Origin of the sequence: Roseateles rivi, from assembly GCF_043555845.1 — a bacterium.
In the GTDB taxonomy this organism is placed as follows: Bacteria; Pseudomonadota; Gammaproteobacteria; order Burkholderiales; family Burkholderiaceae_C; genus Roseateles; species Roseateles rivi.
In genome coordinates, this window is the sequence record NZ_JBIGHZ010000004.1 from 56,564 (window position 1) to 167,575 (window position 111,012).

Annotated in this window: 111 protein-coding genes and 2 tRNA genes (1 of these 113 running past the window's edge); 78 read left to right on the top strand and 35 right to left on the bottom strand. The window is 65.0% G+C overall.

What is annotated here, in order from left to right; genetic code table 11:
- Positions 1-239 precede the first annotated feature (239 nt).
- From rplC to ACG0Z6_RS10600, 33 genes are all read left to right on the top strand, one after another.
- Entirely contained in the window at positions 240-902 is a 663-nt protein-coding gene (rplC, locus tag ACG0Z6_RS10440) for a 50S ribosomal protein L3 (RefSeq protein ID WP_394461108.1), read from the top strand.
- Positions 902-1,522, top strand: a complete 621-nt coding sequence (rplD, locus tag ACG0Z6_RS10445; protein WP_394461109.1) for a 50S ribosomal protein L4 — start codon at positions 902-904, stop codon at positions 1,520-1,522. Before rplC ends, rplD begins: the two co-directional genes overlap by 1 nt.
- Complete coding sequence (gene rplW / locus ACG0Z6_RS10450; protein WP_394461111.1) at positions 1,519-1,833, top strand: 50S ribosomal protein L23; 315 nt, start codon at positions 1,519-1,521, stop codon at positions 1,831-1,833. Before rplD ends, rplW begins: the two co-directional genes overlap by 4 nt.
- Entirely contained in the window at positions 1,833-2,657 is an 825-nt protein-coding gene (rplB, locus tag ACG0Z6_RS10455) for a 50S ribosomal protein L2 (RefSeq protein WP_394461113.1), read from the top strand. The genes rplW and rplB overlap by 1 nt, the downstream gene beginning before the upstream one ends.
- A gap of 13 nt (positions 2,658-2,670) precedes the next feature.
- Positions 2,671-2,946, top strand: coding sequence for a 30S ribosomal protein S19 (gene rpsS / locus ACG0Z6_RS10460; protein WP_394461115.1), 276 nt, complete (start codon positions 2,671-2,673; stop codon positions 2,944-2,946).
- Positions 2,947-2,957: 11 nt separating this feature from the next.
- Entirely contained in the window at positions 2,958-3,287 is a 330-nt protein-coding gene (rplV, locus tag ACG0Z6_RS10465) for a 50S ribosomal protein L22 (protein ID WP_394461116.1), read from the top strand.
- A gap of 15 nt (positions 3,288-3,302) precedes the next feature.
- Positions 3,303-4,118, top strand: coding sequence for a 30S ribosomal protein S3 (rpsC, locus tag ACG0Z6_RS10470; protein ID WP_394461118.1), 816 nt, complete (start codon positions 3,303-3,305; stop codon positions 4,116-4,118).
- A 2-nt stretch (positions 4,119-4,120) separates the two neighbouring features.
- On the top strand, positions 4,121-4,537 hold the full coding sequence (gene rplP, locus ACG0Z6_RS10475; protein ID WP_394461120.1) for a 50S ribosomal protein L16: 417 nt from the start codon (positions 4,121-4,123) through the stop codon (positions 4,535-4,537).
- 14 nt (positions 4,538-4,551) lie between these two features.
- Complete coding sequence (gene rpmC / locus ACG0Z6_RS10480; protein ID WP_394461122.1) at positions 4,552-4,749, top strand: 50S ribosomal protein L29; 198 nt, start codon at positions 4,552-4,554, stop codon at positions 4,747-4,749.
- Positions 4,749-5,018, top strand: a complete 270-nt coding sequence (gene rpsQ / locus ACG0Z6_RS10485; protein ID WP_394461124.1) for a 30S ribosomal protein S17 — start codon at positions 4,749-4,751, stop codon at positions 5,016-5,018. The genes rpmC and rpsQ overlap by 1 nt, the downstream gene beginning before the upstream one ends.
- Before the next feature lie 151 nt (positions 5,019-5,169).
- Complete coding sequence (locus ACG0Z6_RS10490) at positions 5,170-5,685, top strand: peroxiredoxin (RefSeq protein WP_394461939.1); 516 nt, start codon at positions 5,170-5,172, stop codon at positions 5,683-5,685.
- Positions 5,686-5,965: 280 nt separating this feature from the next.
- A complete protein-coding gene (gene rplN / locus ACG0Z6_RS10495) occupies positions 5,966-6,334 on the top strand; it encodes a 50S ribosomal protein L14 (RefSeq protein ID WP_394461125.1) in 369 nt (122 codons plus the stop codon).
- Between the two features lie 27 nt (positions 6,335-6,361).
- A complete protein-coding gene (gene rplX, locus ACG0Z6_RS10500; RefSeq protein WP_394461126.1) occupies positions 6,362-6,679 on the top strand; it encodes a 50S ribosomal protein L24 in 318 nt (105 codons plus the stop codon).
- 10 nt (positions 6,680-6,689) lie between these two features.
- Positions 6,690-7,229: a 50S ribosomal protein L5 gene (gene rplE / locus ACG0Z6_RS10505; protein WP_394461127.1), complete on the top strand. Its 540-nt coding sequence runs from the start codon at positions 6,690-6,692 to the stop codon at positions 7,227-7,229.
- Between the two features lie 8 nt (positions 7,230-7,237).
- On the top strand, positions 7,238-7,543 hold the full coding sequence (gene rpsN / locus ACG0Z6_RS10510) for a 30S ribosomal protein S14 (RefSeq protein ID WP_394461129.1): 306 nt from the start codon (positions 7,238-7,240) through the stop codon (positions 7,541-7,543).
- Between the two features lie 23 nt (positions 7,544-7,566).
- On the top strand, positions 7,567-7,962 hold the full coding sequence (rpsH, locus tag ACG0Z6_RS10515; RefSeq protein WP_241299486.1) for a 30S ribosomal protein S8: 396 nt from the start codon (positions 7,567-7,569) through the stop codon (positions 7,960-7,962).
- Positions 7,963-7,980: 18 nt separating this feature from the next.
- Positions 7,981-8,514: a 50S ribosomal protein L6 gene (gene rplF / locus ACG0Z6_RS10520; RefSeq protein ID WP_394461130.1), complete on the top strand. Its 534-nt coding sequence runs from the start codon at positions 7,981-7,983 to the stop codon at positions 8,512-8,514.
- Between the two features lie 11 nt (positions 8,515-8,525).
- Positions 8,526-8,885, top strand: a complete 360-nt coding sequence (rplR, locus tag ACG0Z6_RS10525) for a 50S ribosomal protein L18 (RefSeq protein ID WP_394461131.1) — start codon at positions 8,526-8,528, stop codon at positions 8,883-8,885.
- A gap of 18 nt (positions 8,886-8,903) precedes the next feature.
- Entirely contained in the window at positions 8,904-9,422 is a 519-nt protein-coding gene (gene rpsE, locus ACG0Z6_RS10530) for a 30S ribosomal protein S5 (protein WP_394461133.1), read from the top strand.
- Positions 9,423-9,442: 20 nt separating this feature from the next.
- Complete coding sequence (rpmD, locus tag ACG0Z6_RS10535; RefSeq protein ID WP_394461135.1) at positions 9,443-9,625, top strand: 50S ribosomal protein L30; 183 nt, start codon at positions 9,443-9,445, stop codon at positions 9,623-9,625.
- Between the two features lie 27 nt (positions 9,626-9,652).
- On the top strand, positions 9,653-10,087 hold the full coding sequence (rplO, locus tag ACG0Z6_RS10540) for a 50S ribosomal protein L15 (RefSeq protein WP_394461137.1): 435 nt from the start codon (positions 9,653-9,655) through the stop codon (positions 10,085-10,087).
- A gap of 24 nt (positions 10,088-10,111) precedes the next feature.
- Positions 10,112-11,428 (top strand): preprotein translocase subunit SecY, encoded by a 1,317-nt coding sequence (gene secY / locus ACG0Z6_RS10545; protein WP_394461139.1) that lies wholly within the window; start codon positions 10,112-10,114, stop codon positions 11,426-11,428.
- Positions 11,429-11,476: 48 nt separating this feature from the next.
- Positions 11,477-11,695 (top strand): translation initiation factor IF-1, encoded by a 219-nt coding sequence (gene infA, locus ACG0Z6_RS10550; RefSeq protein ID WP_114403589.1) that lies wholly within the window; start codon positions 11,477-11,479, stop codon positions 11,693-11,695.
- Positions 11,696-11,755: 60 nt separating this feature from the next.
- Positions 11,756-11,869 (top strand): 50S ribosomal protein L36, encoded by a 114-nt coding sequence (rpmJ, locus tag ACG0Z6_RS10555; protein WP_058933616.1) that lies wholly within the window; start codon positions 11,756-11,758, stop codon positions 11,867-11,869.
- Between the two features lie 36 nt (positions 11,870-11,905).
- Positions 11,906-12,271, top strand: coding sequence for a 30S ribosomal protein S13 (gene rpsM, locus ACG0Z6_RS10560; protein WP_394461142.1), 366 nt, complete (start codon positions 11,906-11,908; stop codon positions 12,269-12,271).
- Between the two features lie 29 nt (positions 12,272-12,300).
- On the top strand, positions 12,301-12,705 hold the full coding sequence (gene rpsK, locus ACG0Z6_RS10565) for a 30S ribosomal protein S11 (RefSeq protein ID WP_241299504.1): 405 nt from the start codon (positions 12,301-12,303) through the stop codon (positions 12,703-12,705).
- Between the two features lie 238 nt (positions 12,706-12,943).
- Entirely contained in the window at positions 12,944-13,567 is a 624-nt protein-coding gene (gene rpsD, locus ACG0Z6_RS10570; RefSeq protein WP_394461144.1) for a 30S ribosomal protein S4, read from the top strand.
- Positions 13,568-13,700: 133 nt separating this feature from the next.
- Complete coding sequence (locus ACG0Z6_RS10575) at positions 13,701-14,702, top strand: DNA-directed RNA polymerase subunit alpha (protein WP_394461146.1); 1,002 nt, start codon at positions 13,701-13,703, stop codon at positions 14,700-14,702.
- 94 nt (positions 14,703-14,796) lie between these two features.
- Positions 14,797-15,195 (top strand): 50S ribosomal protein L17, encoded by a 399-nt coding sequence (gene rplQ, locus ACG0Z6_RS10580; RefSeq protein ID WP_394461148.1) that lies wholly within the window; start codon positions 14,797-14,799, stop codon positions 15,193-15,195.
- A 248-nt stretch (positions 15,196-15,443) separates the two neighbouring features.
- Positions 15,444-17,228: a protein-disulfide reductase DsbD gene (dsbD, locus tag ACG0Z6_RS10585; RefSeq protein WP_474104013.1), complete on the top strand. Its 1,785-nt coding sequence runs from the start codon at positions 15,444-15,446 to the stop codon at positions 17,226-17,228.
- A 43-nt stretch (positions 17,229-17,271) separates the two neighbouring features.
- Positions 17,272-17,348 (top strand) — tRNA-Met (locus ACG0Z6_RS10590).
- A gap of 51 nt (positions 17,349-17,399) precedes the next feature.
- A tRNA-Met gene (locus ACG0Z6_RS10595) sits at positions 17,400-17,476 on the top strand.
- Positions 17,477-17,587: 111 nt separating this feature from the next.
- The gene (locus tag ACG0Z6_RS10600; RefSeq protein ID WP_394461152.1) at positions 17,588-18,880 is read left to right on the top strand and encodes a glycerate kinase type-2 family protein; all 1,293 of its coding nucleotides are present in this window, start codon (positions 17,588-17,590) and stop codon (positions 18,878-18,880) included.
- Positions 18,881-18,925: 45 nt separating this feature from the next.
- Here the strand turns inward: ACG0Z6_RS10600 and ACG0Z6_RS10605 are convergent, their stop codons facing one another.
- The 3 genes from ACG0Z6_RS10605 to ACG0Z6_RS10615 form a co-directional block, all read right to left on the bottom strand.
- On the bottom strand, positions 18,926-19,597 hold the full coding sequence (locus ACG0Z6_RS10605) for a ProQ/FINO family protein (protein WP_394461153.1): 672 nt from the start codon (positions 19,595-19,597) through the stop codon (positions 18,926-18,928).
- Between the two features lie 557 nt (positions 19,598-20,154).
- Positions 20,155-20,391 carry a hypothetical protein gene (locus ACG0Z6_RS10610; protein WP_394461154.1) on the bottom strand — a complete coding sequence of 79 codons (237 nt, stop codon included), beginning with the start codon at positions 20,389-20,391 and terminating at the stop codon, positions 20,155-20,157.
- Between the two features lie 166 nt (positions 20,392-20,557).
- Positions 20,558-21,310 (bottom strand): enoyl-CoA hydratase/isomerase family protein, encoded by a 753-nt coding sequence (locus ACG0Z6_RS10615; RefSeq protein ID WP_394461156.1) that lies wholly within the window; start codon positions 21,308-21,310, stop codon positions 20,558-20,560.
- 148 nt (positions 21,311-21,458) lie between these two features.
- On the opposite strand from ACG0Z6_RS10615, the gene yajC reads away from it, so the two are divergent.
- The 4 genes from yajC to ACG0Z6_RS10635 all read left to right on the top strand — a co-directional run bounded on the left by yajC (position 21,459) and on the right by ACG0Z6_RS10635 (position 27,200).
- Positions 21,459-21,782 (top strand): preprotein translocase subunit YajC, encoded by a 324-nt coding sequence (gene yajC, locus ACG0Z6_RS10620; protein ID WP_394461158.1) that lies wholly within the window; start codon positions 21,459-21,461, stop codon positions 21,780-21,782.
- A gap of 168 nt (positions 21,783-21,950) precedes the next feature.
- Positions 21,951-23,828 (top strand): protein translocase subunit SecD, encoded by a 1,878-nt coding sequence (gene secD, locus ACG0Z6_RS10625; protein ID WP_394461160.1) that lies wholly within the window; start codon positions 21,951-21,953, stop codon positions 23,826-23,828.
- 17 nt (positions 23,829-23,845) lie between these two features.
- Positions 23,846-24,883: a protein translocase subunit SecF gene (gene secF, locus ACG0Z6_RS10630; RefSeq protein ID WP_394461162.1), complete on the top strand. Its 1,038-nt coding sequence runs from the start codon at positions 23,846-23,848 to the stop codon at positions 24,881-24,883.
- Between the two features lie 43 nt (positions 24,884-24,926).
- Positions 24,927-27,200: a DUF1631 family protein gene (locus ACG0Z6_RS10635; RefSeq protein WP_394461164.1), complete on the top strand. Its 2,274-nt coding sequence runs from the start codon at positions 24,927-24,929 to the stop codon at positions 27,198-27,200.
- A gap of 14 nt (positions 27,201-27,214) precedes the next feature.
- Here ACG0Z6_RS10635 and ACG0Z6_RS10640 read toward each other — a convergent pair whose 3' ends face one another.
- The 3 genes from ACG0Z6_RS10640 to ACG0Z6_RS10650 all read right to left on the bottom strand — a co-directional run bounded on the left by ACG0Z6_RS10640 (position 27,215) and on the right by ACG0Z6_RS10650 (position 30,078).
- Positions 27,215-27,667: a Smg family protein gene (locus ACG0Z6_RS10640; protein WP_394461166.1), complete on the bottom strand. Its 453-nt coding sequence runs from the start codon at positions 27,665-27,667 to the stop codon at positions 27,215-27,217.
- 67 nt (positions 27,668-27,734) lie between these two features.
- Entirely contained in the window at positions 27,735-28,868 is a 1,134-nt protein-coding gene (gene dprA / locus ACG0Z6_RS10645) for a DNA-processing protein DprA (protein ID WP_394461168.1), read from the bottom strand.
- A 55-nt stretch (positions 28,869-28,923) separates the two neighbouring features.
- On the bottom strand, positions 28,924-30,078 hold the full coding sequence (locus ACG0Z6_RS10650) for a LysM peptidoglycan-binding domain-containing protein (RefSeq protein ID WP_394461170.1): 1,155 nt from the start codon (positions 30,076-30,078) through the stop codon (positions 28,924-28,926).
- A gap of 297 nt (positions 30,079-30,375) precedes the next feature.
- Here ACG0Z6_RS10650 and def point away from each other — a divergent pair, with 297 nt between their 5' ends.
- The 19 genes from def (at position 30,376) to ACG0Z6_RS10745 (ending at position 50,247) form a co-directional block, all read left to right on the top strand.
- Positions 30,376-30,888: a peptide deformylase gene (def, locus tag ACG0Z6_RS10655; RefSeq protein ID WP_394461172.1), complete on the top strand. Its 513-nt coding sequence runs from the start codon at positions 30,376-30,378 to the stop codon at positions 30,886-30,888.
- A gap of 27 nt (positions 30,889-30,915) precedes the next feature.
- Complete coding sequence (fmt, locus tag ACG0Z6_RS10660) at positions 30,916-31,875, top strand: methionyl-tRNA formyltransferase (protein WP_394461173.1); 960 nt, start codon at positions 30,916-30,918, stop codon at positions 31,873-31,875.
- 87 nt (positions 31,876-31,962) lie between these two features.
- Positions 31,963-32,814 (top strand): zinc metalloprotease HtpX, encoded by an 852-nt coding sequence (htpX, locus tag ACG0Z6_RS10665; protein WP_394461174.1) that lies wholly within the window; start codon positions 31,963-31,965, stop codon positions 32,812-32,814.
- Positions 32,815-33,076: 262 nt separating this feature from the next.
- A complete protein-coding gene (locus ACG0Z6_RS10670; protein WP_394461177.1) occupies positions 33,077-33,694 on the top strand; it encodes a tat (twin-arginine translocation) pathway signal sequence in 618 nt (205 codons plus the stop codon).
- 74 nt (positions 33,695-33,768) lie between these two features.
- Positions 33,769-35,337, top strand: coding sequence for a GMC family oxidoreductase (locus tag ACG0Z6_RS10675; protein WP_394461179.1), 1,569 nt, complete (start codon positions 33,769-33,771; stop codon positions 35,335-35,337).
- 28 nt (positions 35,338-35,365) lie between these two features.
- Complete coding sequence (locus ACG0Z6_RS10680) at positions 35,366-35,749, top strand: ribbon-helix-helix domain-containing protein (protein ID WP_394461181.1); 384 nt, start codon at positions 35,366-35,368, stop codon at positions 35,747-35,749.
- Between the two features lie 44 nt (positions 35,750-35,793).
- Positions 35,794-36,330, top strand: coding sequence for a lactoylglutathione lyase (gloA, locus tag ACG0Z6_RS10685; protein ID WP_394461183.1), 537 nt, complete (start codon positions 35,794-35,796; stop codon positions 36,328-36,330).
- Positions 36,331-36,376: 46 nt separating this feature from the next.
- The gene (locus ACG0Z6_RS10690; protein WP_394461185.1) at positions 36,377-36,784 is read left to right on the top strand and encodes a hypothetical protein; all 408 of its coding nucleotides are present in this window, start codon (positions 36,377-36,379) and stop codon (positions 36,782-36,784) included.
- Positions 36,785-36,907: 123 nt separating this feature from the next.
- Positions 36,908-37,663, top strand: a complete 756-nt coding sequence (locus ACG0Z6_RS10695; RefSeq protein ID WP_394461187.1) for a head GIN domain-containing protein — start codon at positions 36,908-36,910, stop codon at positions 37,661-37,663.
- Positions 37,664-37,776: 113 nt separating this feature from the next.
- Positions 37,777-38,502 (top strand): AzlC family ABC transporter permease, encoded by a 726-nt coding sequence (locus ACG0Z6_RS10700; RefSeq protein ID WP_394461190.1) that lies wholly within the window; start codon positions 37,777-37,779, stop codon positions 38,500-38,502.
- A 12-nt stretch (positions 38,503-38,514) separates the two neighbouring features.
- Positions 38,515-38,847 (top strand): AzlD domain-containing protein, encoded by a 333-nt coding sequence (locus ACG0Z6_RS10705; protein ID WP_394461192.1) that lies wholly within the window; start codon positions 38,515-38,517, stop codon positions 38,845-38,847.
- 104 nt (positions 38,848-38,951) lie between these two features.
- On the top strand, positions 38,952-40,145 hold the full coding sequence (locus ACG0Z6_RS10710) for a phosphoglycerate kinase (protein ID WP_394461194.1): 1,194 nt from the start codon (positions 38,952-38,954) through the stop codon (positions 40,143-40,145).
- Between the two features lie 185 nt (positions 40,146-40,330).
- Positions 40,331-42,658, top strand: a complete 2,328-nt coding sequence (locus tag ACG0Z6_RS10715; RefSeq protein ID WP_394461195.1) for an NADP-dependent malic enzyme — start codon at positions 40,331-40,333, stop codon at positions 42,656-42,658.
- 94 nt (positions 42,659-42,752) lie between these two features.
- Positions 42,753-44,183 (top strand): pyruvate kinase, encoded by a 1,431-nt coding sequence (gene pyk, locus ACG0Z6_RS10720; protein ID WP_394461197.1) that lies wholly within the window; start codon positions 42,753-42,755, stop codon positions 44,181-44,183.
- A 190-nt stretch (positions 44,184-44,373) separates the two neighbouring features.
- The gene (fba, locus tag ACG0Z6_RS10725) at positions 44,374-45,438 is read left to right on the top strand and encodes a class II fructose-bisphosphate aldolase (protein WP_394461199.1); all 1,065 of its coding nucleotides are present in this window, start codon (positions 44,374-44,376) and stop codon (positions 45,436-45,438) included.
- 253 nt (positions 45,439-45,691) lie between these two features.
- On the top strand, positions 45,692-47,242 hold the full coding sequence (locus tag ACG0Z6_RS10730) for a methyl-accepting chemotaxis protein (protein WP_394461200.1): 1,551 nt from the start codon (positions 45,692-45,694) through the stop codon (positions 47,240-47,242).
- Between the two features lie 97 nt (positions 47,243-47,339).
- A complete protein-coding gene (locus ACG0Z6_RS10735) occupies positions 47,340-48,236 on the top strand; it encodes a phosphoribosylaminoimidazolesuccinocarboxamide synthase (protein ID WP_394461202.1) in 897 nt (298 codons plus the stop codon).
- 17 nt (positions 48,237-48,253) lie between these two features.
- Complete coding sequence (locus ACG0Z6_RS10740; protein WP_394461205.1) at positions 48,254-49,384, top strand: hypothetical protein; 1,131 nt, start codon at positions 48,254-48,256, stop codon at positions 49,382-49,384.
- Positions 49,381-50,247: a DUF3667 domain-containing protein gene (locus ACG0Z6_RS10745; protein WP_394461207.1), complete on the top strand. Its 867-nt coding sequence runs from the start codon at positions 49,381-49,383 to the stop codon at positions 50,245-50,247. Before ACG0Z6_RS10740 ends, ACG0Z6_RS10745 begins: the two co-directional genes overlap by 4 nt.
- Positions 50,248-50,302: 55 nt before the next feature.
- On the opposite strand, the gene ACG0Z6_RS10750 is transcribed toward ACG0Z6_RS10745, so the two are convergent.
- On the bottom strand, positions 50,303-51,265 hold the full coding sequence (locus ACG0Z6_RS10750) for a tetratricopeptide repeat protein (RefSeq protein ID WP_394461209.1): 963 nt from the start codon (positions 51,263-51,265) through the stop codon (positions 50,303-50,305).
- A gap of 75 nt (positions 51,266-51,340) precedes the next feature.
- On the opposite strand from ACG0Z6_RS10750, the gene purE reads away from it, so the two are divergent.
- From purE to ACG0Z6_RS10790, 8 genes are read left to right on the top strand one after another with little or no spacing between them, the layout of a single operon-like run.
- Positions 51,341-51,865, top strand: coding sequence for a 5-(carboxyamino)imidazole ribonucleotide mutase (gene purE, locus ACG0Z6_RS10755; RefSeq protein ID WP_394461210.1), 525 nt, complete (start codon positions 51,341-51,343; stop codon positions 51,863-51,865).
- Positions 51,865-53,037 carry a 5-(carboxyamino)imidazole ribonucleotide synthase gene (locus ACG0Z6_RS10760; protein ID WP_394461211.1) on the top strand — a complete coding sequence of 391 codons (1,173 nt, stop codon included), beginning with the start codon at positions 51,865-51,867 and terminating at the stop codon, positions 53,035-53,037. The genes purE and ACG0Z6_RS10760 overlap by 1 nt, the downstream gene beginning before the upstream one ends.
- Positions 53,038-53,052: 15 nt before the next feature.
- Complete coding sequence (locus ACG0Z6_RS10765; RefSeq protein ID WP_394461213.1) at positions 53,053-54,036, top strand: L-threonylcarbamoyladenylate synthase; 984 nt, start codon at positions 53,053-53,055, stop codon at positions 54,034-54,036.
- Positions 54,037-54,057: 21 nt separating this feature from the next.
- Positions 54,058-55,008: an SGNH/GDSL hydrolase family protein gene (locus tag ACG0Z6_RS10770; RefSeq protein WP_394461215.1), complete on the top strand. Its 951-nt coding sequence runs from the start codon at positions 54,058-54,060 to the stop codon at positions 55,006-55,008.
- Positions 55,009-55,016: 8 nt separating this feature from the next.
- Positions 55,017-55,742 carry a tRNA (adenosine(37)-N6)-threonylcarbamoyltransferase complex dimerization subunit type 1 TsaB gene (gene tsaB / locus ACG0Z6_RS10775; RefSeq protein WP_394461217.1) on the top strand — a complete coding sequence of 242 codons (726 nt, stop codon included), beginning with the start codon at positions 55,017-55,019 and terminating at the stop codon, positions 55,740-55,742.
- A 2-nt stretch (positions 55,743-55,744) separates the two neighbouring features.
- Positions 55,745-56,221 (top strand): ribosomal protein S18-alanine N-acetyltransferase, encoded by a 477-nt coding sequence (rimI, locus tag ACG0Z6_RS10780; RefSeq protein WP_394461941.1) that lies wholly within the window; start codon positions 55,745-55,747, stop codon positions 56,219-56,221.
- Positions 56,208-57,068 carry a uracil-DNA glycosylase gene (locus ACG0Z6_RS10785; RefSeq protein WP_394461219.1) on the top strand — a complete coding sequence of 287 codons (861 nt, stop codon included), beginning with the start codon at positions 56,208-56,210 and terminating at the stop codon, positions 57,066-57,068. Before rimI ends, ACG0Z6_RS10785 begins: the two co-directional genes overlap by 14 nt.
- The gene (locus ACG0Z6_RS10790; protein WP_394461221.1) at positions 57,061-58,146 is read left to right on the top strand and encodes a class I SAM-dependent methyltransferase; all 1,086 of its coding nucleotides are present in this window, start codon (positions 57,061-57,063) and stop codon (positions 58,144-58,146) included. The genes ACG0Z6_RS10785 and ACG0Z6_RS10790 overlap by 8 nt, the downstream gene beginning before the upstream one ends.
- A 9-nt stretch (positions 58,147-58,155) precedes the next feature.
- On the opposite strand, the gene ACG0Z6_RS10795 is transcribed toward ACG0Z6_RS10790, so the two are convergent.
- Positions 58,156-59,379, bottom strand: coding sequence for a multifunctional CCA addition/repair protein (locus tag ACG0Z6_RS10795; RefSeq protein ID WP_394461223.1), 1,224 nt, complete (start codon positions 59,377-59,379; stop codon positions 58,156-58,158).
- A 246-nt stretch (positions 59,380-59,625) separates the two neighbouring features.
- Between ACG0Z6_RS10795 and ACG0Z6_RS10800 the strand changes: the two genes are divergently transcribed.
- Positions 59,626-60,099: an FxDxF family PEP-CTERM protein gene (locus tag ACG0Z6_RS10800; RefSeq protein WP_394461225.1), complete on the top strand. Its 474-nt coding sequence runs from the start codon at positions 59,626-59,628 to the stop codon at positions 60,097-60,099.
- A gap of 74 nt (positions 60,100-60,173) precedes the next feature.
- Here the strand turns inward: ACG0Z6_RS10800 and ACG0Z6_RS10805 are convergent, their stop codons facing one another.
- The 3 genes from ACG0Z6_RS10805 to ACG0Z6_RS10815 form a co-directional block, all read right to left on the bottom strand.
- The gene (locus ACG0Z6_RS10805; RefSeq protein ID WP_394461227.1) at positions 60,174-60,872 is read right to left on the bottom strand and encodes a glutathione S-transferase; all 699 of its coding nucleotides are present in this window, start codon (positions 60,870-60,872) and stop codon (positions 60,174-60,176) included.
- 121 nt (positions 60,873-60,993) lie between these two features.
- Entirely contained in the window at positions 60,994-61,923 is a 930-nt protein-coding gene (locus ACG0Z6_RS10810) for a complex I NDUFA9 subunit family protein (RefSeq protein ID WP_394461230.1), read from the bottom strand.
- A gap of 36 nt (positions 61,924-61,959) precedes the next feature.
- Positions 61,960-63,978: a lytic transglycosylase domain-containing protein gene (locus tag ACG0Z6_RS10815; protein ID WP_394461232.1), complete on the bottom strand. Its 2,019-nt coding sequence runs from the start codon at positions 63,976-63,978 to the stop codon at positions 61,960-61,962.
- 9 nt (positions 63,979-63,987) lie between these two features.
- Between ACG0Z6_RS10815 and ACG0Z6_RS10820 the strand changes: the two genes are divergently transcribed.
- Positions 63,988-64,593, top strand: a complete 606-nt coding sequence (locus tag ACG0Z6_RS10820; protein ID WP_394461234.1) for a 5-formyltetrahydrofolate cyclo-ligase — start codon at positions 63,988-63,990, stop codon at positions 64,591-64,593.
- A 22-nt stretch (positions 64,594-64,615) separates the two neighbouring features.
- Here ACG0Z6_RS10820 and ACG0Z6_RS10825 read toward each other — a convergent pair whose 3' ends face one another.
- The 3 genes from ACG0Z6_RS10825 to ACG0Z6_RS10835 form a co-directional block, all read right to left on the bottom strand.
- The gene (locus ACG0Z6_RS10825; RefSeq protein ID WP_394461236.1) at positions 64,616-65,047 is read right to left on the bottom strand and encodes a hypothetical protein; all 432 of its coding nucleotides are present in this window, start codon (positions 65,045-65,047) and stop codon (positions 64,616-64,618) included.
- Between the two features lie 25 nt (positions 65,048-65,072).
- The gene (locus tag ACG0Z6_RS10830) at positions 65,073-67,223 is read right to left on the bottom strand and encodes a TonB-dependent receptor plug domain-containing protein (RefSeq protein WP_394461943.1); all 2,151 of its coding nucleotides are present in this window, start codon (positions 67,221-67,223) and stop codon (positions 65,073-65,075) included.
- A gap of 433 nt (positions 67,224-67,656) precedes the next feature.
- Positions 67,657-68,190 carry a hypothetical protein gene (locus ACG0Z6_RS10835; protein WP_394461238.1) on the bottom strand — a complete coding sequence of 178 codons (534 nt, stop codon included), beginning with the start codon at positions 68,188-68,190 and terminating at the stop codon, positions 67,657-67,659.
- A 208-nt stretch (positions 68,191-68,398) separates the two neighbouring features.
- Here ACG0Z6_RS10835 and ACG0Z6_RS10840 point away from each other — a divergent pair, with 208 nt between their 5' ends.
- Both ACG0Z6_RS10840 and ACG0Z6_RS10845 read left to right on the top strand, forming a co-directional pair.
- Entirely contained in the window at positions 68,399-70,456 is a 2,058-nt protein-coding gene (locus ACG0Z6_RS10840; protein WP_394461240.1) for an ATP-dependent helicase, read from the top strand.
- A 157-nt stretch (positions 70,457-70,613) separates the two neighbouring features.
- Positions 70,614-71,414 (top strand): DUF481 domain-containing protein, encoded by an 801-nt coding sequence (locus ACG0Z6_RS10845; RefSeq protein ID WP_394461242.1) that lies wholly within the window; start codon positions 70,614-70,616, stop codon positions 71,412-71,414.
- Positions 71,415-71,429: 15 nt separating this feature from the next.
- Here the strand turns inward: ACG0Z6_RS10845 and ACG0Z6_RS10850 are convergent, their stop codons facing one another.
- The 6 genes from ACG0Z6_RS10850 to ACG0Z6_RS10875 all read right to left on the bottom strand — a co-directional run bounded on the left by ACG0Z6_RS10850 (position 71,430) and on the right by ACG0Z6_RS10875 (position 76,218).
- Positions 71,430-72,263, bottom strand: a complete 834-nt coding sequence (locus ACG0Z6_RS10850; RefSeq protein WP_394461244.1) for a LytR/AlgR family response regulator transcription factor — start codon at positions 72,261-72,263, stop codon at positions 71,430-71,432.
- A 58-nt stretch (positions 72,264-72,321) separates the two neighbouring features.
- Positions 72,322-72,696 (bottom strand): hypothetical protein, encoded by a 375-nt coding sequence (locus ACG0Z6_RS10855; RefSeq protein ID WP_394461246.1) that lies wholly within the window; start codon positions 72,694-72,696, stop codon positions 72,322-72,324.
- Positions 72,693-74,150 carry a sensor histidine kinase gene (locus ACG0Z6_RS10860; RefSeq protein ID WP_394461248.1) on the bottom strand — a complete coding sequence of 486 codons (1,458 nt, stop codon included), beginning with the start codon at positions 74,148-74,150 and terminating at the stop codon, positions 72,693-72,695. The genes ACG0Z6_RS10855 and ACG0Z6_RS10860 overlap by 4 nt, the downstream gene beginning before the upstream one ends.
- Before the next feature lie 227 nt (positions 74,151-74,377).
- Complete coding sequence (locus ACG0Z6_RS10865; protein ID WP_394461250.1) at positions 74,378-74,950, bottom strand: YceI family protein; 573 nt, start codon at positions 74,948-74,950, stop codon at positions 74,378-74,380.
- Between the two features lie 57 nt (positions 74,951-75,007).
- Complete coding sequence (locus tag ACG0Z6_RS10870) at positions 75,008-75,613, bottom strand: YceI family protein (RefSeq protein ID WP_394461252.1); 606 nt, start codon at positions 75,611-75,613, stop codon at positions 75,008-75,010.
- Between the two features lie 62 nt (positions 75,614-75,675).
- Positions 75,676-76,218 (bottom strand): cytochrome b, encoded by a 543-nt coding sequence (locus ACG0Z6_RS10875; protein WP_394461254.1) that lies wholly within the window; start codon positions 76,216-76,218, stop codon positions 75,676-75,678.
- Positions 76,219-76,823: 605 nt separating this feature from the next.
- Here ACG0Z6_RS10875 and ACG0Z6_RS10880 point away from each other — a divergent pair.
- From ACG0Z6_RS10880 to ACG0Z6_RS10895, 4 genes are all read left to right on the top strand, one after another.
- Positions 76,824-78,542, top strand: a complete 1,719-nt coding sequence (locus ACG0Z6_RS10880) for an ATP-binding response regulator (RefSeq protein WP_394461256.1) — start codon at positions 76,824-76,826, stop codon at positions 78,540-78,542.
- A 26-nt stretch (positions 78,543-78,568) separates the two neighbouring features.
- The gene (locus tag ACG0Z6_RS10885) at positions 78,569-82,630 is read left to right on the top strand and encodes an alpha/beta fold hydrolase (RefSeq protein ID WP_394461259.1); all 4,062 of its coding nucleotides are present in this window, start codon (positions 78,569-78,571) and stop codon (positions 82,628-82,630) included.
- Positions 82,627-84,306 (top strand): alkaline phosphatase D family protein, encoded by a 1,680-nt coding sequence (locus tag ACG0Z6_RS10890; RefSeq protein WP_394461261.1) that lies wholly within the window; start codon positions 82,627-82,629, stop codon positions 84,304-84,306. Before ACG0Z6_RS10885 ends, ACG0Z6_RS10890 begins: the two co-directional genes overlap by 4 nt.
- A gap of 175 nt (positions 84,307-84,481) precedes the next feature.
- Positions 84,482-86,422, top strand: a complete 1,941-nt coding sequence (locus tag ACG0Z6_RS10895; RefSeq protein ID WP_394461263.1) for an amidohydrolase — start codon at positions 84,482-84,484, stop codon at positions 86,420-86,422.
- A 72-nt stretch (positions 86,423-86,494) separates the two neighbouring features.
- Here the strand turns inward: ACG0Z6_RS10895 and ACG0Z6_RS10900 are convergent, their stop codons facing one another.
- Positions 86,495-89,206, bottom strand: a complete 2,712-nt coding sequence (locus tag ACG0Z6_RS10900) for a M16 family metallopeptidase (protein WP_394461265.1) — start codon at positions 89,204-89,206, stop codon at positions 86,495-86,497.
- Positions 89,207-89,419: 213 nt separating this feature from the next.
- On the opposite strand from ACG0Z6_RS10900, the gene ACG0Z6_RS10905 reads away from it, so the two are divergent.
- Positions 89,420-90,169 (top strand): PEP-CTERM sorting domain-containing protein, encoded by a 750-nt coding sequence (locus tag ACG0Z6_RS10905; RefSeq protein ID WP_394461267.1) that lies wholly within the window; start codon positions 89,420-89,422, stop codon positions 90,167-90,169.
- A gap of 95 nt (positions 90,170-90,264) precedes the next feature.
- Here the strand turns inward: ACG0Z6_RS10905 and ACG0Z6_RS10910 are convergent, their stop codons facing one another.
- The 5 genes from ACG0Z6_RS10910 to apaG form a co-directional block, all read right to left on the bottom strand.
- Complete coding sequence (locus ACG0Z6_RS10910; RefSeq protein ID WP_394461269.1) at positions 90,265-90,810, bottom strand: peroxiredoxin; 546 nt, start codon at positions 90,808-90,810, stop codon at positions 90,265-90,267.
- 124 nt (positions 90,811-90,934) lie between these two features.
- Positions 90,935-91,201 (bottom strand): hypothetical protein, encoded by a 267-nt coding sequence (locus ACG0Z6_RS10915; protein WP_394461270.1) that lies wholly within the window; start codon positions 91,199-91,201, stop codon positions 90,935-90,937.
- A complete protein-coding gene (gene mltA, locus ACG0Z6_RS10920) occupies positions 91,198-92,388 on the bottom strand; it encodes a murein transglycosylase A (RefSeq protein ID WP_394461272.1) in 1,191 nt (396 codons plus the stop codon). The genes ACG0Z6_RS10915 and mltA overlap by 4 nt, the downstream gene beginning before the upstream one ends.
- Before the next feature lie 111 nt (positions 92,389-92,499).
- Positions 92,500-94,500 carry a site-specific recombinase gene (locus ACG0Z6_RS10925; protein WP_394461274.1) on the bottom strand — a complete coding sequence of 667 codons (2,001 nt, stop codon included), beginning with the start codon at positions 94,498-94,500 and terminating at the stop codon, positions 92,500-92,502.
- Positions 94,500-94,874 carry a Co2+/Mg2+ efflux protein ApaG gene (gene apaG / locus ACG0Z6_RS10930; protein WP_394461276.1) on the bottom strand — a complete coding sequence of 125 codons (375 nt, stop codon included), beginning with the start codon at positions 94,872-94,874 and terminating at the stop codon, positions 94,500-94,502. Before apaG ends, ACG0Z6_RS10925 begins: the two co-directional genes overlap by 1 nt.
- Positions 94,875-95,124: 250 nt before the next feature.
- On the opposite strand from apaG, the gene ACG0Z6_RS10935 reads away from it, so the two are divergent.
- From ACG0Z6_RS10935 to ACG0Z6_RS10950, 4 genes are all read left to right on the top strand, one after another.
- Positions 95,125-96,819 (top strand): PEP-CTERM sorting domain-containing protein, encoded by a 1,695-nt coding sequence (locus tag ACG0Z6_RS10935; protein WP_394461278.1) that lies wholly within the window; start codon positions 95,125-95,127, stop codon positions 96,817-96,819.
- Between the two features lie 35 nt (positions 96,820-96,854).
- A complete protein-coding gene (locus ACG0Z6_RS10940; RefSeq protein WP_394461280.1) occupies positions 96,855-97,268 on the top strand; it encodes a hypothetical protein in 414 nt (137 codons plus the stop codon).
- Positions 97,269-97,373: 105 nt separating this feature from the next.
- A complete protein-coding gene (gene rpe, locus ACG0Z6_RS10945; RefSeq protein ID WP_394461282.1) occupies positions 97,374-98,054 on the top strand; it encodes a ribulose-phosphate 3-epimerase in 681 nt (226 codons plus the stop codon).
- 197 nt (positions 98,055-98,251) lie between these two features.
- Entirely contained in the window at positions 98,252-99,730 is a 1,479-nt protein-coding gene (locus ACG0Z6_RS10950; protein WP_394461284.1) for a diguanylate cyclase domain-containing protein, read from the top strand.
- On the opposite strand, the gene ACG0Z6_RS10955 is transcribed toward ACG0Z6_RS10950, so the two are convergent.
- Both ACG0Z6_RS10955 and ACG0Z6_RS10960 read right to left on the bottom strand, forming a co-directional pair.
- Positions 99,727-100,650 carry a pseudouridine-5'-phosphate glycosidase gene (locus tag ACG0Z6_RS10955; protein ID WP_394461286.1) on the bottom strand — a complete coding sequence of 308 codons (924 nt, stop codon included), beginning with the start codon at positions 100,648-100,650 and terminating at the stop codon, positions 99,727-99,729. The two genes, ACG0Z6_RS10950 and ACG0Z6_RS10955, sit on opposite strands and share 4 nt — an antisense overlap.
- 124 nt (positions 100,651-100,774) lie before the next feature.
- A complete protein-coding gene (locus ACG0Z6_RS10960) occupies positions 100,775-101,194 on the bottom strand; it encodes a GNAT family N-acetyltransferase (RefSeq protein ID WP_394461288.1) in 420 nt (139 codons plus the stop codon).
- Between the two features lie 202 nt (positions 101,195-101,396).
- On the opposite strand from ACG0Z6_RS10960, the gene ACG0Z6_RS10965 reads away from it, so the two are divergent.
- Positions 101,397-103,082, top strand: coding sequence for a SulP family inorganic anion transporter (locus tag ACG0Z6_RS10965; protein ID WP_394461290.1), 1,686 nt, complete (start codon positions 101,397-101,399; stop codon positions 103,080-103,082).
- 49 nt (positions 103,083-103,131) lie between these two features.
- Here the strand turns inward: ACG0Z6_RS10965 and ACG0Z6_RS10970 are convergent, their stop codons facing one another.
- From ACG0Z6_RS10970 to ACG0Z6_RS11000, 7 genes are all read right to left on the bottom strand, one after another.
- Complete coding sequence (locus tag ACG0Z6_RS10970) at positions 103,132-104,724, bottom strand: diguanylate cyclase domain-containing protein (protein WP_394461292.1); 1,593 nt, start codon at positions 104,722-104,724, stop codon at positions 103,132-103,134.
- A 40-nt stretch (positions 104,725-104,764) separates the two neighbouring features.
- Positions 104,765-105,595, bottom strand: coding sequence for an HDOD domain-containing protein (locus ACG0Z6_RS10975; protein ID WP_394461294.1), 831 nt, complete (start codon positions 105,593-105,595; stop codon positions 104,765-104,767).
- Positions 105,596-105,638: 43 nt separating this feature from the next.
- Positions 105,639-106,964 (bottom strand): methyl-accepting chemotaxis protein, encoded by a 1,326-nt coding sequence (locus ACG0Z6_RS10980; RefSeq protein ID WP_394461296.1) that lies wholly within the window; start codon positions 106,962-106,964, stop codon positions 105,639-105,641.
- Positions 106,961-108,304, bottom strand: a complete 1,344-nt coding sequence (locus tag ACG0Z6_RS10985) for an HlyD family type I secretion periplasmic adaptor subunit (protein ID WP_394461298.1) — start codon at positions 108,302-108,304, stop codon at positions 106,961-106,963. The genes ACG0Z6_RS10980 and ACG0Z6_RS10985 overlap by 4 nt, the downstream gene beginning before the upstream one ends.
- A gap of 2 nt (positions 108,305-108,306) precedes the next feature.
- Complete coding sequence (locus ACG0Z6_RS10990) at positions 108,307-108,939, bottom strand: hypothetical protein (protein WP_394461300.1); 633 nt, start codon at positions 108,937-108,939, stop codon at positions 108,307-108,309.
- Between the two features lie 19 nt (positions 108,940-108,958).
- A complete protein-coding gene (locus tag ACG0Z6_RS10995) occupies positions 108,959-110,632 on the bottom strand; it encodes a TolC family protein (RefSeq protein ID WP_394461301.1) in 1,674 nt (557 codons plus the stop codon).
- A 263-nt stretch (positions 110,633-110,895) separates the two neighbouring features.
- On the bottom strand, positions 110,896-111,012 hold the 3' end of the coding sequence (locus tag ACG0Z6_RS11000) for an ATP-binding cassette domain-containing protein (protein WP_394461303.1). 1,632 nt of this gene lie beyond the right edge of the window; only the last 117 of its 1,749 coding nucleotides appear in the window; its start codon lies off the right edge, out of view; the stop codon is at positions 110,896-110,898.

Consider the following 111,012-nt stretch of genomic DNA (forward strand, 5'->3'; position numbering starts at 1 on the left):
GCGCTACACTCCAAGGCTTTTCCGCGTCCAGCGAGGTTTGGGCGTGGGTTCGTCGCACCGGTGCAAGGTCGTGTGTTCCAGGTGAATTTGCCTGAGGCGCATTGCTTTTGAGAGGTCCTTTACGCCTCTTTTGCTGGTGCATGTTGGTCAGCCCGGCCAATCGATGTCGGGTATGCAATGACTTTTGGGTTGATTCGGTGGTGTCTCCATCGGTTGGCTTGAGGGTCTGGAGAAAAACCATGAGTCTTAGCAATCGTCTCGGATTGCTGGGCCGCAAGGTGGGCATGATGCGCATCTTCACGGACGACGGCGACGCCGTTCCTGTGACGGTGTTGGATGTGTCCAATAACCGCGTGACCCAGATTAAAACCGAAGCCAACGACGGCTACAGCGCCATTCAAGTGGCGTTCGGTGCGCGCAAAGCTTCGCGCGTGACCAAGCCCGAAGCTGGGCACCTGGCCAAGGCCGGTGTCGAAGCTGGTGAGGTTCTCAAAGAATTCCGCGTGACTGCCGAAGTCGCCGCTGAGTACCAAGCAGGCGGCCAAGTGCCGGTGACCCTGTTTGCCGTTGGCCAAAAGGTCGACGTGCAAGGTACTTCCATCGGTAAGGGCTTTGCAGGCACGATCAAGCGCCACAACTTCGGTTCGCAGCGCGCCTCCCACGGTAACAGCCGCTCGCACAACGTTCCGGGCTCCATCTCGATGGCGCAAGATCCGGGTCGCGTGTTCCCCGGCAAGAAGATGTCCGGCCACCTGGGTGATGTCACTGTGACCACGCAGAACCTCGACATCGTGCGCGTCGACGAAGCACGCCAGCTGCTGCTGGTGCGCGGCGCGGTGCCTGGTGCCAAGAACGGCCACGTGGTCGTGCGCCCGGCAGTCAAGGCGAAAGGAGCCATCTGATGCAACTCGAGCTCCTGAATGAGCAAGGCCAGGCGACCGCCAAGGTCGATGCGCCTGACGCCCTCTTTGCTCGCGACTACAACGAAGCGCTGGTTCACCAGGTCGTCGTGGCCTACCAGGCCAACGCCCGCCAAGGCACTCGTGCCCAGCTGACCCGCGCGGAAGTTCGTCACTCGACGAAGAAGCCTTTCCGTCAAAAGGGTACGGGTAACGCACGTGCTGGTATGACTTCCTCCCCGCTGTGGCGTGGGGGTGGTCGCATCTTCCCGAACAAGCCTGACGAGAACTTCTCGCACAAGCTGAACAAGAAGATGTACCGCGCAGGCATGACTGCCATCCTGTCGCAACTGGCTCGCGAAGGCCGCCTGGCTGTGGTGGATTCGATCTCGGTCGAAGCCCCCAAGACCAAGCTGCTGGCTGCCAAGCTCAAGGCCATGGGCCTGGAGCACGTGCTGGTCATCTCCGACCAGGTTGATGACAACCTGCTGTTGGCCTCTCGCAATCTGGTCAACGTGCTGGTCGTCGAGCCGCGCTACGTCGATCCCCTGTCCCTGGTCTTCTACAAGAAGGTGCTGGTGACCAAGGCTGCGATCGAGCAACTCAAGGAGATGCTGGCATGACCGCTCCCAAGTTTGCCGAAGGCCGTCTGGCCAAGGTGCTGCTGGCGCCCATCGTGTCCGAAAAGGCCACGCTGGTTGCCGAAAAGCACAACCAAGTGTTGTTCAAAGTCCTGCGTGACGCCACCAAGCCCGAAATCAAGGCCGCCGTTGAACTGATGTTCAAGGTCGAGGTTGAATCGGTGAGCGTGGTGAACACCAAGGGCAAGGTCAAGCGCTTTGGCGGCCGTCTGGGTCGTCGCGACCACGTCAAGAAGGCGTATGTGTCCCTGAAGGCTGGCCAAGAGCTCAACTTCTCCGGGGAGGCTGCGTAATGGCCGTCGTCAAAGTCAAACCTACCTCGCCCGGTCGCCGTGGCGTTGTGAAGGTGGTGCACAAGCACCTGCACAAGGGCGCTCCTGAGGCTTCGCTGCTGGAGCCCCAGAAGCAGAACGCTGGCCGTAACAACAACGGTCACATCACGATGCGCCACAAGGGCGGTGGTCACAAGCACCACTACCGCGTGGTCGATTTCCGTCGCAACAAAGACGGCATCCCGGCCAAGGTCGAGCGCATCGAGTACGACCCCAACCGTACGGCTCACATCGCTTTGGTGTGCTATGCCGACGGCGAGCGTCGCTACATCATCGCCCCGCGCAACCTGGAAGTGGGTTCCACCATCCTGAGCGGCGCTGAAGCCCCGATCAAGGTTGGCAACACACTGCCTATCCGCAACATTCCCGTGGGCTCGACCATTCACTGCGTCGAAATGCTGCCGGGCAAGGGTGCTCAGATCGCGCGCTCCGCTGGCACCTCCGTGGTGCTGATGGCTCGCGACGGCGTCTACGCTCAGCTGCGCCTGCGTTCGGGTGAGGTTCGCAAGATCCACATCGATTGCCGCGCCACCATTGGCGAAGTGTCCAACGAAGAACACAGCCTGCGCCAGTACGGCAAGGCCGGTGCTATCCGCTGGAAGGGCATTCGTCCGACGGTTCGTGGTACTGCCATGAACCCGGTGGATCACCCGCACGGTGGTGGTGAAGGTCGTACCGGTGAGGGCCAGGCGCCTGTGTCGCCATGGAACACCCTGACTAAGGGCTACCGTACTCGTAACAACAAGCGCACGCAGACGTTCATCGTGTCGCGTCGCAAGAAGTAAGGGGTAGACCAACATGGCTCGTTCCCTCAAAAAGGGTCCTTTCGTGGATCACCACCTGCTGGCAAAGGTCGATAAGGCCGTTGCCAACAAGGACAAGAAACCAATCAAGACCTGGTCGCGTCGTTCGACGATCCTGCCGGACTTCATCGGTCTGACGATCGCGGTGCACAACGGCAAGCAGCACGTGCCGGTGTTCGTGTCGGATCAAATGGTCGGTCACAAGCTGGGTGAGTTCGCACTGACCCGCACCTTCAAGGGTCACCCCGGTGACAAGAAGGCCAAGAAATAAGGACTGAGACGATGGAAACCCGTGCAATCGTTCGCGGTGTCCGCCTGTCGGCTGACAAAGGTCGCCTGGTGGCTGACCTGATCCGTGGCAAGAAGGTGGACCAGGCGCTCAACATCCTGGAATTCACGCAGAAGAAGGCAGCCCTCATCATCAAGAAGGCGCTCGAGTCGGCAATCGCTAATGCGGAGCACAACGACGGCGCAGACATTGACGAACTGAAGGTCACCTCGATCTATGTGGAGCAGGGCACCACGCTGAAGCGTTTCTCGGCCCGCGCAAAGGGCCGTGGCAACCGCATCAGCAAGCCCACCTGCCACATTTTCGTGACCGTCGGCAACTGAGGCTGAAGGAAGACTATGGGACAGAAAATTCATCCAACTGGCTTCCGCCTTCCCGTCACCCGTAACTGGGCGTCGCGTTGGTATGCGAACAACCAGAACTTCGCCACCATGCTGGCCGAGGATCTGCGAGTCCGCGAATACCTGAAGGCCAAGCTGAAGAATGCCGCGGTATCGCGCATCCTGATCGAGCGTCCCGCCAAGAACGCCCGCATCACCATCTTCTCGGCACGTCCGGGTGTGGTGATCGGCAAGAAGGGCGAAGACATCGAAAACCTGAAGGCCGAGCTGACCAAGCGTCTGGGCGTGCCAGTGGCAGTGAACATCGAGGAAGTGCGCAAGCCCGAACTCGACGCTCAACTGATCGCTGACTCCATCACCCAGCAGCTGGAAAAGCGCATCATGTTCCGTCGTGCCATGAAGCGTGCGATGCAGAACGCTATGCGTTTGGGCGCTCAAGGCATCAAGATCATGTCGGCTGGCCGTCTCAACGGCATCGAAATCGCTCGTACCGAGTGGTATCGCGAAGGTCGTGTGCCTCTGCACACCCTCAAGGCAGACATCGATTACGGTACCTCCGAAGCCAAGACCACCTACGGCATCATCGGCGTGAAGGTGTGGGTGTATCGCGGTGACCGCTTGGCCAATGGCGAAGCCCCCGTGATCAACACCCCTGCTGGTGCTGAAGACGATCGCCGTCCTCGCCGCAACGCCCGTCCGGGCGCTCCGGGTGGACGTGGTCGCGGTGACAAGCCAGCCGAAGGCGGCGACAAAGCCGGTGCCAAGCGTGTGGTGCGTAAGCCCGCCGCTGCTGGCGAGGCCAAAGGAGAATAAACATGCTGCAACCTGCTCGTCGCAAATATCGCAAGGAGCAAAAGGGCCGTAACACCGGTGTTGCGACCCGCGGCGCTACCGTGGCCTTCGGCGAATACGGCCTGAAGGCAACCGAGCGTGGCCGTATCACGGCTCGCCAGATCGAAGCGGCCCGTCGTGCGATTTCGCGCCATATCAAGCGCGGTGGTCGCATCTTCATCCGCATCTTCCCGGACAAGCCGATCTCTCAAAAGCCTGCCGAAGTCCGTATGGGTAACGGTAAGGGCAACCCTGAGTACTACGTGGCTGAAATTCAGCCCGGCAAGGTGCTCTATGAGATCAACGGTGTGCCCGAAGCTCTGGCTCGTGAGGCGTTCACGCTGGCTGCTGCCAAGCTGCCTCTGCGTTGCACCTTCGTGACCCGCCAGCTCGGCGCCTGATTGGAGAAACACCCATGAAAGCATCTGAACTGCGTGGCAAAGACGTGGCAGCCTTGGAAAAGGAAGTCACCGATCTGCTGAAGGCCCATTTTGGTCTGCGCATGCAAAAGGCCACTCAACAGCTGTCGGACACGACTCAGCTGGGCAAGGTCCGCCGCGACATCGCTCGAGCCAAGACCATCCTGGCTCAGAAGAAGAAGGGAGCCGTGTGATGACACAAGCTCAAGAGAAGAACACCCGCACGCTGGTTGGCCGTGTCGTTAGCGACAAGCGCGCTAAGACCGTCACCGTGCTGGTGGAGCGTCGTGCCAAGCATGAGCTGTACGGCAAGATCGTTGCCCGCTCGCGCAAGTACCACGCTCATGACGAGAATGGTGAGTACAAGCTGGGTGATGTGGTCGAGATCGCTGAAACGCGCCCTCTGTCCAAGACCAAGAGCTGGGTGGTGACCCGCTTGGTGGAGAAGGCTCAGCTGGTCTGAGTCTGACAAGCCCTTCGTGGTGGCGGGGTTAAATCCCGCTGTCACCAAGCACGGCTGGAACGCTGGAATACTGGCGTCCAGCCGTTTTTCATTTCTGGGGCCGCCCATTGCAATGCAGCGGGCGGCCTTGTTTCTTAACCAGGGAGTTCCTATGTTGAAGCAAGGTGATCAGTTGCCCGGTGGCGTGCTCGTTGAATATGTCGAGCAGGCCACGGAGGGTTGCAGCATTGGTCCGCAGCCTGTCGATGTCCATGCTGCGCTCGCAGGCAAGACTGTCGCAATTCTGGCTCTGCCTGGCGCATTCACACCGACATGCTCGGCCCAACACCTGCCGGCATACATCGAGCAGCAAGCTGCATTCAAGGCAGCTGGTGTTGATGAGATCTGGTGCATTTCTGTAAACGACCCCTTTGTCATGGCAGCTTGGGGGCGCGAGCAGGGGGCGGCCGGGAAGGTGCGCATGCTGGCTGACGGCAGTGCTGCCTACACGCAGGCACTGGGCATGGTCTTTGATTTGACGGCCAAGGGCTTTGGTGTGCGCTCCCAGCGCTACTCCATGCTTGTCGTCAATGGCGTGGTGCAGGCCTTGAATTTGGATGCGCCAGGCAAATTCGAGGTGAGTGACGCAGCGACGCTGCTCAAACAAGCTCAAGGCTTGACGCACTGATGCGTTGAGTTGCCGCCACAGTGCTGCTCATGTAGCGTCAGTTCATAATGATGCTTGACTCGCTGTGGCGCATGGGTGCATAATCCAATGCTTCGCCGCACGGTCTCCCTCAGTTCTGGGGTGCAGGTGTGCGGTTCTCGGTTTCTTGCCCAAAAAGGCCAAGCGCAAGTCGCTGCGGTAGTAGTCGATGCGGCTGTGTGAGGTTTTACGGGCCCAAGACTGACCGCGAGGATGAATGCGATGGTCGCATGCGCCTTTGCGGGACAAGTTGGGGACAGACATGATCCAAATGCAATCGCGACTGGATGTCGCGGACAACACTGGCGCCAAGTCCGTCATGTGCATCAAGGTGCTGGGTGGTTCCAAGCGCCGTTATGCCCATATTGGCGACATTATCAAGGTCAGCATCAAAGAAGCTGCGCCGCGTGGCCGCGTCAAAAAGGGCGAGGTTTACAACGCAGTCGTGGTGCGCACTGCCAAGGGCGTGCGTCGTCAAGACGGTTCTTTGGTGAAGTTCGACGGCAATGCCGCCGTGCTGCTGAATGCCAAGCTGGAGCCTATTGGCACCCGCATCTTCGGCCCTGTGACGCGTGAACTGCGTTCTGAGCGCTTCATGAAGATTGTGTCGCTGGCGCCCGAGGTTCTGTAAGCCTCGCACACACACAAAGGTATTGTCATGAACAAGATCCGCAAAGGCGACGAAGTCATCGTCCTGACCGGCCGGGATAAGGGCAAGCGCGGCACCGTGTCGCTGCGAGTCGACGCCGATCACTTGGTTATCGAGGGTATCAACCTCGTCAAGAAGCACGTCAAGCCGAACCCCCTGAAGGGTACGACTGGTGGCATCGTCGACAAAGCCATGCCCATCCATCAATCCAACGTGGCGATTTTCAACGCCGCAACCGGCAAAGCCGATCGCGTGGGTGTGAAGGCCCTTGCTGATGGCAAGCGGGTGCGCGTGTTCAAGTCGACCGGCGAAGAGATCAAGGCTTAAGAGGTTAGACATGGCTCGTTTGCAAGCGTTTTATCGCGAGAAGGTCGTGCCCGGCCTGACCGAAAAGTTCGGCTACAAGTCCGTGATGGAGGTGCCACGCATCACCAAGATCACCCTGAATATGGGTGTGAGCGAGGCAGTGGCTGACAAGAAGGTCATGGAGCATGCTGTGGGTGATCTGACGAAGATCGCCGGCCAGAAGCCTGTGGTGACCAAGTCGAAGAAGGCTATCGCCGGCTTCAAGATCCGCGACGGTGTGCCAATCGGTTGCATGGTCACCCTGCGTGGTGCTCGCATGTATGAATTCCTGGACCGTTTTGTGACGGTTGCGCTGCCGCGCGTTCGGGATTTCCGTGGTATCTCCGGCCGTTCGTTCGATGGTCGTGGCAACTACAACATCGGCGTCAAAGAGCAAATCATCTTCCCCGAAATCGAATACGACAAGGTGGATGCTCTGCGTGGTCTGAACATCAGCATCACGACGACGGCCAAGACGGACGACGAAGCTAAAGCTCTGCTGGCTGCGTTCAAGTTCCCGTTCAAGAACTGAGGTGACCTGTGGCAAAACTCTCGATCAAGCAACGTGAGCTGAAGCGCGCCCAACTGGTCGCCAAATATGCCGGCAAGTACGCCGAACTGAAGGCCATCATCAATGATGGCAAAAAGTCCGAGGAAGAGCGCTACGCCGCTCGCCTGGAGCTGCAAAAGCTGCCGCGCAACGCCAACCCGACCCGCCAGCGCAACCGTTGTGAGCTGACCGGTCGCCCCCGTGGCACGTTCCGCAAGTTCGGTCTGGCCCGTAACAAGATTCGTGAGCTGGCCTTCAAAGGCGACATCCCAGGTGTCGTCAAGGCCAGCTGGTAATCGGCAGATTTAGGAGATTTCCTATGAGCATGAGTGATCCTATCGCCGATATGCTGACTCGCATTCGCAACGCCCAAAGCGTTGAGAAGGCCAGCGTCGTGATGCCTTCCTCTAAGTTGAAGGTCGCGATCGCCAAGGTCTTGAAAGATGAAGGCTATATCGACGGTTTCGTGGTGCGCGGCGATGCCGCACGTCCGGAGCTGGAAATCGCGCTGAAGTATTACGCCGGTCGCCCGGTGATCGAGCGCATTGAGCGCGTGAGCCGTCCTGGCCTGCGCATCTACAAGGGCCGCCACGATATCCCTCAGGTCATGAATGGCCTGGGTGTGGCGATCGTCACCACCCCCAAGGGTGTGATGACCGACCGTAAAGCACGTCAAGCCGGTGTCGGCGGCGAAGTGCTTTGCTACGTCGCCTAAGCGCAAGGAGAGACAGACATGTCCCGCGTTGGAAAAATGCCGGTCGTCGTCCCGCAAGGCGTGGATGTGACCATTTCTGCTGAGCAGATCAGCATCAAAGGTGCGCAAGGCACGCTCGTTCGTGGCGTTCACCCCTTGGTCACCATCAAGAGCGAAGGCGGCAAGCTGAGCTTCTCGCCCGTCAACGACTCGGCTGACGCCGATGCGCTGACTGGTACCTTCCGCGCTCTGGTGGCCAATATGGTCAACGGCGTGAGCAAGGGCTTCGAGAAGAAGCTGACGCTTGTTGGCGTGGGTTTCCGCGCCCAGGCTCAGGGCCAGAAGCTGAACCTGCAAGTGGGTTTCTCTCACCCCGTGGTGAAGGACATGCCCGCCGGCATCAAGGTGGAATGCCCGACCCAAACCGAAATCCTCATCAAGGGTGCCGACCGTCAAGTGGTGGGTCAGCTGGCCGCAGAAGTGCGCGCCATCCGTCCTCCTGAGCCTTACAAGGGCAAGGGCATCCGCTACGCCGATGAGAAGGTCTCCCTCAAAGAGACCAAGAAGAAGTAAGGAGTCGCGTCATGCTGAACAAGAAGGAACAACGTATCCGCCGTTCGCGTCAAACGCGTGCTCGTATCGCTTTGCAGCGTGTGGCTCGCTTGACGGTCTTCCGTTCGAACCTGCACATCTACGCACACGTCATCTCCGAGTGCGGCACACGAGTGCTGGCTTCGGCGTCGACTGTCGAAAAAGACGTTCGTTCGCAAATCGGTGGCAAGGGTGGCAACGTGGCTGCGGCTTCGCTGGTTGGCAAGCGTATCGCCGAGAAGGCCAAGGCTGCCGGCGTGGAAAAAGTAGCGTTTGATCGCGCTGGTTTCGCCTATCACGGTCGAGTCAAGGCGCTGGCCGAGGCTGCTCGTGAAGCGGGCCTGCAGTTCTGACGCTGAAAGGATTTCGAAATGGCAAAGTTTCAAGCCCGCGCTCAGTCCGAAGGTAACGACGACGGCCTGAAGGAAAAGATGATCGCGGTCAACCGCGTCACCAAGGTGGTCAAGGGTGGTCGCACCCTGAGCTTCGCTGCGTTGACGGTGGTTGGTGATGGCGATGGCCGCATTGGCATGGGCAAGGGCAAGGCTAAGGAAGTGCCCGTGGCTGTGCAAAAGGCCATGGAATCTGCGCGCCGCAACATGGTGAAGGTGTCCCTGAAGAACGGCACCATCCACCACAACGTGGTGGGTGAGCACGGTGCTTCCCGCGTCATGATGGCTCCGGCTCCTGCTGGTACCGGCGTGATTGCTGGCGGCCCGATGCGTGCTGTGTTTGAAGTGATGGGCATCACCGACGTCGTGGCCAAGAGCCACGGCTCGACCAATCCTTACAACATGGTTCGTGCCACGCTGGATGCGCTCAAGCATTGCGCCACTCCCGCTGAAGTTGCGGCCAAGCGCGGCAAGTCGGTTGAAGAACTGTTCAACTGATCGTCGCCTGGAGAAGACAGATGTCTGACAAGAAAACTCTGACGGTCAAGCTGGTCCGCAGCCCTATCGGTTGCCGGGCTTCGCATCGTGCCACCGTGGTGGGTCTGGGTCTGCGTAAGCTCAACAGCCAGCGCACCCTTGAAGACACGCCCGCTGTGCGCGGCATGATCAACAAGGTCGCCTACCTCGTGCAAGTGCTGTAAAGCAGCGCACGAACTAAGGAATACAAGATGCAACTCAATTCCATCAAGCCCGCGACCGGCGCCAAGCACGCCAAGCGCCGTGTTGGTCGTGGTATTGGTTCGGGCCTGGGCAAGACCTGCGGCCGCGGCCACAAGGGTCAGAAGTCGCGTGCTGGCGGCTTCCATAAGGTGGGCTTCGAAGGCGGTCAAATGCCTCTGCAGCGCCGTCTGCCTAAGCGTGGTTTCAAGTCTTTGGCTCGTCCCTTCGTGGCTGAGCTGACGCTGGCTGACCTGCAAAAGCTGGGCACCGACGAAGTCGACCTGCTCACGCTGAAGGCTGTGGGCCTGGTGTCTGAGCTCGTGCGCACCGTCAAGGTCGTCAAGTCCGGCGAAATCACCCGCAAGGTGGTTGTCAAAGGACTGGGCGTGACTGCTGGCGCTAAAGCTGCTATCGAAGCCGCTGGCGGCTCCGTGGCCGCCTGAGAGCAAAAACAGGACTAGGCAACAGTGGCAAACAACACAGCCCAGTTGGCCAAGAGCGGGAAGTTTGGCGATTTGCGTCGCCGCCTTGTATTCCTGCTGCTAGCGCTGGTGGTCTACCGGATCGGGGCTCATATCCCCGTCCCTGGTATCGATCCGGCGCAGTTGCAGCAGTTGTTCAAGGGCCAGCAAGGCGGCATCCTGAGCTTGTTCAATATGTTCTCCGGCGGGGCCATGTCTCGCTTTACCGTCTTTGCGTTGGGCATCATGCCCTACATCTCCGCATCCATCGTGATGCAGCTGCTCACCTATGTGGTGCCCAGCTTGGAGGCGCTGAAGAAGGAAGGTGAGGCGGGTCGACGCAAGATCACTCAGTACACGCGTTACGGGACTCTGGGTTTGGCCCTGTTCCAGTCGTTGAGCATTGCGTTTGCGTTGGAAAGCTCGCCTGGGTTGGTGTTGGCGCCAGGATTTGGTTTCCGTGTCACGGCTGTCACCAGCTTGGTCGCGGGCACCATGTTCTTGATGTGGCTGGGTGAGCAGATCACTGAGCGCGGTTTGGGTAACGGCATCTCCATCTTGATCTTTGCAGGTATCGCGGCAGGCTTGCCTGGCGCTATCGGCGGGTTGCTGGAGCTGGTCAACACTGGGGCGATGGCGATTCCGATTGCCTTGCTGATTGTTGTTGTTGTTATCGGCGTTACCTACTTGGTGGTGTTTGTTGAGCGCGGCCAGCGCAAGATTTTGGTGAATTACGCCAAGCGGCAAGTCGGCAACAAGGTTTACGGTGGGCAATCCTCCCATCTACCCCTGAAGCTGAACATGGCTGGTGTGATCCCACCGATCTTCGCGTCGTCGATCATCCTGTTGCCGACCACCTTGGTGACTTGGTTTGCGTCTAGCGAATCTTGGTTGGGTCGAGTGCTCAAAGATGCCGCAAGCGTCTTGAGCCCTGGTCAGCCGGTTTACGTGATGCTCTATGCCACGGCGATTGTGTTCTTCTGCTTCTTCTACACGGCCATGGTGTTTAACAGCCGTGAGACAGCAGATAACCTGAAGAAAAGCGGCGCGTTTATTCCCGGGATTCGTCCTGGCGAGCAAACTGCCAAGCACATTGACAAAATTCTGTCTCGCTTGACCTTGGTTGGCGCGGTGTATATCACTGGTGTGTGCTTGTTGCCAGAGTTTTTGACGCTGAAGTACAGTGTGCCGTTCTATTTTGGTGGTACATCGTTGCTGATCATTGTTGTCGTTACGATGGATTTCTGGGCGCAAGTTCAGTCCTACGTGATGAGTCAGCAGTATGAATCACTGTTAAAGAAGGCAAATTTCAAGGCTGGTTAGACCAGTTCCAGTGTTTAACAAACCCAATCCGACTAGACACGAAATCGCATGGCGAAAGATGACGTCATTCAAATGCAAGGGGAAATCGTGGAAAACCTCCCCAATGCAACCTTTCGCGTGAAGTTGGAGAACGGTCACGTCGTTCTTGGTCACATCTCCGGCAAGATGCGCATGCACTACATCCGCATCCTTCCGGGGGACAAAGTGACCGTAGAACTGACGCCGTACGATTTGAGTCGTGCTCGCATCGTGTTCCGGGCGAAGTGAGCGGCAGCGTAATCCCCGGAACCGCTGATTGAGCGAATTAGGTAGGTCAAGGAGCAGACCATGAAAGTTTCGGCATCTGTCAAAAAGATGTGCCGCAATTGCAAGATCATCCGTCGCAATGGCGTGGTGCGTGTGATCTGTACCGATCCGCGCCACAAGCAGCGTCAAGGCTGATTGGCGACACGACTGCAAGCGAATTAGAGGACGCACATGGCACGTATTGCTGGTATCAACATTCCGCCGCACAAGCACACCGAGATCGGTTTGACTGCGATTTATGGCATTGGTCGTACGACCGCGCAAAAAATCTGCAGCAGCTGCGGCATTCCTTTCGACAAGAAGGTCAAGGACCTGACTGACGGTGATCTCGAAAAGATCCGTGAGGAAGTCAACAAGCTGACCATCGAGGGCGATCTGCGCCGCGAGATGTCCATCAACATCAAGCGCTTGATGGACCTGGGTTGCTACCGTGGTTTCCGTCATCGTCGGGGTCTGCCGCTTCGCGGCCAGCGCACTCGCACGAATGCCCGTACCCGCAAGGGGCCGAAAAAGTCGGCGGCAACCGGTAAGAAGTGACCCGGCGGACATCCTGAAGAAAGTTCACCATGGCAAAAGCACCCAATAATTCGGCCGCCCAGCGCGTTCGTAAGAAGGTTCGTAAGAACGTTGCCGACGGCATTGCGCACGTTCACGCGTCCTTCAACAACACCATCATCACCATCACCGACCGTCAAGGCGGTGCTCTGTCTTGGGCGTCTTCCGGCGGCCAAGGCTTCAAGGGCTCGCGCAAGTCCACGCCTTTTGCTGCTCAGGTCGCAGCGGAAGTCGCTGGCCGTGCCGCTCAAGAGCAGGGCATCAAGAACCTGGACGTCAAGATCAAGGGCCCTGGCCCTGGTCGTGAGTCTTCGGTGCGCGCGCTGGCGGCTTTGGGCATCCGCATCACGTCGATCTCTGACGTGACACCGGTCCCGCACAACGGATGCCGTCCGCAAAAGCGCCGTCGCATCTGATACGGCTGTCTCGCGCATGTGGGGCTTGATGCCTCACAAGATCTCGTGAGACAATCGCCGTTTGAGTTCGCGTGCTGGCGGGTGCCTGGGTGCCCGCCAGCCGTTTTTCTGAGGGGTATTGCGCGGTCAAATGCCGCGAGTACTGCCTGCTAAGCCCACCGTTCGGCGCTAGATCACAGCATCGGCCGAACTCGCGCGAGCTGCGCCAGCTCGCGTTAGATTGACGAAGGAAACGCAAGTGGCACGTTATCTCGGCCCTAAGGCCAAACTGTCTCGCCGTGAAGGCACTGACCTGTTCCTGAAGAGCGCTCGCCGCGCCATCAGTGACAAGGCCAAGTTCGACTCCAAGCCTGGCCAACATGGCCGTACTTCTGGCTCCCGCACGTCCGACTTCGGTCTGCAGCTGCGCGAAAAGCAGAAGGTCAAGCGCATGTACGGCGTGCTGGAGCGTCAGTTCCGCCGCTATTTCGCTGAGGCTGAGCGCCGCAAGGGCTCCACTGGTGTGAACCTGCTGCAATTGCTCGAATCGCGCCTGGACAACGTGGTGTACCGCATGGGCTTTGGCTCCACGCGCGCTGAAGCACGTCAGCTGGTCTCGCACAAGAGCATCACCGTGAACGGCCAAGTGGTGAACATCGCTTCCTACATGGTCAAGTCGGGTGACGTGGTTGCTGTGCGCGAAAAGTGCAAGAAGCAGCTGCGCATTCAAGACGCACTGAAGCTGGCTGAGTCGATCGGTCTGCCCGCTTGGGTTCAAGTCGACGCTGGCAAGATGGAAGGCGTGTTCAAAAAGTCGCCGGACCGCGACGAATTTGGCGCCGAAATCAACGAGTCGCTGATCGTTGAACTGTATTCGCGCTGATCTCCAAGTTTGAGCCGGGTGCCTCGTCAGAGGCTGCCCGGCTTTTCCACGTCCGGGTTCAAATATCATTGGGCCCGGTTGGTCCATCAGCCTTATCGGTGTAACGAACCGAGGGTATTGAAAGAAAGACCTCATGCAAACCAATCTGCTCAAACCCAAGTCCATCAATGTGGAGCCCCTGGGCGGTCACCGCGCCAAGGTGATTCTGGAGCCTTTCGAGCGTGGTTATGGTCACACGCTGGGCAATGCCCTGCGCCGTGTATTGCTGTCTTCCATGGTTGGCTATGCGCCGACCGAGGTGACGATCGCTGGCGTGCTGCACGAGTATTCGGCCATCGATGGCGTGCAAGAAGACGTGGTTCACATCATGCTGAACCTCAAGGGCGTGGTGTTCCGTCTGCACAACCGTGAAGAAGTCACTCTGGTTTTGCGCAAGGAAGGCGAAGGCCCGGTCACCGCGGCTGATATCCAGACGCCCCACGACGTCGAGATCATCAACCCCGGCCATGTCATTGCGCACCTGTCGCAAGGTGGCAAGCTGGACATGCAGATCAAGGTCGAGAAGGGTCGCGGTTACGTGCCTGGCAATATGCGCCGCTACGGCGACGAGCCGACCAAGACCATTGGCCGCATCGTGCTGGACGCTTCGTTCTCTCCGGTCAAGCGCGTGAGCTATGCCGTTGAAAACGCTCGCGTTGAGCAGCGTACCGATCTGGACAAGCTGGTCATGGAGATCGAGACCAACGGCGCGATCTCTCCTGAGGAAGCCATCCGTGCTTCGGCCAAGATCTTGGTTGAACAGCTGGCGGTCTTCGCTCAGCTGCAGGGTACTGAGTTGGTCGATGCCTTCAGCGCCGCTGGCGATGTGGCGCCGGCTCGTTCCAGCACCTTCGATCCGATCTTGTTGCGCCCGGTCGATGAGCTCGAACTCACTGTGCGTTCGGCCAACTGCCTCAAGGCTGAGAACATTTACTACATCGGCGATTTGATCCAGCGCACTGAAACTGAGCTGCTCAAGACGCCGAACCTGGGTCGCAAGTCGCTCAACGAGATCAAGGAAGTGCTCGCTTCTCGCGGCCTGACCTTGGGCTCGCGTCTGGAAAACTGGCCTCCCCAGGGCTTGGACAAGCGTTGATTTTTAGGTGGGTTGGTGCTTCGGCGCCAACCCGGTGCACCCGGCAGTACCTGATACGGCTGCTGGCGATTATTCAAGGAAAGGAAATAGCACCATGCGTCACCGTAACGGTTTGCGGAAACTCAACCGCACGAGCGAACACCGCGCCGCCATGTTCCGCAACATGGCTGTGTCGTTGCTGCAGCACGAAGCCATCAAGACCACGGTCCCCAAGGCCAAGGAACTGCGTCGCATCGTTGAGCCTCTGATCACTTTGGCGAAAGAGCCCACGCTGGCCAACCGCCGTCTGGCGTTTGACCGCCTGCGCGATCGTGCCATCGTCAGCAAGCTGTTCAACGAACTGGGCCCACGTTTCCAGACTCGTCCTGGCGGCTACACCCGCATTCTGAAAATGGGTTTCCGCGTTGGCGACAATGCACCGATGGCCTATGTCGAGTTGGTTGACCGTGCAGACAGCACGGCTACCGCCGAAGGCGCCGCTGCAGCTGAATAAGCTTCAGTCCCCAAAAGGCCAGCATATCGCTGGCCTTTTTTTTTGCCCCGGCATCGGGCAACAATTGGGGCTGTGCCTGTAAGTCGGGGATGTATTTGTCGCGAAACCCTTGTCATAGTTGGGGTTTGGTTTGAATGGGCTGTGTCATGAATAGCGTTCGACAATATTGGGTTGCCCTGCTGGTTCGCCTATTTGGGTTGCTGTTTTGTCTATTCTGCGTTGGCGGGCAAGTACAGGCTGCTGAGCCAATGAACCCGGAAGATGCATTTAAGTTGGGTGTGCAGGTGCTCGACACCGAGCGGGTTCGCCTGACATTTGAAATTGCTCCTGGCTATTACATGTACAAGGAGCAGTTCAAGTTTTCAGCCCAGGGGCAAGATTTGGTGGTGGCGCAATGGCCCGAAGCTAAGCGTAAATTTGACGAAACCTACCAAAAGGAAGTCGAAACTTACCGCGGCAGGCTGAGTCTTGAAGTGAAGCTGGCCCAGGCGGCGTCTGGGGCCGCCGTTCAAATGGCAGTCACAGGTCAGGGTTGTGCAGACTTGGGGCTTTGTTATCCCCCTATTACCAGCAATGTGGTGTTGCCAGGCAAGGGTGCCGATGGCGCTGCTCAGCCGCTGAGCATCACGGCATCGCCAGAAGCCATGGGGGGGTTTGGCGTGCTGGCGGCGGTGGCTGCGGACAAGACCGTCAATGAAAGTGGGGCCGTCTCGCCTCAGGTCGCTGATGGGCGGGAGTCGGGCGGGTTGGGGTCGATCCTGCAATCTGGACACTGGGCTGCGGTGGTTGGCGGCTTTTTTGTGGCCGGGCTCTTGCTCTCGTTCACGCCCTGCGTGCTGCCCATGTTGCCCATTCTGTCGTCCATTATCGTGGGGCAGGGGACGTCGGTGTCTCGCCTTAGAGGTGGCGCCTTGGCGGCGTCTTACTCCTTGGGCATGGCGCTGGTGTATACCGCCTTGGGTGTGGCAGCTGGTCTGGCGGGAGAGGGCCTGGCGGCGCATTTGCAAAAGCCATGGGTGTTGGTGTTGTTCGCGCTGATGCTGGTCGGTGCCTCGCTGTCGATGTTTGGCGTGTATGAAATCCAGCTGCCAGCGCGCTTCACTGGGGGCGTGAACGATGCCACGCAGAAGCTGCCGCCTGGCCGCGTGCTCAGCGTGTTGGGCATGGGGGGGCTGTCGGCATTGATTGTTAGTCCCTGTGTGGCTGCACCCTTGGCGGGCGCCTTGCTCTATATCAGCCAGACCCGTGATGTCTGGCTGGGCGGGATGGCGCTGTTCTCCTTGGCAGCAGGCATGAGCGTCCCGCTGCTGTTGTTGGGGGTGTCAGCAGGCACCTTGTTGCCCCGCGCGGGTCCGTGGATGGAAGGGGTCAAATACTTCTTCGGCATCGTGCTTTTGGCGGTGGCGCTGTGGACTGTGCAGCCAGTGCTCGCGCCCGAGGTGGCTCAGCTGTTGTGGGGCGTGCTGCTTGTGATTTGGGCGGCGTCTTTGGGCCTGTTCCACAGCAACGAGCCCCACGCGCCCAAGACTTGGGTGCGAAAGACTGTGGCCTTGCTGGCCGCAGTGGTGGGTGTGGCGCAGTTCATTGGCGCAGCCACGGGCGGCACGGATCCCCTGCGGCCTCTGGCGCCGTTCAAGGGTGTGGCCAGCGCCACGCCTTCCGCTGCTGTTGCGGCCAAGCTGAACTTTCGCCTGGTCAAGACGGAGCAGGAGCTGGACGAGATTTTGCGTACGGCCGGGCAGCCTGTGATGCTGGACTTCTACGCCGACTGGTGCGTGTCTTGCAAGGAGATGGAGCGCTTCACCTTCAGTGACGCCCGCGTGCAGGCCACGCTCTCTAAAGCATTGCTGCTGAAGGCGGACGTGACGGCGAACAATGCCGACGATCGTGCGTTGCTGCGCCGCTTCAAGCTGTTTGGCCCGCCGGGCATCTTGTTCTTTGATGCCAAGGGCCAGGAGCTTGCGGGCAGCCGGGTGATCGGCTTCCAAGACGCTGAGCGTTTTTTGCAGTCATTGGGCCAAGCAGGGCTATAGTTTGCTGAGGATGGTAAATCCGTGCTACACTGCTAGCTTCAGTCGCGGGGTGGAGCAGCTCGGTAGCTCGTTGGGCTCATAACCCAAAGGTCGTAGGTTCAAATCCTGCCCCCGCAACCAAAATATACCGAAGCCGCAAAGTGATTTTTGCGGCTGGCGACAAGAATCAGTCGCGGGGTGGAGCAGCTCGGTAGCTCGTTGGGCTCATAACCCAAAGGTCGTAGGTTCAAATCCTGCCCCCGCAACCAAAAAAGATAACCCCGCTTGCCTCTGGCTTGCGGGGTTTTTTCTTGGCTGTTCGAATTGTCATGTGAACAGTGCTTGGCCGCTAGACTTCAGGAAACTGAAATCCAGCAACCATGCCAAGCGACGCTCCATTGCAAAATCCTCGGGCATTTTTGACCACCTTGTTCGAGGCTGCGGTTGCTGAGGCCCAGCCTGGTTTGCGGATCCCTTCATGCTTGCCGCAACCGCCACGCGGACGTGTGCTGGTCGTGGGTGCAGGCAAAGCCGCGGCGCAGATGGCGCGCGCACTTGAGGCCTGTTGGACTGGGCCTTCGTTGAGGGGTTTGGTGGTGGTGCCTCATGGGCACGAGGTGGCGGCGGGCGCCATTGAGGTGCTGCATGCATCGCACCCTGTCCCTGATGACAGCAGCGTGAAGGCCGCCTTACGGATGAAGGCGCTTGTCAGCGGGCTGACGGCGGATGATCTGGTCATCGCCTTGTTTTCAGGGGGCGGATCTGCGCTCTCGGTGGAGCCAGCGTCGGGTATTTCTTTGCGCGACAAGCAGTTGCTCAATCAAGCGCTGCTCAACAGTGGCGCGAGCATCAGCGAGATGAACTGTGTGCGTCGCCAAGTGTCAGCCATCAAGGGTGGGCAGTTAGCCGCCGCATGTCACCCGGCGCGGGTGTGTACCTTGCTGATTTCCGATGTGCCGGGAGACCATCCCGAGGACATCGCATCCGGCCCCACGGTGGCCGACCCCTCGGATGCGGCCATGGCGCTGGACATCGTGCGGCGCTATCGGCTGCAGCTGCCTGAGCCTGTGTTGGCTCACTTACAAAGCGGCGTGGCAACGACGATCAAGGCTGACGATCCTCGCCTCGAAGGCCATGAAGTTCACATGATCGCCACCCCGCAGCAGTCGCTGCAGGCGGCGGCTGAGGTGGCGCGGCGCCATGGCATACCGGCGCATGTGCTGAGTGATCGCTTTGAAGGCGAGGCGCGCGACATGGGCGGCATGCTGGCTGCTCTGGCCTCGCAAATTGCCCAGCGGGGTGAACCCTTTGCGCGGCCCTGTGTGCTGCTCAGTGGTGGTGAGTCGACCGTCACGCTGAGCGGCTCCCGACCCTATGAAGGGCGAGGGGGGCGAAATGTGGAATGCGCGCTGGCACTGGCGCTGGCTTTGCGCGGCCAGCCCGGCGTGTATGCCCTGATGGCGGACACAGACGGTGTTGATGGGCAGGAACCGGTGGCTGGTGCATTTGTGGCGCCGGATACATTGCGGCGCGCGCACGCCCTGGGGGTGTTGCCACAGCGCAGCCTTGATGCTCATGACGGGCATGGCTTTTTCGGCGCGCTGGGCGATGCCTTTGTGACGGGCCCCACCCATACCAATGTGAACGACTTCAGGGCCGTGTTGGTCTTGTAAGCCGAGGAGGGTCAGGAGGGGCGCTCTGTGCGCTTTAGTGCGTACTTAGCGCGGGGTTCTGGTGGCCTGCGGGCGGCCACCATTGCCGCGTGGCTTGCCTGGGCCGGGGCGGCCAGCGCGCTGGGCATCGCGCGGATGCGGGCGTTCTCTGACGGGGGCTTCAGCCGCCTCCTTCTTGGCCAAGGTCAGGCTCTCTTCGAGAGCTTCGACGCTGAGTCCTTTCAGGGCGCTGAAGTTGGCGGGCGTCAGCGTGGTGCGCTCAAAGTCGCGCAGCAGCTGGGCGCGCTGGCGCCGGTCTGCATCTTCTTGGTCGCGACGTGCCTGGGTGATGGCGCGGCGGCGTTGCAGCTCCTGCGTTGCTGCGTCGCGGTGCTCGGCGCTGAGTTCGCCAGCGGGCTGGCCGTCCAGGTCGTAGCGCTGCTGTTCGCGAGTGAGTGCTACCAGGTAGCTGGTGCTGCCGGTGTAGCGGCGCAGCACTGCGGAGAGTTCGGCTTTGGTGAACAGGCCGGGTGAACGCTGCTGGATATCAGCCTGAATGCGCAGCTTCAGGGGTTTGGCGGTGCCGCCGAAAAGCGCGGGGAAATTCTGCTTGAGCTGCTCGAAGCAGTGGCGCAGGTCCACTTGTTTTTTGGTGGGCGCTGGTGCCGGCTGACTCTCCGCCACGGCTGGGGCGGCGGATTCTTCGGTAGCAGACTGGGGCAGGTCAGAGCAGGACATGGCGCTAAATCGGTACGACGTTGCAAAGGCGGAATTGTGCCTGCGTCCGCCCTGGCTACAAGGCACGGATTGCCAAAAGCACTAGCAATCAGGTTTTGGGCGCGCAACTGGGTTTGCAAACCAGCTCGCTGCGACCCAGAACACGCAGGGCCTGAAGGCTGCTGGTGGGGCGGTGGCGCCCGCATTTAAAGCATGAGCGGGTTTGTCCGCTGCCTTGGAAGGGCGAGCCTCCGATTTTGGACGCGTAGCGCAACCCGTCTTCGCGCACTGCGGTGCAGGTGTCTTTGCTCATGGTTCCCCCTCCGTACAGGGCTGGTGATACAGCCGATCTGTGGCGGCCCTGGATAAGGGCTACCCTGTGAGTGTGATCCCCATAGTAGTGAGGGCACATGACAGAAGCTAGGGCGCTTGCCCTTAGGCGTGGTGGGGGCCCGACAAGGGAAAGCCCGCGCCGAAGATCGCACCATTTCAACGGTGGACAAAGAAAAACCGCCGGCAGCACTGGGGCTGAAGGCGGTTGTAGGGGGCAGCGCCACAGCGGGCGCTAAAAGGTGGGCTTACTTTTTGGTCAGCTGCTCTTCGAGCTCTTTGCAAGAGGGCGCACAAACCGGCTGAGACTTGCCCAGCAGCTTGCGCGACTTGAGCAAGGCTCGTGGGCGGTGTTTGCCGCAGAGAAAGCATGACATGGTGGCCGCGCCAAAAGAAGAAGTGGCTGCAAACGGCGAGCCGGGTGCTTTGGAGCGGTAGCGAAGCCCATCGGCCTCAATCGTCGTCTTGGTTGGTTCCTTGGCCACGTTGATCCTGCTGGAATGGAATAGTTGATCTCGGGTCGTGGCGGCTGCGGGTGTCCTCTGCACCGCAGCAGCTGCGCCTGTAAAAACCCGTATTTTCCTACAAGCGCTAGGTCGTGCCACCGGGCCTACGCTAATGCCGGGGGGTGTGATGCGGTTTGCGCCAGATTTAGTGGCCCGAAAACCTGGGGATGCGGCGTTCCTGCAAGGCCAAAAGCCCCTCGGCCCAGTCGGCTGAATCGCGACAGCGCGCCATGTCCTGCTCCAGTTGTGCGCTGTCCAGCGTACCGCTGGCAATGGCGTCCAAGTGGCGGCGCATGCCTTGTACGGCCAGCGGGGCGAGTGCGCACAGGGTGTCGCACAAGGCCTGGGCGCGCTGGCCTAGCGCTTCGTTGGACGGTGTGACCTCATCCAGGAAGCCGCAGCGCAGCATTGCGGCGGCGTCGAATTCTTCGCCCGTCAGCAAGAGGCGCTTGGCGGCGCTGAGTCCAATCTGCTGCACCAAGCGCTGCATGCCGCCGCGGTGGTAGTGCAGCCCGATGCGCGCGGCGGGGATGAACATGCGGCTGGCTGTGGTGCCGATGCGAAAGTCGCAGGCCAGGGCGAGGTCGGTGCCGCCGCCAAACACACCGCCGTTGATGGCGGCCACCCGCGGTTGGGGCAGCTGAGCGAGTTGTTGCACGATGCGCTCAAACAGCGCGGGGGCGTCCACGGCGCTGAGTGCACTGAGGTCAAAGCCGCTGCAGAAGTGCTTGCCCTGGGCTTGTAGCAGCAACACGCGCACCTCGGGTCTGTTGGCGAGGGTTTGCAGGTGTTGGCTGAGTTGTTCGAGGTCCTCGACGGTGAGGTGGTTGGCCTGCTGCGGGCGGTTCAGGGTGAGGGTGGCCAGCGGGCCATCGACATGCAGTGTTGGCGTGCTCATGAGGGCTGGGGTTTGTCTGCGGTCCGAGCGGCGCCCGGGCGGGCGCTATTGTCCCGGGTGGTCGTGGGGGGCACCGTACAATCTCACACATCGATGTGATCTGCCCTGTGTTGCATGATGCCGGGGTGGGCTGATTTTTGAGGGACTCATGTTTATTTCCAATGCATTTGCGCAGGCTGCGGCAGCGCCTTCGGCCCAATCCAGCCTGCTGAGCATGCTGCCGCTGGTGCTGATGTTTGTGGTGCTGTACTTCGTGATGATTCGCCCGCAGATGAAGCGTCAGAAGGAGCACCGCAAAATGATCGAGGCCCTGGGCAAGGGTGACGAGGTCATCACCGCGGGTGGCTTGCTGGGCAAGATCAGCAAGGTCGGCGAGGTTTATGTGGGTTTGGAAATCACCGACGGCGTGGAAGTGCAAGTGCAGCGCTCCTCGGTGGTGCAGGTCTTGCCCAAGGGCAGCCTGAAAGGCTGAACCACGGCCGACGCCGCACAGTGCCCTGTGTGGCCGCAACAGCACCCGGTCTGCGCGCAAGTTCGCTCGGCCGGGTGTTCGCACACATGGGCTGACCCATTTTTCGCCCTGCCGGGCGGACGTCCAGGCTCTGGTCAAGCCTGAACAGGTTTGCGTAAGGAAGTCCTTATGAACCGCTATTCCCTGTGGAAGTACGTGATGCTGGTCATCGCGTTGCTGATTGGATTGATTTACACCCTGCCCAACCTCTATGGGGAAGCGCCAGCGGTGCAGATCTCAAGCGCCAAAGTCACGGTCAAGGTCGACGAGGCGCTGCGCCAGCGAGTTGCCGCTGCCTTGCAAGAGGCCAAGCTGCAGCCAGACTTTGTGCAGCTCGACGGCACCTCCATCCGCGCCCGCTTTGCCGACACAGACGTGCAAATCAAGGCCAAGGACGCCATCAGCAAGGCACTCAACCCCGACCCGGCAGACCCCACCTACATCGTGGCCCTGAACCTGCTGTCGCGCTCGCCGCAATGGCTGGCCAAGCTGAAGGCCCACCCCATGTACCTGGGTCTGGACTTGCGCGGCGGCGTGCACTTCCTGATGCAGGTTGACATGAAGGCGGCGCTGACCAAAAAGGCCGATGCCTTGGTGGGCGACGTGCGCACCACATTGCGCGACAAAAACGTTCGTCACTCGGGCATCAGCCGTGACGGCAATGCCGTGGTGGTGGCGTTTCGCGATGCCGAGAATTTCACTGCTGCCACGCAGCTGCTGACGGAAAAGCTTCCCGATGTGGACTGGAAGCCCGAGGGCCAGGACGCCGAGCGCCGCCTGGTGGGCAACCTCAAGCCCAAGGCCATGATTGCGGTGCAAGACGCTGCACTCAAGCAAAACATCACCACGCTGCACAACCGCGTCAACGAGCTGGGTACGACCGAGCCGGTGATTCAGCAGCAGGGTCTGGACCGCATCGTGGTGCAGCTGCCCGGTGTGCAGGACACGGCGCGCGCCAAAGACATCATCGGTCGCACCGCCACGCTGGAAGTTCGCATGGTCGACGACAGCGCTGAGGCCCAGGCCGCCCTGTCGGGTACCGGTCCCGTGCCCTTTGGCACCGAGCGTTTTTCAGAGCGCGGTGGCGTGCCCATCATCGTCAAGCGCCAGGTGGTGCTGACGGGCGACAACCTCAACGACGCTCAACCCGGGTTTGACGAAAACCATCAGCCCGCGGTCAACCTGAATTTGGACGCCAAGGGCGCGCGCATCTTCAAGGACGTCTCGCGCGAAAGCATTGGCAAGCGCATGGCCATCATCCTGTTCGAAAAGGGCAAGGGTGAGGTGGTGACGGCGCCCGTGATCCGCAGCGAAATCGGCGGCGGCCGGGTGCAAATCTCTGGCGCCATGACCACGCAAGAAGCCAACGACACCGCCTTGCTGCTGCGTGCGGGCTCGCTGGCTGCGCCCATGGAGATCATCGAAGAGCGCACCATTGGCCCGAGCCTGGGTGCGGAGAACATTGCCAAGGGCATGCACTCCGTGGTGTGGGGCTTTGTGGCCGTGGCGGCCTTCATGTGCCTCTATTACATGATGTTCGGCCTGTTCTCCTCGCTGGCGCTGGGCTTCAACCTGCTGCTGCTGGTGGCGATTCTGTCCATGCTGGGCGTGACCCTGACGCTGCCCGGCATTGCCGCTATCGCGCTGGTGCTGGGCATGGCCATTGACGCCAACGTGCTGATCAACGAACGCATTCGAGAAGAGCTGCGTTTGGGTCTGTCGCCCCAGGCGGCCATCCATGCGGGCTATGAGCGCGCCTTTGCCACCATCTTGGACTCCAACGTCACGACGCTGATTGCCGGTATTGCCCTGCTGGCCTTTGGCTCTGGCCCCATCAAGGGCTTTGCGGTCGTGCACTGCCTGGGCATTTTGACCTCCATGCTGTCGTCCGTGATGTTCTCGCGGGCGCTGGTCAACCTCTGGTACGGCGGGCGCAAGCGCCTCAAGACGGTGTCTATCGGCACCGTCTGGAAGCCTGAATCCAGCCCCGCGACCCCTGAGGCCTGAGAGCAAGCGAGCACGTCATGGAATTTTTCCGAATCAAGCGCGACATTCCCTTCATGAAGCACGCGTTGGTGTTCAACGCGATTTCCTTCCTGACTTTCGCAGTGGCTGTGTTCTTCCTGGTCACACGGGGATTGCACTTCTCCATTGAATTCACCGGCGGCACGGTGATGGAGGTGGAGTACGCGCAAGCGGCTGATGTGGCCAAGACGCGCCACGTCGTCGAGCAAATGGGCTTTGGCGAAGTGCAGGTGCAGAAGTTTGGCTCCTCGCGCGACGTGATGCTGCGCCTGCCCGTGCGTGAGGGACTCAAACAGTCCGACGTGGTGCAAAACGTGTTCACCCAGCTGTGCAAGGCCGAGGCCGGTAGCATTCAACAGCGTGAACTCGTCACCGACAAGGGCGAGGCCATCAGCAAGCAGGTCTGCGTGGCAGCGGGCAATGCCGAACCTATCAAGCTCTCACGCTCCGAAGTGGTGGGCCCGGCGGTGGGTGCAGAGCTGGCGCAAGACGCAGCCTGGGCGCTGGGTTTCACGGTGCTGGGCATCATGATTTACTTGGCCCTGCGCTTTGAGTGGAAGTTCGCGGTGGCCGGCATCATTGCCAACCTGCACGATGTGGTCATCATCCTGGGCTTCTTTGCCTACTTCCAGTGGGAATTCTCGCTGGCGGTGCTGGCGGCGGTGCTGGCGGTGCTGGGCTATTCGGTGAACGAGTCGGTGGTGATCTTCGACCGGGTGCGCGAGGCCTTCCGCAAATACCGCAAGCTCAACACGCCGCAGGTGATCGACCACGCCATCACCTCGACCATGAGCCGCACCATCATCACGCACGGTTCCACGCAGATGATGGTGTTGTCCATGCTGCTGTTCGGTGGCCCCACGCTGCACTACTTTGCCGTTGCTCTGACCATCGGTATCTGCTTTGGCATCTACTCCTCGGTGTTCGTGGCGGCAGCCATTGCCATGTGGTTGGGCGTGGAGCGTGAAGATTTGGTGCGCCCTGTGGCTAAACGTGACGGTGATCCGGCCGATCCCAACGGTGGCGCGGTGGTGTAGTAGAGTCGCTAATCGCCCTCAGTCTTAACGATAGCCCTGATGCATGACTGACTCCTCCCCCTTGGCGTTGTCCGCTCAGGCTAGGCAGGTCCTCGCGCAAGCCTTGCACAAGGGCTTGCCTGCCCTGCTGCAGGTCTTGGATCGTGCTGCTGACGATTTGGTGAGTCAAGTTGCCGAGCACGGCTTGCAGATGGCACGGCGCGACGCCATGGAGCGTTGGCGTCGTGCTGGGCGTGCGTGGGTTGGTCAACTCCAAGCCGCGGTAACCCAGGCCGCATTGCAGGGCTGGCAAGACAGCCGTCCTCGCGGTGTGCCACAAGATCTGGCCTTGGTCGGTCATGAGGTGATCGAGCGCGAGATCTTGGTCTCTCGTTTGGCCATGGCTTTGCTGGACCAGGCCAGTTGGGAATTCAACGACTTGCGCCTGCGCATGCTCAGCATCGAGGGGGGGGAGGACCTCCCGCCCAACGACATTTTGCGCCATCAGGTCTTGGGTCGGCAGGTGTTGACGGCGTGGGCTGACGCCGGGCTTGGGCATGAGGTGTGGCAGTTCCTGCAAGCGACCTTGCATCAGGAGCTAGGCCACTTGGCCTATGAGGCCTATCACGAATGCAATCGGTGGTTGATTGCGCAAGGCGTTTTGCCGGACGTCAACTTGCGGCCCTTGATTCGCCGCTTGTCAGATTCGACCCAAGAGGCCCCTATCAGTCACCCGGCCACCGTGCCTGACTCTGTTGCCGCGGAACCGCCTTTGGCCAGCCGTGCGGTGGAGCGCCGCGTTGCGCCCAAATCCCAAGATGCCGCACAGCAAGTACTGGCTCAGCTGCAGCGCGTTCTGGCTCGGCATGTCATGCCGTCCGTAGGCGACGCAGGTGGCGGTGGCACGAGCAGCCCCGGTGCAGCGCCTGACGTGGAGTTGTCCATCTCTTCCGAGCCCTCGCCGCGCTTCAAGCAAGCCTTGGTTCAAGCCCAGGCGGCCCTGCGCCCGGAGCGCGCCAAGAGCGGCGACACCCTGCCGATTTCGCTGGATCAAATGCGCCAGCGCCAGCAGGACGTCAAGCAGGCCCTCAAAGATGCCGCTGAATCGCCTGCTGAGCGCGCCACGGTTGAGGTCGTGGCCATGCTGTTCCAAAGCATCTTGATGGAAGAGCGCATTCCTCCGGCTGTGCGGGTGTGGTTTGCGCGGCTGCAAATGCCTGTGCTGCGGGTGGCCTTGGCTGAGCCGGATTTTTTTGCCAGTACCGATCATCCGGCGCGTTTGCTCATTGACCGCATGGGTGTTTGCGTCATGGGCTTCAACACATCGTCGGCGAATTTGGGTGATGCGCTGGAGCGTGAAATCAAGCGCATCGCCCAGGTGGTTGAGGCCTATCCGGACACCGGGCGCCGGGTGTTCCAAGCGGTGCTGACCGAGTTTGAGAAATTCCTCGACCACTACTTTCAGACCGAGAACGAGGCGTCGCGCAAGGGTGTGTCCCTGGCTCAGCAAATCGAGCAGCGCGAGACCCTGGCCATTCAGTACACCATCGAGCTGCGCAAAATGCTGGCCGAAGTTCCAGTTCAAGAGGGCGTGCGGGATTTTTTGTTCCAGACCTGGGCGGATGTGCTGGCCGTGACGGCCATGCGTTCAGGCGCGGAATCCACCCAGACAGCGCAAATGCGCAGTGTTGCAGCGGATTTGATTTGGTCGGCCAGCGCCAAAGTGTCTCGCGAGGAGCGGGCTGAGGTGATCCAGCGTCTGCCCACTTTGCTCAAAACACTGCGCGAGGGTATGCGTGATGCTGGGCTCAGCGTTGCCAAGCAAGACAGCAAGCTCCAGGAGCTCAACACCGCACTGACAGCCGCCTTTGCGGCTCGCAGTGCTGTCATTCCCAAAGAGCGCCTTGACGAGCTGATGGAGCAATTGCACACCCTGGTGGCATTGCTGCCCGGCGAAGGGGAGCACGAGCTCGACGAGATGCTGGTGCGCAATCTCTCTGCACACGAGTGTGATGACTTGGAAGTCGTTGCCGAAGGCGGCGGCGACGCCACGGACGCCATGCTCAAGTGGGCCAAGAGCTTGCAACTGGGCGAGTGGTACATGCTGGACTACCGCGGCCGCGTTGAGCCCGTGCAACTGGCCTGGCAGGGCGCGCACCAACAACTGAATTTGTTTGTCTCTGCCCAGGGGCGTGGCGTGTTGTTTCAGCTCACTCGCTTGGCGGCATTCTTGCACGCAGGCCTGCTATTGCCAGCGCAGGACGAGGCGCTCACCGTCAAGGCCACGCGCAGTGTGCTGGCCAAGCTTGAGGTCGACCCCAGTCGCCTGTACTGCTGAGGGCGCCGCGGCGCTCAGTGCAGTTGGCGCTCTTCGGGGGCTGCAAACAGCTCGTCGAGGATGAGCGCATCGGGCTCTTCGCCCAAGCTCCAAAACACCATCAGCACGATGATCTTGAGGTCTTCCAGGTCCAATGGGCTGCCTGGAATGGCCATGGCGCGGTCGACGACGATTTCGCGCATCTCGGGACGCAGCACGCCCGCGGACTCTAAAAAGCTGATAAAGCCCACCGAGGCTTCGCCCAGGTGGTCGAGCTCCTGCTTGCCGTAAAGGCGCAAGGCCTGAGCGCTTTGCTGGCCTTGGTGCGATTGCGCCGCTGCGGCCAGCCCGTCCAACCAGCTCAAGGCCTCTTGGATCTCGTCAGTCTCAAAGCCCACAGCAGAGAGCTTGCGGGTGAGCTGTGCGTGGTCCGGGCAGGCGTCCGGGCGCCAGTAAGTTTCGTACAGGAACACGAGCACGTCGAACATGAGGGGATGATACCCCAGGGGCTAGAACGGCATGGGGGGCGGTGGCAAAGCCCCCTGCGTCCACGCTTCAGGCGCGGTAGAGCCTCTGCAGCAGGGCTCCGGGCAGTCTCGCCACCAGCCCTTCCAGCTCCAAGTCCAGCAGCAAGGACTGCAGGGTTTCGGTGGGGATGCCGCAGCGTGCTTGGAGCACGTCAAACGTCACGGCTTGGCTGTCCATGACCTGCAGCACTTGCTGCAGGGCGGGACTGAGTGCGGTTTGGGCCAAGGTGCCATCGGCGCCGGGTCTGGGCGAAGGGCTGGATTGGGTGCGCGCCTTGAGCGGGGGCTTGTTGGCGGTCTGGCCCGCGCGGACTTGTGCAGGCAGCAATTCGTCGAATATGTCCTGTGGCGACTGCACCAGAGTCGCTCCTTGCTTGAGCAGCTCATGGCAGCCCTTGGCCAAGGGTTCGTGGATGGAGCCGGGAATGGCGAACACCTCGCGCCCGTATTCCGCCGCCAGCCTTGCCGTGATGAGCGAACCCGAGCGCAGTGCGGCTTCCACCACCAGGCAGCCTTCGCTCAAGCCCGCAATGATGCGGTTGCGCTGGGGGAAGTGTGCGGGCCGAGGGGGCGTGCCCAGCAGCCACTCGCTCAGCAGCAGACCGTCTTGGGCAAGACGCTCGCGCAGCCGACGGTGTGCGGGCGGGTAGTTCTGGTCCAAACCGCAACCCAACACCGCGATGGTGCTGCCGGGGCCCTGCAGAGCGCCTTCGTGTGCTGCGCCGTCTATGCCCAGCGCCAGGCCTGAGACGACGCAAAAGCCTGCTTGACTCAAGGCCTGTCCAAATTGCGCGGCATGGGTGTTGCCCTGAGCGCTGGCGTCGCGGCTGCCCACAACGGCCACGCAGCGCTGTTTGAGCAAGTCCAGACGCCCGGCCCAGTGCAGCAGCAGCGGCGGGTCGGGTGTGTTGAGCAAGGCTTCCGGGTAGCGCGGGTCGCCCAAGGGCAGCAGGCCGCGCTGAGGGCTCTCGTCCAACCAGCGCAGGGTGCGCTGCAACAACGCCTCGGGCTCTTGTGGGCCTTTGGCAAAGTGGCTGGCCTGTTGCGCGCTCAGCAGGCCTTGTGCCCCAGCCACGCCAGCGCGCAGCACTGCTGAGGGACTGCCGTGGCGCGCCAGCAGGCGGCGCAGTGCAGCACCGCCCAGGCCAGGTATCGCCAACAATTCCAACCAAGCGACAAGGTCTGCGTCCACGAGGCCGAACTACCAGGGCGGAACTTCAGGGCTGACCGAAGCGGTCGCCGCGCGAAACGGGCTCTTGGACGTTCAGGATCAGCGCGTAGGACACCCGTTGGTGAACTTGAAACACCAGCAGGTGACCGTGAGCCACATCCGGGAGTTGCAGAATTTCGGGGGCGCCCCCTGTCTTGTCGATCACTTTGCGGCCAGCCTTCCACAGCGACAGCACATGCCCACGCTCCATGCCATCCACCAGCCCTTTGTTGAGCGCAACCACCTGGTTTTGGCCCGCCGTCAGGGCGTCGCCATGCACAGCAACGATGTGACCCTCGATGGGCGTTTCAGGTGCGTGCGGCACATAGCTGGATTGGCTGCGTGTGTCGATGGGGGCGAGGCGGTCGCCCAAGCCGACCTCGGTGCGTACCGCGGTCACGCGCAGTGTGGCGGGCACGACGTGTTCACCCTTTTTGCCTGCAGGGCTGAGTAGCTCGGCCGCACCCACGTAAGTGGCCTCATAGCCCAGCAACTCCTGGGTGATGGGGTCCAGCAGCGGTTGGGGCTGGCGGAAGATGCGAAAGTCCTGGTAGGCGCCAACATCGCCGCGTACATAGGCCGTGTCGCCCTGTGTGAGTAGCACCTTGTTGTCGTTGGTCGCGACGATGCGTGGCGCAGACTTGAGTGCGTCGGTATCAAACACCACGGACTGCGTCAGGAAGGGCTCGATGAGGTGCTGAGGGATGGTCGCAAGAGCCTCTTCCAGGCTGCTGCTGCGCACGCGCGGTGAGAGACGGATGTCGCCATTGCCGCCCGTGGTGTCGCGCCCGATTTGCAAATAGGCCCGGTCGCCAGAACGGATCAACATCAGCACCTGGCCGGGGTAGATCAGGTGGGGGTTGCGAATCTGGTCCTTGTTCATGCCCCACAGCTCAGGCCAGCGCCAGGGGGACTTCAGGAACAGGGAGGAGACGCGCCAGAGCGTGTCGCCGCGCTTGATGGTGTAGCTGTCGGGCGCATTGGGAGCCAGGGCGCTGAGCGGCACGCCTTGCTGGGCGACCTTGTCAGCCGTCTGACGCTGCTGCGTGGTGATGGGGTAGGTGCTTTGCGCCAGCGCAGCGCTGGGCAGAGCGGCCCAGCAACTCAGGGCCAACGCGGCCAGAGGGGCGGCGCAAGCGCGTGGCAACTTTCGATGCAGCATGAATGGATCTCCCGCGACCATGGTGCGAGAGCACGATTCATGGCGCTTGTCACGTTTTGGTCTGTTTGTCGGGCAAGCCCAGCCAATTTGCTCACACCGACGTCAAACAGTATCGGGCCTGCGTGATGCAATGGTGCCCATGCTTTGGGCCGCATTGGTGTGCACAAATCGGCGAAAATGCCAGCTTATGCTGGGTCATTCTGCCCAGATTCATAGGGGTGGGCAATGAACCACCTGCCCCTGCATTGCAAGCCCTTACACAATCGCGTTGTGCTGAGTCCACAGCGCCTGACTGACATGGCCGTTCTAGACATCCTCAAGTACCCCGACCCCCGCTTGCAAACGGTGGCTCGGCCTGTGGCGGTAATTGATGACCGCGTGCGCCAGCTGGTGGACGACATGCTCGAGACCATGTACGCCGCCGAAGGCGTGGGCCTGGCCGCGACGCAGGTGAATGTGCATGAACGCGTGGTGGTGATGGACGTGTCGGAAGACCGCCAGCAGCCGCGCGTGCTGATCAACCCCGAAATCATTGCCCACAGCGCAGAAGTTGTGGATGGCGAAGAGGGGTGCCTATCCGTGCCCACCATCTACGACAAAGTGCCGCGCCACGCCCGGGTGACGGTGCGCGCGCAAGACCGCGAGGGCCAGACCTACGAGTTCGAGGCCGAAGGCCTGCTGGCCGTGTGCGTGCAGCATGAGCTGGACCACCTCACGGGCAAGGTGTTTGTCGACTACCTCAGCCCCCTCAAGCGCGAACGCATCAAATCCAAGCTCGGCAAGCGCGCGCGCGAACAGACGCGGCGCTGAGTGTTGGCTGAACAGAAGAGGGCGCCCATGCGCGTGGTTTTTGCCGGTACGCCGGAATTCGCGGCGACAGCGCTGCAAGCGCTGATCGAGGCCGGGCACGAAGTGCCGCTGGTGCTCACCCAGCCCGATCGGCCCGCCGGGCGCGGCATGAAGTTGCAGGCTTCGGCCGTCAAACAAGTGGCGCTCCAGCACGGTATCGCGGTGGCCCAGCCCCTGGGCTTGCGCCTGGATGGCAAGTACGCCCAAGACGCCGCACAAGCCCAGGCTGCGTTGTTGCAGGCCAGGCCCGATGTGATGGTGGTGGCCGCCTATGGCTTGATCCTGCCGGCCTGGACACTGGAGCTGCCACGCCTGGGTTGCCTCAATATCCACGCCTCGCTGCTGCCGCGCTGGCGCGGCGCGGCGCCCATTCACCGCGCCATCGAGGCCGGTGACACGCAAACCGGCATCACCATCATGCAGATGGACCAGGGCCTGGACACGGGCGACATGCTGCTGGTGGAGGCGCTGCAAATCGGCGCGCAGGAAACCACTGCGCAGCTGCACGACCGGCTCGCGGCGCAGGGTGCGCGCCTGGTGGTGCAGGCGCTGGCCCAGGCCGAGCATGGGCCGCTGCCGCGCACGCCCCAGCCCAGCGAGGGCATCACCTACGCGCACAAAATCGAGAAGCATGAGGCCGCGCTGGACTGGCAGCAGGACGCTCAGTTGCTGGCGCAGCGCCTGCGCGCCTTCGACCCCTTCCCTGGCGGGGTGACGCAGGCTGCAGGCGAGGCCCTCAAAGTCTGGGCTGCCACGGTGGTGGAAGTGCCGGGTCTGGAGTCGGCACTGCCTGGCGAGATCGTGGCCTTGCACGCCGACGGCCCGGTGGTGCGCTGTGGCCAGGGCGCGCTGTGCCTGACACAGCTGCAGCGCGCGGGCGGCAAGCGCCTGAGTGCGGCGCAGCTCATGCAGTCGCGGCCCTTCGCGCTGGGCGAGCGGCTGGGGTGATGGCCCGGGCGTCTTGATTTCCTCCGCTCCAGCCCCCAGATAGACTGGAGTGAGCGCACCGTCGTGCGCACACAGGAGCCTGACGCGATGTTCAATCTCATGAAAACCGCCATCCTGATGGCGGCCATCACGGCGCTGTTCATGGCCATGGGCATGGTCCTGGGCGGGCGCCAGGGCATGATGCTGGCGCTGCTGGTGGCGCTGGGCATGAATTTCTTCAGCTACTGGTTCTCGGACAAGATGGTGCTGAAGATGTACAACGCGCAAGAGGTGGACGCCGCCAGCGCGCCGCAGTTCTACGCCATGGTGCAGGAGCTGGCGCAGCGCGCGCAGCTGCCCATGCCGCGCGTCTACCTGATCCACGAAGACGCCCCCAACGCCTTTGCCACCGGGCGCGACCCCGAGCATGCGGCTGTGGCTGCCACGACGGGAATTTTGCGTGTGCTCACCGAACGCGAGCTGCGCGGCGTGATGGCGCATGAGCTGGCGCATGTGCGCCACCGCGACATCCTCATCTCCACCATCAGTGCCACCATGGCCGGTGCCATTTCCATGCTGGCCAACTTCGGCATGTTGTTCTCTTCGCGCGACAGCGAAGGTCGCCCGACCAACCCGCTGGCTGGTCTGCTGGTGGCCATCCTGGCGCCCTTGGCCGCGAGCCTGATCCAGATGGCCATCAGCCGCGCCCGCGAGTTCGAAGCCGACCGTGGCGGCGCGGAAATTTGCGGTGACCCGGCGGCGCTGGCCTCGGCGCTGGAGAAGATCCACCGCTACGCTCAGGGCCTGCCGCTGGAGGCGGCCGAGCGCCACCCCGAGACGGCGCAGATGATGATCATGAACCCGCTCTCCGGCGGGGGGATCCGGTCCTTGTTCTCGACCCATCCGGCCACTGAAGAGCGCATTGAGCGGCTGCTGGCCATGGCCAGCACGCAGCGCTGAGCATCACGGCCCCGGCAGGCTGGTCGGGGTCTTGCACCGCAGCGCACAGGCGGCGGTCAATGTCAGGGAATGGGTGGGCGGGCGACCCTCCGGGCTGGGACTTTCCCGCGTCAACAACCGGCTAACACCCGCTTGGCGCGGTGCGGCGTCCAATGGGCCGCAGCGCAAGGGTGGCATGCCTGTTGGCCGACCGGCGCGGTAGTCGCAAGAGACCGTGAACCCAGCGCCCCAACCGTGGGCGCCCCAACCCCGGAGGCGCAGCATGCGCAGCATTCCCATCTCGGCGCTCGGCCGCGCCGCTTTGTGTGATGAGCCTGGCCAAGTCCCCGCACAACAGCATCTGCCCTTGACGCGCCGCGAGCTGCTGCGCGGCAGCGGCTTGTTGCTGGGGCAGTTGAGCGCAGGCTCCCTGCTGGCGGCCTTGGCGCCTTCGACGGCCTGGGCGGTGGAGCTCAAGGTGCTGACAAGCCCGCAGGGCCGCCGCCTGCTGGCCTTGGGGCGGGTGCTGTTCCCGCACAAAAAGCTGCCCGATGCGGTGTATGCGCTGCTGGTCAAGGACTTGGACGCCAAGGCCGCGCAGGACGGCGCCACGCGGGATTTGCTGGCTCAAGGCTTGGCGGCTTTGGGTCAGCAGGGTTTTGACAAAGCGGCTGCGGCGCAGCGATTGGCTTTGGTCAAGGCCCTGGAAGGGCAGCCCTTTTTCAATCTGGTGCGCGGGCAGTGCGTGAGTTCGCTCTACGACAACGACATGGCTTTTGCCGTGTTCGGCTACCCCGGCTCGGCCTGGGAGAAGGGCGGCTACATCACGCGCGGCTTTCAAGACCTGAAGTGGTTGCCCGCGCCGCCGCCAGAGGCCAGCCCGCCGCCCTTCATCGGCTGAGCTATTGGCTGAGATTTCTCCCCACCCAGACCCCCTTGTTCGCGGCGCGGGATGCGCCGCTTTCGGAGACCCAGATGGCGACCATCGACTTCAACGACGACTCTGCAGTGGTGATCATCGGCTCAGGCGCGGGCGGTGGCACTTTGGCCAACGAGCTGTGCCAAAAAGGCATCAAGGTCATCGTGCTGGAGGCCGGGGCGCGACAAGGCCCCGAGACCTTCATCAACGATGAATGGAAGAGCTTTGCGCAGCTCGCCTGGCTGGACCCGCGCACCACTTCCGGCAGCTGGCGCGTGGCCAAGGACTTTGCCGGGCTGCCCGCCTGGATTTGCAAAACCGTGGGCGGCACCACCACGCACTGGGCGGGCGCTTCGCTGCGGTTTCAGGCGCATGAGTTCAAGGCGCGCAGCGTCTACGGCGGGCTCAAGGACGCCAACCTGCAGGACTGGCCGCTGGAGCTGGAGGAGCTGGCTCCCTTCTACACCCGCGCCGAAGACAAGATGGGTGTGACGCGCACCCACGGCATTCCCGGGCTGCCGGGCAATAACAACTTCAAGGTCATGCATGCCGGGGCCAAGAAGCTGGGCTACAAGGACGTGCACACCGGCAATATGGCCATCAACAGCCGCCCGCGCCATGGCCGGGGCCGTTGCATGCAGCTGGGCTTTTGCTTCCAGGGCTGCAAGAGCGGCGCCAAGTGGAGCACGCTCTACACCGAGATTCCGGCCGCCGAGGCCACGGGGAATTTGGACTTGCGCCCCTCCAGCCATGTGGCGCGCATCGAGCACGACGCGCAAGGCAAGGTCACCGGCGTGGTGTACTTTGACGCGAAGGGCCAGGAGCAGCGCCAGCGCGCGCGCATTGTTTGCGTGGCGGGCAATTCCATCGAGACGCCGCGCCTGCTGCTGCTGTCGGCCTCCGGCCTGTTCAAGGACGGGCTGGCCAATTCATCCGGGCAGGTGGGGCGCAACTACATGCGGCACATGACGGGCTCGGTCTACGCCACCTTCCGCCAGCCCGTGCACATGTACCGCGGCACCACCATGGCGGGCATCATCCGCGACGAGGGCGCCCACGACCCCAGGCGCGGCTTTGTGGGCGGCTATGAGATGGAGACGCTGTCGCTGGGCATTCCCTTCATGGCGGCCTTTCTCAACCCCGGTGGCTGGGGCGCGGAGTTCGCCAGCTTCATGGACAGCTACACCCACATGGCGGGCATGTGGCTGGTGGGCGAGGACATGCCCCGCGAGAGCAACCGCATCACCCTCAACAGCGCGGTGAAAGACCGCTGGGGCCTGCCGGTGGCCAACGTGCATTTCGACGACCACCCCAACGACATCGCCATGCGCGAGCACGCCTTCAGGCAGGGCCAGCGCGTGTATGAGGCCGCCGGTGCGGTGCGCACGCATCGCACGCCGCCTTACCCCTCCACCCACAACCTGGGCACCTGCCGCATGGGCGCTGACGCCAAGACCAGCGTGTGCAACAAATGGGGCCAGACGCACGACGTCAAAAACCTCTTCATCTCTGACGGCAGCCAGTTCACCACCGGTGGCGCTGAAAACCCCACGCTCACCATCGTCACGCTGGCCATACGCCAGGCCGAGTACATCGCGCGCCAGATGGCGGCCCGCGCGATCTGAACCCCCGCCAGCCCTTTGGAGCCAGGCCATGTGCGAGTTCTACGTCAAAGCCGATCCCATCCTCTACGAGCAGCGCACGCGCAGCCTGCGCATTCACGGCGTGCTCACCAGCCTGCGCCTGGAAAACCTGGTGTGGGATGTGCTGGCTGAAATGGCGCAGCACGAGGGCTGCACCACCAATGCGCTGATCTGCACCTTCCACGACGAAATCCTGCTGCACCGCGGCGAGGTGCCCAACTTCGCCTCGTTTTTGCGCGTCACCTGCATGCGCTACCTGCAGCGCGAATTGCTCAGGTCGCGCGCGCAAAGCCTGGGCACACTGCCGCCCTCAAGCCCAGAGCTGGCCCTGGGCGCTGCCGCCCCCGCCACACCGCAGGCGCTGCGCCTGCTGCAGCGCGCCGCCACGCGCTGAGGCGCCAAGCCCCACAACTTCATTTTTGATGGACCGAGCCCCGCATGAGTTTTGACACCGAAATCCACCCCGGCGTGCAGCCCCAAGCCGAGGCCGCCACGCGCGGCTTCACGCTCAACCACAGCATGCTGCGCATCAAAGACCCCGCCGTGTCGCTGGCCTTCTACACGCGCGTGCTGGGCCTGCGGGTGCTGCGCAAGCTCGACTTTGAATCCATGAGCTTCTCGCTGTACTTTCTGGCCGCGCCGGAGCAAGCGGCAGACGCCCCACAAGATGCCGCCGAGCGCACGGCGTGGACTTTTTCGCAGCGCGGCGTGCTGGAGCTCACCCACAACTGGGGCACCGAGGCGCAAGCTGACTTCCACTACCACGACGGCAATGCCCAGCCCCAGGGCTTTGGCCACATCTGCTTTTCGGTGCCGGATCTGGACGCCGCCATGGCCTGGTTTGACCAGCACCAAGTGCCCTATGTGAAGCGCCCCGACCAAGGCAAGCTCAAAGACGTGGCCTTTATCAAAGACCCCGACGGCTATTGGATAGAGATCATCGAGCCCGCGCGGCTCAAGCAGCTGGGGCTGTGAGCAGCGCGGCGGCTCAAGTCCCGCCCCAGCGGGCCGATATGGGGCTATGAGCCGTCTAACCCGCATTGCCGGAATTCTGAGTTGCTGCGCGCTGCCGCTCCTGGCGGGGTGCGAGTACCTCGGCATTCCCGACCCTGCCAAGCAAGCCGCCGCCAAAGAGGCCGACGGCAAAGCCATTGGCAGCGCCTGTCGCCATGCGCTGCGCGCCATCGAAGACTGCTACGCCCTCAACCCCAAGGCGCAGAAGTCCGCCGTCTACACCGGCTGGCGTGAGATGGACGAATACATGCGCGAAAACAAGCTCGAAGGCATAGAGCCCAAAATCGCTGGCAAGCCCGCCAGCGCGCCGGCCTCGGCACCCGCGCCCGCCGACGAGGAAGACGCCGACACGCATGGCAAGGCCAATCACGGCGGCAAAGCCGACAAGCCCGCCGCCAAGGGTGGCCATCACTGACGCTCCGCCCTTCGGCGCCCCTCTTTTGGCATTTGATCGGCCCAGGCTGCAGCCTGTCGGCTGGTGCTGAACTGTGAGCCCTTCTGGCCTAGCATTTCTGGGCCAAACACAAGGAGGGGCGTGATGAACATACAAAGGCGAACGGTATTGGGAGCGGCCTTGCTGCTGAGCATTGGCGGCGCAGCCCAAGCATTCAGCAGCTTCACCGGCGCCAAGCTGGTGGAAGGCGACGGACGCCCAAGCAGCCAGACGCGATCCGTGGACGGCGCGGTGGCCGTCGACTTGCGTGGCAGCTTTGATTTGACGGTGCAGCAAGGCTCGCGCGACCACCTCGAGCTGCGCGCTGACGCCAATGTGCTGCCCTACATCGACACGCGCCTGACACGCAGCAGCTCAGGCGTGCTGACCTTGATCATTGAGACCAAGCCCAGCTATCGGCTTCAGTACAAACAGCGCCCACAAATCACGCTGGAGCTGCGCCAGATTCAGGCGCTGGCGCTCAGTGGCAGTGGCAGCATCACCCTGGGTCAGTTGCAAGCTCAGGGCCTGGACCTGAGCGTGGCGGGCAGTGGGCGGCTGCGTTTGAACAAGCTCAAGCTGCAGAAGCTGGACCTGTCCGTGGCGGGCAGCGGCGATGTGCATGCACAAGGCGTGGCGCAATCGGTCTCGGTGTCCGTGGCCGGCAGCGGGGACGCGGACTTGCGAGCGCTGCTGGCGCAAGCCGCTGACATCAGCATTGCGGGCAGCGGCCGCGTGTACATCAATGCGCAGCAGGATTTGTCCGTCAGCATTGCGGGCAGTGGTGATGTGAACTATGTGGGCCAGCCCCGGCTGGATGTCAGCCAGTCCGGCAGCGGTCGCGTGCGTCCCCTCAAGTAGATTTTTGGCGCGCCGGGGCGCGGCCTGTGGCGTGTTTGAGGGTCTCCAGGCAAGCCGTGAACACGGGGTGTCGCGCTTTCGTGCGCTGCACCATCGCCCGCTACCATGGCTGCATGACTGCCCATGCCACCCCCAGCGCCCCGTGGCGCCATGCCGCGTTTGCCCAAGGCGCGCGCGACATGGCTGGCCCCGCCCTGGGCCTGGCGGCCTGGGGGGTGGTGACAGGTGTGGCCATGATCAAAAGCGGCCTGTCACTGCCGCTGGCCCTGCTCATGAGCTTGACGGTGTTTGCCGGCAGCGCGCAGCTGGCGGCCTTGCCATTGCTGGCGGCGCAAGCGCCCTTGTGGGTGGTGCTGGCCACGTGCTGCTGCGTGAACATGCGCTTTGTGGTGTTCAGCAGCCAGTGGCGCAACTACCTGGGCCACCTGCCACGCCGCCAGCGCCTGTGGACGGCGTACTTTTCCATCGACATGAACTTCGTGCTCTTCCTGCAGCGTTTCCCGGACGCCAGCCAGGAGGTGGACGCGCAACTGCCCTATTACTGGGGCGGTGCGGCGGTGTGCTGGACGTCCTGGCAGCTGGCGTCGATTCTGGGCATGCTGCTGGCCGCTCAAGTGCCCACGCAGTGGGGCTTGGGCTACGCGGGTGTGCTGGCGCTGCTGGGCTTGGCGCTGGTGCAGCTCAAAGACCGAGCCACCTGGATGGCCGCAGCCGCCGCAGCCGTGGTGTCGGTATGGGCTTACGCCTTGCCGCTGCGCCTCAACATCCTGCTGGCCATCGTGGCGGCGGTGGCGCTGGGGGTGTATTTCGATCAGCGCCAGCGTGCGCGTGGGCGCTGAGAAGGAGGGGCCATGGCACAAGAGGGTTGGACCGTCGTGACCATTCTGGGCATGGCCTTGGTGTCGCTGCTGTCGCGCGGCTTTTTCTTGCTGCCCGAGCGCGAGTGGCCCATCCCCGGCTGGCTCAAAGAGGGGCTGCGCTACGCGCCCATGGCGGCCCTGGCGGCCATTGTCGTGCCCGAGACCGTGCTCACCCAAGGCCAGCTCTTGCCGCTGTGGCAAGACCCGCGCATCTACGCCGCGGCGGCGGGCGCGGCCTGGTTCTTCTGGCGGCGCGACATTCTGGGCACGATTGTCAGTGGCACGGTGGTGATGCTGGCATTGCGCCTGGGGCTGGGCTGGTGAGGGGGCGCAGCGCAGCGCCAAGCGCGCCTGCGCCGGGTTAAGCTCTCACCCACAGCGGGGCTTGGCGCCCCGAACAGCTTTTTCACTTCAAAAAACTTAGAACCATGAACGTTTTGCGCTTTGCAGATTTGGTCGCTGCCGGCAAGGTGGCGGGTCAGCGGGTGTTCATCCGTGCCGACTTGAACGTCCCCCAGGACGACGCCGGCCGCATCACCGAAGACACGCGCATCCGCGCCTCCATTCCCGCCATCGAACTGGCGCTCAAGGCCGGTGCTGCGGTGATGGTGACCTCACACCTGGGCCGCCCCACCGAAGGCGAGTTCAAGCCCGAAGACTCGCTGGCCCCCGTGGCGCAGCGCCTGTCTGAGCTGCTGGGCCGCGAGGTGCCGCTGGTGGCGAACTGGGTGGAGGGCGTTCAAGTCGCGCCAGGCCAAGTGGTGCTGCTGGAGAACTGCCGCGTCAACAAGGGCGAGAAGAAGAACAACGAAGAGCTGGCCAAGAAGATGGCGCAGCTGTGCGACATCTACGTCAACGACGCCTTCGGCACCGCCCACCGCGCCGAGGGCACGACCTATGGCATTGCGCAGTTCGCGCCCATCGCCTGCGCCGGCCCGCTGCTGGCGGCTGAAATCGACGCCATCACCAAGGCCCTGGCGGCGCCCAAGCGCCCGCTGCTGGCCATCGTGGCGGGCTCCAAAGTGTCGACCAAGCTGACCATCTTGCAATCGCTGTCGGCCAACGTTGACGGCCTCATCGTCGGTGGCGGCATTGCCAACACCTTCATGCTGGCCGCGGGCCTGAAGATTGGCAAATCCCTGGCCGAACCCGATCTGGTGGCCGATGCGCGCGCCGTGATCGAGTCCATGAAAGCCCGCGGCGCCGCGGTGCCCATTCCCGTGGACGTGGTCTGCGCCAAGAGCTTTGCCGCAGACGCCCCCGCCACCATCAAGGCCGCCAACGAGGTGGCCGACGACGATTTGATCCTGGACATCGGCCCCAAGACCGCCGCCATCCTGGCCGAGCAGCTCAAGGCCGCTGGCACCATTGTGTGGAACGGCCCGGTGGGCGTGTTCGAGTTCGACGCCTTTGCCAAGGGCACCGAAACCGTGGCGCGCGCCATCGCCAGCAGCAGCGCGTTCTCCATTGCCGGTGGGGGCGACACCCTGGCGGCCATTGCCAAATACGGCATCGAGAAGGACGTGGGCTACATCTCCACCGGCGGCGGCGCCTTCCTCGAGGTGCTGGAAGGCAAGACCCTGCCCGCCTTTGAAATTCTGGCGCGCCGCGCAGCGGGCTGAATTCCACGCCTCTGCCCCTCAGGCCTGAGCCCCTCCTCGCGAGGGGCTTTTGCTTTTCCGAGCCATGTCGGCCCTGCATGGTTCTGTGCATGGCTCCCAAAGGCATTGGCATCGCCGCGGCCAAGCCTGGGCAGTAAGCTGTGCGGCCCTATTTGTGTCAGTACCCGGGCAGGAGGCGCCGTCGCATGGAACAGAACAAAAACACCCTCACCGCCGCTGAAGCGGCTCTGCGCGACGCAGCGCTGGAATACCACCGAGCCCCGAGCCGGGGCAAGATTGCGGTGCAGCCCACCAAGCCCCTGTCCAACCAGCGCGATCTGTCGCTGGCTTACTCGCCCGGCGTGGCCTATGCCTGCTTGGCCATTGAAGAAGACCCGCAACTGGCGGCCGAGTACACCTCGCGCGGCAATCTGGTGGGCGTGATCACCAACGGCACGGCTGTGCTGGGGCTGGGCGACATCGGGCCGCTGGCGGGCAAGCCGGTGATGGAGGGCAAGGGCTGCCTGTTCAAGAAGTTCGCGGGCATCGATGTGTTTGACATCGAGCTGGCCGAGCGCGACCCCGACAAGCTGGTTGAAATCATTGCCGCCATGGAGCCCACGCTGGGCGGCGTCAACCTCGAAGACATCAAGGCGCCCGAGTGCTTCTACATCGAGAAGCAACTCTCGGCGCGCATGAACATTCCCGTCTTCCACGACGATCAACACGGCACGGCCATCATCTCCGCTGCCGCGCTGCTCAACGGCCTGGAGCTGGTGGGCAAAGACATCGGCAGCGTGAAGCTGGCGGTCTCGGGCGCGGGAGCTGCGGCCATTGCCTGCCTGGATGTGATGGTGGGCCTGGGCGTCAAGCGCGAGCACATCTTTGTGTGCGACTCCAAGGGCGTCATCCAAGACCAGCGCGCGGATGCCGAGAAGCTGGACGCTTCCAAGCGCCGCTTCTGCCAGCACACGACGGCGCGCACCCTGGCCGATGTGGTGCAAGGCGCGGACGTGTTCCTGGGTTGCTCCGCGGCGGGTGTGCTGACGCAGGACATGGTGCAGACCATGGCCGCCAAGCCCATCATCCTGGCCCTGGCCAACCCCGAGCCGGAAATCCGCCCCGAGCTGGCCAAGGCCGTGCGGCCCGATTGCATCATCGCCACCGGGCGCTCGGACTACGCCAACCAGGTCAACAACGTCCTGTGCTTCCCCTACATCTTCCGCGGCGCGCTGGACTGCGGCGCGACCAAGATCACCGAAGCCATGAAGCTGGCGTGCGTGCGTGAAATCGCCGCCTTGGCCAAGGCCGAAACGCCGCCGGAAGTGGCGGCGGCCTACCCGGGGCAGGAGCTGGTGTTCGGGCCCGAGTACCTCATTCCCAAGCCGTTTGATTCGCGCCTGATTCTGCGCATTGCGCCCGCGGTGGCTCAGGCCGCAGCTGAGTCGGGCGTGGCCACGCGGCCCATTGCCGACATGGCGGCCTACCGCGAGCAGCTCTCGCGCTTTGTCTACCAAACCGGCATGTTCATGCGCCCGGTGTTTGCCACGGCCAAGGCCGAGACGCAAAAAGGGCAGGGTGCTCGCGTGATCTACGCCGAGGGCGAAGACGAGCGCGTGCTGCGCGCCGTGCAAGTGGTGCTGGACGAAGGTCTGGCGCAGCCCACCCTCATCGGGCGCCCCGAGGTGGTGCGCACGCGCATCGAGCGCGCTGGCCTGCGCCTGCGCTTGGGCGAGGATGTGGCCATCATCGACCCCGAAAACGATCCGCGCTTCCGCCGCTACTGGGAGGCCTACCACCAGCTCATGGGCCGGCGCGGCATCACGCCCGAAATGGCCAAGGCCGCGGTGCGCCGCTCCAACACCCTGATCGCCGCGCTGGCCATTCATTTGGGCGATGCTGACGCCATGGTGTGCGGCACGGTGGGGCGCTTTGACGGGCATCTGGAGCATGTGCGCGACCTCATCGGCTTGAAGCCCGGTGTGCAGACCTTCGCCACCATGAACGCGCTCATGCTCGAAGGCCGCACGCTCTTCATCACCGACACCTTTGTCAACGACGACCCGGATGCCGCGCAGCTGGCCGAGATTGCTGCCCTGGCCGCCGAAGAGCTCAAGCGCTTTGGCCTGCCGCCCAAAGTGGCCTTTTTGTCGCACAGCATGTTTGGCTCCAGCCAGCGGCCTTCGGCGCTGAAGATGCGCCAGGCGCGCGAGCTCTTCGCCGCAGCCCACCCCGACATCGAAAGCGATGGCGAGATGCACGGCGATGCGGCGCTGTCCGAAGCCGTGCGCAGCAACTTCCTGCCCGGCAGCACGCTCACGGGCGAGGCCAATTTGCTGGTGCTGCCCACGCTGGACGCGGCCAACATCCTGTTCAATGTGCTCAAGATCGTGGGCGGTCAGGGCGTGACGGTGGGCCCGGTGCTGCTGGGTGCGGCGCGGCCTGCGCACATCCTGACGCCCTCGGCCACGGTGCGCCGCATTGTCAACATCACCGCGCTGGCCGCGGCGGATGTGGCCGCCACGCGGCTCTGATGTGAGCAGCAAGCGGGCGTAACCCGCTTGTAACCCCGCTTGGGTGGGCTTGGGGCGCATAATCGGTGTAACCAAGTTTCATCGTGATCACCCCATGTCCCGAGCTACCAAAATTGTTGCCACCCTGGGCCCCGCATCGTCCTCGCCGGAGGTGTTGGAGCGGATGATCCGCGCCGGCGTGGACGTGGTGCGGCTGAACTTCAGCCACGGCAAGGCGCAAGACCACATCGACCGCGCCGCGCTGGTGCGCGAAGTGGCGGCTCGCGTGGGCAAGGAAGTGGCCATCATGGCCGACCTGCAGGGGCCCAAGATCCGCGTGGGCAAGTTTGAGCAGGGCAAGATCGAGCTGGTGCCCGGCCGCCCCTTCATCCTCGACGCCGAGCGCACCGAGCTGGGCAACGACGACATCGTGGGCCTGGACTACAAAGAGCTGCCGCGCGATGTGAAACCTGGCGACACGCTGCTGCTCAACGACGGCTTGCTGGTGCTGACCGTCGAGGCCGTCAAAGGCGCGCAAGTCCACACCATCGTCAAACTCGGCGGTGAGCTCTCCAACAACAAGGGCATCAACAAGCAAGGCGGCGGCCTCACGGCGCCAGCGCTCACGGCCAAGGACATGGAGGACATCAAAACCGCCATGGCCTTCCAGTGCGAATACCTGGCGGTGAGCTTCCCCAAGAACGCCACGGACATGGAAATGGCGCGTCAGCTCGCCAACGTGGCCGGCGAGCCCTGGCGGCACAAGCCCGGCATGATTGCCAAGATCGAGCGCTACGAAGCCATTCCGCACCTGGAAGCCATCTTGAAGGCCAGCGACGGCATCATGGTGGCGCGCGGTGACTTGGCCGTGGAAGTGGGCAATGCCGCCGTGCCCGCGCTGCAAAAGCGCATGATCCGCATGGCGCGCGAGCTCGACAAAGTGGCCATCACCGCCACGCAGATGATGGAGTCCATGATCATCCACCCCGTGCCCACGCGCGCCGAGGTGTCTGACGTGGCCAACGCGGTGCTCGACGGCACGGACGCCGTCATGCTGTCGGCGGAGACGGCTGCTGGCAAATACCCGATCGAGACTGTGGAGCAAATGGCCGCCATTGCCAAAGAGGCCGAGGGCGCTGAGTTCGTCACCCTGGACACCGACTTTGCCAACCGCCAGTTCGGTCGCATCGACCAGTCCATCGCCATGGGCGCGCTGTTCACGGCCCACCACCTGGGCTGCAAGGCCATTCTGGCGCTGACCGAATCGGGCTCCACGGCGCTGTGGATGAGCCGCCACCGCATCCATGTGCCCATCTATGCGCTGACCACCACGCTGCAGTCCCAGCGCAAGATGGCGCTCTACCGCAATGTGCGTCCGCTCCTGATGGAGCGCCTGGACGACCGCGACACCGCGCTCAAAGCGGCAGAGCGCATCCTGGTGGCCAAGGGCGTGCTCATGCCCGGCGACACCTACGCCATCACCTGCGGCGAGCCCATGGGCTACCCTGGCGGCACCAATATGCTCAAGGTCTGCCGCGTGGAGTGAGCGCCTTTGCGCTGTGCGGAGCGCCCCGGCATGATTTCTTGACCAGTTCTGCCACGCGCCGCAGCCTTGGTGTTGTCGGCCCGCGGCTAGAATCTTCGCCGAGTTACAGCGTGGTTACAGTGGTCGCAACAATACGAAGTACAGCGATCTTCTGAGCCCGCTGCCCGGATTTTTATCTCAGGAGATCGTGATGGCCCTCGTTTCTATGCGCCAGCTGCTGGACCATGCTGCAGAGCACGGCTACGGCATTCCCGCATTCAACGTCAACAACCTCGAACAAGTGCAGGCCGTGATGGCCGCGGCCGATGAAGTCGGCGCGCCCGTCATCCTGCAAGCCAGCGCCGGTGCCCGCAAGTACGCGGGTGAGAGCTTCATCAAGCATCTCATCCAGGCGGCCGTGGAAGCCTATCCGCACATCCCGCTGGTGATGCACCAAGACCACGGCACCTCGCCCAAGATCTGCCAGGGCGCCATCGACCTGGGCTTTGGCTCGGTGATGATGGACGGTTCGCTGATGGAAGACGGCAAGACGCCGTCCTCCTTTGACTACAACGTCGACGTCACGCGCCGCGTGGTGGAGATGGCGCACAAAGTGGGCGTCACGGTCGAGGGCGAGCTGGGTTGCCTGGGTAATCTGGAGACGGGCGACGCGGGCGAGGAAGACGGCATTGGCGCCGCAGGCAAGCTGGACCACAGCCAGATGCTGACCGACCCCGAAGAGGCCGCTACCTTTGTGAAGGCCACGCAGCTTGACGCTCTGGCCATTGCCATCGGCACCAGCCACGGCGCGTACAAGTTCTCGCGCAAGCCCACGGGTGACATCCTGGCCATCAGCCGCGTCAAGGAAATCCACGCCCGTATCCCCAACACCCACTTGGTGATGCATGGCTCCTCGTCGGTACCCCAAGAGCTGCTGGCCATCATCAACCAGTTCGGCGGCAAGATGAAGGAAACCTACGGCGTGCCCGTGGAGGAAATCCAGGAAGCCATCAAGTACGGTGTGCGCAAGATCAATATCGACACCGACATCCGCTTGGCCATGACTGGCGCGGTGCGCAAGTTCCTGTTCGAGAACCCCGACAAGTTCGATGCGCGCGAGTGGCTCAAGCCTGCCCGCGAAGCCGCCAAGCAGGTGTGCAAGCAACGCTATCTGGAGTTCGGTTGCGAAGGCCAGGCTGGCAAGATTCAGCCGCGCAATTTGGTCGACATGGCTGCCGCCTACGCGCGCGGCGAGCTCAACCAAATCGTTCAATAAGCGCTCAATCCGCTCCAGTCCCTGCCGCCTACTGTGAGGTGGCGCACAAAACCAGGCCCTAGGGCCTGGTTTTTCTTTGTGTCATGTTGTGTGCTGTGTGTGTCGCTTTGCACGCAAGGCACAAACCGTGGTGGCTTGTTGCTGCTGCGTGTGCGGAATCTCACTGCAAGAAAGTGCCCGCAATCCGATCATGGTCTCGACAGTTCATGCCCCCCGTGTCGGGCGGGGTGAGATGACCTTGAAAGGAACAACGATGGCAACGACGGCACCCGGTTTTGGCATTGCAGGTCGCATGTATGCATTGGTGGCGGTTTTGGCGCTGGCCTTGCTGGGTACGGCCTTCTTCGCCTATCAAAGAATGCACAGCGTCAGCGCTGCGGCGGTGAATACAAAGTCCCTTCGGGTGCCACAGCTGCAGCGCGTGGCCCAGGTGGAGCTCAACATCACGCGGGTGTCTTTGCAGCTTCGGCATGCCATGCTCTCGCGCACGCCCAAGGAGCAGGCCGACACGCTGGCGGATGTGGCGGTCAAGCGCAAAGTCATCGAGGGCCTGATCAAGGATTACGAGAGCAATCTCTCCACCCCTGCCGCCCGTGAGCAGTTTGCGACCTGGCCGCCTCTGGTGAGCAAGTTCTGGGAGGCTGGTGAGGCCAACATCCAGCTCATTCAAGCAGGCCAGCGCGAGCAGGCCTTTGCCTATTTGGTGGACAAGACCATCCCGGCGCGCAATGCCCTGCTCAAGGCAGCGAGTGACGCTGTGGTCTATCAGCAGGGGCGCTTGGTGGAGGAGCTCGACGGCGTGGATCGCGAAGCTCAATCGACGCTGTATGTGCTGCTGGGCATGATCGTGGCGGTGATTGCAGGCCTGGGCGCATTCGCTTGGTACATGGGTGCGGCGCTCAAGGGCCGTGTGCGGCAGTCGCAGGAAGTGATCGAGCGCGTGCGCGATGGTGACTTGAGCACGCAAATCCAGGATCAGGCGCGCGATGAATTCAGCCCCCTGCTCGGCGCGTTGCGCGAAATGCAGACCTCGCTGGCCAATGTGGTGGGCACCGTGCGCCACAACGCCGACAGCGTGGCCACCGCCAGCCAGCAAATCGCCATGGGCAACCAAGATTTGTCGGGGCGCACGGAGCAGCAGGCCAGCTCGCTGCAACAAACGTCGGCCACCATGGATGAGCTTGGCACAACTGTGCGGCACAACGCTGACAGTGCCCGCCAAGCCAATCAGCTGGCGATGCAGGCCTCCAGCGTGGCTGCAGAGGGCGGCGCTGTCGTGGGCCAGGTCGTTGAGACCATGAGGGGGATCAACGACAGCAGCCGACGCATCAGTGACATCATCAGCGTCATCGACGGCATTGCCTTCCAGACCAACATCCTTGCGCTCAACGCGGCGGTGGAGGCGGCACGTGCCGGTGAACAAGGCCGCGGCTTTGCGGTGGTGGCTGGGGAGGTGCGCAATCTCGCGCAGCGCAGCGCTGAAGCCGCCAAGGAAATCAAATCCCTCATCACCACCAGCGTGGAGCGTGTGGACGAGGGCACCAGCCTGGTGTCAAAAGCCGGCGAGACGATGGATCAAATCGTGGCTTCGATTCGCCGCGTGACCGACATCGTGGGCGAAATCAGCCAGGCCAGCATTGAGCAGAGTACCGGCGTCAACCAAGTCGGGCAGGCCGTGCAGCAAATGGATCAGGCCACGCAGCAGAACGCGGCTTTGGTAGAGCAAAGCGCGGCGGCAGCGGAGAGCCTCAAAAACCAGGCCCAGGCCTTGGTGCAGGCGGTGGCAGTGTTCCGTCTGCGCTGATTGCGTCGGCCTTGTGTGTGCAGGGGCGTGCTGCTGCGCCTCAAGCTGAGGTGGGATGCAGCCTAGAATCCGAACTCCTTGTTTGGATTCGCTTGTGATGTCGACCGCCCTGCACACCTCAAACCTGAGCTCATTGCCCCTGATCGCACGAGGCAAGGTGCGCGAAAACTACGCGGTCGGCGACGACCGCATTCTCATGATCGCGTCGGACCGCATCTCGGCCTTTGACGTCATCATGAACGAGCCCATCCCGGGCAAGGGTGCGCTGCTGACGCAGATGGCGCTGTTTTGGTTTGACAAGCTCGAGGGCATCGTCCCCAACCACCTCACGGGGGAAGACCCTCTGTCTGTGGTGAGCGCGCAAGAGCAAGACCAAGTGCGGGGCCGTGCCATGCTGGTCAAGCGCCTCAAGCCCCTGCCCATCGAGGCCGTGGTGCGCGGCTACCTGGCCGGCAGCGGCTGGGCTGAATATCAAAAGACGGGCACGGTGTGTGGCGTGGCGCTGCCCGCAGGCCTGCGCAATGCCTCCAAGCTGCCCCAGCCCATCTTCACGCCCGCCACCAAGGCCGAGATGGGTGAGCACGACGAGAACATCGACTTCGAGCGCTGCTGCGGCCTCATCGGCACTGAGCTGGCTCAGCGCGTGCGCGACATCTCCATCGCCCTCTACCAGCGCGCAGCAGACTTTGCGCTGACCAAGGGCATCATCATTGCCGACACCAAGTTCGAGTTTGGTCTGGACGCCGACGGCACCTTGACGCTCATGGACGAAGTGCTGACCCCCGATTCCTCGCGCTACTGGCCGGCCCAGAGCTATCAGGAAGGCGCGAACCCGCCGAGCTACGACAAGCAGTTCTTGCGTGACTGGCTGGAGCAAGCCCAGCTCGACGGCAAGCCCTGGGCCAAGGTGGCGCCGCCACCGGCCCTGCCCGCCGAAGTGATCAACCAGACCGCTCAGAAGTATCAAGAAGCTCTGGAACGTTTGACCCGTTGACGCGCAAGGAGGCTTGCTTGAATCCACCGCCCCTCATCAAGTCTCGCCTGCTCAAGCAACTGGAGCGGGACATTGCTGCAGCCCCCACACCGGTGCTGTCGGCCTGCTCCCGCGCCAAGCGCGCCATGCTGCTGGCGCGCCACGGTGCACTGGCCGAGGCGCGTGAAACCCTTACCGGGCTGCACCAGCTCGCCTTCCAGCATCCGCACCCTGAGATTGGGGCCTGGCTGCATCTGGCCGAAGGGCTGATGAGCTACTACACCGACTTTGGCTCCACCTCGCGCGACAAAATCGCGCGGGCGCTCAAGATTGCGCGCGCTACGCCAGGCGCCAATCTGGCCGAGGTCGAAGCCCTGTGCTGCGCCTGGCTGGCCCAACTGGCCTATGTGGCCCACGACTACGAGCAACTGCTGGTGCAGGCTGCCGATTGCCTGCGCTGTGCCGCGCCAGACAACCACGTGGCGCGTGCGCGCTTGGCCATGGCGGTGGCGCTGACTTGGCACTACGCCGGCGACGCTGGCACGGCACAGGCTTGGTATATGCGCGCCCGTCGCCATGCCAGCCTGGAGGGCGACGACGCCATGCTCTCGGCCGTCATGTACAACATGGCCGAGATGCGCGCTGCGCAGGCGCGCCATGAATCCCTCTCCAGCGTGCCTGGTCAGGGGCGCGAACTTTTGCTCGGAGTTGATTCTGTCGAGCACTACGACCAGGCCCTGGGCTTGGCCAGCATGGCCGATCTCACGCCCATACTCCGTGCGCAAATCTTGACGCTCTATGGCGACTACGAGCAGGCCTGCCAGCTCTTCGAGCAGTACCTGCCGCAAGCCATGTCCATGGGCCTGTCGCGTCTGGGGAGCAGCTTGCTGGCGGATCTGGCTTGGTGCCGCGTCAACTGTGGCCAGCACGACCACGCGCTGCGCCAGGCCCAAGAGGCGGAAATCGAACTCGACCCGCAGTGCGATTTGGACGATCGCGCCATCACCCACAGCCGCTTGACCCAGGTCTACAACCGCTTGGGCCTGGATGATCGCGCTGCACAACATCGCCAACTGGCGGACCAGTGCTGGGCCGACTTCGCGGCTGAGCAGGTGCGCATCCGGGCCTTGCTCATGGGGGCGGGCTTGCTGCAGCCGCAGGAGCCATGAGCGCTACGAGCGCGGCGCTCACGCCGCAGGCTTGCCGCAATTGCCATACCGTTCTGCCCGAGCGGGCCGTCTATTGCCCGACTTGTGGGCAAGACGTGGCCGAGCACCCGCCGACGCTGTGGGAGTTCGTGCACGAGTTCGCCAACCACTACGTGGCGCTGGAGGGCAAGCTCTGGAAGAGCCTGGTCTGGCTGCTGTGCCGCCCCGGTTTTTTGACGCGCGAATACTTGGCCGGGCGGCGCCAGCGCTATGTTTTGCCACTGCGCCTGCTGCTGACGCTGGGCTTTGTGTTCTTCGTGACCCTGAAGTGGGTAGATTCCAGCGGGCCTGCCGTGTCGGTGCAAGTTGGCGCGGCCGAGGCCACCCCAGCGCAGGCCCAGGCCGCAGCGTTTGAGGCTTTTGGCGATATCGGCCAAGTGCAGGTGGGCTGGTTTGAGTCTGCGTTTGAGGCGGTGACAGAGCGCTGGGTGAAAAACCCCCAAGCCGAGGCCGAGCGGCTGCATGCACGCCTGCTGGGCATGGCGCCCTGGGCGGTGCTGGCTTCGCTGCCGGTGTTTGCGGGGATTTTGGCCCTGGTCTACCGCCGCCGCCGAATCTCCTACGGCGCGCACTTTGTGTTTGCCATGCACTTGCACGCCGCGTGGTACGGCATGCTGTGGCTGAGCCTGCTGCCCGTGTCGGCCCTGGCTTGGTTCTTGTTGCTTTGGGCCAATCTCTACCCCGTGCTGGCCATGCGCGCTGTTTACGGCGGTCGCTGGGGTGTGACGCTGCTGCGCGCCAGCTGTGTGGCGGCGGCCCACTACTTGGTGTTGGTGCCCGCGGCTGTCTTGGTGTTTGCTTTGAGCGCCGGCCTTCTGGCTTGAGTAGCCCCCGCTTGGGGCTGCTCAAGCCGCTCGCGAGGAACGGCGCAGCGTTGCGTCAGAACAGCGCCATGCTGAGTTTGCGGCGGTATTGATCCAGCAGGGGGTCTGCGGGGGCGATGTGGGCGTGGCCTGCCAGTTGCAGGCTGCCGCTGGGGGCCGCCGAGGCTGTGTTGTGGGCGGCTGCGGCAGGCTTGCTCATGAGCTCCAGAATGGCCACATAGGTCTTGCGCGCCAGCTCCTGATTCCAGGCTTTGTCGCGCATGATGATTTCCAACAGCTCGTCCATGGCGGCGGTGAATTCGCCGCGTGCCAGCTGGCCCTGGGCCAGCGCAAAGCGCGCTTCGAAGTCCCGCCGGTTGGTGGCAATGGCGCTGCGCAATGCGTTCTCGTCCAGGCCTTGAGACAGGCGCTGTGCGGCGCTCAGCCACACGCCCAGGGCCGCAAAGCGCGCGTGCGGTGTCAGGGTGTCTGCTGCCTGAGCCGCCACGGGCGCGAAGACTTCGATGGCTGCACTCAGCTGGCCTTGCTCCAGCAGCGCGCGCACCAAGTCAAAGCGTGCCGTCTCGTTGTTGGGGTCGGTTTGCAGCGCGGTGTAGAGCTTGTCCAGCGCCGCGCCCGTGTTGCCCTCGGCCAGCAGCGCTTCAGCCTCGGCCACTTCTTCCTCGGCTTCCAGGGCTTCTGCGCCGGGCACATGGCGGTCGAGGAACTCGCGAATCTGCGCTTCGGGCAGGGCGCCGACAAAGCCGTCCACAGGCTGGCCGCCGACGAACATCACGCAAAACGGAATTGAGCGCACGCCAAAGGCCTGGCTGAGCTGGGTGGCGATTTGGGGCTGCTCGTCGCTGTTGAGCTTGGCCAGGTGGAAGCGCCCAGCGTAGGCCACTTCCAGCTTTTCCAGCACCGGGCCCAGGCTTTTGCAAGGACCGCACCATGGCGCCCAGATGTCCAGCAGCACGGGTTGCTGCATGGAGGCCTGAATCAGCTCGGCCTCAAAGTTCTGTAGGGTGATGTCGATCATGGTTTGCGGTCAGGTGTGTGGCGGCCAATCTGTGGCAGCTGAGGGCGGCCGCCTACAATTCAAGGTTTGACGTCTATGGAGCGAGCCGTGAGCAGCGCCGCATCTCCCGCCGGATCTCCCCTTGTGGGTGTGGTCATGGGTTCCAGCAGTGACTGGGAAACCATGAAACACGCCGCCGACATTCTCACCGACTTCGGGGTGCCTTTCGAGGCTCGCGTCGTCTCGGCTCACCGCATGCCCGATGAGATGTTTGCCTACGCCGAAGCCGCCCAAGGGCGCGGGCTGCAGGCCATCATCGCCGGTGCTGGCGGTGCTGCCCACCTGCCTGGCATGCTGGCGGCCAAAACGCCTGTGCCTGTGCTGGGCGTGCCCGTGGCCAGCCGCCATTTGCAGGGCGTTGATTCCCTGCACTCCATCGTGCAAATGCCCAAGGGCATCCCCGTGGCCACCTTTGCCATCGGCACCGCCGGTGCGGGCAATGCAGCACTGTTTGCCGTGGCCATGCTGGCCCACCATGACCCCGTGCTGCGCGAGAAGCTCGCCGCTTTCCGCCTGCGCCAGACCCAAGTTGCCACGGCCATGACCGAGGAGTTGCGCTGATGGCTGCAGAGCACGTGTTGCTGCCCGGTCAGGCCACGCTGGGTGTTTTGGGCGGTGGGCAGTTGGGCCGCATGTTTGTGCAGGCCGCGCAAAGCCTGGGCTACCGCTGTGTGGTGCTGGACCCCGATGCTGACAGCCCCGCGGGCGCCGTGGCGCACCAGCATGTGTGCGCGGACTACCTCGACGACGCCGCTTTGCAGCAGCTGAGCCAGACCTGCGACGCCATCACCACCGAGTTCGAGAACGTGCCTGCAAAGGCGCTGCAGCAGCTGGCGGCTCACACCTGGGTGGCGCCTGCCGCCAGCTGTGTGTCCATCTGCCAGGACCGGGTGGCTGAAAAAGCCCACTTCGTGGCCAGCGGCGTGGCTTGCGCGCCCTATGCCGTGCTGCGCCAGCCCAACGACGTCCAGCAGGTGCCTGACGCGCTGCTGCCGGGCATCCTGAAAACCGCGCGCATGGGTTACGACGGCAAGGGCCAGCGCCGCGTGCGCGACCGTGCCGAGCTGGCCGCAGCCTTTGCCGAACTCGGCCAGGTGGACTGCGTGCTCGAGCAGCTGCTGCCCCTGCAGCTGGAGCTCAGCGTGCTGGTGGCGCGCAGCCGCAACGGCCAGACCGTGTGTTTCCCCGTGCAGCAAAACCTGCACCGTGACGGCATTCTGGCTGTGACCGAAGTGCCCGCACCCCAGGTCAGTGCAGCCTTGCAGGCCCAGGCGCGTGAATCGGCCGTCGCCATCGCTCAAGGCATGGGCTATGTGGGCGTGCTGTGTGTGGAGTTCTTTGTGCTGGGTGATGGCGCTTTGGTGGTTAACGAAATGGCCCCACGGCCGCACAACTCCGGCCACTACTCGATGGACGCTTGCGACATCGACCAGTTCGAAATGCAGGTGCGTGCACTCACCGGGCTGCCCCTGCGGGAGCCGCGTTTGCAAAGCCCGGTGCTGATGTTGAACTTGCTGGGCGACCTGTGGTTTGACGCTCAAGGCCAGGAGCGCACACCCGATTGGGCGGGCGTGCTGGCGCTGCCCGGTGCGCAGCTGCACCTCTACGGCAAAGCCCAGGCTCGGCCTGGGCGCAAGATGGGGCATCTGAACATCAGCGCCGCAAGCGCCGAAGCTACGCGTGCCAGCGCGCAGGCTGCGGCGCGCCTGCTGGGGCTGCCGCCGCTGGAATAAGGCGAGGACGACATCATGCTGCTCGACGCTGCCGCCCCCGGGGCTCTGGCTCAGGCCAGCCATGCCCTGGTGCAGGGCCAGTTGGTCGCCATCCCGACCGAGACGGTGTATGGCCTGGCCGCGCGGGCTGACGATGATGCCGCCGTGGCGCACATCTTCAGCGCCAAAGGCCGCCCGGCTGACCACCCCTTGATTGTTCATGTGGCCGATGCGGAGGCTGCCCATCACTTCGCGGCCGAGGTGCCCGAAGTCGCGCGCCGTCTCATGCAAGCCTTCTGGCCCGGGCCGTTGACGGTGATCGTGCGCCGCCGCGAAGGCGTGGCCACGGCGGCGGCTGGTGGTCAGCCTACGGTGGGCCTGCGCTGCCCGGCACACCCCATCGCGCAGGCATTGCTGCGCGATTGCGCGCGCCAAGGTGTTTACGGCCTGGCCGCGCCCAGCGCCAACCGCTTCGGGCGTGTCAGCCCTACACAGGCCCAGCATGTGGCGAGCGAGTTTGGGCCTGAGCTGCTCATTCTGGACGGAGGGGCTTGCGAGGTGGGCATTGAGTCCAGCATCGTGGACTGCAGCCGTGGCGCGCCGGTGCTGCTGCGCCCAGGCCTGCTGACGCGCGCAAAAATTGAAGCCGCGGCGGGCGAGGTGCTGGCGCAGGCCGATGCCAGCGCGCCCAAAGCCTCGGGCACGCTGGAGGCGCACTATGCGCCGCAGGCGCTGGTGCGTCTGATGAGCGCGGCACAGATTCAAGCCCGGCTGGGCGACGGCGCGGCCGCAGGGGTGGCGGTATATTCACGCACCGCTCTGCCGCAGGCGGTATGGCGGCGCAGCATGCCCTCGCAGGCGGCTGCGGCGGCGCACGAGTTGTTTGCAGCGTTGCGCGAGCTCGACGCGCTTGGCGCGAAGGAAATCTGGATTGAAATCCCGCCCTCAGATTCTGAATGGGATGGTGTGCGGGACCGCTTGACACGTGCTGCGGCAGCTTTTGCCAGCCCCGCAGCTTGAGTGCAACTGATTGGAGATGGCATGAAGAGTGTGACGCGTAGCCTGGGCTTGGTGCTCAGCTTGAGCGCCTTGTTGACGGCTTGCGGTGGTGGCGGAAGCCAGATCGAGCCCTTCAAGCCCCAGCGCATGATTGTCTTGGGTGACGAGCACAGCGCCTTGCTGCCAGATGGCCGCAAATACACCGTCAATGGCTTGTCGGCTGATACCGACACCCCGCCTGCCGCACGCAAATGCGACCTCAACCCGATCTGGGTGCAGTCCGTGGCCTCAGCGTTTGGCATCGTCTTCAAGGAATGCAACCCGACGAATGCAAGCACCACGGCAGGCATCATGTACGCCGCCAAGGGTGCGCGCGTGGCCGAGGTGACGCAGCAGATTGACACCCACCTCAAGACCAGCGATTTCCGCAAGACCGACTTGGTCACGCTGATGGTCGGTGCCAACGACGTGCTGGAGCTCTACGCGCAGTACCCCGCCAAAAGTGTCGACACCCTCTTGGCCGAGGCGGGCGATCGCGGCGCACGGGCGGCTGAGCAAGTCAACCGCGTGGCGCGTGCTGGTGGGCGTGTGCTCATCACGACCATTCCTGACATGGGCTTTTCGCCCTTTGGCGTGAACGAAAAAGCCAACAAAACCGATATTGACCGCGCCAAGCTGCTCAACGACTTGAGCATCAAGTTCAATGCCAAGCTGCGCCTGAACCTCATCGATGACGGCCACCTTATTGCGTTGGTGTTGGCGGACGAAAGGCTCTACCGCAACTTCACCGTGCCTGCTTACACGGCCGGCATGAACATCAGCCAGGCGGCCTGCTTGTCTACGGTGGATGTGTTGGACTGCACCAGCAAGACCTTGGTCAGCGGTGCCACCACCGCGACCTGGCTGTGGGCCACCGATACCGCCTGGGGCCCGACCATGCACAGCGTCGTGGGCGCAGAGGCTGCCACCAAGGCTGTCAATCAACCTTTCTGAGCGTGGTGATGCCGCAGGTCCGTTTGCTGGCGCTCGATAGCGCGACTGAGGCGCTGGCGCTGGCCGTATGCGGGCCGCGGGGTGATGAGGTGCGCGATCTGCCCGGCGGCGCACGGGCCTCAGACCTTCTGCTGCCCGAGCTCGGCGCCCTGTTGGTGCAGGCGCAGCTGAGCAAGGCTGATCTTGATGGCATTGCCTTTGTGCGCGGCCCCGGTGCCTTTACAGGGCTGCGCACCGCCTGTGCGGTGGCGCAGGGGCTGGCCTTTGGTTTGGGCAAGCCGGTGTTGGCGCTGGACAGCCTGATGCTGGTGGCCGAACAGGCGCGCCTGCAGCAGCCCGACGCGGCTTGGCTGGCCCAGCCACTGTGGGTGGCGATGGATGCACGCATGGGCGAGCTCTACGCAGCCTGCTACGCCTGGACCGGCCAGGGCTGGCGCGAGCAGGTGGCGCCAGCGCTCTACGAACCCCAGGCGCTGCGCCAACGCTGGCAGCCGCAAACCCCTCACGCCTTGACCGGCACGGGCCTGGAGCTGGGCGATGTGCAAGCCGATGCCCAGCTCTGCCTGCCGATTGCGGGATCGCGCGCAGCTGCACTGGCGTCGCTGGCCAAACAGCAGGCGCAAGTGGGGCCTTGGCTGGCCGCGCAGGACGCTTTGCCGCTTTACCTGCGCGACAAGGTGGCGCTGACCACCGCCGAGCGTCAGGCTGCCGCGCGTGCCGTGGAGGCCCCGTGAACATGCCGCTGCAGCAAGCCTTGCTGCAGCCCCTGCAGGGCGCTGATCTGGACGAGCTGCTGCCCATCGAGGCTGCGGCCTACAGCCACCCCTGGACGCGCGGCAACTTCATCGATTCACTCAGCGCGGGCTATCTGGCCTTTGTCTGGCGCGACGACGCCGCTCAGCTGCAGGCCTACTACCTGGCCATGGCAGTGGTGGACGAGCTGCACCTGCTGAACTTCACCGTGCACCCCCAGCGCCAAGGGCAGGGCTTGGGCCGCGCCATGCTGAGCCACCTGGTGGCGCAGGCGCGGGCCCGCGCTTGCAGCAAGGTGTGGCTGGAGGTGCGCCAGAGCAATGCCCGAGCCCGAACCCTCTACGCCCGCAACGGCTTTGTGGAGCTGGGGCTGCGCCGTGGCTATTACCCCGCCGTTGATGGGCGTGAAGACGCTGTGCTGATGGCACTGGCGCTGGAGGATTCCCATGGTCTGGACTGAACGCCAACAAGCCATGCTGGGCGCCATGGGGCTGAAAGTCTGGTCGCGCCCGCAAGCGCGCACGGTGGCTCCCGAGGCTGCGCCAGCGCCCGCAGCACCAGCGCTTGAAGCACCAGCCCAACCCAGGCCCGCGGCGCCGGTGCAGGCCCGTGTGCAGCCGCCTGCGGCCCAGCCCCTGCGCGAGCTGCTGCCGGCCAAAGCGCCCGCACCGCAGCCGCCCGCACAAGCCGCCGCCGCGCCCCTCATTCAGGTCCAGGGCCTGGATTGGGACGCCCTGCAGCAGGCCGTGCGCCAATGCCAGGCCTGCACGCTGTCGTCCACCCGCACGCAAACCGTGTTTGGCGTGGGTCATGCCAAGGCGCATTGGCTGGTGGTGGGCGAGGCCCCGGGCGAGCAGGAAGATTTGCAGGGCGAGCCCTTTGTCGGCCCCGCCGGTCAGTTGCTGGACAACATGCTGCGCGCCGTGGGCCTGCAGCGCGGGGAGGGCAGCGCTGCGCAGCAGGTGTTCATCGCCAACACGCTGAAATGCCGCCCGCCGCGCAACCGCAACCCCGACCCGACCGAGCTGGCGCAATGCGCACCCTATTTGCAGCGGCAGATCGAACTCGTGCGCCCGCGCATCATCCTGGCCATGGGGCGCTTTGCCGCACAGGCCCTGCTGGGCAGCAGCGAGCCGCTGGGCAAGCTGCGTGGCCGCGTGCACGAGGTGCACGGCCGGCCCGTCATCGTCACCTATCACCCCGCCTATTTGCTGCGCAACCTCACCGACAAAGCCCGCGCCTGGGAAGACCTGTGCCTGGCGCGGCGCACCTACGAATCGCGCCTGAGCGACCCGACCCATGACTGAGCTGTACGCCCGCATCTGCGGCCAGATTGACGCTGCCGGTGGCTGGCTGCCTTTTGACGACTTCATGGCTGCGGCGCTCTACACGCCGGGCCTGGGCTACTACAGCGCCGGGCGCATCAAACTGGGCCTGGGGCCGGCAGGCGGCTCAGACTTTGTCACCGCGCCCGAGATGTCGCCGCTCTTTGGTCAGGCCCTGGCGCGCAGCGTGGCGCAGGCCCTGGCGCAGACCGGCACGGACGAGGTCTGGGAGTTCGGTGCGGGCACGGGCGCGCTGGCCGAGCATGTGCTGCTTGCTTTGCAAGCGCTGGGCGTGACGCTGCGCCGTTACGTCATCGTGGAGCTGTCGGCCGATTTGCAGCAGCGCCAGGCCGAGCGCCTGCAGCCCTGGGGAGCGACCGTGCAGTGGGCGCAGCAGCTGCCCGAGACGCTGGAGGCCGTGGTGCTGGGCAACGAGGTGCTGGACGCCATGCCTGTGCAGCTCTTGCACTTCGACGGCGAGCAATGGCAGGAGCGCGGCGTGGCCGTGCGTGAGGGCACGCTGTGCTGGGCCGACCGGCCCACGACGCTGCGCCCGCCCTACGAGCCGCCGGGTGGTTTTTTGCCTGGCACCGTGACCGAAATCCACCCCCAGGCCGAAGCCTTTATGCGCACCCTGGCGCAGCACCTGCAACGCGGTGCGGCCTTCTTCATCGACTACGGCTTCCCCGAGGCCGAGTACTACCACGTGCAGCGCCACGGCGGCACGCTGATGTGCCACCACCAGCACCGCGCCGACAGCGACCCGCTGGTGCTGGTGGGCGACAAAGACATCACCGCGCATGTCAACTTCACCGGCATTGCCCTGGCCGCGCAGGACGCGGGCTTGACGGTGCTGGGCTACACCAGTCAGGGCCACTTCTTGCTCAACAGCGGGTTGGGTGAGTTGATGCAGCAAGCCGATGTGCCCGCCCGCGCCATGGCTCACCGCCTCTTGGCCGAGCACGAAATGGGCGAGCTCTTCAAGGTCATCGGCCTGGTGGCCGGGCCCGAGTTCGAGGCCCTGGGTTTTGCTCACGGCGACCGCAGCCACACGCTTTAGCGCCAGGCTTCAGGGGGCGGCCAGCGCCTCGATTTGCGCCTGCGCGATATAGCGCCCCACGGCCGGGCCCTTGAGTCCGAGTGCCAGGGCGGCCGCGCTCAAGGCGGCCTGGTCCAGCGCTTGCAGGCGCTGCAGGTCGGCCAGCAGGCGTGCTCCTTGCGGGTAGGGGCGTTGCTCAAGGCCCAGACGGCCGCGGGCATCGCACTCACAAGCCAGCAGGGCTTCTGCAAAACGCTGAGGGCGGCGCAGCGCGTCACAGCGCTGCAGCAGCCGCCAGCGCGCTTCAGCCCCAAAGTCCTGGGACTGGTGGATGTGGATGTGTTCGCGCGTCACCAGCTCGGCCAGCTCCTTGCACGGCGCGGGCACACGCCAGCGTGCGCTCAGCGCTTCGGCCAGCGCCACGCCACGGGCGTCGTGGCCGATGTGGCGCGGCCATTGCTCGGGCGGCGTCTTGGCCTTGCCCAAGTCGTGGCACACACAGGCCCAGCGCACGCTCAGCGGTGCTTGCAAATGGGCGGCCATGTCCAGCACCAGCAGCAGGTGCTCGCCGCTGTCGATTTCGGGGTGGTGCTGCTCAGGTTGGGGCACGCCAAACAAGGCCTGCACTTCGGGCGCCAGGCGCGCCAGCGCACCGCAGTCGCGCAGCACCTGGAACATGCGCGAGGGCCGCGCCTCCATCAAGCCGCGCGAGAGCTCTTGCCACACGCGCTCGGGCACCAGGGCGTCGACCTCACCGGCCTGCACCATGTGGCGCATCAGCTGCAGGGTTTCGGGGGCCACCTCAAAGTCGGTGAAACGCGCGGCAAAGCGCGCCAGGCGCAGGATGCGCACGGGGTCTTCGGCAAAGGCCTCGGAGACATGGCGCAGGCGCCGCGCTGCGAGGTCGGCCTGTCCGCCCCAGGGGTCGATGATGCGCCCCTCTTCGTCTTGCGCCATGGCGTTGATGGTCAAGTCGCGCCGGCGCAGGTCTTCCTCCAGCGTGACCTCGGGCGCTGCGTGAAAGGCAAAGCCGTGATAGCCCGCCGCGGTTTTGCGCTCGGTGCGAGCCAGGGCGTATTCCTCGTGGGTCTGGGGGTGCAAAAACACGGGGAAGTCCCGCCCCACGGCTTGATAGCCCGCGTCCAGCAGCTGTTGCGGCGTGGCGCCCACCACCACCCAGTCGATGTCTGACACCGGCAGGCCCAGCAGCTGGTCGCGCACGGCGCCGCCCACGCGGTAGCAGGTGCCCACCATGGGGGGCGATGTTGGCGCGCCGCCTGGCGGGTTGTTGGGGTCTGGTGTTGCTGACATTTCAGGTGGCGTCATGAAGCGTAGGGACTGGAGTGTGGCTGGGGCGGGGGCTTTGTCCCACATGCGGGGCGGCGGCTCCTTTCGATGCAGGGTGTGTATCAAGAGTGGTGTCTCATAGACTTTTTCCACCTGTCACTGAAGTGCCAGAGAGTGCTTGCAGGTGCGTTTCTACATTCAGGAAGGAAAGCCATGAAATACAAAAATTGGGCGATCACGGCTGCGATGGCAGCTTTGACCGCATTTGCTCCCGCTCACGCGGCAGACCAGACCGTCAGTTTCGCAGCTCAAAGCAGTACGGCGAGCTTTGTGGGGACCAACCCCTTGCTGGCCGGGGGCGATGATGTCATCACCTTCACTGGCTTGACTGCGGGCACCTACGACTTCGTGCTGGTGCTCACCGGTGTAGACACCACGATCAGCGGTGTGTCACTCAACGGTGTGACTGGCACCGCCGTCAATACCGACCGCTTCTTCTTTGCCTCGGTGGTGGGCAGCACGCAAACCCCGCTGGCGCTGACCATCAACGGTATTGCAGGCGCTGCAGGGGCCTATACCGGGTCCTTGACCGTCACGGCCGTGCCCGAGCCTGAGACTTACGCGCTCATGGGCATGGGCTTGATGACCTTGGGCTTCTTGGCCCGCCGCAGCCGCCGCCGCAACTGAGCCCCAGAGACCCTCATGAACAACGCCCCGGTGCCGCAGAGGTGCCGGGGCGTTGTTGTTGGTGGGTGCGGGGTTCAGAGCTTGGGGGTGTCGCTGGCGCTGCGGCGGTAGGGCTCGTCTTCGGGGACGAACTGCCGCTCCAGCAGCGCCGCTTGCACCCAGGCGCGCACGCCCGCGTTGTGCTCCAGGGTCTGGACGTAGGGGCTGAGGGCGGCAGGGATGGGCAGGCCGTAGCGGGTCAGGCGCATGACCACGGGTGCGAAAAAGGCGTCGGCGGCGCAGAACTCGCCAAACAAATAGGGCCCGCCGGAGCGCGCCAGCGCGTCTTCCCACAGCGCGTAGAGATGCTCCAGGTCGGCGCGCACACCGGCCTGCGCCTGCAGCAGCGCCGGACCCAGGGCGCGCAAATCGGCCTCGACATTCATGGGGCAGTGCTGGCGCAGTGCGCCAAAGCCGGCGTGCATTTGCGCGCACAGGCTGCGTGCGCGGGCCCGCGCGGCGGCATGGCGGGGCCAGATGCCGCGTTCGGGGTAGAGCTCGGCCAGCGTTTCAACAATGGCCAGGCTGTCGTTGACCACCGTGCCGTCGTCCAACACCAGCACCGGCACTTTGCTGATGAGCCCCAGCTGCGCCAGGGTTTGGTAGAAGGCCGAGCCCGGCCGCAGGTCCAAGCTCACCATGACTTCTTCAAACGGCAGCTCCAGGGTGTGCATCAGCACCCAGGGGCGCATGGACCAGGAGGAGTAGTTTTTGTTCGTGATGTAGAGCTTCATGGGGCTTGGGCGCGGCGCGCAGAGTTTCAGGCTGTGTCCACCAGCATACGAGCCGCGGCGCTGTTTGCCTTTGCCAATGCGGCATCGGATTGATGCCTGGCGGGCACGCCCGCCCAGGGCTCTAGCGCGCGGCGGGCTTGGGGTCCTCGGCCAGGTAGCTGGGGGCGATGGTCTGCAAGTCTGCGGCGGCAACGCCCAGGTCGGCCAGGCCGGGCAGGCTGTTGCCCAGCACATTGGGCCGCTGCAGCGAGCGCAGGTTGTCGCGCGACAGCAGCGGGCCGCCCGGCCACCACTCCAGCGCAGCCGCCTGCAGCCAGGCCAGGGGGGCGGGCAGGGGCAGCACGGGTCTTGCGTGCCCGCGCGACCAGCGCCCGGCGGCTTGCACCAGTTCGCGCAGCTGCCATTGCCGCGGGCCGCCCAGCTCGTAGGTGTGGCCTATGGTTTCCGGGCGCAGCAGGGTGTGGACCAGGGCCTTGGCCACGTCTTCCACCCACACGGGCTGCATGCGCGCTTGTGCGCCGCCCAAGGCCATCAGCGGCAGACGGCGCTGCAGCGCGGCAAAGAGGTTCATGAAGCGGTCGTCCTTGCCGAAGATGACCGAGGGCCGCAGCACGGTGTAGTCCAGCCCGCTGGCGCGGATCAGGGCCTCGGCGCGGGCTTTGCTGCGCAGGTAGTCCGAGGGCATGTCGGCCACCTCATCCACCCCCAGGGCGCTGACGTGCACAAGGCGGCGCACGCCCTCGCGCTGGCAGGCGCTGATGATGTGGCTGACCAGCTGGACATGGGTGCGCTCAAACTCCGCGGGCTTGCCGTGCAAGATGGCCACGAGGTTGAGCACAGCGTCGTGCTTGGCCACCAGGGCGCGCAGCGTGTCGGGGTTGTGGATGTCGGCACGCACCACGCTGAGCCCGGGCTGGGTGCGCAGGCTGCGCACATTGCGCAGCTGGCGTGTGGGCAGGGTGATGGTGCCGCTGCCGCCTTGCGCGCGACACCAACGGGCGCAAAAGCTGCGCCCCACAAAACCACTGCCGCCAAGTACCAAGACTCTCATGAGCTTCCCTGTGTTGTTGTTGGACCTGAGGGGCGTTCAGGGGAGGTCGCGGTCCGGTTGTGGGGCCGCGTTTTGTCTGGGGCCGACGCTTTGCCCCAGCCGCTCGCGCAGCCTGGTGCCGTCCCTGCCCAGAATGTGCGCGTAGATGCTGGCGTTGACCAGCACTTTCTTTACGTAGTCACGCGTTTCGCTGAAAGGGATGTTCTCGGTCCAGACCGCAGCGTCGAGCACCGGGCCGTCGCGCCAGCGCCGTGGGCGGTTGGGGCCGGCGTTGTAGGCTGCAGCCGCCAGGGCCTGGGCCCCACCAAAATCGGCCAGCACCAGGCTGAGGTAGCCGGTGCCGACGCGCAGGTTGAAGTCGCGCTGGTTGAGCAGCTCGGGCGCGTAGTCCAGCCCCAGCTTGCGTGCCGTCCAGCGCGCCGTCTCGGGCATGACTTGCATCAGGCCCGAGGCGCCCACATGCGAGCGGGCATCGAGGATGAAGCGTGACTCCTGGCGGATGAGTCCGTACACAAAAGCCGGGTCCACGCCCGCGCGGTCGGCGGCGGCCACCACCTCTTGGCGCAGCGGCAGGGGGAAGCGCTGCGCCAGGTCGACTTCCTGGCGCGTGCGCTCGCTGGTGTTGATGCAGCGGTCCCACACGGCCCGATCGCAGGCCAGCTGCGCGGCGGCGCGCAGGGCGCGGTCGTCCATGCCGCGCAGCGAGAAGTTCCACTCGCGCACGCCCTCGTTGCGCAGGCCCAGCTGGATGAGGGCCAAGGCGCGCTGCAGCCCGGGCTGGGCGGCGGCCTGGCGCAGCTCGGCGGGGCGCAGTGCCGCTGGGGCCGCGGGCAGGGTGGGCGGCAGCTTCAAATCGTCCAGGGCCAGCTGGCCGTAGAAGGTCAGCGGCGAGGCCAGCTCGCGCAGCACGGCCTGGGCCTGCTGGCGCTGCGCCGCGCCAGCCTCGCCTGCGGGGGCGCGCTGCAGCAGGGCGCGGGCCCGCCAGTACTGCCAGTGCGGCTCGCGCTGCTCTTCGGGGCGCATGCGCTCGATGGCCTTGAGCAGCAGCTCGGGGTGGCCCCGCCCTTGCTCGGCACGCAAGGCCGCACGGGCGGCCCAGCCTAGGGTGTCCGCGCTCCAGTTCAGGGGCTGCTCTTGCGGGTGCAGCTGCAGCGCGCGCTCGAAGTGGTCGGCCGCCTCGTCCTGCAGACGCTGCGCGCTGCTGCGGCCCATCTGCGCCCACACCCAGGCGCGCAGCTCAGGCGTCAGGCGCGGGGCCCAGCGCTTCACATCGGGCAGCGCTTCGTCGGGGTTTTGTGCCACCAGGCGCAGCAGCGCCAGGGCGCTGAGCTCGGTCTGCGTGCGGCCCAGGCTGCCGCCATGGCGCTTCAAATAGCGCTCGGGCTGGTCTTGCAGCTCCGCGATGGCGCGCGCCGTGGCAGGCGGCAGCAGGGCCGCTGTCTGGCGGATGGCGCGGGCGCGGTTGCCCTCGAAAGACAGGCGCAGCTTCAGCCACAGGTCCTCGTCGCGCAGCACGCGCGCCTGGTAGAGCGTGGTGGCCAGGGCGTTGCAGCCTTCATCGCCATCGCGCTGTGCCAGCCAGGCGCTGCGCGCGGCTTGCTGCACATCGCCGCCAGCACTGTGCTCGGCCAGCAGGCTGTAGCAGACTACCTCGCGGTCGTCTTGCATCTTGAAGCCGGCCACATCGCGGCGGAAGTTGCCCCAGTCCCGCCGCCGCCCCAGTTCCAGCAGCCAGTCGTTGCGCAAGCGGTCTTCCACATAGCTGCCGCTCCAGCGCTCGTAAAACGCGTTCAGCTCGCTCTGGGTGGCTTCGGCCAAGCGCAGGTTCAGCGCCCAGTAGTCCACCCAGGACGCCAGCGGGTGCTGTGCGTCGAAACTCTGGCGCAGCGTGTTGAGGCGTGCGCCATCACGCGCCGCCCAGGCCGCCCGCGCGGCCACAACCGTGTCACCGGGCGCCGGTTCAGCCGCGACCGCGCCGCTCCAGGCCACCGTGAGGGCCAGCGCCAGCGCCGCGCCGCGCCCGATCCAGCGCCGATTGGGTGCAAAAAAAGTCATACTCAAACCATGCATACCGAACATCCACATACCCCAGGCACGGCCGCCGCAGCGGCCCCTGGCAGCCATGATAGGGACGAACTGCGCCGCCACCTGCTGGCGCAGCGCAGAGCGTGGCACGAATCGCCCCAAGCGCAAGCCGCCCAGGCGCGCGTGGCCCTGCAATTGCTGGACGTGCTGCGCCAGCTCGAGCCCCTGAGCCTGGGCCTGTACTGGCCGCTGCCGGGTGAATTCGACGTGGTGAACTTCGCGCAAAGCCATGCGCTGGGCAACCACATGCAACTGGCCTTGCCCTACGCCTGGCGGGCCGGTGCGCGCATGGAATTCCGCCACTGGTCAGGCCAGCCGCCCACGATGCAAGACGAATGCGGCATCCCCAGCTGCGAGGGCCCGGCTCTGGTGCCCGAGGTGCTGCTGGTGCCCTGCGTCGGCCACACCCGCGAGGGCTACCGCATGGGCTACGGCGGCGGCTACTTCGACCGCTGGCTGGCCGCCCACCCCGGCGTGACCGCCGTCGGCCTGAGCTGGGCCGCAGGCGAGCAGCGCTTTGAAGTCGCTCCCCACGACATCGCACTCACTGTGGTGATCACCGAGGCCGAGGTGCTGGCGCCCTGAGGGCGCGGGTAGCGGCGGCTTCTCAGCGTGCCTGCTCCGGGTCTGCCGTGTCAGGCGGGGCAGACGACTGCCGTGAGCGCCTGCGACCCAAACCAAGGCCAGCGACCAGGCAGAAGACGCTTGCAAGGCCCAGCCCCGCTGCGTCCTCGCGGTTGCGTTTGAACGAGGCCTCAAGAATGCCCGCGGTGTATGCACCCAAGACACCGGCTTCACCCCCCATGGCTTTGGCGTGCTCATAGGCCTGATTGGGTTCGATATGGCTCAAGCTCGCTGCATCTCGAACCGCCCATTCGTTGCTCAGATGGGCCGCTGCACACAGCAGCGATACCCCCATCGCAGCCGCGAGCGTGCCCAAACCTCTTCGTGAGGGCTGGCTGGAGAAGTTTTTTGCCGAGGCAAAAACCCACACACAGGCCAGCACGGCGAAGGCGAGAAATACATTGAATTGGGTCATGGGGTTGAACTCAAAGGGGATGAACTCAAAACTTGGTGTCCAGCGTCAGCTGCCAGAGCTGGCGGCTGGCATCGGCCCGCTGCTGCCACAGCGTCGGGCCGCCGGTGGGGTCGGTGCTGCCCAAGCGGCTGCGTTGGGTGGGCGTGTTGAGGTTGCTGCCCCGCAGGCTCAGCTGCGTTTGCGGGCTGAAGCGCCAGCCCAGGCTGGCGTCCACCGTCCAGTGCGTGGCGGTGTCTTGCAATTCATAGGCATTGAGCCGCATCAGGCCGCCGTCGCGCCAGCGCGCGTCCACGCTCCAATCCAGCGGCAGGCTTTGCAGCTGCTGGCTGAAACCTAGCTTGGCGCTGCCCCGGCCTTGCCCGGCCAGCAGGTTGTAGGGCGCGGGCAGAGCCGAGTCGCGCGAGCGGTAGCGGCTCAGCGAGGCGCGCGCCATCCAGGCCGGCAACGCCTCGCTGAGCATGTCCAGCCGCAGCTTGGCTTCGAGCTCCAGCCCCTGGCTCCAGGCGCTGCCGTGGTTGACGGGCAGCGTCACCCAGCGCGGCACGTTGGCCCAGTCCACCGGCTGCTGCTGCAAGGCGGTGGCGATGCGGTTGTTGATCCGGCGGTGGAACACGCCCACGCTGACCATGCCGTCTTTGGGCAGGCTGTGCTCCCAGGCTGCATCCAGCCCCCAGGCCGTTTCGGGCTGCAGCGCCGGGTTGCCCAGGGTGTCGGGGTGCAGCCGGTCGTTGGCGCCGCACCGCCCGCCTTGCGGGCAGGCGAAGAAGGGGTTGACGGTGGGGCGCGCCAGCAGCGGGTATTCGCGCCCCGGCGCTTTGTAGGTGCGCGACAAGCCCAGCCGCAGCTGGTCCTGATCGGCATCGTCCAGCTTGTAGAGCGCGTTGATGGAGGGCAGCGGCACGCTGAAGCGACTGCTTGTGGCCATCAGTCCTTGTGCCTCGCTGAAGCGGCGTTGTTCCCAGCGCCAGCCCAGGGTCAGGCTCAGGCGGGGGCTGACCGTCCAGTCGTCTTGAACGAACGCGGAGGCTTCAACGGAACGCCCGTCACTACCGTCTCCCCAGTTGGCCAGCTGGGTGTCGGGCAGGCCGTTGCGCCAGCGCTCGGTTTGATCTGCGTTGGTGTACTTTTGCCAGTTCCAGCCCGCGCTGAGCTGGTGGGCGCTGGCGAATTCGTCGCTCCACTTCAGCCCGCCGCTGCGGCTCCAATTGCGCTCGGACTGGGTGGACTGGGTGTCGTTGGGCACAGCGCCGGTTTGCACGCCCTGCGCCCGGCTGCGGGCGGTGGCCCGCTGCAGGCCCAGCTCCACACTCAGGCTGCCGGTCTCGCCCCAGGGGTGGGTCCATTGCGCTTGGGTGTCGGCCATGTGGCCCAGGCGGCGCCACTGGCGCTGGGCGTGGTCAAAAGGCAGCGGGTCGGCGCTGGCCAGTTGCTGCGCTTGCTCGCCGCGGGTCAGGTAGGTCGAGAGCCCGCCCTCCCATTGCAGCTCGCCCCCAGCCACTGACTTCAGCACCGTCTTGAGCCGGGCCGAGGCATCCTCCGACGTGCCCTGGGTGGTGCTGGTTTGGTCCACGGGCGCCAGCCCGTCGCGCGTGTTCACCGTGTGGGTCTGGCCCTGCCAGGCAAAGCGGCCCAGGCTGGCGGTGGCGGTGTAGGCCGCGTCGGCGCTCCATTGCCCATGGCGTACCAGGTTCACGCCAGGGTCCAGCGGGCCTTCGCTGCGGCTGACCGTTCCCTGGAGCTCCGTCATGTAACGCGTGGGTTTGACGGCGCGCAGCACCAGGTTGATGGTGCCGCCCACGCCCTGCCCTGGCAGGTCGGCCGTGGCGCCACGGATGACCTCGATGCGCTCGATTTGGGCCGGCGCCAAGTCCAGGGGCTGCAAGCCTGGCGCAGGCGGCTTGCCGTCCACCAAGATCTGCGTGTACCCCGCCAGACCGCGCAGGGCAATGGCGCCATAGACATCTGTCTCCACGCCCGGCAGTTGCTTGAGCAGCTCCTTGGCGTTGGCCCCGCCCATGCGCTCAATTTCCTCGCGGCCCACCACCTGCTTGGCGGCGGTGCTGAGCTTGCGCAGCGTGGTGTCAGAGGTTTGGCCCTTGACCTCCGCGGCCGGCAGCACGGCCGGTTGCTGAGGGGGGGATTCGGCCAGCGCGTTGGCGCTGATGAGCACAGCCACCAGGGTCAATGGCCGCTTCGGTGGGGTGAGGCGTATTGGCATGCGGCTTGTGTCAGTTGCAGGCGTTGCCCCACGCGAAAACACCCAGCCCTTGTGCTTGTTGGGATTGCAGGGCTTCGGGTGGCATGAGGGTGCATGTTGGCAATGCACAGGGTTGACAAAAAAGGCGGCTGGCGCTGCAACAACTGTCACTAGCCTATGGGCGATGGTGGTTCATCATCAACCCCACCTGTGGGTGAGGTGGTGACCCTACCCGCAACCCAGGGGGGGTGTCTTGCTGGCGTGAGGTCGCATCAAGACCCGCCTGCTCATGCGTGCCGCGCTTGAACAAACTGAGATGGCGCGCTACCGGCTGGAATCGCTCGGCGGTGAAGCGGGTTGTGTGGGGCAATGGGTTGGGATGCGCCGCGGCCCATATTGGGGCTGGCAGCGTCTATGGTTTGTCGCTGTTGAAGCGCACAGATATGCCAATGCATGCCAAATCCTTAAATTCCCTTCTGCCGGGCGCGTACTCCGCTAACGTGCAAGCGCTGGATTCTTTATCACTTGGATTGGAGATTTCAGCTGAAATGACAACAATCTTTCTTTTTGATTCGCCAAGCGATTTTTTGAGTTGAGCTTGGTCCGCTTGCGTAGAAATTTTTTTTAGAGCGTCTGCCCAATGTTGTGGAACGTCCGATGATTTTTCAGGTGCTTTGTAAACTTCGACGACGCGCTCAATGGTGTCGGTCAATCTTCTCTGGACGTTTCGTTCTATTCCGCCATTGAGCACATCTGTCACCTTCCAGAGGTCTGGCGCTTCCACATGCAGAACTCGGTTTTCAGGGCCAAGAATCAGGAAGGTCGGAAATTTGATGGGGAAGCAGCTTTTGCAGGCGGCCCGAAGGTCGGTATTTGAAACTACATTGGCTTGCGCTGTGGCTGGTGGTAAGGCGCATAGGGCCAATATGAGGCGAGTGAGTTTCAATGTCTGTCCTGTTGAGGCGGTGGGCGCCCAATGTATGCGCAATTCGGCCGCGATGGATGAGTCGTACAGATAACCAGCGCGTCGATGGGGATCCGGCGAAATGGGCCGGTGCACAGGCTGCCTCACCCAGCCTGTGGCCTTGGCAACCCACGCCTGACTTCGTTGGCTCGCTATCATTCGCCCCCGCCCCGATTTTGCCGCCCCTGCCGTGTCCACCTTCACCCTCAATCCCGCCCAGCTGGAAGCTGTTCACCACTTGCATGGGCCGTGCCTGGTGATTGCGGGGGCGGGGTCGGGCAAGACGCGGGTGATCACGCAAAAAATCGCGCAGTTGCTGTCGGTGGGCTATCGGCCGCGCAATATCGCGGCCATCACCTTCACCAATAAGGCCGCGCAGGAGATGCGCGAGCGGGCGCGGCAGTTGGTGGGGCCCAAAGCGGGGCAGGAGTTGGTGGTGTCCACCTTCCACTCGCTGGGGGTGCGCATCCTGCGCGAGGACGGGCGGCATCTGGGGCTGAAGGAGCAGTTCTCGATTCTGGATTCGGACGATGTGCTCTCCGTGCTGCGCGACGCGGGCGGCACCACGGACGCGGCCACGGCCAAGTCCTGGCAGTGGACGATTTCGCTGTGGAAGAACCAGAACCTGAGCCCGCAGCAGGCCCTGGCCTACGCCCAGGACGATATGCAGCGCGCCGCCGCGGTGGTGATGCAGCGCTACCAGGAGCGGCTCACGGCCTACCAGGCGGTGGACTTTGACGACCTCATCGGGCTGCCGCTCAAGCTGCTCTCCACCAACGCCGAGGCGCGTGGCAAGTGGCAGGAGTTGCTGCGCTATGTGCTGGTGGACGAGTACCAAGACACCAACGCCGTGCAGTACGAGCTGCTCAAGCTGCTGGTGGGCGAGCGCGCCATGTTCACCGCCGTGGGCGACGATGACCAGAGCATTTACGGCTGGCGCGGGGCCACGATTGAAAACCTCAAGCGCCTGCCGCTGGACTTCCCGCAGCTCAAGGTGATTGCGCTGGAGCAGAACTACCGCTCCACCAGCGCCATCTTGCGCGCGGCCAACAATGTGATTGGCTCCAACCCCAAGCTCTTTCCCAAGACGCTGTGGAGCGAGTTTGGCGAGGGCGACCCCATCACCTTGATCGAGGCCGATGGCGAGGAGCACGAGGCCGAGCGCGCGGTGGCGCGCATCCAGTCCATACGCGCCAACCATGGCGGCACGCAGTTCAAGGACTTCGCCATCCTCTACCGCGCCAACCACCAGGCGCGCATCTTCGAGCAGGCGCTGCGCCGCGCGGAAATCCCCTACAAAGTCAGCGGCGGGCAGAGCTTTTTCGACAAGAGCGAGATCAAAGACCTCTGCGCCTGGCTGCGCCTCTTGGTGAACCAGGACGACGATCCGGCCTTTCTGCGCGCCGTCACCACCCCCAAGCGCGGCATTGGCCACCAGACGCTGGGGCATTTGAGCGAGTTCGCGGCGAAGTGGAAGCTCTCCATGTTCGAGTCGCTGTTCTCCGAGTCGCTGCAGGCCATGATCTCGGCCAAGGCCTTGCACGGCCTGCACGAGTTCGGCCGCTATGTGGTGGACCTGGAATACCGCGCCCGCCACACCGTGGGTGCGGAAGAAGGCAAGGCGCTGCTGCTGGAGTGGCTGGCCGACATCGGCTACGAGCAGCATCTGCTGGACAACGAGGACAACGAGAAAGTGGCTGCCGCACGCTGGAACAACGTGCTGGACTTCATCGACTGGGTGGCCAAGCGCTGCGGTGGCGTGCTCAGCGAGGAGGGCGGTGTCACCAGCGAAACGCCGCGCCAAACCGTGCTGCAGGTGGCGCAGACCATCAGCGTCATCCTCTCCCTGGCCGAGCGCCAGGAGGACCAGGATCAGGTGGTGCTCACCACGCTGCATGCCTCCAAGGGCCTGGAGTGGCCCCACGTCATTCTGGTGGGCGTCAACGAGGGCCTGCTGCCCTTCAAGTCTGAAGACGAAGACATGACGCCGCAGCGCCTGGAGGAGGAGCGGCGGCTCATGTACGTGGGCATCACGCGCGCGCGGCGCACGCTGGCGGTTTCCACACTGCGGCGGCGCAAGAAAAACCGCGAAACCGTGGCCGGCATCCCCAGCCGCTTCATCGCCGAGATGAAGCTCCATGAGAGCGGCATCAAGGAAGACCCGCGCGAAAAACTCAAGCGCATGCGCGAGCAGCTCGCGGCCAAGGCCGCCGTCAGTGCCGCGGCGCAAAAAGCCGGGCGGGACTGAGCGCGCAGCGCCTCTGGCAAGACCGGGCCCTCACGCCCCCTGGGTTGCGGGGGAGGGGCCAGGTTTGCGGGGGCGGCCCCGAGTCAAGTGGCCTTGTGTGGGCGGTAGAGTGCGGCGGCATCACGCCTCGAACCCCGCCCTAATCCCCTGCGCCACCATGTTGCACTCCCACCGTTTTCGCGCTGGTGTCTTGAGCCTGCTGGTGTCGGCTCTCTGGCTGCCCGCATGGGCGCAACAGGTTGCGCCTGAGCCCCCAGCGGCAGGCGTTGCAGAGCCCGGTTGGCACGGCGGGGGCAGCTTGCTGGCCGGGGCCACCACGGGCAATGCGCGCACGCTCAGCGTCCTGCTCAACGGCGAGCTGCAGCACGTCACGACGCTAGACAAGCTCACGCTCAACGGCATGAACCACCGGGCGTCGGCCACGGTGAACCAGCGCGACCAGACCACGGCGGCTCGCTATCAGTACGGCGCGCAGTACAACCGCACGCTGGACAGCGCTTTGCTGGCCTTCGCGCGCTTGGGGCTGGAGAGCGACAAGCTGGCCGGCGTGGCGCGGCGCGTCAGCGGAGCTACGGGGCTGGGCTGGGGTTTGCTGCAAAGCAGCAGCCACCAAGTCACGGTCTATGGCGGGATGGGCTATGCGCTGGACCACTACCTCAGCCCGCGCACCGTTGATGGGCAGACCGACTCACGCTTTGAACGCGCCAGCGTGTATGTGGCGCAGGAGTCGGTGCACAAGCTCAGCGCCACCACGCAGATGAAGCAGCGTCTGGACCTGTATGCCGGTGTGTCGGGCGACCGCGCCACACTGGCGCGCTTTACCTCTCAGCTCGCGGTGGCGCTGACCGGCCACCTCCATCAAACCGTGGGCCTCAGTGGTGCCTACAACAGCAAGCCCATAGCGGGTGTGCGCAGTACGGATGTGAGCCTGCTCACCGGCTTGAATTTGAAGTTCTGAGCGCCGCGCCTGGGCTTACATGCCCTTGAAGAGGTGGGTGTAGCTGCGGCTGACTTCGAGCTTTTCGTCCAGACCCTTGACGCCCACCAGCTGGCGGCCGCGGAAGTCGCGGCTGATGCCCGCAATGGCTTTGACGTTGACCAAGGTGGAGCGGTGGATTTGCCAGAACAGCTCGGGGTCGAGCTCGTCCACCAGCTCCTTGATGGGCTTGCGGATGAGGGCCTCGAACTGCGCTGTTTGCACGCGGGTGTATTTCTCGTCGCTGATGAAGAACAGGATGTCCTGCACGGCCACCATCTGGATGGTCTGGCCCACCGAGGCCTGAATCCACTGCAGGTAGCGCGGCGCGCTGCCCTGGGGCCCGGCTTGCAGGCGGTGCAGCAGCTGTTGCAGCGTGCCCAGGCTGGGGTTGGCTTCGCCGCTGTGGGCTTCGCCGTCGCCCTGGCGCGCGGCCAGGCGTTTTTGAATGCGCTGCACGGTCAGGGCCAGGCGCTCGCGCTCGGCGGGCTTGAGCACGTAGTCGCACACGCCTTGCTCGAAGGCCTCCACGGCGTATTCGTCGTAGGCGGTGATGAAGACGATCTCGGGCACCAGCCACTCGTCGTCGTCGGGCAGCTGGGCGATTTGCCGGGCCGCTTCCACGCCGGTGAGGCCGGGCATGCGGATGTCCAGAAACACCAGGTCGGGCTTGAGTTCGCGGGTCAGTGCCACGGCTTCGAGGCCGTTCTTGGCTTCGCCCACGATTTGCAGCTCGGGCCAGACTTCCTGGATGCGGCTGCGCAGCTGTTCGCGCATCAGGCGTTCGTCGTCGGCCAGTACGGCGCGGGGGGCTTGGGTGGGTTCGGTCATGGGGGTCAAAGCAAGTCTGAACATAGCGGTGGCAAGAGCATAAGCGCGCTGGGCAGACCTAGCGCTGGCGCCTTGCGTTGGCTTTGTCGCGCAGCACCAGGTACAGCACCAGGCCCAGCAGCAGCAGCGGTGCGCCCAGCACGGCGCCCAGGCTCAGCAACACCAGCAGCAGCGCGCCAGCGCCCAGCAGCAGCGGCAGCGCCATGCCCACCAAGAGCAGCACGGGCAGCGCCAGCAGCAGGGCGAATGCCACCCACACCACGCAGTCGCCAGCCTCAGCCCAGCCGTCCAGCGCCGTGTAGTCCTGGCCGTTGATGTGCACCTGCACATGGGGCGCATCGTGCAGCCAGCTCAACAAGCCCAGACCCAGGGCGGCACTGAGCAGCAGCAGGGCCATGAGCAGGATGAAGAAAACTTTGAAGAGGCGTTTCATGCTGAGGCTCCGTCGTCAGAACTGGTGCTGCGGTAGGGCACGGTGATGGTGACCACTGTGCCGCTGGGTTGGTTTTCCGCCACGGTCAGGGTGGCGGCGCGGCCGTAGAGCAGGTTCAGGCGCTCGCGGATATTGGCCAGCCCCACGCCCGTGCCCTGGGTGGCGGCGCGGCCAAAGCCCAGGCCCGTGTCGGCCACGGTCACGGCCAGCTTGCCGTGCACCACCTCGGCCCGCACCAGCAGCTCGCCGCCTTCGGCCTTGGGTTCCAGGCCATGCTTGATGGCGTTTTCCACCAGGCCCTGAATCATCATGGGCGGGAAGGTGGCCGAATCCAGGCCTTCGGGCACTTCGATGCGCACTTGCAGCCGCTCTTCCATGCGCATTTGCAGGATGTGCAGGTAGGGGCGTATGACCTGCATTTCGCGGCCGAGGTCGCGCACGCCGTTGGCATTGGCCTCACGCATGGTGGGCATGGAGGCGCGCAGCAGTGCGATGAGGTGGCGCTGCATCTGCGCGGCACGCGGCGCGTCGGTCTCGATCAGGTGCTCGATGGAGGCCAGGGTGTTGAACAAAAAGTGCGGCTCCACCTGCGCCTGCATGGCGGCCAAGCGCGCTTCCACCACCTGGCGCTTGAGCTGCTCGGCCTCGGCCACCTCGGTGGCCTGTGCGGCCTTGACTTGGGCCTGCAGCTGGCCGCGGTACAACAGCTTGGTCAACGCCGAGAGGAAGATGAACCACAGTGTGAGTTTGACCGGCACCTCGTTGTAGTGGGTGACGATCTTGGTGCGCGCACCCCCTCGACCGAACTCGTTGAGGAGTTCCTCGCGCACGGCTCGGGCGGCTTCAATGGCCTCTTCGGCGACCTGCTCGCGCTCCTGCGCCTTGTCTCGGGCCTGGTTGAATTCTTCGATGGCTTGGTTGAGCCGCTCCTCGGCTTCTTCGGGGCTCAGCTCGCCCGGGGTAGAGGCCGTGCGCTCACTGTGGGGTGAGGGCAAGACGATGCGAAAGCTCGGCAAGCCCGCAGGCGCGCTGGCCGCACTGGCGCTGCCGCTGGGCGCCGAGGCCGCGCCTTCGGGCTCCAGGCTGATGCCGCGCTCATCCATGCGCAGCCGGTAGCGCACGCCATCGCGTTCGCCCACGATTTCCACGCCTTCTTTGCTGCTGGAGGTGTCAGGCTTGCGGGTGGTGGCTGGCGGCAGCTTGGGCGGTTTGGGCAGGGTGGCGGGATCTGCCATCCTGACCGTCTCAGTGGTCGAGTAGGTGAAGGGCGGCAAGTCCTGAATGATGTTGGCAGCAATGATGAGCAGCACCGCGTACGCCGCAAAACGCCACCAGCTGAGACCCACCAGCCAGCGGGCATAGGCGTGAAAGGCGCGCAACGCGCTTTGGTAGTAGCGCTGCAGTTGCTGCGCTGCAGGCGGTGGGGGCGTGGGGGTGGGTGCGGGCTGTTGCATGGTGGACCAGTACTTTGGTGCTCACTGTACGCAAAGCCTGCCGCGGCGGACGACGGCGCGCGACGCACCGCGGCTTTGCCCGGACGAACTGCAGGGGCCGCAGACAGTCCGGGGGGGCAGAGGGCGCAAAAAAAACCGCCGCAAGGCCAGGCCTGCGGCGGGTGCAAAAACCTCAGGCATCAAGCCCAAGGAGGGAGGAGCGGAAATGGCTGGGTGCGCAGCGGCAATTACTGCTGCACGGCTTCGACCTGGATCACCAGCTTGACGTCCTTGGGGAAGCCCCACTTGATGCCGTAGTCGATGCCCCACAGGGTGCGGTCGATGGTGGCTTCAAAGTCACCACCGCACACCGTCTTCATGAACATGGGGTGGCGGTAGCAGTTGAAGCGCTGGGCCGTGAGGGTCACGGGGTGGGTTTGGTCGCGCAGGGTCAGCTGGCCGGCCACGGCGGTGACTTTGTCGCCGTCAAAGCTGAACTGCTCGCCCACAAAGCGTGCCTTGGGGTACTTCTCGGCATCGAAGAAGTCCTTGTTCAGCAAGTGCTTGTCCATGGCGGGCACGCCGGTGTTGACCGAGGCCAGCTCAAAGCTGATGTCCACGCGGCCCGTCTTGGCCTGACGGTCCAGCTGCACCGTGCCTTCTTTCTTGTCGAAGCGGCCGCGGTTGGTGGAGGTGCCAAAGTGCGCGATCTCGTAGGTCACAAAGGTGTGCGTGGGCTCGATGGTGTAGCTCACGCTTTGCGCTTGGGCCAGGGAGAGCGCGCCGAGCAAGGCGGCGGCAACAAGGGCTTGGTGTTTCATGGTGTCTGACCTCTGGGGGTTGGGAAAGCAAACAAGGGTGCGGCGGCTGAGACGGCCTCAGGGCAAGCTCAAGCCACTGAAAGCGAGTTTGAAGCGCACTTGGACTTCGTTGGCCACCATGCTGGTGTCGGCCCACTCGCCCTCGCCAATGCGAAAGTCCAGGCGGCGGATCTGCACCTGGCCGCTGGCCAGGGTTTGGTTCTTGCTGCTGCTGAGGGTCAGGGGCACGCTGAGCTCACGCACCTGGCCCTTGATCTGCAGCTTGCCCAGCACCTCAAAACGGTTGTTGCCCAGCGGCTTGATCTGGCTGCTCTGAAACACCGCCATGCGGCTGCGCGCGGTGTCAAACCATACCGGCTTGGCCAGCTCGGCGTCGAACATGGCATCACCCAAGGTGGCGCTGGTGAGGTCAATCTGGAAGCTCACGCGGCCCGCCTCAGGGCGTTTGGGGTCGAAGTTGAGCTGCGCTTCAAAACGTTTGAAGCGGCCCTCCACGGCCACGCCCATTTGCTTGCTGGTGAAGGTGATCTCGCTGGCCGCAGGCACCAACTGGGCTGTGGTCTGCGCCTGTGCGGTTGGGAGCGCCAGGGCCAGCAGCGTCAGCAGGGCGCAGGTGAGGCGAAGCAAAAGCTGGGCTGGGGTGTTGAAGCTTGGAGTGGGCATGGTCCGTGTCAAGAGCTTGGTCTGACGATGGTTGGGGGGCGTGGTCGTGGCCTTTGGGGCTGTTAGCGCCGCTGGGGCAGCATGCGCTGTAGCAGCGCGTCGCGGGCCACCCACGCATGTTGCAACGCTGCGGCCACGTGCAGTGCGATCAAGATCAACAAGGTGTAGGCCAGCAACTCATGGGCCTCTTTGAGCGTGTGCGCCAGGGCCTCGTTGCGCGGCACCCAGTCCGGCAGGGGCAGCACGCCCAGCCACACCACCGGAAAACCTGCCGCCGAGCTGCGCGCCCAGCCCACCAGAGGCACGGCCAGGAACAGCCCATACATGGCGCCATGCGTGAGGTGGGCAAGGCGGGCCTGCCATGCCGGCATGGGCAGGTCTGCGGGCGGGCGGTGGGTGAGGCGCCACACCACGCGCAGCACGCTCAGGCCCAGCAAGGCGATGCCGACCCATTTGTGCCAGTTGTAAAGCTTGAGTCGGGTGGGAGAGAAGGGCAGTTCGGTCATGTAGAGCCCAAAACCCATGGCGCCCAAAAGGCCCACGGCCATCACCCAATGCAACAAGATGGCAGGCAGGGCGTAGCGCTGATGCGATGACAGTTCCATGAAAAGCAGTGTGCGTGGCGCGTGGGGGGCAACGGTGTGAGCAGGCCTCACCGCTGCTTTCAAAACAATTGAATGTGTCACAAAAGCAAGTGACCCTGTACAGGGGGGCTGCCTCGGCAAGCCTTTGCAGGCCGCACAGCTGTGTGCGAGCAGTGAATGTTGTCGTGCCCTGTCCCTAAAGGGCTCCCACTTGAGGGGGATATCCGCCGCCCAGCGCTCTCAGGATACTCCGCAGCTGATCTTGTGCTGCCTGGACCACAGCGCAGGGTCAAAGGGGAGGAGTGCTATGCCGACCTACCAGAGCTCGTTGGAGCCGAGGTAGGTCGGCGTAGTCATTTTCTGGCCCCGTTGCGCCATTCGCCCGCGTGTGAGGGGGCGGGTTTGTCGCTACCGCTGGGCGGCGAGCTATATTCCCGCACCCACAACTTCCCTGGGGCGGCCCTCCTATTTAAATCGAGGGTTTTCCCTTGATATGGGATGCGCAGACCGCATCAACACCTCCCCCTCAATGGCGCTGGCGCGAGCCCAACAGGCTCAGTCCAAAATTCATGAACACGCCAAGCCCCGTGGTGCCGAGGACCGCATCAACGCTTGAACAAACACTGGTGCAACAGGAGTTGCTGGCGCTGCTGCATCGGCAAAGCCGTCGCTCGCCGCTGCCGGTGGCTGTGAGTGCCTTGGTGCTGGTGTGCATGGCCTGGCAGGCTCCGGAGGCGCGCTGGGCCGCTGGGGCCTGGTTTGTGGCGGTGCTCTCGGTGCTGGCGCTGCGCTGGGTGATGTTGGCTCGTTTGCCCACCTGGGTCGAGCGGTCGTTGGCGCAACGCCTGCGCTGGGCCAGTGGCCTGAGCCTGCTCAACGGTTCGGTCTACGGTGCGTTTGTGGTGCTGTGGCCCTCGCTCAATGACTACCAGCACATGGTGCAGACCGTGCTGCTGTTGGGCCTGTGTGCGGCCTCGGTGGCCACGGTGGCTGGCAATGCGCGCGTCCTCGGGGCTTTTGTTTTGCCCATGGTGGGCTCATTGGCGGCGGGCTGGGCCTGGTCGGGCTGGGCGGGTGGGCGCCCCCCTTGGACGGACTGGACCATTGCGGGCTTGGTGCTGGGCTTTGGGGCCACGCTGATGATGCTGGCGCGCGATGTCTACCGGGTGTTTGTGGACTCGGTGTTGATTCGCCAACAGCAGGCCCAGCACAACCGGGAATTGCGCCAGTCGCTGGACCGCACTCAGGCGGCGGTGAGCGCCAAGACGCGCTTTTTGGCGGCGGCCAGTCACGACTTGCGCCAGCCCATGCACACCCTGACTTTGTTCGGCGCAGCGCTGTCGCGCCGCAATCTCGACGACGCCAGCCGCGCCATCGTGGCGCAGATGAACCAGGCGTTGCAGTCGCTCTCCACCCAGCTCGACACCTTGCTGGACATCTCCAAGCTCGATGCCGATGTGGTGCCTGTGCACCCGCAGCGCTTTGCCCTGTTGCCCTGGTTGCAGCGCATTGCCAACGAGCAGCGCCCCAGCGCACTGCGCAAGGGCTTGCAGTTGCAACTCCAATGCCCTGCCCAAGCCTGCGTCGATACCGACCCCGCACTGCTGGAGCGTGTGGTGCGCAACCTGCTGGACAACGCCATCAAGTACACCTATCAAGGCCAGGTGCAATTGCTGGTGCAGGCCCAAGACGACGAGGAGTGGCAGATCCACATCATCGACACCGGCCCGGGCATCGCTCAGAGCGAGCACAGCCGCGTGTTCGATGAGTTCTACCAAATCGACAACCCCGAGCGCGATCGCGAGAAGGGCCTGGGCCTGGGGCTGTCCATCGTCAGCCGTCTGGTTGACTTGCTGGACCTCAATCTGCGCCTGCGCTCCAGCCCCGGGCAGGGCTGCTGCTTCACCCTGCACATTCCGCAGTGCGCCTTGCCCCAGCAAAGCCACAGCAATGAGGGAGGCCACAGCCAGCTGACCCCTTTGACGGTCTTGGTGGTGGACAACGAGGCCCCGGTGCGCGAGGCCATGGGCACTTTGTTGCAAGCCATGGGCTGCACGGTGCTGCTGGCCGACAGCACGCGCGAGGCCATGTTGCGCGTGCTCTCCCGCACGCCGGACCTGGCGCTGGTGGATTTGCGCCTGCGTGGCAGCGACGACGGGCTCTCCACAGTGCGATCCCTGCGTACCGCGTTCCCGGGACTGCCCGCTGTTATCGTGACTGGAGATACCGCCCCTGAAGTTTTGCGCCGTGTGCATGATGCCGGCCTGGAGATGCTTCACAAGCCCGTATCCGAAGAGCGCCTGACGGCGGTCATCAAAACCGCTGCAGCCCACATCTCCAACTGAGTCAGTCTTGCTAAGGGGGTGTTGCCATGCCAGAGGGTCCGGGCATGGGTGTGTCTTGGCGCGCCCAGGATTGGTTGTCTGTACCGCTGGAGACTTGGTGGGCAGACGAAGGCGCAAACACCCTTCCCACGCAATGGCATGCCGATGTGCTCGTCGTCGGCAGCGGCTATGGCGGTGCGGCCGCAGCACAGCAATTTGCAGGTTTGCGCACAGCCCAGGGCGAGCCGCTGCGCGTGCTGGTCTTGGAGCGCGGGCGGGAATACCTGCCCGGCAGCTTCCCGCGCAGCCTGGCTGAGCTGCCCGGCCATGTGCGCTTCAGTACGCCTGGCGCACAAAGCCCTCGCGGGCGGCGCGATGCCTTGTTTGACGTGCGCCTGGGCCCTGATGTATGCGTGGCCCAAGCCTCGGGCCTGGGCGGGGGCTCCCTCATCAACGCCGGGGTCATGGAGCGCCCCGCCAGCACGGTGTTTCAGGGCGCGCGCTGGCCGCAGTCGCTGCGCGCCCACCCCGAGCAGATGGAGCCCTGGTTTGCCCAAGCCGAGTGGCTGGTGGGCGCCGTGGATGCGCGCGGCGAGAACACCATCGAGCGCCTCAGCCCCTACCCGGCGCGGCGCCTGCAGCGCTTGCAAGAGCTCGACGCGCAGGCGCGGCCCGCACGCATCACCATGGCGCTGGACGAGCAGCCCAGCAGCAGTGCGGGCTTGCACCTGCAGCGCTGCGTGGCCTGTGGCGACTGCGCCAGCGGCTGCAACCAAGGGGCCAAACAGTCGCTGGACACCAATGCCTTGCTGCAGGCGGCGCGCCAGGGCGTGCGCCTGGTGTGCGGGGCCAGCGTGCGCCAGCTGCGCCGCGGCCCTCAAGCCCAGGGCTGGGAGCTGGACGTGGAGTTCAGCGACGAGGGCCTGCAATCGCGCCAGGGCGCACCGCTGCGGCTGCGTGCACGGCACGTGGTGCTGGCCGCCGGGTCGCTGGGCAGCACGGAAATCCTGCTGCGCAGCAGCCAGCAGGGGCTGGCACTGTCGCCGCTGCTGGGGCGGCAGTTTTCGGGCAATGGCGATGTGATTGCCGCAGGCGTGGACCTGCCCGAGGCTGCGCGCGGCGTGGCCGAGGAGAGTGCCGCCCCGGCCCACCGCCAAGTGGGCCCCACCATCACCGGGGTGCTGCCTGCGGGGGCGGACTTTGTGGTGGAAGACCTGGCCATTCCCGGGCCGCTGCGCGCGCTGTGGACGCAGAGCTTCGCCCTGGGCCAGACGCTGCATGCCCTGACCGAACCGCTGCGCGGGCGCCACCGTGCCGGACCGGTGCAGGCCGACCCGCAGGTCCTCACCGAAGAGGGGCTGCAGCACATGCTGGCGCTGGCCATCATCGGCCACGACGACGCTTGCGGCGAGCTGCGCCTGAGCCCGCAGCCCGACAGCGATATCGGCACCCTGGCCGTGCACTGGCCCGAGCTGAAAAACGACGCGCGCGTGGTGGCGCGCCACGACTGGGTGGCGCAGCGCCTGCAAGCCCAAGGCGCCAGCCTGGTGGCCAACCCGCTGTGGCGGCTGTTGCCCGCCTCCATGGGCGATTGGCTGGGCACCCCAGCCGGGCCCATGATCAGCGTTCACCCTCTGGGGGGCTGCGGCATGGGCGACTGTGGCGCCAGTGGCGTGGTCAATGAGTGGGGTCAAGTCTTCAGTGGTCTGAACGAGGCCGTGTATGAGGATTTGGTGGTGCTGGACGGCGCCATGGTGCCCAGCTCTTTGGGCATCAACCCGGCGCTGACCATCACCGCACTGGCGCTGCGAGCCCTGGCGCGCCTGCGCACGCGCTGGGGTTTCAGGCAGGAGCCCGGCGTGGCGCCGCAGCAGCCCGCGCCAGAGCGCTTGGCCGTGCTGGCGCAGCGCCCGCTGGACGGCGTGCCCGACCCCGATGCCGCACAGCCCAGCTCCCCCACCGTGGTGGAGCTGTGCGAGCGCCTGGGCGGCTGGGTGCACTGGCCGGGCAGCCCGGGCGACCCGCTCAAATACCTGGAGCTGACCCTGCACTACGCGCCCAGCCCCGTCTCGGCGCTGTGGGCCGATCCAAAGGCGCGGGTGCTGCAGCTCGCGCCGGGCAGCTGCTTGCGTGTGTTTGCGGGCCAGGCCTCCGACCAGGTCAGCGGCGGGCGCCAGCGTCTGTGCCCCGCTGGGCAGCCGCTGTGGGAGCACCTCGAACCGCGCGATGAAGACGCCCTGTGCGTGCTGCCCCTGAGCAGCGGGGCCTTGCATTTGTTTGAGCGCGCGCCCAGCGGGCGTTGGGGCCGCACGGCGCGCGCGCTGTGGGCGTGGTTCATGAACCGGGGCTGGCGCGATATGGTGCACGCCGCACAAGACGCGCTGAGCGCGCAGCAAGCGCCTCAAGCCAACGAGCCCGTCGGGCTGGCGGCGCGGCTGCGGCGCGGCACACGCTCACTCGCGCAGCGTGCGCGCCTGCTGCTCAACCTGGCCAGCCACGCGGGCGAGACCCGTCTCATGCGCTACACCCTGGCGCTGCCCGATGCCGCGCACTGGCCTGCGGCGGCGCCAGCCTGGGCGCTTGCGCTGCAGGGCCAGCTGATTGAGGGCGCCAAGCACCTGCGCTACGAGCGCCGCGCCAATCCCTGGCAGCAGCTCAGCACGCTCACACTGCAGGGCCTGCCCGCGCCGCTGCAGGCCTGCCCAGGGCAGCGCGCCGTGCAGCTGCATCTGGACCTCGGCCATCTGGCGCGGCTGCGCCAGCCGCTGCTGCGCATCTGCCAGGCGCAGGACGGCATGACGGCGCTGGCCGATGTGGCGGCCCTGCTGGGCTACATCACGCGGCTCATGCTGCCGCTGCACGCCTGGACGTTGCGCCGCCCCGATGCCGCACCGCCGCGCCAGGCCCAGCGCCTGCCTGGGCGTGTGCCGGGGCTGCCCGAGCCCGAGGTGCTGGAGCTGGCCGCGGGCAGCTGGGGCGAGGCCGCGGCCCAGCGCCAAGGCCTGCTGCGTGCGGCCACGCCGGACGACACCAAACCCGTGCTGGTGCGCCTGACGCGCTACCGCTCGGCCCAAGCCCAGGCACGGCCCATCCTCATGATCCACGGCTACAGCGCCAGCGGCACCACCTTTGCCCACCACTCGGTGCAGCCGGGGCCCGCCCAGCTGCTGTGGGAGGCCGGGTGGGATGTGTGGGTGCTGGACATGCGCACCAGCGCGGGTCTGCCCACAGCCGTGCTGCCCTGGACTTTTGAGCAGGTGGGCTTTAACGACATTCCGCTGGCGGTGGACGCAGTGCTGCGCGCCACCGGCGCGGCGCAAGTGGACGTGCTGGCGCACTGCATGGGCTCGGTGATGCTGCACCAGGCCCTCATGGAGCCCGAGCGCCAGAGCTGGGAGCACTTCTACCCGCTGCGCCAGCAGCTGCCAAGCCGCATCCGCGCGCTGGTGATCTCGCAGGTCACGCCCATGATGGTGATGTCGCCGGGCAATGCGCTGCGTGCCCTGCTCATGCAGTACTTGCGCCCCTACCTGCCGCTGCAGGACTTCAGCTTCAGGCCTGAGCCTGCGGGCCTGCTCGATGAGCTGATCGACCGCCTGCTGGCCACCTTGCCTTACCCCGCGCACGAGTACGACTTGGAAAACCCGCCACCGCCGCGTTGGCGGCGCACGCCCTGGGTGGCCACGCGTCACCGCATGGACATGCTCTACGGGCGCGACTTCGCCATTCAAAACGTCGACCAAGCCGTGTTCGATTTCATCGACGACCATTTCGGCCCGCTCAATATGGACACCGTGGCCCAGGCCATTCACTTCGCGCAGCGCCACGAAATCACCGACTGGCAAGGCGCCAGCCGCTACCTCGACGCGCAGGGCAAGAGCCTGGCGCTGCTGCAGGCCTTCCCGGTGCTGTCCGTGCACGGGCAGGACAACGGCCTGTGCCTGGCCGACAGTGCCGCCTGGTTGCATGCGCACTGGGAGCCTTTGGCTCCAGGCCGCTACCAGCGCCTGGTGGTGCCCGGGCATGGGCATCAGGACTGCCTGATCGGGCGCCACATCGCGCCGCAGGTGTTTGCACACATCGAGCGCTTTTTGCAGGAGGCCACATGAGCAGCACCAGCACCTGCTTTGTGGCCGCGCCAGCGCACCGCATCGAGCGCCATGTCCATGCCGACGGCCGTGTGGCCTTGCTCACCGCGCTGCGCCCCGAACTGGGTCGACCCAGCGCCTGGTGGTGGCAGCCCCTGGCCTGGGCCGGCGGGCTGAACTACCGCGCACTGCCTCTGCATGGGCAGATGCAAGCCCTGCCCGAACCGCTGCCGCCCCTGGGCACGCCGCTGCGCTGGACGCTGCCTGCCCAGCTCTGGCCGGCACGCCAGACCCTGCAAGCGCATCTGCGCCCGGGCGAGCGTGTGGGCCTGCTGGGCTTGGCGGTGTACCGCGACTTGCGCACGCCCCAGCAGGCGGGTGTGGGGGTGCACGCCACCGGGCTGGAGCAAGCCGTGGCCGAGCTGCTGACCCACCCCAGCGAGCAGTGGTGCCATGGCTTTGTGCTCATGCCCGAAGAGCAGCAAGCCCAGGCGGCCGCCGGTGCGGCCGTGAGCGTGGCCTTTGGCGCCTGCCAGTACCCGCCGGGTTTGCTCGATGCCAGCCACGGCTGGGAGCGCGACCCTGAGCGTGCCTCACCCGCGCTGGCTTCGCTGGCGCGGCTGCACGCCCTGGCTCGCCACCCCACCCTGGGGCCGGAGCTTTCGCTGCTGCTCATCTTGGGCGACCAGATTTATGCCGACGCCACCGCGGGCCTGGCCGACCCCGACAGCAGCCTGGAGCGCTACGCCGCCAACTACCAGCGCTTCAAGCGCGGCCCGGTGCGCCTGCTGCCGCCCACGCTGGCGCGCATCGTGCACACGCCCGACGACCACGAAATCGTCGACAACTGGGAGCCCCGTCTGGCCCCCGATGGCAGCGTGCAGCGCGGCCCCTGGGTGCAGGCCGCTGCCCAAGCCGCGTGGGACTACCGCTGGGAAGCCGATGCGCAGGCCCAGCGCGGCGCCTCGGCCACCGCGCAGCAGCTCTGGCACGCTTTTGACTGGCGCGGCATTGCCGTGTTTGCCTGCGACAGCCGCTTTGAGCGCGAGCCCCGGCGGCTCGACACCGTGGCGCACGCCCACATGCTGGGCCAGGCGCAGCGCAGCGCCCTGGCGCAGTGGCTGGCGCACAGCCGTGGCCGGCCCCGGCTGCTGCTCACCGGCACGCTGCCCCTGCCGCGGCGTGTGCGCAGCGCCCAGCATCCCGCACAGGCCCTGCGCAGCGACGCCTGGTGCGGCTACCCGGCCTCGCTGCACGCGCTGCTGGGTGAAATCTGGCGCCAGCGTGCCGACGGCCTGCTGCTGCTCTCAGGCGACGAGCACCGCTCGGGCTGGGTGTCGTTCGAGCTGCAGGCGCTCGACGCCGGCCCCGATGCGCCCGTGGTGCGCGCGGCCTCGCTGCACAGCTCCGCGTTTTATGCGCCCTGGGCTTTTACGGTGACGCCCGCCCACGAGCTGGCCACGCCCGACGAATGGGAGTTCCAACCCGAGCCGCTGTGCTCGGGCGACGCGCCACTGCCGCGCCTGCGCTGCCGCGTCAGCAGCTGGCAGGACCACCCTGGCGACGGCTTTGCCCTGCTGCGCTGGCAGGACCACAGCCGCACCTGGCAGCTGTGGTTTGACCGCGCGCGCGCCCCGCTGCACGCCCAGGCCAGCCTGCCCACCCCGCTGGCGCAGTGGCACTTGCCACCGCATTGAGGCGGCGCTGGTCCGCCGTGTGGCTTGCCGGATGCGTTTGATGCAACGCAAGTGACGGCGATATTCAAGCCCCCGCATTGCGGGGGGAGGTTGGCAGACGCGTCGAGGTCGCATGCCTAGGATCAGCCCGGCAGTCGGCAAACAGGCTGCAAGACCAACATCAGGAGGGTCATCAATGAGACATTCACTTCCATCCCGCAGCAACTTCGCGCGGCAATGTCGACAGGGGTTGGTAGCGCTGAGCGCGGTGTATGCCGCTGTTGCTTGGGCGCAGGCTGATACGGGGCTGCAGCACTTGGCCGGCCAAATGGTGGCCCCCTCGGAGGAAACGGTGGTTTACCTCGCGCGCGACATCCTCACCATGGACCCGCAGCGCCCACGGGCACAGGCTGTGGCCGTGCGTGGCGGACGCTTTGTCGCGGTGGGCACTCAGGAGGACGTGCTGGCCAAGGTGCAAGGTCTCAAACGCGTGGACACACGATGGCGTGACAAGGTCTTGCTGCCCGGCTTTGTGGAGCAGCACGTGCACCCCGTGTTGGCGGCGCTGACCATGTCCACCAAGGTCATTTCCATTGAAGACTGGGACACCATGGACGGCTTCTCGCCGGCTGTGCGTGACGAGAAGAACTACCAAAAGCGCCTGCGCGCCGCACTGGCTGCACACAAAGACAAGCGCCAGGCCTTTGTGAGCTGGGGCTATCACAACTACATGCACGGCAAGCTCGATCGTGCCTTGCTGGACAAGCTCGCACCGGACTTCCCCGTCATCATCTGGCACCGGTCGGGGCACGAGTTCTATCTCAACAGCATGGCCCTGAAAAAAGCGGGTCTGGACACCACCTATGTGAGCAAGCTCGACGCCAGCGCCCAGCACGCCTCCAGTCTGGAGCGAGGGCATTTCTACGAGCAAGGCGCCCTGGCCATCCTGCCCACCATCACGCCCATGATGGCCACTCCAGCCCTCTTTCGCAAAGGGCTGCAATACACGGTGCAGTACTACCACCGCAACGGCATCACGCTGGCGTGCGAGCCCGGTGGCTTCTACTCCAAGCCCCTGCAGCAGATGATCAACGCGGTGTACTCGGCCGATGCCACGCCCTTCAATCACTGCTTTATTGGCGATGGCAAGACCTTTGCGGCTGCCCATCCCGAGGACCCCCAGGCTATGGTTCAGATGGCCGAGGAGGTGCAGAGCTGGGGCAGTGGCCGCACCTTCTACCTGCCCAAGCAGGTGAAGTTCCTGGCCGATGGCGCCATCTTCAGCCAGCTCATGCAGATGCGCGATGGCTATGCCGATGGCCACAAAGGGGCCTGGATCATGGACCCGCCCGTGCTGAAGTACGCCTTCCAGAACTTCTGGGATGCGGGCTACCAGCTGCACATTCACAACAACGGCGACGCTGGCTTGGATGTGGTGCTGGGCGAGTTGGAAGCAGCCATGAAGCGAAACCCCCGCAGCGACCACCGTACCGTGCTGGTGCACTTTGGCTTTGCCGCACCCGAACAGATCAAGCGTTGGGGCGAGCTCGGCGGCATCATCTCGGCCAATCCCTACTACGTCACCGCACTGGCGGGCCGCTATGGGGATTTGAATCTGGGTGAACGCGCCAAGGACATGGTGCCTCTGGGCGAGGTGATGAAAAACGGCATCTCGGTGTCCTTTCACTCCGACATGCCCATGGCACCGGCCAAGCCCCTGCAGCTGGTGTGGGCCGCCGTGAACCGCAGCACTTACGAGGGCGAGGTGGTGGGTCCCCGCCACCGCATGGACGTGCTGAGTGCCCTGAAGGCGGTGACGCTGGATGCGGCCTACTCCATTCGCCAGGAGCGGCGTGTGGGCTCCGTCGAGGTGGGCAAGCAGGCCGATTTGGTGGTGCTGGAGGCCAGCCCAGACGAGGTGGCCCCTGGTGACATCAAAAACATCGGTGTGTGGGGCACCATGTTGGAAGGGCGTGTGCAAGCTGCGCCCAAGGCGCCGGGCCACGGCCCGCGCGCTGCGACCCGCCCGCAGGCTGCGGCACCCGCCGCGACCACGCTGTCGGCCACTGAGCAAGCCCGTGCCGTGGCCGATGCGGGGCTGATGCTGCAGCGTCAGCTCGCCGCACACAGCCATTGAGCCCTTGCCCATGAAAAAACGCCCCAGGCCGGGAGGCCTTGGGGCGTTGGGATGCAGCCAAAGGCCGGGGGCTTACTTGAAGTCGCCCGCGAAGAACAGCTGTGCCTTGTCCAGGCTCAGGTATTTGCGCAGCGCGGCGTTGACCTGCTCCAGGCTTTGCTTCTCGATGGCGTCGCTGATGCGCTGATCGCGCTCAAAGCGGCGCTGCAGCTGCAGGTTGCTGGTCCAACGGGCGGCCACACCGGTGTCTTGCGCCAGCGAGAGCTTGCGCTGCGACAGCAGGGCCTGCTTGGCCTGGGCCAGCTCTTCGGCGGTGAAGCCGTCCTTGAGCGCACGGGCCGTTTCCTCACGCAGTGCGGCCTCCACCTTGGCGCGGTTTTGCGGCGCGAAGATGGCGTAGAGCATCAGGGCCGAGGCTTTGTCGCGGGGGTTGAGTGAGAGCTGCGAGCCCACGCCGTAAGACAGGCCGTCCTTCTCGCGGATGCGCACCCACAGCCGTGAGGCGCCGCCGCTGCCGAAGATGTGGTTGGCCAGCAGCAGTGCGGGCACATCAGCCTCGTCGTCGGTGACGGGCAGCTCCAAGGCGCCCAGCAGCATGGCGTTTTGCTTGTCGGGCGTGGCCAGCAGCTGCTTTTGACCGGGCAGGCCATGGGTCTTGCTGGCGATGCGCTCGTAAGCCACGTTCGCCTTCCAGTCCCCCAGCTTTTGCGTCAGCACCGCTTGCACGGCCTTGGCGTCGAAGTCACCCACCAGGGCCACTTGACCGGCTTGTGCGCCCCACTGCTGTTGGTGCAGGCGCTGCACTTGCTCCAGCGTCACGGCCTTGAAGTCGGCAATTTGCTCTTCAAAGCTGCGGAAGGCTTTCACATGCCCAGCCGGGTAGGGGCTGGCCGCGACTTTGGACAAGGCCTGGCTGGCCACGCCTTGGGGGTCGTCCTTCTGCGCGGTGATGCCCGCCACTTGCTGCGACACCACTTCGGCCAAGCCAGCCGCGTCCAGACGGGGCTGGCGCAGCATGTCCGACAGCAGTTCCAGCGCGCGCGCAGCGTGCTCACGCGTGGTGCTGAAGCGCAGCGTCACGCCTTCGGCCGAGCCACCGGCCGTCCACTGCACCTTGGCGGCGTCCAGCGCGTCTTTGAGCTGGGCGCGGCTGAGCGTGGCCGTGCCCATGTCCAGCATGCTGGCCAGCAGCGCGCCCGCGGCGGCCTGGCCTTGCAGGGACTGGGCCGAGCCAAAGCGCAGGGCAATGCTGCCTTGCACCGCCTCGCCGCGGGTGGGCTTGGGCAGCAGCGCCAGCTGCAGGCCGTTGGGCAGGGTGCTGATTTGGGTGCGTGCGTCGATATTGGCCGGCGTGGCGTCAAACGCCGCCACGGCTGCCGCCGCAGCCTGGGGCTTGAAGCTCTTGAGGGCCTCGGCCACTTTGGCCGCTTCGGGCTGGGGCGCGCGCACGGGCTTTTCAGTGGGCAGGTATTGCGCGGCGGTGCGGTTGTCGGGCAGGAAGCGCTCGGTGGCCACACGCTGCACGTCTTCGAGTTTGAGCGCCTTGATGCGGTCACGCTCCAGGAAGTAGAACTTCCAGTCGCCCACGGCGATGGATTCCGACAGCTCCACACCAACGTGCTCGGGGTTGTTAAAGCCCTTTTCCCAGGCGTTGAGCAAGGTGGTCTGAGCGCGCTTGAGTTCCTCGGCCGTCACCGGCTCGCGTCCAAAGCCTTCCACCACGTCCAGCAACTCGCGTTGCAGCGCGTCGGCCTGCACGCCGGGGGCGGCTTCGGCCATCAGCATGGCAAAACCGGGTTCGGCCAGGGCGGGCGAGAAGCTCTCCACGGTGCTGGCCAGCTTCTTCTCCACCACCAGGCGCTTGTACAGACGCCCGGTGGGGTTGTCGACCAGGATGCTGCTCAGCGCGGCCACGGCAGCGGCATCGGGGTGGGTGCCGGGGGTGACGTGGTAGCTGGCCACGGCCAGGGGGTTGCCACCCACACGGCGCACGGTGACGCTGCGTTCACCGTCTTGCACCGGGTCCAGGGTGTAGAGCGCAGGGAGCTTGCGCGCGGGCTTTTTGATCTTGCCAAAGCTGTCCTCCACCCAGTCCAGCACCTGGTCGGGTTTGAACTTGCCCGAGACGATGAGCGTGGCGTTGTCCGGCTGGTAGTAGGTGCGGTAGAAGCCCTGCAGCCGCGTGATGTCGACGTTCTCCACGTCAGCGCGCGCGCCAATGGTGCTCTTGCCGTAGTTGTGCCACTGGTACTGCGTGGCCAGCGTGCGCTCGATGGTGATGCGCCAGGGGTCGTTTTCGCCGCGCTCCATTTCGTTGCGCACCACGGTCATTTCGCTGTCCAGGTGCTTGCGCGCGATGTAGCTGTTGACCATGGCGTCAGCCTGCCACTGCAAATACCACTTCAGGTTGGCATCGTTGGCAGCAAAGCTGGCGAAGTAGTTGGTGCGGTCCAGCCAGGTCGAGCCGTTGGCGCGAAAGCCGCGCTTGGTGAATTCTTTCCAGGGGTCCTCGAACTTGGGGCTGCCTTTGAAGATCAGGTGCTCCAGCAGGTGGGCCATGCCGGTTTCGCCGTAGTTCTCGTGCATGGAGCCCACACGGTAGGTCACGTTCACCGTGGTGCTGGGCTTGGATTCATCGGGCACCAGCAGCACTTGCAAGCCATTGGGCAGGCGGTACTCGGTAATGCCTTCCACCGAAATCACGGGCTTGAGCGAATGGGCCAGGGCAGACCCCGCAATCAAGCTCAGAGCCACAGCGTGGAACAAAGGACGCAGTGAGGACATGGATGTGTCGTGACAAAAGCGCGAATCGCGCGGAAAGCGCAGTCTAGTGCTCCGTAGGGGGGAGGACGAGTCATCCTAAATGGGGAAGTGATCGATGAGCAGGGTCGTGTTTTCTCCGCATTGCATCCACACCTTGCCAGACGACGGCCAGGTCCCGGGGCTCAAAAAATGGCCCCTCGCTGCAAATAGCAGTGTTTTAGGGAGTGATCTGTCATGAAGAGTCCTTTTGTCAAACATCTCTTGGCCTCCGTGGCCGCTTTGGCTGCCCTGTCTGCACAGGCGGGTGTGGTCTACCAAACCGGCACCAGCGACCCTTGGGGTCAAACCACCAACGACCAAGCGCTGAACGCCGCATTCGGCACCGGCGCTTGGACAAAAAACCAGGGCTACAACCTGGCGGCCTTCACGGGGGCTGGTTTTGTGTTCCTCGAAGGCGGTGACGGCAGCGCCGGTGACCTCAACAATTTCCTGAGCGCCAATCGCGCTTTCATCGAAAACTACGTCTACAACGGCGGCAGGCTGTTCATCAATGCCGCGCCCAATGTGGGCGGCAATATCGACCTCGGCTTTGGCGGCGTGGCCTTGCAATACCCCTCGTACTCCAGCGATGCGTCCATCACCGCCGCAGGGCTGGCGGCAGGCTTGGGCTATGGTCTGGGTACCACCACCTTCACGGGCAGCTACTTTTCGCATGCCACCGTGTCGGGTACCGATCTGAGCAGCTTTGTCGACGGCAGCAATGGCTCGGTGTTTGCTGTCAAGTCCTGGGGCCAGGGTTTGGTGGCCTTCGGCGGGCAAACCACCACCAACTGGCATGCGCCTGAGGGTGACGCCTTCCAGCTGCGTGTCAACCAGTTCAGCTATCTGGCCACCGCGCCTGTGCCCGAACCCAGCAGCTACGCGCTGATGCTGGCAGGTGTGGCAGGCATTGCTGCACTGGCCCGCCGCCGCCAAACGGCTTGAGGGCTGAGGCCCGGTAAGGGCCCAGTCCGAGAATCCCTTCCCTCACACGCGCCCGCCGCCGTCACACCGACGCGGCGGGTTTTTTCTTGCCAGCCTCAGCGCTGCTGGCTTTTCCACTGCTCCACGGCCTTGAGCATGGCTTGCACATGGCCTTTGGGGTCCATGGCGGCGTGCACCGCGGCAATGCGCCCGTCGGGGGTGACGAGGTAGGAGATGCGGTCGGCCATATCGGGCACCAGCATGAGCTTGGCGTCGTAGGCGCGTATCACCTGGGCCTGCGGGTCAGAGGCCACGGCGAACTGCTTGCGGCAGGCCTCCACGCTGAAGCGCTTGAGGGTGTCGATGTCGTCGTGCGACAGGCCGATCACCCGCGCGCCCAGGGCCTGGAATTGCGGCGTGGCTTCGGCAAACAAATGGGCTTCCAGCGTGCAGCCGCTGGTGAATGCCTTGGGGTAGAAGAACAGCACCACCGGGCCCTTTTTGAGCGCTTCTTTGAGCTCGAAGCGAAAGGGCTCGCCCGCCAGTGCGGCTTCGGTACTGAAGTCCGGTGCCGCGTCGCCGGGTTTGAGTGCGGCCTGGGCCGCCAGCGGAGCGAGTGCGAAGAGTCCAGCAAGGGCAAGTGCGCGCAGGACAGGGTTCATGGTCGGGCCTCCTGGGGTTTGTGTGGGCAATCAGCGCCGCAGTGTCTCCCGAGCGGCCGCTGTATCAGTTTGCGGCGTCAAATGCCCTGGCTGGCGCAGGGGATTGGGCCTGCGCGCCACAGCGTCAACCCGCGGCCGCTTCGGCGCTGGGGGGCAGCAGCTCGATGAGTTCTTTCACAAAGGCCAGGCCTTCCTCGGGGGTGGCGAAGTAGTACTCGCCGCCGAGGTCGGCCACGTCGCCGTCGGGGCCCACATGCACGATGGACCAGCCCTCGGCGCCGCCGCCAATGGCGCACACGCCGAAGCTGCCCGGTGCCAGCGCACGGGCGCTGCCTGCGGTGATGAAGATGTCTTTGCCGAGGTGGCAGTGGTAGCGTTTGAGCAGGCTCATGGGGTGTCTTGGCGGGGCCACAGCGCCCACAGGCGCAGGCTTTGTTTCATGCGTCCGGCCTGGGCTTCGGCCTCGCGGCCCCAGCCCCAGAAAAAGTCGGCGCGCACGGCACCCACGATGGCGCTGCCGGTGTCTTGCGCCATCACCAGGCGGCGCAGCGGGGTGCTGGAGAGGGGCTCGGTGCTGTCCAGCCACAGCGGGGTGCCGTAGGGCACGCTAAGACGGTCCACCGCCACGGAGTGACCGGGTGTCAGCGGCACGCCCTGTGCGCCGCGCGGGCCGAGCTTGAGGTCGGGCAGGGGTTCTTCGCGGAAGAACACATAGCGGGGGTTGCGCCACAGCAGCTCGCGCTGCTGCTTGGGGTTGCGTCGCACCCAGTCCTTGATGCCTGGCCAGGAGGCCTCGCTGGCTTGCAGCTCGCCTTGCTGGATGAGCCAGCGGCCGATGGACTGGTAGGGCTGGTCGTTGTGCCCGGCAAAGGCCACGCGCACCCAGCGCGTGCTGCCATCGGGTTCGGTGAGCTGCAAGCGCCCGCTGCCCTGGATTTGCACCACCAAGGCATCGAGCGGGTCCTCCAGCCAAGCCAGGGCGGCGCGTGCCAGGCGCTCGGGGCTTTGGGTGTCGATTTGCTGGCGCGTGAGGCGGCGCAGCTGTGGGTCGGGGCTCAGCAGCGGCACGCGGAAGTTGCCCTGCGCGCGGCGCTGTGCGGGCAGCTCGGGTTCGTAATAGCCGGTGAGCAGGCCGCTGCTTTGGCCCTGAAAATCTTCCACGCGGTAGGGCTGCAGCTGCTTGATGAGCCAAAAGCGCAGCGTGGCTTCGTCGGGCGGGTCTTGCGCCTCCAGTGCGCGCGCTTGCTGGCACAGCTGGGCCCAGCCTTGGGCCGGGCGCTCGCAGCCGCGCAGCAGGGCGCTCCAGGCCGGGCGCAGGGCGGCGTCGCCCCAGCCCGGCAGCTCGGCCCAATCCGCCGCCACCCAGCGTGAGCGCTCGCGCAGCAGTGTGACGCGCGCGGGTTCGGGCGCGGGGCTTGTTGCGGGGCTGCTGGCGGCGCTGGCGGGGGCTGCAGGTGCCGTGGGGGTCTGCGCCGGTGGGCTGCTGCAGCCGCTGAGCGTGCCTAGAATCAGCCCGCCCAAAGACAGGGCGGTCAGCGCCGTCAGCCGTGGGCGTGCGCGAAGGAGCCAAGCAAGCATGTGGGTGATCATCCTGGAAGCACTGGGGGCCTTGGTGCTCTTGTTGTTCATTGTCTGGTGGACCATGTTTTCGGGGCGGCGGCGCGGCGAGCTGCCGCGGGACGATGAACCTTAGGCCTGCGGTGGGGGCAGCACAAAACTTAGCGGTGCCTGGCGCAGCCGCTGCCAGATGGCGCTGCGCACGCGCCTGCGCTGCTCGACGCGAATGCCGCGCGAGCGTAGCGCCACTTTGAAGGCCAGATAAAAGCTCACTGCCAGATTCAGCACCCCGGTGCCTGCAATGCCCAGCACGCACAGCCAGAAGGTGCTGGTGCTGAGCAGGTCTGGCCCCAGCGCGCCCAGTGCGGCGGCGAGCTGACCGCTGGAGAGGGTGACGTGGCGCACCTCCAGGGGCAGGCCGAAAAAGCCCAGCACGGCGGGCACCAAACCCAGCATCAAACCCAGGCTGATATTGGCCGCCAGGCCTGAGATATTGGCGCGCCACCACAGCGCCCAGCGCTGCGCGCGGGCCGCGCCCAGACGCTGGTGCAGGCGTGGGTTCCAGGCAATGGCGCTGTCGAGGCGGTGAAACACAAACCAGTTCTCCACCCAGCCCGCAATCAGGCTGGAGGCAAACAGCAGCACGCCGGTGAAGGCCGCAAACAGCAGGGTGGGGCCCAGCACGGTGAGGTTGTGCAGCACATAGTGGGCTGGCTCAGGCCCCACCAGCGGCGCGCCAAAAGCCAGGCGCCACAGCCACTGCACCAGCAGCACCAGCGGGAAGGCCAGGGCGAGGTTGCCCACAATGCCCGCCATTTGCGAGCGCACCAGGTGCGCCACCTCGTCCACAAAGCCTTGCAGCCCGGCGTCGCTGTCGATGTGCTGGGCCTTGGCGGCCATGGCCGGGGCCGTCATGGCAGGCTGCTTGGTGGCCACGGTCCAGTGCAGCAGGTGGATGAGTACAAAGCTCAGCGCGTAATTGGCGCCAGACCAAAAGCCCGACCAAAACGCCGTCAAGCCCAGGGCCATGACGGCGAATTTGGCAAAGGTGGTGCCCGCAATCACAGCGCCGCCGCCCGCCGCGCGGCGCAGCATGTCGCGGTATTCGTCGCGGGTGCGGGTGATGTAGTGCTCGCCCGTTTCCGCGCTGCGCTCGGCCACTTTGCGCGCCAGGAGCGAATAGTGGCTGGCAAACAGCGTGCGCAGGCTGCGGCGCTGGTGCAGTTCGCTCACCAGCCCGGCCAGCAGGGCCTGCATCTGCGCTTGTGGCTGGGCGTGGGTGAGGCAGTGCACCAGGGTTTCGATGCGCGCCAGGCGTGCCTCGGTTTGCTCGGCGGCAAACATCAGGTTCACCGACACGCCGTGTTCTTCCAGGTGTTCGGGCAGGCTGCGCAGGGCCACGCGGCATTGCGTCAGCAGCTCGCGCAGCTGGGTTTCGGCTTGGGCCAGCTCGACACTGGGTCCGGCTTGCACGCTGTGCTGCAGGGTCTCCCAGGCGTTGGCCAGGCGGGCAAAGGGGCGCTGTTGCAGCAAGGCCGGGTCCATGCGCCGGCGCAGCTCGCTGGACAAGCCCGCTGAGCGCACGGCGCTGACCAGCACGGTGACGGCGTCGTGCATCTCCTGGCGCCAGTCGCCCGGGGCCACGCCGTCAAAGAGGGTCAGCAGGCGCTGCAGCAGCGCGGGGTCTATGGCGCGCAGCCACTGGGCGTCTGCCTCGTCGGTGAAGAGCAGCTCAAAGAGCTGGGCCATGTCGGCGGTGTCGGCCGAGGCGGGCAGCAGGCGTTGGCGGATGCGCCCCAGGCACTCGCTCCACAGCGCGGCGCGCGGGGCAAAACCCACGTCGGCAAAGAGGCTCACGCCGTCCACATCGGTCCACACGCGGCTGACCAGTGCGGCGCAGGCATGGGCACGCTCGGGCTGGCTCTCCAGCACCGTCACCAACTGCTGCAGGCGCAGCAGTGTCTGGGCTGTGGCGTCGTCGAGCGGCGGGGTGGCGGTGGCGTCGGCACTGCGCAGCCACTGCAGCAGGCGCACCAGCCAGAGGTTGCGCTCGGCCAGCGCGGCCTGCGGGTCGGCCGCTTGCAGCAGCGCTGCCAAATCTGGGGCGGGGTGGGCAGCGCCGCCGGTGAGCATCAGTGCAGGCTGCTGGCTTGGGCCAGCAGGAACTCGGGCACTTCGGCCCAAAAGACTTCGGCCTGATCGGTGACGCACAAATAGCGCCCCTGCATGCTGCCTTGGGGCGTGGCGATCTGGGCCCAGGAGCTGTACTCGAAACGCTCGCCGGGCTGCAGCAGCGGCTGGTGACCCACCACGGCCAGACCACGCACTTCCTGCACCTGGCCTTGGCTGTCGGTGATGGTCCAGTGCCGCGCCACCACCTGTGCGGCCACATCGCCGCGGTTTTCGATGGTGATGGTGTAGGTGTAGGCGTGCTGGTGGTTGGCCGGGTCGCTGGCGTCGTCGTAGGGCTCGACGCGGACTTGGCAGTGCAGATGCGGCTTTGACATGGGGGGATTCTAAGAAGCCCAGGCGCTGGCTGTGCTCGCGCCACGCACCCGGCATGGGCTGTGGGTCAGTGGATAGGACGAAGCGAAAAAGCCGCCATATTCAAGAAAGGATTTCCCGGGTGTTTGTCACCAGCTCGGGCTTCACTGGGCTGCGGGGGGTGGGCTTTGGGATGTGAGTTCTTTCACATACCGTGGTCTCACCGTGAGCTGCTTGGCAGCAATTTTTGAATCCACAACTTGGAAGAGCATCATGAGTGTGACTCGGACATCCCCTCGGCGCCTTGGCCTGAGCCTTGCCGTCTGCCTTGCATTGATGGGTGCGCAAAGTGCTTGGTCTGGCGAGATCAAACCCTACTGGAGCAGCAAGTCCAGTGGCCCTCGGAGCGAGGCCCCAATTGATATTCCACCTTCGGAGTGGGATCTCAACTACTCGCGAGACCTGGGCTTTCGCGGTGCGACAGGCAACCCGTATGTGCTGGGCTTTGAGGCCATCAGCCAGTACGACAACGCGGCCCTGGGGCGCAACTTCATCCCGCCCGACACCATCGGTGCGGTGGGCAAGACTCAGTACATGGCCACCACCAATGGCAGCTACGCTGTGTTTGACAAGTACACCGGGGCGCGCCAGCAGCTGTGGAAGGACACCGATTTCTGGACCGCTGCGGGTCAAATCGGCGGTACCAACGGCGACACGCGGGTGATGTACAACGCCAGCAACCAGCGCTGGATTGCCGTGGCCTTTGGCGCCAACACCAAAGATTTGATGGTGGCCGTCTCCAACGACTCCAATGCCTTGGGGGGCTGGAAATCGGTCAAGTTCGAGGGTTATGCGGGCTTTGGTTTTGGGGCCACCGCCGACTACCCGACCTTGGCCATGGACCGCAATGCGGTCTACATCGGCACCAATAATTTCGCGCCGCTGACGTCGGGGGGGGCCAGCAATTACCGGGGCACCACGCTCAACGCCATTCCCATCAACAGCCTCTTCAACGCCAGCGGCCCGAGCGTGGCCAACATGATGCAGTTCAACACGCCCTACAACGGCGCGGGCTCGGTGGATCGCGGCTTTGCGCTGCAGGGCGTGAACAGCAACTCAGCCTCTGGCCCCGGCAAGATCGTGGCAGCCTCGGCGTTCAACTATGACAACGTCGCTTACACCATCAATGGCTTGAGCGCGGACTCGGCCAGCGGCGCCACCCAAGGCGATGTGCAATACCTGGGCGTGGCCGCATTCACCGCGCCAGGCGCAGGGCGACAACCGGCGGACGTGGCGGCCAACAGGCGGATCGTGTCCACGCTGGATGAGCGCATCTCCAGCAGCGTCTACGAGGTCAATGGCCGCATCTACTCGGTGCAGACGGTCGACAGCACTGCCGATGGCCTGGACGAGTCCCGCATTCGCTACACGGTGATCGACGCACAGACCTTTGCCGTCCTGGCGCAGGGCGATATTGGTGAGGCCGGTTACGACTACTACCAGGGCTCTTTGGCTGTCAACAGCCAAGGCCAGGTGGTGGTGGGCTACAACCGCTCGGGCCTGGATGCGGCCACGGGCAAGATCAGCTTCATGGCGCGCGCATTTGCCACCAATGCCGACGGCAGCCTGAGCCAGCTCGGCGGTGAGCTGCTGCTCAAAGAAAGCCTCACCAACGACTATCACAACGGCAGTGGTTTTGGCTTGGCTGCGGTCGGCCGCCAGCGCTGGGGTGACTACAGTGCGGTGTCGGTGGACCCTGAGGACGAGCTGAACTTCTACCTCATCGGCCAGTACGCAAGAGAGTACAACCGGCCTGAGGACGGCCACCCCGGTGGCACCGGTGGCTCGCGTTGGTCGACCTGGGTGGCGCAGGTGAATGTGGCGCAGATGGTGCCCGAGCCCGAAACTTACGCGCTCTTCCTCACCGGGGTGCTGCTGCTGGCCTTTGTGCGCCGCCGCGCTGACTGAGTTTGCCCCCCCAACACGCCCTCAAAGGACGCCTCATGCGCCGCTGGATTTGGATGATTTCATCACTCGCACTGGTGGCTGACATGGCTCAAGGCGCCGTTTTGCAAGGGCTGTGGGGCGCGCCCGGCGCGCAATTCCGGGCGGATGCCCAGGGCGCTGTGTTGGAAACCTCCTGCGCCAGCGCCAAAGTGCAGGGGGGGCTGACGCTGGATGCTCAAGGCCAATTCGTGGCGACGGCACTGCAGGAGCCGGGCCCGCTGATGGATTCAGAAACCATGGCCCAGCGCGACGAGGGGCCTCGTGCCGCGGCAGCTGCCCAGCCCGTGCAGATCCGTGGCACGGTGCAGGGGGCGGAGCTCACGCTGCAGGTGCAAGCACCCGGCGCGGCGCGGCCCGATGTCTACCGCCTGCGGCGCGACGCGCCGACCAAACTGCTGCGCTGCATGTAGGCGTGCAGCGCGGCGCGTCAATGGCCGAGCTTTTACAATGCGCGGCCAAGCGTGCAGCCGCTGCTGCCGCGCCTCCTCTGCCCCTTCTTTGCCCCCGTCCCCACCATGAGCTCCTACCGCATCGCCCCCAGCATCTTGTCCGCTGACTTCGCCCGCCTGGGCGAGGAGGTTCGCAACGTGCTGGCCGCCGGTGCGGACTGGATTCACTTCGATGTGATGGACAACCACTATGTGCCCAACCTGACTTTCGGGCCCATGGTGTGCGCGGCACTGCGCCCACACGCCCTCAAGCCCGACGGCACGCCCGCACCCATCGACGTGCACCTGATGGTGCAGCCCGTGGATGCGCTGGCCCAGGCCTTTTGCCAGGCCGGGGCCGATCTGGTGAGCTTTCACCCCGAGGCTTCGGCGCATGTGGACCGCACCTTGCAGCTTATCAAGGCCGAAGGCAAGCAAGCGGGGTTGGTGTTCAATCCTGGCACCCCGCTGGACGTGCTGGAGTGGGTCATCGACAAGGTGGACCTGGTGCTCATCATGAGCGTCAACCCCGGCTTTGGTGGTCAGAGCTTCATCCCCAGCGCGCTCAAGAAGCTCGAGCGTGCGCGTCGCATCATCGAAGCCAGCGGGCGTGACATCCGTCTCGAAGTCGACGGTGGGGTCAAGGTCGACAACATCCGCCAGATCGCCGACGCCGGTGCTGACACCTTTGTGGCGGGCTCGGCCATTTTTGGCAAGCCCGACTACAAAGCCGTCATCGACGCCATGCGCGCTGAGCTGGCACGCTGAGCGCTGCACGGGCGCAGACTGTCCCCACTTCGCGGTATCGACTGTCTGCCGAAACTCCCGGCGGCGTCAGATGTGACGCGGCTGCACCGCTTCAGTGGTGTGAGCAGGGCTGACTTTGCGGGCGCTGCGCGCTATGGTTGGCTGCCCCGATGTGGGCGGTGATGGGCGCCGCCCCTGGGCAGGGATGATGGCCCGCGATGCTCATTCGAAACAAGCTGGCTTGGCACCGCAGCCTGCAAATGGCGCTCACGCTGATGTGCGCGTTGGCGGTGGTCCAACTCTATGTGACCTACCGACAGTACGCTCGAGCTGAGCTGCACCTGCGCCAAAGCGACGCGCTGGTGGCGCTGATGCAAAAAAGCTCGGACGACCTCACCCAAATGGCGCGGCTGTACGTGGTGACGCGTGAACCGCGCTTTCGCAGCTACTACCGCAGCATCTGGCGCATCAGGGCAGGGCAGGAGGCGCCTGCTGCAGACTACGACGCGACCTACTGGGATCGCATGGCGGTGGCAGGGGCCTCCGCGCCCCTGGTGGTGATGGTGCCAGCCAGTGCGCCGCAGTCGTTGATGCAGCGCATGCACGACGTGGGCCTGGATGCTGAAGAGGCGCGTTTGCTGAGCACCTCGCACCAACGCTCCGAGGCGCTGATTGCGTTGGAAGAGGAGGCCATGGGCCTGGTCGACAAAGCCGACGCCGATGCCGGCAGCGACAGCCCCTGGCGCCGTGCGGTGGACTTGCTGCATGGTGAGCAGTACCGGCATGCCAAGGCGCAAATCATGCAGCCGCTGAGCGACTTGCGCCAGCGCCTGCAAAGCCGCAGCGCCTTGCAGTGGCAGGCGGCCGAGGCTCAACTCAGCCGCGCCATCTGGATGGCCGCTGTGGCCCTGGTGTTGCTGGCGCTCAATGCCTTGTTGGTGTCGGTGGCCTTGGCGCGCCAAGTGCGGCGGCCCATTGAGGCGCTTCAGGCCTGGGCGCACGGTGTGCGCCAGGGGCGCCTGGAGTTGCGCACGCGTTTGTCCGACCCCAATGAATTTGGCGAACTCTCAGCGGCCATTGACCAGATGGCCGACGCCGTCCAGCAAAACCACAGCGCACTGCGCGAAGAGGTGGAGCGGCGCGCCCGTGCCGAAGAGGCTGTGCGCCACCTCGCCAACCACGACGCGCTGACGGGCTTGCCGTCGCTGCGGTTGTTGCACGATCGCTTGGAGCGGGCCTTGCTCGGCGCGCAGCGCCACAAGCAACGTCTGGCGGTGCTGTTTGTTGACCTCAACGAGTTCAAACCCGTCAACGACACCTACGGCCACCACATGGGCGACGAAGTGCTCAAGGTCATTGGCGAACGCCTCAGCACCAGCGTGCGCGAGGCCGACACCGTGGGGCGTATCGGCGGGGACGAATTCGTGCTCATCCTGCCCGATGTTGGTGACGATGAGACTGTGCAGCGCTTGTGTGACAAGCTGCTGGAGCAGATTGCCCAGCCCATTCACTTGCCTGAAGCCGACGCACCCTTGGTGGTGAGTGCGGCTATTGGCGTGGCGGTGTTTCCCGAGGACGGCAGCTCTGTGCACATGCTGCTGCGCTTGGCTGACCGCGACATGTACCGGCGCAAAAGCCGCCGCCCGCTGCTGGACAAGGGCGAGGCCCTGCAGGCCTGGCGCCCCGCCGTGGGTTAGGGGCTTGGGGGCGCTGCCAGCGCCAGCGCCAGACTGGCGGCCACCGCGGCGTTGTGCTTGACCAGCGCGATATTGCTGGCCAGGCTGCGCCCGCCGCTGAGTTCGGCCATGCGCCTCAGCACATAGGGGGTGAGGGCCTGACCGCGCAGGCCTTGCTGCTGGGCCTCGGCCTCGGCTTGCAAGAGCCAGCCGTCCACCTCTGCTTCGCTCAGCGCATATGCGGCTGGAATGGGGTTGCTCACCACCATACCCGCGCCGCCCAGGGCCCAGTGCTGGCGCGCCACGGCGGCCAGGGCCGCGCAATCGTCCAGTCGCGCGTCGGCGCGCAGGCCGCTGCGGCGGCACCAAAAGGCCGCCAGCTCGTCTTGCTCCCGCGCCAGCACGGGCACGCCATGGGTTTCCAGCACCTCCAGCGTGCGTTCCAGGTCCAGGATGCGCTTGGCCCCGGCGCACACCACGGCCACGGGGGTGCGGGCAAGTTCCAGCAAATCGGCCGAGACATCCCAGCTCTGCGCGCCGCCGCGGTGCACGCCGCCAATGCCGCCGGTGGCAAACACGCGGATGCCGGCCAAGTGCGCCACCCACATGGTGGCCGCCACGGTGGTGGCGCCATGGCCACCGCTGACCATGCAGCGCGCCAGATCGCGGCGGCTCAGCTTGGCCACGCCGCGGTCTTGGGCCAGCTGCTGCAGCTGGCGCTCATCCAGCCCCACATGCAGCCGCCCGTGCAGCACGGCAATGGTGGCGGGCACGGCGCCTTGCTCGCGCACGATGGCCTCCAGCGCCTGTGCGGTTTGCAGGTTTTGCGGCCAGGGCATGCCATGGGCGATGAGGGTGGATTCCAGCGCCACCACAGCACGGCCATCCAGCAGGGCTTGCGCCACTTCTTCGTGGACCTCAAGCACGGGGTGCCAGGGCATGGCGCTGGCGGGGTGGGGTGGACAGGGTGGCAGGGCCATAGGACAAGAAGCAGGTTGTGCGGCGTGGAGCCCGCATTGTGCTTGCGCTTCCTCGCCCCAATGGGCCGCTGCGGCGGCCGAGCGCTCAGAGGCTGAGGGTGTAGACCATCAGCCCGCTGCGCTCATCAGCGCCCGAGCGCAGCCAGTAGGCGCGGCTCTTGAGGTTTTCACGCGGCACCAGCAGTTGGCATTTATCGATGCCCTGTTCGCGCAGGCCGGCCACTGCCAGGCGCACCAGCTGGCGTGCCAGACCACGGCGGCGCTGGCTGGGGTGCACCACAAGGTGATGCATCTGGCCATGCCGCCCATCGTGCCCGCACAGCACGGTGCCCACCAGGTGCTTGTCGTGCAGCGCCACAAAACTCATGCCGGGGTTGCGCAGCAAATACCGCATCACCGCCTCGTGCGTGTCGGCCACGCCCAGGCGCAAGCCCGGTGTCTGGCGCCACAGGGCAAAGGCTGCCGCATGGTCGGCCGGTTCAAAGAGGCGCACGACAACAGACATGGGAACGAACTTGCAACAAGAGGGCCGGTGTGGCCTGGGAAAGGCTGCGCGCACTGTGCCTCAGCCAGGTGCAATTTCCGCCCCCGCAAATCGGGGAAGTTGGGCCGTGATCGGGGGCTTTGGAGCCATTCATTCGCGGGAGACACGCCCGAGTGGGCGGTCGGCGAGCGACATGCGGGAGGAACTCGCGACAATGCCGGGCATGAGTAACCCATTGACGTCCCGTTTGGACTTGAGATCGCTGTCCTCCGAGATGCCTGCCGCGCTGATGGTGGCGGTGCTGTTGATTCCGCAGTCGCTGGCCTATGCCGCGCTGGCCGGTTTGCCGCCCGAGGTGGGGCTGTACGCCAGCGTTCTGCCCATGCTGGCCTATGCGCTGCTGGGCTCCAGTCCGCACCTGGCGGTGGGCCCCGTGGCGGTGCTGGCCCTGTTGGTGGCGCAGGCGCTGGGGCAACTGCCCCAAGGGGTGAGCCCCACCGCGGGGGCCTTGGTGCTGGCTGCGCAGGTAGGTTTGCTGCTGGGCTTGGCGGCGCTGCTGCGGCTCGACGCCTTGTCGTCCCTGCTGAGTTTGCCGGTGCTCACCGGCTTTGAGGCCGGGGCTACTTTGGCCATTGCGGTGAGCCAGATCCCGGTGCTGCTGGGCTCGTCGGTGCAAGGCTCGAACTTGCCCATGCTGCTCATGCATGCAGCCCAGGCTGGTTGGCCCTGGCATGCGGCCAGCGCCTTGTTGGGGGGCGTGGCGCTGATGCTGTTGGCCCTGGTGCGCCACCATATGCAGGGGCCGCGTCGGCATTGGGGGCGCGTCTTCCCCTTGCTGCTGCTGCTCTCCAGCATGGCCTTGGCCTGGGCCCTGGGCAGCCACCATGTGATGGCGCCGCGCGTGCTGGGTGAATTGCCGCAGCTGGGTCTGCCGCTGGGCTTGCCGCTTTGGGACTCTGCGCTGTGGTGGCGCATGGCGCCCACCGCCTTGGTGGTGGCGCTGATGGCCTATGTCAGCAGCCTGGTGGTGGCGGAATCCCTGGGGCGGCGCGCAGGCACGCGCGTGGACGCGCGGCGCGAGATGCTGGGGCTGGCCGGTGCGAATATGGCCGCGGCGCTCAGCGGCGGCATGCCGGTGGCGGGCAGCTTTTCGCGCAGCGCACTGGCGTATGAGGCCGGGGCGCGCACGCGCGCTATGGGGGTGATGGTGGCGGTGTTGATGGCCTTGGCGGCCTGGGCACTGGCTCCGGCGCTGGCCTGGCTGCCGCGCTCGGTGCTGGGGGCCATCATCTTCTTCACCGTGCTGAGCGGCTTCAGCATCAAGCCCTTTGTCCAGACATGGCGGCACGCCCGCGCCGAGGCAGTGCTGATGGTGGTGGTGGCCTTGCTGGCCCTGCTGGTGAGCGTGAGCCTGGCTTTGGGCGTGGGGGTGTTGGGCTCGATTGCCCTGCTGCTGCAGCGCACGGCGGTGCCGCATGTGGCGCTGATTGGGCGCATCGACAGCACCGAGCACTACCGCAATGCCGAACGCTTTCGCGTGCAGCTGCACCCCACGGCCATGGGTTTGCGGGTGGACGAAAGCCTGCTGTTCACCAACGCGCGGCGTCTGGTGGACGTGGCCTTGCGCCACCTGGCCAAGCGCTTGCACTACTACCCGGCCACGCGGCGCGTGGTGCTGAACATGAGCCCGGTCAACCACATCGACGCTTCGGGCCTGCAGGCCTTGCGGGACTTGCAGGAGGAGCTGGCGCGCTTTGAGTTGCAGCTGGACTTGGCCGAGGTCAAAGGCCCGGTGCTGGACAGCCTTAAAGCAGCGGGTTTGAAGGAATGGTTCCGGGGGCGGGTGTTTGTCTCCACCCACCAAGCCATGTTGGCGGACGACCCGCCTGAGGACTGGGTGACGCCCTAAAGCCAAAGGCCCACGCTGCGGTGGGCCTTTGACATTTGAGGTCGGCCGCTCAGATGCTGGCGCGGGTGTCCAGGAGTTTGGCCAGTTCCGGCGCAGCGGCAGCGGCACGCTCGGCACTGTCGGTGTAGAGGTGCAGTCCTTGTGTGACGCACTGGCGCCGCAGCTGTTCCAAAAAGCGTTGCACCGAGGGCTGCTGGGCTTGCTGCAACAGACCGCCGTGCACACGGATATGGCTCAACGGGGTCTGGGTGAGCAGCTCGCCCAGGTCCACATGGGTGCCGTACTGCACCACGCCCAGGGCCAAGCCCCCGTGGGCTTTGGCGATGTCGCCCAGCACCTTGAGTGAGCGCAGGTATTCCGGGTGGTTGGCCGACTCTTGCAGCTCAAAACTCAGGCGGCTGTGATCGGGGTTGCGCTGCAGCAGCTCGCTGAGGCGGCGCACAAAAATGGGCCGCGCCACGCTGGCGCAGGACAGGGGCACGCAAAGCGCTTGTTCGTCGCTTTGCAGTCGGCCCAACGCGATTTCCACGGCCTTGAGTTCGACGTCGATGACGCGCCCGCAACGGATGGCCGGGGGCAGGTATTCATGCGGCGGGATGCGCGCGCCGTCGGGCTCAATGAGGTGCAGCTCCAGCAGCTCATGCACCACCTGGCCGCGGCTGTCGACCACAGGCAGGTATTCGGCCGCAAAGTGCCCGGTGGCCAAGGCTTCTTCCAGAATGGTGCGCCACTGCGTAATGGCCAGCACGCGCTCTTGCTGCTGAGCAGTGGTCACCGAGACCGCCTGGTGCTTGCTCTCGGCGTTCATGAGCATGGTGTCCACGCGCACCATGAGCGCGGAAAATGCCTCGGCCTGCACAAAGGTGGTGCCGCCAAAGTAGGCGGGCTGGTGGTTGTCCGTCAGGCCTTCGCGCACCATGGGCAGCAGGGCGGTGTTGAGCCGCTCCAGCCGCTCATGCAGGGCCTGGGCATTGCTGTCGGGCAGCAGCAGCCCGAAGTCGGCCCCGTTCATGCGCGCCAGCACAAAGTCTTCGGGTGGCAGCTCCATCAGCAGGTGGCTGCGCAGGGCCGTGCTCATGGCCACCAGGCATTCGTCGGTGCGGTTGCGGCCCAGGCGGCGGTTGAGTCCGTCCAAGTCGTTGACGCGGATGATGGCCACGCTGCCGCCGTCGGCACGCTCCTTGAGTGCCATGCGCAGCTGCTCGGTGAACACCTCGCGGCTGGAGGTCAGGGTGAGCGGGTCGTGCGACATCTTGTCTTCGAGCTTGCCCAGTGCGCGGTCACGCTCTTCGATCATGTGCTTCATGCGCGCCACCATGACGTTGAGGGACTTGGACAGCTCCACCCACTCCAGCACCTTGGGTTCTTTGAGAGCGATGAACTGGTGGTCGCTCAGGCCGCGGATCTGGGAGTAGAAGTCGTCCAGCGGTGCGCGCGCGATGCGCTCGATGCGGCTCAAGCCCCAAAAGCCCAGCCCGCCCAACAAGGTGTGGCTCAGCAGCAGCCAGGCGATGTCGATGCGCAGCAGCCCCAGCACCTTGCCAGGGTGCGTGTTGAGGGACAGCGCGAGTGCGGCACTGACGCCCAGCGACAGCAGCAAGACGGCGCTCAGCAGTGCCCAAATCAGGCGGATGAATGACACGGGGCTTCTCCGGTATTGGGGTGGAAGGCGCTCTGGCGCTTCAGTTCAACGGTGCTGGCATGGTTTGCAGCGTGGCGAAGTCGGTGGCGAAGTCTTCGCTTTGTGTGTAGGCCGACAGGGCCGGGTTGCTCAGCAGGGTTTGGTCGATTTGCGTCATGGCCTCTTCCAGCGATTCGCCCTGAGCCGCCGCTGCTGCCACCGCGCAAGCCAGTTGCAGCACGCCCGACAGTGCTTGGCTGCTGCTCATGGGTGGGTCCAGGGAGTGGTCGATGGCCAGCACCACCTCCTCGGGCATGCCGAGTTTGTCGGCCCAGATGGCGCTCACCCGTGCGTGGTCCACGCCAAAGACGGCGTTCTCGCGTTCGGCCAGGGCCGGGCCCCACAGCTGGGTCATGGAGGAGAACTCCTCGATGGCCAGATCGGGGTGGCATTTGCACAAAATCAAATGCCCAACGCCCTGCAAGAGACCGGCGGCATAGGCTGTGTTGCCGTTGGCCTTCATGACGCCCGCGATCTGGCGTGCGCAGGCCGCCGTCATCACCGAGGTGAGCCAGAACTGGCGCAGGTTCACGCCGGGCACATCGGAAAACGCTGCTTGCGCGCCACTGGCGATGAGCAGGGTCTCCAGCGACTGAAAGCCAATGGCCGAGACCGCGTCAGTGAGCGAGCTCATGGAGCGCCGCCCGCCAAAGAAGGAGGAGTTGGCCATGCGCAGCACGCGCGAGCCCAGCACCGGGTCTTGCTCCAGCTCATCAGCGATTTGGGACAGGCTGGCATCGTTTTGGCGCAGCACCCGCAGCAGGCGCTCGATCACGCGCGGCACCATGGGCAGGGCCACACGGCCAGAGAGAACGTCGTCGATGAAATTCATGGTGGGCAGCTCCTAAGACTTGCAATCACACGGGGCAGGGGCTTCAACCCCGTGGCCCACGCTCCATGGCTTCGCGCACCGCCGCCTTCTCGTCGTTCCACATCATGGCGTCCAGGCGCTTGATGACGGCGCTTTGCTGGCGCACCTCGACGCTGAGCTCCTTGCTGCTGCGCAGGGCTTGTTCGACTTGCTGGCGCAGCTCACCCATGGCGCCCAGCGCGCGGCGCAGGTCCTCGCCCATGGCGGCTTGGTCAGGCAGGTGCTGGGCCACCACGCGCAGCTCGCTGCGGGCGCCCTCGGCCTCCTGCAGGCTTTGCGTGGTGCACTGCGCCAGTTCGGCCATGAGAGGCACGACATCGCGCACCTGACCCACCGCCGCCGTGGTGCGGTCCAGGGCCTCTTGCTGCTGCGCCACGCTCGCGGCCAGGCTGTGGCTGGACTGCGCCGCTTGCTGGATGGAGGGCGTGAGGTCCTGGATTTGCTGTGCCACCAGCGCCAGGCGTTCTTCGCTGGCGCGATGTTGTTCGAGCATGTCGGCCATCAGCGTGGCCAGATAGCGCTCGGTGATTTCGACATTGGCGTTGGCCTTGGACTTTTCGGCCAGCGACAGCACTTCCTCGCGGATGTTGTCCACCAGGCGCGCCACGGTCTTGTTCACCACCACGGACTGGAAGCCCAGCATGATGGAGCCGATCAGGCCGAACATCGAGGCCGAGAAGGCCGTGCCCATGGCGGCCAGAGGCTTTTGCAGACCGCCGACGATCTTGCCGAACTCGCTGTCCATATTGCCGTTGCCCGCCAGACTGGTGGCAATGCCGCCAATCAGCTCGGAGGTGGCAATCAGCGTTTCCAGCAGGCCGATGAAGGTGCCCAACAGCCCCAAGCCCACCATCAGGCCGACGAGGAAGTTGGAGAGCTCCTGCTTCTTCGAGAAGTAGTGCTCCAGCGCTTCGATCTCGGGCTCCATGGCCGCGCTCTGCATATAGACCTGGTGGCCCAGGCCGAGCTTTTCCAAGCGCTCCAGCATGCCCAGCACAAAGGCGTCGGGGCCCAGGCGGGGGTCGGGTTCGTTGCTCCACGCCCCTTTGCGCAACCAGTCGATGCCGGCAAAGAACACGCGGTCTTCGCGGTAGGCGGTGCGCACGTGGGTGGACATGGAGTACGCCCCCCACAACATCACGGCCAAGATGGTGCCGTTGAGGAAGGGGTTGGAGATGAAGGCAAAGCTCACGAAGTGCCAGGCGCCAGCAGCACCCAACATGATCGCGACCAATGGCATCCAGACCAGCAGGCCGTGGACGCGGCTCAGACTGCCACTGACGGGCTGGGCGCCTTGTGCGGGCAGGGCACGTTTGGTGATTTCGCTCACTTGGTGTCTCTAAAGGCTGTTGCGGCCAGGCCGCGGATGGGCGAGAGGAGGTACTGCAGCACGGTGCGCTGACCGGTCACGGCGTCAGCCGTCACCGTCATGCCGGGGGAAAGGGGTTGCTTGAACCGGGCCGCGTCAGCCGGGTCGACTTCGATGGTGACGCGGAAGTAGCGCTCGCCGCGTTCGTCCACCAGCGAGTCGGCGCTGATCTCGCTGATCTTGCCGCGCAAGGTGCCGTAGACGGTGTAGTCAAAGGCCCCGACTTTCACCACCACGGGCTGGCTGGCTTGCAGCGGCCCGCGGTCGGTGGGTGACACGCGCGCTTCCAGCAGCACGCCACTGTCGCTGGGGGTGATTTCCAGCAGCGTGTCGCCAGGCTTGACCACCCCACCCACGGTGTTGAAGAGCAGCTTGTTGACGGTGCCGCCCGCGGGCGCTTGCATGACGGTGCGGCGCACGCGGTCGTCGTCGGCGCGGATTTCCTGCTCCAGGCGCTGCTGCTCCACGCGTGCATCGGCCAGTGCGGTGCGGGCTTCAGAGCGGAACTGCGCGCGCAGCTCGGCGGCGCGGGCCTGCAGTTCGGCCGCGGCCAGCTGCAAGCGCGGAATGGCCGATTCGCTCTCGCGGATTTGCGTGGCCAGGCGCTCGACCTTGGCCTTGGCATCGAGCAGCTCCAGCTGCGAGGCGGCGTTGCGGCTCAAGAGGCCTTGCACCAGATTGAGCTGCTGGCGCGCCACGTCAAGCTCTGAGCGCAGACCTTGGCGGCGCGCCTCCTGCTCGGCAGCTTCTTGGCGCTTTTGGCCGATCTGCTCGTCCATCACGCGCAGCGACAGCTGCAGCTTGGAGACGCGAGCATCAAAGGCGTCGGCCTGCTCGGTCATGTCGCTGTTGACTGGGGTGTTGGCGGCGTGGGTCAGCTTGGCCGAACCATCGGCCTCGGCCTGCAGCCGCGCGATGCGCGCGGACAGACCTTGCAGCCGTGCGCGCTTTTCACCCAGCGTGGAGTTGGCTTGCATGGCCGAGACGGCAATCAGCGGCTGGCCCTTGCGCACCACATCGCCTTCGCGCACAAACACCTGCTGCACGATGCCGCCTTCCAAATGCTGCACCAGTTGTTGTTTGCCCGAAGGGATGATGCGGCCCTGGGTGTGCACGACGCGGTCGATATCGGCCAGCGCGGCCCAAGCCAGCAGGGCCGTCAACACGGCGCCAGCGGCATAGATGAAGACGCGGGGTTTGATGAGCCGGCGCTGCAGGCCCAGGTTCTCGTCCAGGTGCTGCGCCAGCAACTCCAAACCGGCGTTGGACTGGGGGGGCGATGAGGTCAGGGCGGCGCTCATGATCACTCCGTGAAAGACACTGTGACGTAGGGGCTGGGGGCTCGGGTTTGTGCGTCCATCTGCACCTCGATGCGATCGGCCGGGAAACCCACCTCCAGCAGCACATTGCGCACCGACATCACGCGCAAGTACACGGCGCGCTGGTTGTCCGAGATGTCCATGGCTGGGCCGCGCCCGACCACCACCACCTTTTTGACCTGCTTGTAGGGGCTGGCGGCTTTGCGCAGCAGCTCCGTGGCTTTGTCGTCCAGCGTCAGCGCGCTGGCCTCAAAGTCCAGGCGCAGCACATTGGGTACTTCCTTCAAAGCGCCGCCGCCACTGCCACTGCTGCTTTGACCCCCGGCCACGGGGATGCGAATCACCCCCGGTGCCACCGAGTTGGGGCTGCGCTGGGCCACATCGCCCGTGAGCGTGGCGCCCTGTGTCGGCGTTGAGGCCGGGGCTGACACCTTGACCTGCTTGGCCATGTGTTCGTCGATGATTTTTTGCGCGATGCGCTTGCCCATCATCTGGGCCGCGAAAGCCAGAGAAATGGCCAACACCACCACCACGAAGATCATGGCGATGACCACATTGGTGAGGGCATCTACAAACCCTGGCCAATAGGAGTCAGCGCTGCTTTTTCCGCCTGCCATGCTGGAGTCTCCGTTTGAATCAGGGCGTGGGGCGAGCGCTGCTCGCTCCAAAGTGTTGAACCAGGCGCCCGGTGAGGTGCGCCACCTTGACGTGGTTTTGCAGCTCGGTGATGCACAGCTGCACGAGCTCGGTCTTGTTTTGGTGCAGGCGCTGGTAGGCGTCCAGCACATCCAGCAGTTGGCGCGTGCCGCCCACCATCTGGGCGCGGAAGGCATCCACCACGGTGCGGTTGGCTTGCAGCTCTTCGCGCAGCGATTGGTAGCGCTCGGCCACCGCGTCCAGCGCGGCATAGGTGGCTTCGAGCTCTTGTTCGAGCTTGCGCTGCGAGGCGTCGGCGTTGGCTTGGCGCTCGCGCATGCGTGCCAGTGCGGCGCGGTTTTGCGCCCAGTCCGCGCCGCCGTTGAGCAGCGACCAGGTCATGGTGACCATGGCCTTGGAGTCACGGCTGTAGCTGGCCGTGCCCGAGCTGTTGATGCCCCGCGTATGGCTGAGCTCCAGCTCCACACGCGGCAGGAACTTGTCCTGGTGCGAGGTGGCCTCCAGCCGCATGGCTTCGGCTTCGGTGCGGGTGGCGATCAGGTCCGGGTTGTAACCATGGGCCTCGCGGGCGGCGCTGTCCATGTCGGCAGGGATCAAAAACTCTTCGGGCGGGGTCAGGCTCAACTCTGACGTGGATTGGCCCACCAAGCTGTTGAGCCGCTGGGTGGCACTGCGCAATCCAGCACGCGCATCGGCCAGTTGTGAGCGCGCATTGGCCACACGGGCACGCACACGGTCGCGCTCTGCCCCGCTGGTGCCCCCGGCGCTGGCGCGCTTGCTCACGTAGTCCAGCAGTTCGCCCAACAGCAACTCGTAGTCCTTGTTGAGTTCCACCGCCAGGCGGCTTTGCAGGGTTTGCAGGTAGGTCGAGGCCACATCCAGGCCGGCGTTGGAGATGGCGCCTTGCAGCTGGAAATCCGTGGAGGCAGCCAGCGTGCCTTGGCGTTGGTATTCGGTGCGTGCGGCCATGTCCAGCAGCGATTGGCGCAGGATGATGGAGCCATCCTTGCGTTCGCGCAGGGTCCAGGGCTGCTCGCTCTCGAGCCGACCGCGGCCAATGCCTACGCGGCCATCCAGGCGCGGCAGCAAGGCACCGCGAGCGGCACGCGCCGTTTCGTTGTAGGAGTCTTTGCGGTGCTTGGAGGCCTGCACATCCAGGCTGTTGTCAATGCCCAGCGCCATGGCTTGCCAGAGGTTGAGCGGGGTGCCGGTGCTGACGCCGTCGCTCAGCGCCAGCGTGTTGGGCAGGCCCAGCACACCGGCCAAGTCTTGAGCGCGCGGGCGGCGCTGACCGTCTTGCGTGGCGTCGCTGCTGGCCTGCGGGGCAGACGCTGCCTCGGCCGCACTGGCAGCTGGTTCAGCGGGCTGCGCGGCCTCTTGCGTTGTGGCTGCGCGGCGCAGGTTTTGGCGGCGTGCGGCATTGGCTTGGCCGGTCGCAGCACCTGCGGCACGGGCGGCCAAGACACGCTTTTCCACCTCGCGCAGCGGCAGCCCGACGTCCAAGATCATGCGCGTGATCCCATCGCGCACCTTGGACACCCCGGCCACCAGTGCAGGCGCTGCCAGCTCAGGCTTGGTTGGGGTGGGGGCCGCGGCGGGCTGGCTGGCTGCGGCCGGAGCTTCGGGCTGGGCCAGCGGTGTGGTGTCTGCCACTGCAGCCTCTGAGGCGGCAGAAGCCGCCGAAGCAGGTGCAGCAGGTGCAGCAGGCGCTGTAGGCGCAGACGCAGCTGACGCCGGTGCCTCGGGGCTTTGTGGCGCGGAGGCTGCGGAGGCCGGGGCTTCAGGCTCCGCTGGGGGCTCTTCAGGTGTTTCTGGCGCGGTCTGTTCAGTTGCTGCCTTGATGTGTGCAAAGCCGTTCGGAGGCATCAGCAGGCCGAGCTGTATCAGCAGTGCGAGGGTGAGGCGTGATTGCATGATCAAAGAGTCCCGCTGTCTTCAGCTTGAGCTGTGGTTACGACCATTCGTCCCGTGGTTTGTGCCGCGCCGGCGGGGCGCGTGGGCATGAGCTGGCTGGGGTGGCCATCGGCCACGAG

Coding starts and splice junctions, on each gene's coding strand:
- purE (WP_394461210.1), top strand. CDS start 51,341: ATGGAGCGAGCCGTGAGCAGCGCCGCATCTCCCGCCGGATCTCCCCTT.
- ACG0Z6_RS10990 (WP_394461300.1), bottom strand. CDS start 108,939: ATGGCAGGCGGAAAAAGCAGCGCTGACTCCTATTGGCCAGGGTTTGTA.
- ACG0Z6_RS10800 (WP_394461225.1), top strand. CDS start 59,626: ATGAAATACAAAAATTGGGCGATCACGGCTGCGATGGCAGCTTTGACC.
- ACG0Z6_RS10635 (WP_394461164.1), top strand. CDS start 24,927: ATGACTGACTCCTCCCCCTTGGCGTTGTCCGCTCAGGCTAGGCAGGTC.
- ACG0Z6_RS10790 (WP_394461221.1), top strand. CDS start 57,061: ATGACTGAGCTGTACGCCCGCATCTGCGGCCAGATTGACGCTGCCGGT.
- rpsH (WP_241299486.1), top strand. CDS start 7,567: ATGAGCATGAGTGATCCTATCGCCGATATGCTGACTCGCATTCGCAAC.
- ACG0Z6_RS10760 (WP_394461211.1), top strand. CDS start 51,865: ATGGCTGCAGAGCACGTGTTGCTGCCCGGTCAGGCCACGCTGGGTGTT.
- ACG0Z6_RS10960 (WP_394461288.1), bottom strand. CDS start 101,194: ATGTCTGTTGTCGTGCGCCTCTTTGAACCGGCCGACCATGCGGCAGCC.
- ACG0Z6_RS10900 (WP_394461265.1), bottom strand. CDS start 89,206: ATGTCCTCACTGCGTCCTTTGTTCCACGCTGTGGCTCTGAGCTTGATT.
- secD (WP_394461160.1), top strand. CDS start 21,951: ATGAACCGCTATTCCCTGTGGAAGTACGTGATGCTGGTCATCGCGTTG.
- dsbD (WP_474104013.1), top strand. CDS start 15,444: ATGAACCCGGAAGATGCATTTAAGTTGGGTGTGCAGGTGCTCGACACC.
- ACG0Z6_RS10710 (WP_394461194.1), top strand. CDS start 38,952: ATGAACGTTTTGCGCTTTGCAGATTTGGTCGCTGCCGGCAAGGTGGCG.
- infA (WP_114403589.1), top strand. CDS start 11,477: ATGGCGAAAGATGACGTCATTCAAATGCAAGGGGAAATCGTGGAAAAC.
- def (WP_394461172.1), top strand. CDS start 30,376: ATGGCCGTTCTAGACATCCTCAAGTACCCCGACCCCCGCTTGCAAACG.
- ACG0Z6_RS10845 (WP_394461242.1), top strand. CDS start 70,614: ATGTTGCACTCCCACCGTTTTCGCGCTGGTGTCTTGAGCCTGCTGGTG.
- ACG0Z6_RS10765 (WP_394461213.1), top strand. CDS start 53,053: ATGCTGCTCGACGCTGCCGCCCCCGGGGCTCTGGCTCAGGCCAGCCAT.
- rplR (WP_394461131.1), top strand. CDS start 8,526: ATGCTGAACAAGAAGGAACAACGTATCCGCCGTTCGCGTCAAACGCGT.
- rimI (WP_394461941.1), top strand. CDS start 55,745: ATGCCGCTGCAGCAAGCCTTGCTGCAGCCCCTGCAGGGCGCTGATCTG.
- rplF (WP_394461130.1), top strand. CDS start 7,981: ATGTCCCGCGTTGGAAAAATGCCGGTCGTCGTCCCGCAAGGCGTGGAT.
- ACG0Z6_RS10955 (WP_394461286.1), bottom strand. CDS start 100,650: ATGCCCTGGCACCCCGTGCTTGAGGTCCACGAAGAAGTGGCGCAAGCC.
- ACG0Z6_RS10855 (WP_394461246.1), bottom strand. CDS start 72,696: ATGAAACGCCTCTTCAAAGTTTTCTTCATCCTGCTCATGGCCCTGCTG.
- ACG0Z6_RS10785 (WP_394461219.1), top strand. CDS start 56,208: ATGGTCTGGACTGAACGCCAACAAGCCATGCTGGGCGCCATGGGGCTG.
- rplD (WP_394461109.1), top strand. CDS start 902: ATGCAACTCGAGCTCCTGAATGAGCAAGGCCAGGCGACCGCCAAGGTC.
- ACG0Z6_RS10915 (WP_394461270.1), bottom strand. CDS start 91,201: ATGAGCCTGCTCAAACGCTACCACTGCCACCTCGGCAAAGACATCTTC.
- rplO (WP_394461137.1), top strand. CDS start 9,653: ATGCAACTCAATTCCATCAAGCCCGCGACCGGCGCCAAGCACGCCAAG.
- ACG0Z6_RS10875 (WP_394461254.1), bottom strand. CDS start 76,218: ATGGAACTGTCATCGCATCAGCGCTACGCCCTGCCTGCCATCTTGTTG.
- ACG0Z6_RS10975 (WP_394461294.1), bottom strand. CDS start 105,595: ATGAATTTCATCGACGACGTTCTCTCTGGCCGTGTGGCCCTGCCCATG.
- ACG0Z6_RS10925 (WP_394461274.1), bottom strand. CDS start 94,500: ATGCTCACCGGCGGCGCTGCCCACCCCGCCCCAGATTTGGCAGCGCTG.
- ACG0Z6_RS10730 (WP_394461200.1), top strand. CDS start 45,692: ATGGCAACGACGGCACCCGGTTTTGGCATTGCAGGTCGCATGTATGCA.
- rplP (WP_394461120.1), top strand. CDS start 4,121: ATGCTGCAACCTGCTCGTCGCAAATATCGCAAGGAGCAAAAGGGCCGT.
- ACG0Z6_RS10690 (WP_394461185.1), top strand. CDS start 36,377: ATGAGCCGTCTAACCCGCATTGCCGGAATTCTGAGTTGCTGCGCGCTG.
- ACG0Z6_RS10795 (WP_394461223.1), bottom strand. CDS start 59,379: ATGGTGGGCACCTGCTACCGCGTGGGCGGCGCCGTGCGCGACCAGCTG.
- ACG0Z6_RS10745 (WP_394461207.1), top strand. CDS start 49,381: ATGAGCGCTACGAGCGCGGCGCTCACGCCGCAGGCTTGCCGCAATTGC.
- ACG0Z6_RS10695 (WP_394461187.1), top strand. CDS start 36,908: ATGAACATACAAAGGCGAACGGTATTGGGAGCGGCCTTGCTGCTGAGC.
- apaG (WP_394461276.1), bottom strand. CDS start 94,874: ATGTCAAAGCCGCATCTGCACTGCCAAGTCCGCGTCGAGCCCTACGAC.
- ACG0Z6_RS10885 (WP_394461259.1), top strand. CDS start 78,569: ATGCCAGAGGGTCCGGGCATGGGTGTGTCTTGGCGCGCCCAGGATTGG.
- rplQ (WP_394461148.1), top strand. CDS start 14,797: ATGCGTCACCGTAACGGTTTGCGGAAACTCAACCGCACGAGCGAACAC.
- ACG0Z6_RS10650 (WP_394461170.1), bottom strand. CDS start 30,078: ATGCTGCATCGAAAGTTGCCACGCGCTTGCGCCGCCCCTCTGGCCGCG.
- ACG0Z6_RS10910 (WP_394461269.1), bottom strand. CDS start 90,810: ATGAACCCTGTCCTGCGCGCACTTGCCCTTGCTGGACTCTTCGCACTC.
- rpsM (WP_394461142.1), top strand. CDS start 11,906: ATGGCACGTATTGCTGGTATCAACATTCCGCCGCACAAGCACACCGAG.
- yajC (WP_394461158.1), top strand. CDS start 21,459: ATGTTTATTTCCAATGCATTTGCGCAGGCTGCGGCAGCGCCTTCGGCC.
- ACG0Z6_RS10825 (WP_394461236.1), bottom strand. CDS start 65,047: ATGACCCAATTCAATGTATTTCTCGCCTTCGCCGTGCTGGCCTGTGTG.
- ACG0Z6_RS10700 (WP_394461190.1), top strand. CDS start 37,777: ATGACTGCCCATGCCACCCCCAGCGCCCCGTGGCGCCATGCCGCGTTT.
- rplW (WP_394461111.1), top strand. CDS start 1,519: ATGACCGCTCCCAAGTTTGCCGAAGGCCGTCTGGCCAAGGTGCTGCTG.
- ACG0Z6_RS10935 (WP_394461278.1), top strand. CDS start 95,125: ATGAGTGTGACTCGGACATCCCCTCGGCGCCTTGGCCTGAGCCTTGCC.
- mltA (WP_394461272.1), bottom strand. CDS start 92,388: ATGCTTGCTTGGCTCCTTCGCGCACGCCCACGGCTGACGGCGCTGACC.
- pyk (WP_394461197.1), top strand. CDS start 42,753: ATGTCCCGAGCTACCAAAATTGTTGCCACCCTGGGCCCCGCATCGTCC.
- ACG0Z6_RS10870 (WP_394461252.1), bottom strand. CDS start 75,613: ATGCCCACTCCAAGCTTCAACACCCCAGCCCAGCTTTTGCTTCGCCTC.
- secF (WP_394461162.1), top strand. CDS start 23,846: ATGGAATTTTTCCGAATCAAGCGCGACATTCCCTTCATGAAGCACGCG.
- ACG0Z6_RS10850 (WP_394461244.1), bottom strand. CDS start 72,263: ATGACCGAACCCACCCAAGCCCCCCGCGCCGTACTGGCCGACGACGAA.
- rpmJ (WP_058933616.1), top strand. CDS start 11,756: ATGAAAGTTTCGGCATCTGTCAAAAAGATGTGCCGCAATTGCAAGATC.
- ACG0Z6_RS10865 (WP_394461250.1), bottom strand. CDS start 74,950: ATGAAACACCAAGCCCTTGTTGCCGCCGCCTTGCTCGGCGCGCTCTCC.
- rpe (WP_394461282.1), top strand. CDS start 97,374: ATGAGCTCCTACCGCATCGCCCCCAGCATCTTGTCCGCTGACTTCGCC.
- ACG0Z6_RS10670 (WP_394461177.1), top strand. CDS start 33,077: ATGCGCAGCATTCCCATCTCGGCGCTCGGCCGCGCCGCTTTGTGTGAT.
- ACG0Z6_RS10735 (WP_394461202.1), top strand. CDS start 47,340: ATGTCGACCGCCCTGCACACCTCAAACCTGAGCTCATTGCCCCTGATC.
- ACG0Z6_RS10490 (WP_394461939.1), top strand. CDS start 5,170: ATGTTGAAGCAAGGTGATCAGTTGCCCGGTGGCGTGCTCGTTGAATAT.
- rpsK (WP_241299504.1), top strand. CDS start 12,301: ATGGCAAAAGCACCCAATAATTCGGCCGCCCAGCGCGTTCGTAAGAAG.
- rpmC (WP_394461122.1), top strand. CDS start 4,552: ATGAAAGCATCTGAACTGCGTGGCAAAGACGTGGCAGCCTTGGAAAAG.
- rpmD (WP_394461135.1), top strand. CDS start 9,443: ATGTCTGACAAGAAAACTCTGACGGTCAAGCTGGTCCGCAGCCCTATC.
- ACG0Z6_RS10890 (WP_394461261.1), top strand. CDS start 82,627: ATGAGCAGCACCAGCACCTGCTTTGTGGCCGCGCCAGCGCACCGCATC.
- rplX (WP_394461126.1), top strand. CDS start 6,362: ATGAACAAGATCCGCAAAGGCGACGAAGTCATCGTCCTGACCGGCCGG.
- rplV (WP_394461116.1), top strand. CDS start 2,958: ATGGAAACCCGTGCAATCGTTCGCGGTGTCCGCCTGTCGGCTGACAAA.
- ACG0Z6_RS10810 (WP_394461230.1), bottom strand. CDS start 61,923: ATGAGAGTCTTGGTACTTGGCGGCAGTGGTTTTGTGGGGCGCAGCTTT.
- ACG0Z6_RS10965 (WP_394461290.1), top strand. CDS start 101,397: ATGAGTAACCCATTGACGTCCCGTTTGGACTTGAGATCGCTGTCCTCC.
- fba (WP_394461199.1), top strand. CDS start 44,374: ATGGCCCTCGTTTCTATGCGCCAGCTGCTGGACCATGCTGCAGAGCAC.
- ACG0Z6_RS10680 (WP_394461181.1), top strand. CDS start 35,366: ATGTGCGAGTTCTACGTCAAAGCCGATCCCATCCTCTACGAGCAGCGC.
- ACG0Z6_RS10895 (WP_394461263.1), top strand. CDS start 84,482: ATGAGACATTCACTTCCATCCCGCAGCAACTTCGCGCGGCAATGTCGA.
- ACG0Z6_RS10815 (WP_394461232.1), bottom strand. CDS start 63,978: ATGACTTTTTTTGCACCCAATCGGCGCTGGATCGGGCGCGGCGCGGCG.
- ACG0Z6_RS10705 (WP_394461192.1), top strand. CDS start 38,515: ATGGCACAAGAGGGTTGGACCGTCGTGACCATTCTGGGCATGGCCTTG.
- rplB (WP_394461113.1), top strand. CDS start 1,833: ATGGCCGTCGTCAAAGTCAAACCTACCTCGCCCGGTCGCCGTGGCGTT.
- rplE (WP_394461127.1), top strand. CDS start 6,690: ATGGCTCGTTTGCAAGCGTTTTATCGCGAGAAGGTCGTGCCCGGCCTG.
- ACG0Z6_RS10770 (WP_394461215.1), top strand. CDS start 54,058: ATGAAGAGTGTGACGCGTAGCCTGGGCTTGGTGCTCAGCTTGAGCGCC.
- ACG0Z6_RS10820 (WP_394461234.1), top strand. CDS start 63,988: ATGCATACCGAACATCCACATACCCCAGGCACGGCCGCCGCAGCGGCC.
- ACG0Z6_RS10715 (WP_394461195.1), top strand. CDS start 40,331: ATGGAACAGAACAAAAACACCCTCACCGCCGCTGAAGCGGCTCTGCGC.
- ACG0Z6_RS10985 (WP_394461298.1), bottom strand. CDS start 108,304: ATGAGCGCCGCCCTGACCTCATCGCCCCCCCAGTCCAACGCCGGTTTG.
- ACG0Z6_RS10940 (WP_394461280.1), top strand. CDS start 96,855: ATGCGCCGCTGGATTTGGATGATTTCATCACTCGCACTGGTGGCTGAC.
- ACG0Z6_RS10905 (WP_394461267.1), top strand. CDS start 89,420: ATGAAGAGTCCTTTTGTCAAACATCTCTTGGCCTCCGTGGCCGCTTTG.
- ACG0Z6_RS10860 (WP_394461248.1), bottom strand. CDS start 74,150: ATGCAACAGCCCGCACCCACCCCCACGCCCCCACCGCCTGCAGCGCAG.
- ACG0Z6_RS10950 (WP_394461284.1), top strand. CDS start 98,252: ATGCTCATTCGAAACAAGCTGGCTTGGCACCGCAGCCTGCAAATGGCG.
- fmt (WP_394461173.1), top strand. CDS start 30,916: ATGCGCGTGGTTTTTGCCGGTACGCCGGAATTCGCGGCGACAGCGCTG.
- ACG0Z6_RS10575 (WP_394461146.1), top strand. CDS start 13,701: ATGCAAACCAATCTGCTCAAACCCAAGTCCATCAATGTGGAGCCCCTG.
- rpsE (WP_394461133.1), top strand. CDS start 8,904: ATGGCAAAGTTTCAAGCCCGCGCTCAGTCCGAAGGTAACGACGACGGC.
- ACG0Z6_RS10750 (WP_394461209.1), bottom strand. CDS start 51,265: ATGATCGACATCACCCTACAGAACTTTGAGGCCGAGCTGATTCAGGCC.
- htpX (WP_394461174.1), top strand. CDS start 31,963: ATGTTCAATCTCATGAAAACCGCCATCCTGATGGCGGCCATCACGGCG.
- ACG0Z6_RS10805 (WP_394461227.1), bottom strand. CDS start 60,872: ATGAAGCTCTACATCACGAACAAAAACTACTCCTCCTGGTCCATGCGC.
- ACG0Z6_RS10600 (WP_394461152.1), top strand. CDS start 17,588: ATGCCAAGCGACGCTCCATTGCAAAATCCTCGGGCATTTTTGACCACC.
- ACG0Z6_RS10675 (WP_394461179.1), top strand. CDS start 33,769: ATGGCGACCATCGACTTCAACGACGACTCTGCAGTGGTGATCATCGGC.
- tsaB (WP_394461217.1), top strand. CDS start 55,017: ATGCCGCAGGTCCGTTTGCTGGCGCTCGATAGCGCGACTGAGGCGCTG.
- rplN (WP_394461125.1), top strand. CDS start 5,966: ATGATCCAAATGCAATCGCGACTGGATGTCGCGGACAACACTGGCGCC.
- ACG0Z6_RS10605 (WP_394461153.1), bottom strand. CDS start 19,597: ATGTCCTGCTCTGACCTGCCCCAGTCTGCTACCGAAGAATCCGCCGCC.
- rpsC (WP_394461118.1), top strand. CDS start 3,303: ATGGGACAGAAAATTCATCCAACTGGCTTCCGCCTTCCCGTCACCCGT.
- ACG0Z6_RS10640 (WP_394461166.1), bottom strand. CDS start 27,667: ATGTTCGACGTGCTCGTGTTCCTGTACGAAACTTACTGGCGCCCGGAC.
- rpsS (WP_394461115.1), top strand. CDS start 2,671: ATGGCTCGTTCCCTCAAAAAGGGTCCTTTCGTGGATCACCACCTGCTG.
- rpsQ (WP_394461124.1), top strand. CDS start 4,749: ATGACACAAGCTCAAGAGAAGAACACCCGCACGCTGGTTGGCCGTGTC.
- ACG0Z6_RS10615 (WP_394461156.1), bottom strand. CDS start 21,310: ATGAGCACGCCAACACTGCATGTCGATGGCCCGCTGGCCACCCTCACC.
- rplC (WP_394461108.1), top strand. CDS start 240: ATGAGTCTTAGCAATCGTCTCGGATTGCTGGGCCGCAAGGTGGGCATG.
- gloA (WP_394461183.1), top strand. CDS start 35,794: ATGAGTTTTGACACCGAAATCCACCCCGGCGTGCAGCCCCAAGCCGAG.